Raw genomic sequence first — 113,947 nt, 5'->3', positions numbered from 1 at the left:
CGTAGTCACGCTCCACGCGCTCGATCCAGCGCTCCGGGACCGGGGTGTTCACGGGCAGGGAGCGTCCGCTGGCGATGGCCACCAGATGGGTCCAGGAGCGGGGCACCACGGAACACACCTCGTACCCGCCGCCGCCCGTGGCGATCCAGCGGTCGCCGCAGTGGCGCTGCGCGAGAGATGCGACGGAATTCATGGCCTCCCGCTGTCCGTCCACCGTGACGCGGAGATTGCTGAGGGGATCGTCCCGGTGCGAGTCCGCCCCGTGCTGGCTCACGATGACCTCCGGCGCGAACTCCCGCACCACCGCCGGAACCACCGAGTGGAACGCGCGCAACCAGCCGGCGTCGTCCGTCCCCGCCGGAAGAGCGATGTTCACCGCGCTGCCCATGGCGTCCGGCCCGCCGGTCTCCACCGGGAAGCCGGTGCCGGGGAAGAGGGTCTGCCCGGACTCGTGAAGGGAGATGGTCAGGACCCGCGGATCGTTCCAGAAGATGCTCTGGGTGCCGTCGCCGTGATGGGCGTCGACATCGATGTACGCCACGCGCCGCACTCCCCCGTCGAGGAGGCGCGTGATCGCGAGGGCGGCGTCGTTGTAGATGGAGAAACCACTCGCGCGATCACTGGCCGCGTGATGCATGCCCCCACCGAAATTCACCGCCCGGACGGCTTCCCCGGAAAGTATGCGGTCCGCGGCAAGCAAGGACGCACCGGCGAGCCGCGCAGCCGCCTCGTGCATGCCGGCGAAGGCGGGGTCGTCCTCAGTGCCCAGGCCCAGCAGTGGCAGGGGGTTGCCGGGATCCTCCGAAACCTGGTGGACCGCCGCCACATACGCGGGGTCGTGGACCCGCTCGAGCTCCGCGTCCGTGGCGACCTCCGGGGCCAGCACCGTCACCTGAGGCCGGTACAGCACGCCGAGATCCTGGGCCAGCTGCGCAGTCAGCTCGAGCCGGGCCGGCGCCATGGGGTGGGTGGGGCCGAAGTCATAGGCCGTCATGGCCGGGTCCCAGACCACGGTCGTCAGCGGCATGTCATGATTCACCGCACTCCGCGGCACGGCCGGGGAGGGGGCGGGGGAAGACGGCGCCGGTGCTGCTTCATGGGACTGAGACATCAAGGACAGGCTACACGTCAGCCGTGCAATGGGGCCGATTGGTGGTTAACTACTGCAAGGACAACGCGGGCCCCGGCCCAGAGCCTCAACAGAAGGACTGCTCATGCCCACCTCCGGGCCCCATCACCAGCCCCCACGGCCCTCCCGGGCCGAGGCGGCCCCGACGCCGGGCGGACGTGCCACGGGGAAGGCCCGCCGCGGCGTCGCGGCGGCCACTCCTGGCGGCCGGACCGTGCGCGGCGACCAGGGCATGGACGCCCCGTTCGCCGAACCCCTCACGGGCTGGCAGCCGCCCCAGGAATCCGGCAGGTTCGGCGCCTTCACTGCGGTGCGCGACTTCGTCGACCGGCTCGCCAATTCTTCGCCGGCCCGTCTGGCGCTCGTGGCCTTCACCTCGGTCATCCTGCTCTTCACCTTCCTACTCTCGCTGCCGATGGCGTCCAGCAGCGGACAGGTCACCCCGCTGCACCAGGCCCTGTTCACGGCCGTCTCGGCGGTCTGCGTCACCGGCCTCACCGTGGTGTCGACCGCGGCGCACTGGACCTTCTTCGGGCAGCTCGTGATCATGATCGGCATCTTCGTGGGCGGTCTCGGCACGCTGACCCTCGCCTCGCTCCTGGCCCTCATGGTCAGCAAGAAGCTCGGCGTGCGCGGCAAGCTCATCGCTCAGGAGGCCATGAACAACGCCGGCAGGCTCGGCGAGGTCGGCACCCTGCTCCGGGTGGTCATCATGACGTCCATGGTGATCGAAGGCGCCCTGGCCCTCGCCCTCATCCCGCGGTTCTGGACGCTCGGCGAGAGCTTCTGGACGGGCATCTGGCACGGCGTGTTCTACTCGATCTCCGCATTCAACAACGCCGGATTCACGCCGCACTCGGACGGGATCGTGCCGTATGAGACGGATCTGTGGATCCTGATCCCCCTCATGCTGGGCGTCTTCCTGGGGTCCCTGGGCTTCCCCGTGGTGATGGTCCTGCAGCAGAACGGCCTGAACTGGCGCAAGTGGAACCTCCACACGAAGCTGACCATCCAGGTGTCCCTCATCCTCCTGGTGGTCGGCAGCCTCCTCTGGGCCCTCATGGAGTGGGACAACCCGCGCACCATCGGCAGCATGGGGGTCGGGGACAAGATCATCCACTCCGTCTTCGCCTCGGTGATGACCCGTTCGGGCGGCTTCAATCTGGTGGATCAGAACCATCTGGACTCCACCACCATGCTCCTGACGGACGCGCTGATGTTCGCGGGCGGCGGCTCGGCGTCGACGGCCGGCGGCATCAAGGTGACCACGATCGCCGTGATGTTCCTGGCGATCCGCGCCGAGGCCCGCGGTGACGCGGATGTGAAGGTCTACGGCCGGACCATCCCCCAGGGCACCATGCGTGTGGCGATCTCGGTGATCGTCATGGGCGCCACCTTCGTCTCCGTGGCCGCGTTCTCACTGCTCGCCATCAGCGGCGCCAGTCTGGACCGGGTGCTCTTCGAGACCATCTCAGCCTTCGCCACCGTGGGGCTGAGTACCAACCTCAGTGCTGAACTGCCGCCGTCGGGCGTATATGTTTTGAGTGCTCTGATGTTCGCCGGACGCGTCGGCACGGTCACCCTGGCCGCGGCGCTGGCGATCCGGCAGCGGAGCCAGCTGTACCACTTCCCGGAAGAGAGGCCGATCATTGGCTAAGAACCAGGGCGCCACGAACCGCCCCTCCCCCAACGCGCCGGTCCTCGTGATCGGTCTGGGCCGATTCGGCGCCGCGACGGCCGAGCAGCTGGTCAAACAGGGCCGCGAGGTCCTGGCGATCGAGCGCGACCGCACCCTGGTCCAGAAGTGGGCTCCGGTCCTGACGCACGTGGTCGAGGCCGACGCCACGAACATGGACGCCCTGCGCCAGCTGGGCGCGCAGGAGTTCTCCTCGGCGGTGGTGGGCGTGGGCACGTCCATCGAGTCGAGTGTGCTCATCACCGTGAACCTGGTGGACCTCGGCATCGAACACCTGTGGGTCAAGGCCATCACGCCGTCGCACGGCAAGATCCTCACCCGCATCGGCGCGAATCACGTGATCTATCCGGAGGCCGACGCCGGCGTCCGGGCGGCGCACCTGGTCTCGGGCCGCCTGCTCGACTTCATCGAGTTCGACGACGACTTCGCCATCGTCAAGATGTACCCGCCCAAGGAGACTGTGGGCTTCACCCTCGAGGAGTCGAAGGTCCGCTCCAAGTACGGCGTGACCGTGGTCGGCGTGAAGTCCCCCGGCGAGGACTTCACATATGCCCGGCCGGACACCAAGGTCTCCAGCCACGACATGCTGATCGTCTCCGGACACGTCGACCTCCTGGAGCGCTTCGCGGCACGCCCCTGAGGCCGGCCTGCGGCTTGGTTCGGCTCGCGAAGCGGCTTCGCCGCGAGGTCACAGTTGAGGCCCGGAAAACCACGTTTTCCGGGCCTCAACTGTGACTTCGCGGGTGAGGTAGGTGCGGCGGCGTCAGTCCAGGCTGGCGGTGATCTCCGCGGCACGGGCCGCTGCGGCACGCGCACCGGCGGCGATGATCGCGGGGATGCCCTTCTCATCGAAGGTGGCGATGGCGCGTTCCGTCGTGCCGTTGGGGCTCGTGACGGCCTTGCGCAGCGCTGCGGCGTCGGCGCCCTCCTCGCCCAGCATCAGGCCCGCACCCGCCACCGTCTCGCGCGCCAGAAGGGCGGACAGCTCGGGATCCAGCCCCAGTTCGACGCCGGCGGCTGCCATGGCCTCGGCCAGGTAGAAGGCGTACGCGGGTCCGGAGCCGCTGACGGCGGACAGGGCGTCAACCTGCTCCTCCGGGATCTCGACGACGGTCCCCACCGTTTCGAACAGCTCCCGCACCGTGGCCAGCTGCTCGGCGCTGGTGCTGGTGCCCCCCGACACCGAGATGACGCCCTTGCCCAGGCGGGCCGGCGTGTTGGGCATCGTGCGGATGACGGGCTGCCCGGCGGGCAGGGCCTCTTCCAGCTGGGCGATGGACACGGCCGCGGCCACGCTCACCACGACGGTCTCCGGGGCCAGCACCGGGGCGATCTCACGGGCGAGCGCGGCGATGCCCACCGGCTTGACACCCAGGATCACGACGGCGGCGTCCCGCACGGCTTCACGGTTCGCCTCCGGGTCCTCGGAGCCCGCGATGGCCACCACCCCGTGGCGCTCGGCCAGTTCGGCCGCACGTTCGGCCCGGCGCACCGTCGCGACGATGTCGCTGGGTTCCGAGCCGGCGGCGATGAGGCCGGACAGGATGGCTTCGTTCATGGATCCACAACCGAGGAAGGCGATTCTGCTCATGCCCCCATCTTGGCATGGAGCATCCGAGAGGCACGAGGCTGTTCCAGGTGGACCGGGCTGCCGCCGCCGAAGGCTTTTGCTGCTGAACGCTGTCGCTGCCGCGGTCTGCTGATGCCGCGCGGGGCGCGGACCGCCGACGAGGGCGGCCCGGACTTCGACGGCTCCTTGAGGCGCAGATCACCGGCCGTTTCCCCGATTCCCAGGCTATGCACGGGTTCGGTGAAGCCTCTTCACAACTTGCCTTCCTAGAGTAGTTAGTACCTCAAAGGGTGCGAGTGAATCTGCGGATGCGAAAGCGTCCGCACGGAAGTCGGCAGCTGTACGGGTTTTCCCCCTGATCCCCCGTTCAGTTGCCGGCTTTCGGTCTTTAACGCCGCGTTACGCGGCCCGCCACGCCCGGCCTCCGTGCGTCATCTGGCGTCTTGGACAAAGTTTTCCCACGTCAAACACGTGTTAAGTGAAAAGTGTCGCTTTTCCCAGGGAGTTCCAAGGTAAAAACTGTTGTTTCCGGGAGCTTGAAGAGTAAAGTAGTTATTGCCTCATGGAGGTGCGAGTGATGATCCAGCCCCGCAAGGGCTGGACGACGCCGGGTAGTACAAGGAACGTTCCCCCCAAGTGTTCCTTGACCAAGCTACCCGGCGTTCGCTCGTTAACGGGCGTTCCTCAGACACAGGCCCCCGGCGAGCCGGCGCCTCTCAGCACCGGCCCGCCGTCGGGCCCCTGACTGTCAGAGTCCGGCCAGCAGCTTCTTCATCTCAGCGATCTCCGCGGCCTGGTCGGTCACGATCTTGCGGCTCAGCTCCACGGCCTTCGCGTCCTTGCCGTCACGGCTCTCGGTGCGGGCCATGGTGAGCGCTCCCTCGTGATGCTTGATCATCTGCGTCAGGAAGAGCCGTGCGGCCTCCGTCCCCTGAGCGGACTTCAGCTGCTCCAGGTCCTCGGCGCTCATCATCCCCTCCATCGAGTGGCCTCCGTGGTCGGCCTGCTTCTCTCCCCAAGCGCTGAGCCAGGAGGTGAGCGTGGAGATCTCCGGACCCTGCGCCTGCTGGATCCTGCGGGCCAGGGACGTCACCTCCGCGGGCACCCCCTGTTTCTCCAGCACGATCCCGCTCATCTCGAGCGCCTGCCGATGGTGCGGGATCATCATGGCCGCGAACATCGTGTCCGCGGCATTGTGGCCGTCACCGGCAGGGTCGCCGGTCGACGGAGCCGGAGCGCTGGACGCGGGCATGCTGTGCCCGGGCATCCCTGCCATGTCGCCGCCCGAGCCTCCGGAACCCGTCGAGCAGGCCGAGAGCAGGAGAGCCGCGCCGAGGCCGGCCGCCGTGGTGATGAGTGTCTTCTTCATGAAATGGTCCTTCCAGAGGATTGAGGTTCGGTCTGCGATGCCACCGGAACCTCACGTTCTGCTGATGCAGAGCTCCACCAGGGACGGCGCCCCCGGACCACGGACCGACGCCGGGACCGTCGGCACCCGGAACACCGGCCCCCCGACGGTCCAGGGTCCGGCCGGAACCACGAGACCTGGAGCGTGACCGCCCGGCAGGGGGACGCAACCCGACCCCGCGCCCGCCATCGTGTGACACGGACCCGGACCGTCACACGGCGCGGGAGCCTCCGACGGCGGGCGGTCGACCATCCGGAGGGCGGCGCCGTCGTCGTGGGCCGGCTGAGCCGCTGCGTGGGAGTGCGCCGCCGCCATCGGAAGCCCCGCGAGCGGATGCATGCCCAGGAGCCCCGCGAGCACGCCGAGGACGAGCAGTAGCCGCTTCAGCACGGTCATACGAGCGACGCCGGGTCGAGCCGGAGACGGCGCAGCAGCTGTGCGTTGAGGGCCACCACGATGGTGGACAGGGACATGAGCACGGCACCGGCAGCCGGGGACAGCACGACGCCGGCGAAGGCCAGGACGCCCGCCGCGAGCGGGACCGAGAGGACGTTGTAGCCCGTGGCCCAGATCAGGTTCTGCCACATCTTCCGGTAACTCGCGCGCGAGAGTTCGACCAGGGAGAGGACCGCCCGCGGGTCGTTCCCCGCCAGCACCACCCCGGCCGATTCGACGGCGACATCCGTGCCGGCGCCGATCGCGATCCCCACGTCCGCCCGGGCCAGCGCCGGAGAGTCGTTGACACCGTCGCCCACCATCGCGACGCGCAGGCCGCGGGCCTGCAGCTCCGCGACCTTGCCGTCCTTGTCGGCGGGCAGCACCTCCGCGAAGACCTCGTCGATGCCGAGCTCCGATGCGACCGCCTCCGCCACCTGACGGGCGTCGCCCGTGATCATGGCGACCGCGATCCCCCGCGCCTGCAGAGCGGACACCGCCTGCCGTGACGCGGGCCGGATGCCGTCCTCCAGGCTGAGGGCGCCGAGCACGGTCCGGTCCTGGAGGACGTGCAGCACGGCCGCGCCGCGCGACGACCAGGCTTCCGTGGCGGTCCTCAGCCCTTCGGGCTCAGCGACGTCCAGCTCGGCCAGCAGGGCGGGGCCGCCCACCCGGTACTCGACGCCGTCGACGACGGCGCGTGCGCCCCGCCCGGTCAGGGCTTCGAAATCATGGGCGGCGGGCGCCGTCAGTCCGCGCTCCCGGGCCGCGCGGACGATCGCGCGGGCCACCGGGTGTTCGCTGTCGGCCTCGACGGCGGCCGCAAGGGCGAGCATCCGGTCGGCATCGCCGTCGACCGCGGAGGTCTCGCGGACGGTCGGCTCACCCTCCGTGAGGGTTCCGGTCTTGTCGAAGAGCACGACATCCACGGTCCGCATCTTCTCCAGGGCGATCCGGTTCTTGAGGAGGATCCCGGCCCGCGCCGCCCGTTCCGTCGAGATCGCGATCACGAGCGGAATCGCCAGGCCCAGGGCGTGCGGGCAGGCGATCACGAGCACCGTCACGGTCCGGGTCACGGCCTCAGGGATGTCGCCGAGGAGAGCCCAGACGAGGAAGGTCAGGAGGCCGGCTCCCGTGGCGAAGTAGAACAGGAAGGCGGCCGCACGATCCGCGAGGGCCTGTGTCCGGGACGAGGACGCCTGCGCTTCGGCGACGAGCCGCTCGATGCCCGCCAGCGCGGTGTCCCCGCCGACCGCGGTGACCCGGACCCGCACACTGTTGTCCGTGGCGACGGTGCCCGCGACGACCGGATCACCCGCGGACTTGAGGACGGCCCGGGACTCGCCCGTGATCATCGATTCGTCGAACTCGGCCCGCCCTTCCGTGATGACGCCGTCCGCCGGCATCCGCGACCCGGACCGCACCAGGAGGAAGTCACCCGCTCGGAGCGCGGACGTCGGCACCGTCTCGGTCCCGTCCTCGGTGAGACGTTCGGCTTCGTCGGGCAGGAGCGCGGCAAGGGCGTCCAGCGCCCCGCGGGCCGAACCGAGGGCCCGCATCTCGATCCAGTGCCCGAGCAGCATGATGGTGACGAGCAGCGCCAGTTCCCACCAGAAGTCCAGGTCGAAGCCGCCGAGGCCCAGGGTGGTGGCCCAGGACGCCAGGAAGGCCACAGTGATGGCCATGCTGATCAGGAGCATCATGCCGGGACGGCGATCCCGCAGTTCCTGGACGCCGCCCTTCAGGAACGGGGCGCCGCCGTACAGGAAGATCACGGTGCCGAGAACAGGCGTGATCCAGGCCGAGCCGGGGAACTCCGGGGCGCGGAACCCCAGGAGATGGCCCACCATCGGGCTGAAGAAGACCACGGGGACGGACAGCACGAGCGTGAGCCAGAAGCGGCTGCGGAACATCGCGGTGCTGTGCCCGGCGTGTTCCCCGTGCTGGTGCACCTGGTGGTCGTCGTCCGGCTCGGGGTGGTGGGTGTGGTGGGCGTGTTCTGTCGTGGCGGTCGCCGTCTTCAGCGAGCCGGGTTCGTGGGAGCCGGGTTCGTGGGAGCCGGGCTCGCGGCTGGACCCGGGGCCATGGTCGCTGTGGTCGCCGTGGCCCGCAGAGGCCTCGGCCTGATGAGTTTCGGGATCCTGCGGATGGTGATGGTCGTGCTGCTGGTGCTGCTTCATGTCCCCTCCGGGAGATCTGCCGCGCGCTGCCGGCGGGACCGCGCCCGCCGGGAGCGCGTCGGCTCAGCGTTCGCTCAGGTGGTAGCCGGTGGACGCGACGGCGTCCCGCACGGCGGAGAGGCCGGCCGTTCCCGAGACGCGGAGCCGCGAGGTTCCGCCCGGGACCAGCTCGATGCTGCTGGATTCGACGCCGTCCAGTGCGGAGAGCGCCGCCTCCACCTTCCGGACGCAGCTGCCGCAGCTCAGGCCGTCGACGCCGACGTCGAGCGTCTGCGCCTCCGGGCGGGTCTGCTGTGGAGCTGTTTCCGGAGCGTCGGTCGAGAGGCTGGGCGCCGCCGGGGCGCAGCAGGCGCAGGAGGAGTCCTGCACGGGGGTGAGGGTCAGGGTGTTCCGGAGCTCGGAGTCGCACATGTCAGTTCCATTCCTTGACGTGAGAAAGGTCGTGGGTGCTGGGGTTGAACGGCTGTGACGGCGGCGGAAAGACGACCGCCTGGACATACCACTTCACTGACAACGCTTCAAAAATACCCCTAGGGGGTATTTACGTCAAGCCTTCATCCTCGGTGACGTGAACCGCGCGGGACGACGGGGCGGCTCGAAACAGTGGGTTTCCACTGAAACCGCGTGCAGAACACACTGTTTCAGCGGAAACCCACTGTTTCGGCGACAGGAGATCTCAGGGAGTGGCTAACGGGCCAGATGCCGGCGCGCGAAGGCGAGGGTCTGCGCGAGCATCTCTTCCCGTTCCCCCGCGACCTTGGCCTTGCGGGTGCTGATCTCCGCCACCACGACGCCGTCGAAATCGGAGGCGGCCAGGTACTGGAGGGCCTCGGCGCAGCGCTGATTGCCCTCCCCCGGCATGAGGTGCTCGTCCTTGCTGCCCACACCGGTGCCATCAGTGAGGTGCACGTGCCGCAGCGCGGAGCCCAGCTCCCGCATGGCATCCAGGCTGTCCATCCCCGCCGTCGCGGAGTGCGAGAAGTCCCAGGTCACGTGCTGGTACCCGAATCCGAGCGGGTTCCAGTGCGGGAGATACATCAGGATCTCCCGGCCACGGACGCGCCAGGGGTACATGTTCTCCACGGCGATCTTCACGCCGTGACGCTCCTGCGCCTCGAGCACGCCGTCGAAGAACTCCTCCGCGTAGCCGTTCTGCCAGCGGAACGGCGGGTGGACGACCACGACGTCGCAGCCCACCTCGCGCGCCATGAGGCACGACTGCTCGATCTTGTTCCACGCCTTGCCCCACACCTGCTGGGTGAGCAGCAGGGTCGGCGCGTGGATGGACACGATCTCCTGGCCGTACCGCTCACTCAGCTGGCGGAGGGCCCGGGGATCCTGGCTGATGGGGTTGTTGGTGACCATGACCTCGACCCCGTCGTAGCCCAGGTCCTGGGCCACGGCGAAGGCGTCATGGACGCTCAGCGGGTACACGGAGGCGCTGGACAGCGCGACCGCGAGGGGAGACCTGCCGGATTCGGCCATCTCAGAGTTCTCCATCGTCCTTGACATGGGCCGGCGGATCGAGCGGACCGTCGAAGACCAGCTGGTCGAGACGCCGCAGGATGAGCCCTTCACGCAGGGCCCAGGGGCAGATCACGATCCGCGGCTGATCGAACAGTTCCAGTGCGGCTTCGGCCACGAGGGCGCCGGCCAGCAATTGGGGCGCCCGGGCCTGCGAGACGCCAGGCAGATGCAGGCGGTCCTCGGCGCTCATGGCGGAGATCCGCTGCGCCCACAGTCCAAGGTCCTCCCGGAGGAGCTCACGCCGCACATACGGGCCGGCGGCGCTGGGCGCGGCACCGGCGATCCGGGCCAGCGAGCGGAAGGTCTTGGACGTCCCGGTCACCACATGCGGCGTGCCGATCCGTGCGAAGTCCTTCACCACGGGCTTGAGCGTGGACCGGATGTACTTCCGGAGTTCCTTGATGCTCTTGGCCGTGGGCGGGTCCTCGGCCAGCCAGTCACGCGTCAGACGGCTCGCGCCGAGCGGCACGCTCGTGGCGATCTCCGGGAGCTCGTCCCTGCCCAGAGCCATTTCGAAGGAGCCGCCGCCGATGTCCAGATCCAGGACGGTGCCCGCCGCCCAGCCGAACCAGCGACGGACGGCGAAGAAGGTCATCTCCGCCTCTTCACTGCCGGACAGCTCGCGGAGGGTCACGGTGGTCTCGTGCTTCACGCGGGCGAGAACCTGGGGACCGTTGGTGGCTTCCCGGATCGCCGAGGTGCAGAAGGCCAGGAGGTCCTCCGCCTTGTGCCGGGCGGCGAACTCCCAAGCCTCCAGGACGAACTCGACGAGCTCCTTCTGGCCGGCCTCATTGATGCTGCCGTCCGGTTCCAGGTACTGGACGAGGGACAACGGCCTCTTATGAGAGGCGAACGGCACCGGCTGGGCACCCGGATGGGCATCCACCAGCAAGAGGTGGACGGTGTTGGAACCGATATCCAGGACGCCTAGACGCATGTGCTCATTATGTCCTGTGTCAGGCCTTCTTCTTCGCGGCCGGCTTCTTGGCCGTGCTCCGTGACGTGGTGCTACGGGTGGTCCGCTTCACCGGCCCCTTGGCTCGCTTCTCCGCCAGAAGTTCGACGGCGCGTTCCCGGGTCAGCTCCTCGACGCTCGTGGAGCGCGGGACGGTGATGTTCGTGATCCCGTCGGTGATGTACGGCCCGAAGCGGCCTTCCTTCACCACGATGTTCTTCTCCGACACCGGGTCCGGTCCGAACTCCGCGAGAGGCGGGACGGCCGCGCGGGCGCCACGCTGCTTGGGCTGCGAGTAGATCTCCAGCGCCTGTTCCAGGGTGATGGTGAAGATCTCCTCCTCGGAACCGATCGACCGGGAGTCCGCGCCCTTCTTCAGATACGGGCCGAAGCGGCCGTTCTGCACCGTGATGGGAGTGCCTTCCTCATCCTGTCCCAGCACGCGGGGCAGGCTGAGCAGGGCCAGAGCTTCATCCAGAGTGACGGTGTCCACGGACATGGACTTGAACAGCGACCCGGAACGCGGCTTGACCTTGACCGGCTTCTTCGGGGGCTTGGGCTTGCCGTTCTTGTAGTACTCGACCGGCTGCGCGGCGATCTCCTCGGCCGTCGGCTCGGGGATGATCTCCGTGACGAAGGCGCCGTAGCGGCCGTTCTTGGCCACCACGGTGTGCCCGGTGTGCGGGTCCACGCCGAGGACGCGCTCCTCCGGGGCGGAGTTCTCCAGCAGCTCGCGGGCCTTCTCCGGGGTCAGCTCGTCCGGCGCGAGGTCCTCGGGGACGTTGGCGCGCAGCGCCTCCACGACCTCGCCGGTCTTGGCGTCGACCGTGGGAACGGTGCTCTCCAGGTACGGGCCGAACTTGCCCACCCGGAGCACGATGCCGTCGGTGACGGGGATCGAGTTGATGTCACGGGCGTCGATCTCACCGAGGTTGTTGACCACGGACTTCAGGCCGGCTTCCTTGCCGCCGTCCCCGAAGTAGAAGTGCTTGAGCCAGCTGGCGCCGGGCTCCTCACCGCGGGCGATGCGGTCCAGGTCCGTCTCCATGTCAGCCGTGAACTCGTAGTCCACGTAGTCGGAGAAGTGCTGTTCGAGCAGCTTGATGACGGAGAACGCGATCCAGCTGGGCACCAGGGCGGAGCCCTGCTTCCGGACGTAACCGCGGTCCTGGATGGTGGAGATGGTGGCCGCGTACGTGGAGGGACGGCCGATGCCTTCCTTCTCCATCTCGGCGGTCAGCGAGGCCTCCGTGTACCGCGGGGGCGGGGAGGTCTGGTGCCCGACGGCGGTGATGTCGCCGCCCTGCAACCGGTCGCCTTCCCCGACGTTCGGCAGACGGCGGGACTCGTCCGAATCGTCCTCGCGGCTTTCGTCCTTGCCCTCCTCATAGGCGGCCAGGAAGCCGGGGAAGGTGATGACGGTGCCGGAGGCCGTGAACTCGGCGTCCCGGCCGTCGGAGGACACGGCACCCAGCTTGATGGTCGCCGTCGAGCCCTTGGCGTCTGCCATCTGCGACGCGACGGTGCGCTTCCAGATGAGCTCGTACAGGCGGAACTCGTCAGCGGAGAGCTGGGACTTGACCTGCGCCGGGGTGCGGAAGGCGTCACCGGCGGGGCGGATGGCCTCGTGGGCCTCCTGCGCGTTCGCGCTCTTGTTGGCATACACGCGGCGGCTGGACGGGACGTACTCGGCGCCGTACAGCTCGCTCGCCTGCTTGCGGGCGGCGTTGACGGCCTCATCCGAAAGCGCCGACGAGTCGGTGCGCATATAGGTGATGTAGCCGTTCTCGTAGAGACGCTGCGCCACCTGCATGGTGATCTTCGAGGAGAAGCGGAGCTTACGGCCCGCCTCCTGCTGGAGGGTCGACGTGGTGAACGGCGCGGCCGGACGGCGGGTGTACGGCTTGGTCTCCATGGAGCGGACGCTGAAGTCCGCGGAACCCAGGTTCTCCGCCAGGCTGGTGGCCGAGGCTTCGTCCAGCAGGGCCACGGCCTTGCCCTTGAGCTGACCGGCGTCGGTGAAGTCCTTGCCCGTGGCGAGACGCTTGCCGTCGACGGCGCTCAGCTTGGCCTTGAAGGACTCCCCTGCGGCGCTGAAGACACCGGTGAGGTCCCAGTAGGAGGCGGACGTGAACGCCATGCGCTCCCGTTCGCGGTCCACCACGAGGCGGGTGACCACGGACTGCACACGGCCTGCGGACAGCCCGCTGGCGACCTTGCGCCAGAGAACCGGGGAGATCTCGTAACCGTAGAGGCGGTCCAGGACGCGGCGCGTCTCCTGGGCGTCCACCAGATCCGTGTCGATGTCCCGCAGGCTGGTCATGGCCCGCTGGATGGCCTCCTTGGTGATCTCACCGAAGGTCATCCGGTACACGGGGACCTTGGGCTTGAGCACCTCGAGGAGGTGCCACGCGATGGCCTCGCCTTCGCGATCCCCATCAGTGGCGAGGTAGAGCTCGTCGGCGTCCTTGAGCTGCGCCTTGAGTTCCGCCACCACCTTCTTCTTGTTGCTGGAGACGACGTAGTACGGCTTGAAGTCGTGGTCCACGTCCACCGCGAACTTGCCCACCGAGGTCTTCTTCAGCTCGGCGGGGAGTTCGGAGGGCTGCGGCAGGTCACGGATGTGACCGATGGAAGCCTCCACCACGAAACCCTCGCCCAGGTACTTGGCGATGGTCTTGCTCTTGGCGGGAGACTCCACGATCACGAGTTTCTTGCCGGTCTTGGCCTTGGTGGGCACGGTGCTCCTACGGAATTCTTCTCTGGCGGGCCTGACGCCCATATCTGCCTAGTTCACCACACTTTGCCGGGCAGTTCCGACATGGGGCCTGCCCTGTGGACATCCGGCCTCCGGCCGGGAAGGGACTGCGCCTCAGGGAGCGCTGTCCGGCACGATCGACCACAGCGCGGAGACCCGTCGGGTGTCCTCGGTGGCCTCGCCGCGGTCCGTCACGGCGTATTCCCTGATCAACTGGTTCATCCGGTCGATCAGCTCGCGTGCCTTGGGCGGGTCCAGGTAGAGCACTTCGGTGGACATCGACATCGAGGGGAAGCGCTGATCCTCGGCGCCCCGCAGCGTCAGCTCGTCCCGTTCCTGATTGTGAGCGAGGATACGGCGGCGCTGCGCGTCCAGCTCGAGATCCAGGATCGCGAGCTCGGGGTGCCCCGAACCGCTGACCGACTTGATCATGAAATCGGTGCCCGCAGCCTTCCAGCGGCGCTCACGCGCGTCGCCGTCGCTTTCGGCGGGTTCCACCATGCCCCACTTCTGGAGCGCACGGAGGTGGTAACTCATCGCACTGGGGGTGAGTCCGGTGACGGCTGCGAGTTCGGTGGCCGTGCGGCTCACCTGGCTCGAATAGAGGTCACTGATGGCAGCCAGGCGAGCGGCATGCGCAAGCGCACGGATGGCCTTCGGATCGGAGATCTCCACCTGGCGGCGGGGCTCCTGCGCAGTTTCTGAAGCCTGGGTGCTCACAAAACCATTCTATCGATTGGGGGGCAGATATGAAGGAAATCTTTGACGAAACTGCCCCTGAGGTCCAGCACTCAGTCAGGGCTGGGACACCAGGCCTACCGGAACAAGAAAGCCATCGATCACCAAATTGTGCACGTCTTCCAGCAATGCGGCAATGCGGGACGCGTCATCGATCGGTCCGGCGCCCTCCGCCGAGGGGGTCAGACTCACGACGGCGGCGGCCAGCTGGGCGGCCGTGAAGTCGCCGTCGCAGGCCGAGACGAAGCCCGCGAGTTCGCTGCTGAGCAGGTTGGTGCGGCGCAGTCCGGCGCCTTGCCGGAGCAGGATGACCCCCGGGTGTTCCGCACCGGGCCGCTGGTGCCGCTCCTCGGTCACGTCCTCGGCCACGACGAGAGCCGCGTCGCCCACCTCATGCTCCTCGAGCCAGGCCCGGCGCTCCAGAGCGGCCTGCAGGTGCGGGCCGAGCGGCTGTTCCACGGGGTAGGTGATCTCCTCGAAGCGCTCGAGGTCGGAGTCCTCTCCCGAGCCGGTCAGCAGCACCATGCCGAAGCCGATCGCGCCCACACCGCGGGCTGCGAAGTCGTTCAGGTAGTCCCGGTAGCTGCGGGAGTACAGCTCCGGGTCGCGGCCTTCCGAAGCGTCCTGAAGCCAGGTCTCGGCGTAGAGCTCAGGGCTGAGCTGTTCACGCTGGATGACCCACGCTCCGGCGCCATCCGGCAGCCAGGACCGCACCCGCTCGTCCCACGCGGCGCCTTCCGCGATCTCCCAGTTCCCGAGCATCTGGGCCGTGCCACCCGGGGTGAGGGCTCCCGGCAGCTCCCGGAAGAGCGTGGAGACGATCGCATCACCCGGCAGCCCGCCGTCGCGGTAGGTGAACTGGTCGCCAGCGGATTCACCGTCGTGACGCGGGGTGATGACGAACGGCGGGTTGGAGACCACCAGGTCGAAGCGCTCCCCGGCGACCGGCTCCAGGAGCGAGCCGCACCGCAGGCTGACGCGGTCGTCCGGGTCCGCGGGGTCTATCCCCAGAGGCCCGGCATTGAGCAGCAGGTTGAAACGTGTGAACGCGAGCGCCCTCGGGGAGATGTCCGTGGCGACCACGTGCCGCGCGTGCTGGAGCAGGTGGAACGTCTGGATGCCGCAGCCCGTGCCGAGATCCAGCGCGGTCGCGACCGGGCGGCGCATGGTGACCTGGACGAGCGTGGTGGAGGCCTGGCCGATGCCGAGCACGTGGTCGTGCCGGAGCACCCCGGGCCTCTGGTGGGCGCCCAGATCGCTGGCGACCCAGAGCAACGTCTCCGCCCCGTCCTCACCGGTCCACGCGTAAGGCCGCAGGTCAACGGCGGCCTGGACGGCGCCGTCGTCGGTCCGCTCCACGAGACCGAGCGCCAGCAGGCCGTCGACGCCCAGCCGGGGGAACGCCGCCTCCAGCGCCACCGCCGTCTGGGGAGCGGCCAGCAGCCACAGCCCGACGACGACGGCGAGCCCCCGTCCGGCGTGCGGCTCGAGGGCGATGCGGGCCGGCACGAGCTGGTCCCGTGAGAGCGCCTCGTACGCGGGCGCTCCGAGGAGATCGGCGACGCCCTCGGCGGTGTAGTCGAGGTCCGTCAGATCCGAGGCCAGGGCCTGGAGCAGCGGGAGGTCGTCGGCGCGCGGCGCGTCCACGCGGGCTTCGGGCGAGTCCTGCCAGGAGGTCTGTTCAGTCACCTTGCCATGGTAGGCGCACCGGCCCCGGCCGGGCGGGTTGAGCGCTCGCCTCTACCCCGCGAATTGTTATTCCGGTAGCATCACATGTTGCCTGACGCGAAACCTGCGGGCTCCCCACTGTTCCGCCGGGCGTCGATTCGAAGGAGCATCATGGAGACACCCACCCAGGCCAGCGTCGAAGAGGCTGCCGCAGCGATCGTCCAGGCTTTCCGGGCCAATGACCGGGACGCGTATTTCGGCACGTTCGCCGAGGACGCCACGTTCGTCTTCCACCCCGAACAGCACCGTCTGAACGACCGCGCCTCGTACGAGCGCGCCTGGGACTCGTGGCGCGCGGAAGGCTGGGCCGTCCTCGACTGCGTCTCCCGCGACGCCCTCATCCAGTGCTACCCCGGCATGGCCGTCTTCACCCACACCGTCGACACCACGGTGGACCCGGGGGACGGCAGTGCCGAGCGGAGCACCGAACGCGAGACCATCGTCTTCCGCACCGAAGGAGACGGCCTGATCGCGGTCCATGAGCACCTCTCCACCGTCCCCGGAGAGTGACGCGTGTCCCTGAAAACGGTGTACGCAGGACTCGACGCCCGGCTCTCCGCGGAGGCTGACAGCTCAGGACCCGTCAAAGGCACCCTGTCCGGCGCGCGGATCGGGATGATCTGGCTCGCCGCGAACCTCGTGGTCACCACGCTGCTGACGGGCACGCTGTTCGTGACCGCCGTGCCGTTCCCCACCGCCGTCACGATGATCGTGGTGGGGACACTGGTGGGCGCCGTGGTCCTGACGTCCATCGGCGCGATCGGCACGCGCACCGGCCTGCCCACCATGGCCGTGACCCGCGGCGCGTTCGGCCTGCGCGGCTCGCTGCTGCCGGTCGGGGCGAACGTCGTGATCCTGATGGGCTGGAGCTGGGTGCAGGCGATGCTGGCCGGCGTCACCGTGAACCACGTGGTCCACGAGTTCACGGGCTTCAGCAATCCGGTGCTGTTCTCGATGCTGTGCCAGCTGCTCGTGGTGATCCTCGCGATCTTCGGGCACTCGGGCATCTCCCGCGTCGAGCCGTGGCTGGCCGTCGTGATCCTGGCGGTCATCGCGTGGATCTTCGCGACGGCGCTGGGACGCTTCTCCCCCGCCGACTTCGCGGGGATCGAGGTGGACCCCGCACTGGGCTCGACGCCAGCAATCGTCCTCGACCTGGTCGTCGCCACCGCCGTCTCCTGGACCGTCCTGTCCGCCGACATCAACCGCATGGCCCGCAGCACCCGCGCCGGGGTCCTCGGCGGAGGCATCGGCTACTCGCTCTCCACCATCGTCGCGATGCTGCTCGGCGCCACCGCTCTCGGATACGTGGTGCTCTCCGGAGGCGAGGCCGTCTCCTTCGACCCCGTCGCCATCGTGGGGCCGTTCGGGGTCCCGCTGGCACTCGTGATCTTCTTCTCGGTCATGGCGACCAACTCGATGGTGGTCTACGGCATGACCACCACGGTGGTGAACGCCCGTCCCGACGGCCGCGTCCGGTTCCTTCCGGCAGCCCTCATCCTCGGGACGGTCTCGATCGCCGGCTCAGCCTGGCTGGGGCTCCTCGACCAGTTCACCTCCTTCCTCACGGTCATCAGCTCACTGTTCGTCCCGGTGTTCGCCGTGGTCATCGTCGACTACTACTGGTTCAAACGGGCGCGGTACGGCAAGGATCTGCTGCGGTCCTCCGGCGGGGCGTTCTGGTACTCCGGCGGCATCAACTGGATCGCGGTCGTGAGCTGGGCCGCCGGCGCCGCCGTCTCGGTGGTCCTGAGCTTCGTCTGGCCCAGTCCTCTCGGCGCCACACTGCCGACGTTCCTGTGCTCCGCGCTGCTCTACTGGGGCGGCATGAGACTGAGCGGTCACACGCGGCGAGCCTGAGGTCCGGTCAGGATTCCGCGGGATCCGCGGAGTCCGCCACCGCCCGCTCGATGCGCCGGTCCGGCACGATCCAGAGGATGGCGACCGCGACGTAACAGGCCACGCTCACCCAGACGGTGAGGTACGCCGTCGCGCATCCGAGCACGTAGAGCGCCGTGGAGACCTTCTCCTTGAAGCCGCGGTTGATGGCGGACGCGAGGCGGCTGCCCGCACCCTGGATCCGGATGAGCCGGTTCTGCAGGTTCGCATAGGCGACGGCGCACATCAGCAGATTGAAGCCGTAGACGAGGACGGGCAGCGGGCTCAGGGAGGAGTCGTCCATCCAGCGCGTGGTGAACGGCACCAGGGACAGCCAGAACAGCAGGTTCAGATTGGCCCAGAGCGCACCCCCGTCCACCCGCTTCGTGAGGTGCATGAGGTGGTGGTGATTGCTCCAGTAGATGCCGATGTAGATGAAACTGAGCACATACGTCAGCAGGGTGGGCAGGAACTCGGCCATGCCCTTCAGATCCGGGCTGTCCGGCGTCTTCAGTTCCAGCACCATGATGGTCAGCGCGATCGCCATGACGCCATCGCTGAACGCCTCGACTCGTGTGGTCTCCATGCATCTCAGTGAACCACTCCGGCGCAAGGGCACGACGGCGCGCGGTAGCGTAGATGCATGACCTCCCGCATGACTGTCCTCACCCGTGCCCTCACGGCGGGAGCGCTCGGCGCGCTCCTGCTGGGAACGGTGTCAGGATGCGTGCAGCGGCCGGGCATCGAGCAGGTGGACGTGCCGTCCTGGCAGGCCACGGCCCTGCCCTCGGCCCCGGGCGCTGTTCTGGGCGGCAGTGGGAAGCTGCTGGACCGCCAGCCGGCCGACACGTCGCTCGCCCATCTCGAGGCCGGGAAATACACCTTCACGATGACCTGCGAGGGCAACGGCAAGACGTACTTCGCCCTTTCCGTTGCGGGCAAGGAAGCGGCCGACGCCACGAGCGCCTGCAACGGCAATAAGGACGTCGTGACCGTGTCCCTGCCGGCCGGGGATCTCAGCGTGAAGGCGTCCACGGTGGACGCCCCCATCATCTACGCGTTCCAGCTCGTCCCGAAGGGCTGAGCCTGGCCCGCCGGGCTGCGCCTGTGCGCAGCGCGGCGGGGCATGGGACCGAAGGGCTGAGCCTGGGCTCAGGCGGGGCGGGGCGTCGGACTCAGGCGACCTGGCAGCCGTCCGGACAGCGGAGCTTCTCCGGATCCGCGGCGCATTCGGCGCAGTAGAGCGTCAAGGTGCGGCATTCAGGGTTGCTGCAATTGTGGAAGTCGCTCGTGGGAGCGGCGCACCGTGCGCAGGCGCCGATGGTCTTCGCCTCGTCGCTGAATTCGAGATGCATGCGCTTGTCGAAGACGTAGAGCGATCCCTCCCAGAGGCCCTTGTCCTTGAACTTCTCGCCGTAGCGGACGATGCCGCCGTCGAGCTGGTAGACCTCGGTGAAACCGCGGTTGACCATCAGGCTGGACAGCACCTCGCACCGGATGCCGCCCGTGCAGTACGTGACGACCGGCTGGTCCTTGAGGTCGTCATACTTCCCGGATTCCAGTTCGCGGATGAAGTCGTGGGTGGTGGCCACGTCCGGCACGATCGCGTCCTTGAACTTGCCGATCTGTGCTTCGAAGGCGTTGCGTCCGTCGAAGAACCGCACCGGCCGGCCCGCGGCCTCTTTCTCCGCCACCAGGGTGTGCAGCGCCTCGGGCGAGAGATGCGTGCCTCCGCCGACGACCCCGTTCTCATCGACCTTCAGTTCGCCGGGCGCGCCGAAGGAGACGATCTCCTCGCGGGCCTTGACGCTCAGCCGGGGGAAATCGTCGGCGCCGCCGTCGGACCACTTCACATCCAGGCCCCGGAACGCGCCGTACTCCTTGGTGGTGCGGACGTACTCCTTCACGGCCTGGATGGCTCCGCCCACGGTGCCGTTGATGCCGTCCTTCGAGACGATGATGCGGCCTCGCAGACCGAGCTTCTCGCACAGCGCACGCTGCCAGAGCCGGACCGCTTCGGGGTCGGCGACGGGGGCGAAGGCGTAATAGAGGGCAATCTTGTTCTGGGCCACCGTTAAAGGTTAATGGTCCCGCAGATCGAAGGCGTCAGAGCGGCCTCCGGCTCGCGTCCAGCGGGCTCTGAGATGACTTTGAGACTGAGAGTTTACCGACAAGATACTGATACCGACTGTCGCTTTAACCGGCCCTGCCATAGGCTCGAATCATGACTGCGGAGACCCTGATGGAAGACATTGACGGCCTGCTGGATGTCTGGGTGGAAGGCTGGGCCGGCTGCCGAGGCTATTCGGTGGAGCGCGTCGGCGCCTTCCCTGCCGTGGACCGTGACGACACCGTCAAGGCCCGCGAGTTCTTCGCGGTGGACCCCTCGGCCGAGGATTTCGCGGTCCTGGCCCAGCAGACCCGCGAAGTGCCGGGACGTCTCCTGACGGTCCTGACCCGCGACCCTCAGAAGTACATGGCTCTGGGCGATGCCGAGGGCCTTTTCCTCAATTCGACGTCCGAGTCGATGATGATCGTCGACATGGACACCCAGGACACCGAGGACCCCTGGCTTCCCGACGACGATCTCGAAGTCAGCTACACGGTCGTCGACGGCGCCCACCATGCGGAGGTCCGAGCCGGCGACGTGGTGGCAGCGAGCGGCCGGGTGTTCGTGGCCAACGGCACCGTGGCCGTCTTCGACCAGATCGTCACCCATGACGACTACCGCCGCCGCGGCCTCGGCAGCTTCATCATGAAGTCCCTGGCGGCGCGGTCCTTCGAGCACCCGGTGGAGATCGGGCTGCTCCTCGCCTCCGCCGACGGCCGGCTTCTCTACTCCCACCTCGGCTGGCAGGAAGTCTGCGCCGTGGTGATGCTCTCCAGCACGGAGCAGAAGCCCGCCGACATCTAGGCGCCTCCGTCCCCTGTGCTGGTTTTCCGGTCTTGGTTGTCCGGCGCTGGTTTCACGGTGCCGCGTCCAAGGCGCGGCGACCGGGTGACACAATGTTCCGGTGCCCTCCTCTGACTCGCTGATCCCTCTCCTGGGCCGCTCCGCGGATCCGGAGCAGCTTCAGCATGTCCGCACCATCCCGTCCCGGAGGGCCCGCTACAGCACGTGGCCGGAATGGGCACACCCCGACGTGGTGGCCGCGTATCAGCGGCTGGGCGTCGACGTCCCGTACGAGCACCAGGTCGCGGCCGCGGAGCGCGCCCACTCGGGCGACCACGTGGTGATCGCGACCGGCACCGCGTCGGGTAAGTCCCTCGCGTACCAGCTGCCCGCCGTCGATGCCGTCCACCGTTCGGAACTGCGCGTGCTCGCCGAGCCGGGCAAGCTCCACGACGACGGCGCCACCGTCCTCTACCTCGCGCCCACCAAGGCGCTCGCTGCGGACCAGTTGGCCTCCCTCCGCTCGCTGCGTCTGGACACGCTGCGGGCCGAGAGCTATGACGGCGACACCGACGCGAACTCACGCCGGTGGATCCGCGAGCACGCCAACATCATCCTGGCCAACCCGGACATGCTGCACCACGGCATCCTGCCGAACCACTCGTGGTGGGCCCGTTTCTTCCGCCGCCTGCGGTACGTCGTGATCGACGAGGCTCACAGCTACCGGGGCGTCTTCGGGTCCCATGTGGCGAACCTGCTGCGTCGGCTGCGTCGGGTCTGCGCCTATTACGGCGCGGAGCCTGTGTTCCTCGCCGCGTCCGCAACGGCCGCCGAACCGGCCGAGTCCTTCTCCCGGCTGATCGGCGCCCCCGTGACCGCGGTGACGGAGGACGCCTCCCCGCGGGGTGCCACCACCGTCGCCTTCTGGGAACCCCGTCTGACCGACTTGCAAGGGGAGAACGGGGCGCCGACCCGGCGGACCGCGATCGCCGAGTCCGCCGACATGCTCGCCAACCTCGTGTCCTCGCGGGTCCGCACCATCGCCTTCATCAAGTCTCGTCGAGGGGCTGAACGGATCGCGTCCATCACCAAGCGCCTCCTCGACGAGGTGGATCCCAGTCTTCCGGGCCGCATCGCCGCGTACCGTTCCGGGTATCTCCCCGAGGAGCGCCGAGCGCTGGAGGCCGCCCTGCGGTCGGGTGAGCTTCTGGGGGTGTCCAGCACGTCCGCCCTGGAACTGGGCATCGACATCTCCGGGCTCGATGCCGTGCTGGTCGCCGGCTGGCCCGGAACCCGGGCCTCCTTCTTCCAGCAGATCGGCCGGGCCGGACGTGCCGGCCAAGACGCCGTGGCCGCCTTCGTGGCCAGCGACGACCCCCTCGACACCTACCTGGTGCATCACCCCGAGGCCGTGTTCGACGTCGGGGTGGAGGCCACCGTCTTCGACCCGTCCAACCCCTACGTCCTGGGCCCCCACCTCTGTGCCGCCGCGGCGGAACAACCGCTGCGGCCCGGGGACGAGGAACTCTTCGGACCCACCGCGCGCGCCATGCTGGACACCCTGGTCGAGCGTGGGTACCTCCGTCGCCGGCCCGCCGGCTGGTTCTGGACCCATGCTCAGAGCGCGGCCGGCATGGTCAGCATCCGTGACGACGGCGGAGGACCCGCCCGGATCGTCGACGCGGAGACGGGCGCCCTGCTCGGATCGATGGACTCTCCCCAGACGCATTATCAGGCGCACCGGGGAGCGGTCTACATCCATCAGGGATCCAGTTACCTCGTGGAGGAACTGGATGAGGAGGACCATACCGTCCTGGTCCGCCGGGCCAATCCGGACTACTACACCACCGCCCGGGACGTCACCCAGGTGGAAGTCCTGTCCGTGGACCGTTCCATGACGTGGGGCGATGTCGCTGTTCACTTCGGTGAGGTCAAGGTGACGACCCAAGTGGTCTCCTTCCAGAGGAAATCGCTGGCCTCCAATGAGGTGCTCGGCGAGGAGCCCCTCGATCTCGAGGCACGCGACTTGTTCACCAAGGCGGTGTGGTTCGTGGTGGGCAATCAGCGCCTCCTGAACGCCGGACTGGTGGAAGCGCGGTTCCCCGGTGCACTGCACGCGGCGGAGCACGCCTCGATCGGTATGCTCCCGCTCGTGGCGTCGAGCGACCGCTGGGACATCGGCGGGGTTTCCACCGCCCTCCATGCCGACACCGGCCACCCGACGATCTTCGTTTACGACGGGCACGCGGGCGGAGCGGGCTTCGCCGAGCGGGCCTTCGCCAAGGCCCGCACCTGGCTCGCCGCGACACGCGAGGCGATCCTGGCCTGCGAGTGCGATTCCGGCTGCCCTTCGTGTGTCCAGTCGCCGAAATGCGGCAACAAGAACAACCCACTCGACAAGGCCGGGGCACTGGTCCTTTTGGAAGCCTTCCTCAAGGACGCCCACGACTGGACAGGTCCCGCGGCACTCGACGGCGGCGCGTAGTCCCAGAGGTTCCGGGCCGGTGAGCGGCACGCCCGCCCCCCTACGGAGGCGGCCCGGCACGGGCACGGCCTTCGCCCCGGCCCAGACCGAACGCGCCGCCGACACTGGCCCGCACTTCCGCGATGTCTCCAGACGGTCCCTGCAGCTCGCAGGAGTCCAGACGAGCCCCATCCCTGGCGGCGATCTCCGCTGCCACCGTGCACGGGTCTCCGTTCCGCAGCCCACGCGCCGCATCCGCGGCGGCGAGCGCCGAGAGGTCCGCAGCAGCGGCCGCGCGGGACGCCAGCGTCGCCGCCTGTCCGAGCAGAACGACGAGCAGCACAGCGGTGACCAGCACGAGTCCGAGTCCCAGCGACAGCACGGTTCCCGAACCCCTCTCCGGTTCATTCCTCCGACACGGACCTCGGGCCGTCGAATGGCTTTTCCGGGAGGCGGAAGCGCACCTGGTCATGGATCCCCTCCGGTGTCCTCCCTCGCCGCCGTCGACTGCGCGCTCTGGATCCAGGGGACGGCGGTTCCGAGTACCCCGGGAGCCGGCGCCCGGACCGTTGCGCGCACGAAGCCTCCGCCGTCGTCCTGGATTTCGAGCCACGCGCGCCCACCCGCCAGCCGCAGGGTACCGGCTTTTGCGACGTCCTGTGTGTCGCCTCGGGCGAGCGAACGTGCGGCAGCCCTGGCCGCCTCCTCAAGCCGCACCTGTTGCATCGCCGCAGAACCGGCTCCCAGCAAGACGGCCAGCAGAAACACGACGACGGGCAGTGTCACGGAGAACTCGGCCGTCACGCTCCCGCGTTCGTCGTACGTCCTGGGCCGGGCCCGGTGGTCACTCACGGAATCGCCAATGCTGTGCGGATGATGTTCAACAGGAAGCCCCGGACCTCGTCGCTGCGCATGATGACGACCAGAAGACCTGCGAAGGCGACAGCAGCCAGGGTCGCGATGGCGTACTCCGCTGTCGACGTGCCGGCTTGGCCTGAACAGAGCTTCGTCAGCCTGGCGCGGAAGCGCCAGAGGATCCCGACGATCCGGAGCCAGAGAATGGCGCATTCGCGTGAAACGCTCCACCTTCGCCGTTCCATCCGGTCGGGGGTGGTGGCAGTGACCGAACGACGCTCAGGAGCGCCCGGCCCGGCTGAGGCGGGCGTGGTGGTTGTCGGCATATGGACTTCCTTTCGATGAGACCCCTTCGGGCGATGTCAGACGACTCCAGGCAGGAGTGCCAGGACCACTGGGATGATGCCCAGACAGATGAAAGACGGCAGAGAACACATCCCCAAGGGCAGGACGAGCCGGACCCCTAGAGCGGCGGCGCGCCGTTCAGATTCCCGCAAGGTTCTCCGGCGTTCCGCGGCAGCACTGGACCGGATGCTCTGGGCCGACGGCGCCCCGCTCAAGGCGGCGAACCTCAAGGTCCGTTTCAGGGCTTGGAGGGACGGATGGAGACCGTGGCCCGCCCCGCGGAAGAGGCGGACGGCGCGTGACACGAGACCCACCCGATCGCCGGTCACCCCCGCGGCGAGACCGACATCGGATGCGCTGCGCCAGGCTTCATCCCACGCCGCGCCCAAGGCGAGCGCGGCCACGACACGTCGGAGTTGAGCCGCAATGACCTGATCCGCGCACTCGGCCAGCACTTCGAGACTGCGCTCCAGACTGAGCCCGGATTCCAGCAGCACCCCGACGAGTTCCAGCAGCAGCGCGCTGTCCTCCACGACGCCGGGGCCTCCGGACGCTTCCGGCCGGCCTTCCGGTCCGTCGTGGCTCTGCGCATCGCCGGCGCCCCTCCGGAGAAGGACCGACGCGCAGGACGGCCTGGCACTGGTCAGACACCAGCACGCGAAAAGGAGGACGGAGAATTGGAGCAGGATCATCGCGAGCCCACCTCCGCCTGGCGCACCAGACGCGAGGACCAGACCCTGCCGAGAAACCAGAACACCAGGCCGGCGATCACGGACAGCCCTCCCACCGGGGAGCGCAACACGATGTCCACGGGGTCGACGCCCAGCAGCAGCCCGAGCCCCAGCCCGAAGAACGGCAGCCAGCCGAGCAAGGCGACACTGGCCCGTGGACCGGCGAGCGCCGTCTGACGAGACCTCTCGGCATCCGCCGAGTGCTCGAGGTCGAGGGCGAACCGTTCCAGAAGGTCTGCGAGAGGGCATCCGCTGAGTTCGCCGGCACGGACACAAGCAGCAAGCTGGGACCACTGCCGGACGACGTGTCGGGACTCCCTCGGGAACCGCCCAGCAGCCACCTGGCGGTGAATGGCGATCGCGGGGCTCTCACCCAGCTCGGCTGCCTGCGCAGCCGCAGCCAGAAGGGCCGAGTCCACCGAGGCATCGGGGCCCGGCCGCATCTCCCGACGTGTCTCGGAGTCCTCGCGGTGGAACTCCAGCAGTTCACGCCATGCCTGGGCAGCACTGCGTCCACCGTTCAGCAGGGCGCCGAGATGCTGCACGAGGACCGCCATGGACTCACGATCCAAGGCAGCAGTGTTCCGGGCACCGTGCGTGCTCGCCCAGGTCCGCTTCCGGAACCGGGCAAGCGCACCGCTCCACGAACCGAGCACACCGTGACCGGCGCCGTGAGGGGCGGGATGGCGCTCCTGCCGCCACACCCAGGCGCCGGGGCCGGGACCGACCAGGAGCAGTCCCACCATCAGGAATACGGCGAAGAGCATCACGCCTCCGTCCCAGGGCTCAGCCTGGCCCTGAACGCCGGCCAGCCCGGTCCATAGCTCAGCTGCCCACCGACATGCCGCAGAACCGACTCGGTGGCCAGGCGGCCGTCGCGTGCCCGGACCAGGCTCAGTTCGCGGATCTCACGTCCCGTCGACATCCGATCCAGGTGGATCACCACGTCGACGGCGCTCGAGACCTGAGCCGCAGTGGCAGTCCCATCCATTCCCGCCAAGGCACAGAGCGCTTCGAGCCGGGCCGGCACGTCGTCGGCCGAGTTCGCGTGCAAGGTCCCGGCGCCACAGTGTCCGGTGTTGAGTGCCATCAACAGCTCACGGACTTCCGAGCCGCGGCACTCCCCCACGACGAGACGATCCGGCCTCATGCGCAGGGATTCCCGGACGAGCTCCCTCAACCCGATGGCTCCTTTGCCTTCGATGTTTCCATGACGGGACTCCAGCCTGATCACGTGAGGATGACCAGGGTCGAGCTCCGATGCGTCTTCGATCAGAACCAGCCGCTCCTGTGCACCCGCGAGACTCAGGAGAGAAGACAGCAAGGTCGTCTTCCCCGAACCTGTGGCTCCACTGATCAGGAAGTTCAGCCGCCGGTTCATCAGGGCTTGGAGCACGCCCAGGATGTCCGGGGTGAACATGCCTGCCTCACCGAGTTCGGCGAGGGTGAACCGCCGGCCGCGACGGATCCTGATCGACAGGACCGTGCCGTCCGGGGACAACGGAGGGATGACCGCGTGGACGCGGTAACCGCCCGGAAGGCGCACATCGACACACGGATTGCCCTCGTCGAGACGCCGCCCTCCGGCCGATATCAGTCGCTGGGCGAGGGCACGCACCTGTTCCTCGCGCCCCAACGGCACCGCAATGCGCTCGAGTCCGGCTCCGCGGTCCCACCAGACCCCATCGGGCCCGTTGACGAAGATATCGGTGACCCCTGGCACATCAGCGACGACCTGCAGGGGTCCGAGGCCCCGCAATTCGGCGTTGATGCTCTCAACCGCCGCGAGCGCTACGGAAGGTCCGAGGAACCTCCCCGTCGAATTCACCGCGGCGGCGACCCTTTCCGTGGTGACCGGGCCGGGAACGCTCAGCACGTCCTGCCTGATGGTTTCAAGAAGTGCCGGATCCAGGCCGTGACCGTTGTCGGAGTGCTGAGGAAAGCCTTCTTCCTGCCCACTGCCGAGTGCCATGAGGGGACGCTGCCGGCGCGGAGCACCCGCCTGGAATGCACGGCGTCGACCGCTGTTCGACCGGGGAGCGGCGGACCGGGCCTGGTCTCCCTCCGGTGTCTCCTTCATCGTCCGCCACCTCCGGCCTGGGCGAGCACCGCGCCGACCACGGTCCGAACCGGACGGATCCGCGCCAGACCGGGCAGACGCCCCTCATCGGCGGCGGCCTGCACTCCACGGAGCGGTGGAATCAGGCCGTGATAGCCAAGACCCAGCCGCTTCGCGAGTTCCGCGGCTTCCGGGCCCTGACCTCGCCGGGCGCGCGCCACCAGCCCAGGCGACGACACCGGCACGTGTCCGAGCTCATTGCTCGCACGGACGGCGGCGTTCAGGGTCAGTGGAGCACATACGGTCAAGGTGTCGCACCACCAGGCGAGCTGGTGCAGTGTGGAGTCCGAAAGATCCAGGACCACCAGGTCGTAGGCCTTGCGTGCTGCGTCCAGGACCCGGGGATCGTGGATCACCGGGCCCGGTTCGACACCGCCTGCAGGCCACATCAGCACCGAGAATCCGGCGGTCTGCGGAAGCGAATTCGCGAGCCGCTCGGGACTGATCGCTCCGCTGCTCGCGTTCAGCTCGACCCAGCCCGATCCCGCGAGATCCGTGGCGGACAAGGCGTACCGAAACCCGGCATCCTGAGGTGCGGTGTTCACGAGCACCGTGCGCAGTCCCGCCTCGGCAGCTTGCGCGGCGAGCCACACCGCGAGGGTCGAAGTCCCACTCCCACCCGCGGCGCCCCACAGCCCGGCGACCAGTCCGCCGTCGCGCACGGTGCCCATGCCGCCGAGGAATTCCGCCAGCCAGCCCATGGCCGCCGGCAGGACGCCGACGCGTTCCACACCCCACATCGCCGCGCGATCCCACAGCCCCGGATCATCCTGCAGACCGAGCAGGGCATCAACGGGTCGACGACGGACGGGGAATTCCAGGACGTCCCCGCCGACGATCACTGCGCTGGACCGGTCCCAGTCCGGGACGGCGCTCTGAACGTCTTCAGCCACCCGAAGCCGCACCCCGGCGGCGGCCGCGGCGGCCCTGACCGCTTCCTGGATCGCCGGAAGACCGGTGATGAGAAGGAAGGGCGCGCCACCGCGATCTGTGCCGGCGGCCTCCCGGCCGGGCCACCCGGCGTCGCCCAGCGCGGCTGTGGAATCGTCCACGGCTTCCTGCATACGTCGTTTCATGAATCCAGCGTGCAGCCGACTGCGGCAAGCCGCCGGGGCCCGCTCGGACCATGTGGACAGCGCTCGTAGCGGCTTGTCCACAACGCGAAGAGGGCGTCAGAAAAGGTCGGTGCCAGCCGGGAGAATGGAACCATGCACATTCTGATCACCCCCGACGACGACGGCGGGGCGCACCTGTCCCGCCTCGACGACTCGGGCGTGGCGATCGGCAGCCCGTGGAAGGTCTCTGCCGAAGACCTCCCACAGGAAGTGGTGTCCCTGGAAGAGGAACAGCCCCGGTGGGTCTGGGACACCGTGCACGACTTCTACCCGCGCCTGCTGGCCGCCGGTGTGCGGCTGGCCAGATGTCACGACATCAGTCTGATCCGGACCATCCTGCGGTTCTCCTCCCTCGTTCAGGACCCTCGCTATGCCGACATGGCAGCCAGGATCACCGGCTCCGCGGACTACCCCAGCGCCGAGGCAGGCCCGGTGGAACAGCTCCAGGACAGCCTGTTCGACGCGCCCCGTCAGGCCCGGGACCACGACCTGACTCGACAGGAGTTCGCGGCACAGCTGGCGGCGATCGCGGGCTCCTCCTCCCCGGTGCGGCTGCGCCTGCTGGTCGCGGCGGAGTCGGCGGCCGGCCTGGTGGCCACGGAGATGCAGTTCCTGGGGGTTCCTTGGGACCAGGCCGCCCATCGTGGGCTGCTGGAGGAGGTTCTGGGTCCGGAGCCTCCTCTCGGTCAAAGGCCCCGGAAGATGGAAGCGCTCGTGACGGAGATGCGGGAGCTGCTCCGCTCGCCCTCCCTCAATCCGGATTCGCCGCAGGATCTCCTGCGGGCGCTGCACCGCAATGGCATCGAAGTGCGGACCACTCGGCAGTGGGAGCTGCAGGAATTCCACCATCCAGTGATCGCCCCCTTGCTGGAGTACAAGAAGCTGTCCCGTCTTTATACGGCGAACGGCTGGTCCTGGCTGGACAGCTGGGTCCGCCGCGGCCGTTTCAGATCGGATTACGTGGTGGGAGGCGTGGTCACCGGTCGCTGGTCATCCCGTGGCGGTGGGGCGCTGCAGATCCCGAAGTCGGTCCGGAACGCGGTCCGGGCTCTGCCGGGGTACAAACTGCTGGTCGCTGATGCCTCGCAGGTGGAGCCGCGCATTCTGGCGGCCATGTCGGCCGATCAGGGAATGGCCGCCGCGGCTCGCGGCCAGGACCTGTATGCCGAGATCGCCGACGCAGGATTCGGCGGCAGCCGTTCCTCCGCGAAAGTCGCGCTGCTGGGCGCGATGTACGGTGCGACGACCGGGGAATCCGCCCGGCTCATGCCGCAGCTGAAGAAGCTGTACCCGGCGGCGATCGGCCTGGTGGAGGACGCCGCGCGTCGTGGAGAACGCGGGGAGTCCGTCTCCACGTGGCTGGGCAGGACCACCCCTCCTCCCGGAGCCGCGTGGGAGGCGGCCCAGAGGACACAGACTCAGGAGGAACAGCGCCGCGCCGACTCCTGGGCCAGGTCGAGGGGCCGTTTCACCCGCAACTTCATCGTGCAGGGGACCGCGGCGGAATGGGCGGAGTGCTGGCTGGCCGGAATCCGGTCGCGCCTTCACGCGCTCGGCGCCGCCTGGCCGAAGGCCCTGGAGGGCGATACCGGCGCGGCCGGATCCTCGTCGTGGCCGATCACCGGCCCCGCAGAACTCGTCTTCTTCCTGCACGACGAGATCATGGTCCACGCCCCCGAAGGGCTCATCCCCGACTGTGTCGAGGCGGTGGAGAGTGCGGCCCGCGACGCCGGTCGGCTCCTGTTCGGCACGGCTCCGGTGGACTTCCCACTGACGGTCGCCGTGGTCGACTCCTACGACCAGGCCAAGTAGCCCGGCCAGGCCAAGCAGCCCAACCGAGCCGACTAGCCAAGCCGAGTAGCGAGGCCGAAAAGCCAGACCACGGCCTGCTGCCACGCAGGCGGACCACGCAGTCAGGACACGTGGCCGTGCACCATGGCAATGCCGAGCACCATGACGATGCGGCAGCACCTCAGAGCGTGAAGAAGTGCTTCCGGTCCGGATCCCAGGGCTTGGCCCATCCGAGGTAATGGAACGTCTCCTCCAGCAGCTTGCCGGTGAATCCCCAGATGAAGACGTCCTCCACCAGGAAGGCCGGGGACTCGAAGACGACTCCCGCCCGCTCCAGACTGGCCGTGACACGGTTCCGGGGGTCGAGGAGATCGCGCACCGGGATGCGGAACACCTGGGCCGATTCCCGCGGGTCCACCACGAACACGGGACTCACCTCGCGCCACCAGGCGAGAACGGGAGTGACCATGAAATTGCTGTACGGCAGCGGATGCGACGGCAGGACTCCCACCACGTCGACACCGGCCGGGTCCAGACCCGTCTCCTCGACGGCCTCCCGCAGAGCGGCGGCGGCCTCGTCGGCGTCGTCGGGCTCCAGCTTGCCGCCCGGGAAGGCGATCTCTCCCGCATGGCTGCCGAGCGTCGTCGCGCGCTGGAGCATCAGCAGGTCCAGGTCGTCCGGTCCCAGACTGTCCGGGTCGCGTCCGGCGCTTTCCGCCGTGGGGGCGAAGAGCATGAGGACCGCGGCGTCACGGGCGGTGTCGGGCTCGGCCAGCGTGAGCCGCCAGCGGGCGCCCAGCTCCTCGGCCAGGACGGTTCCGGCCTCGCCGGCGAACCGGCGGAGGTCCCGCAACGCGCTCACGAAGCGGACTCGGCCAGCAGTGCCCGCTGGGACGCCATTCGGATCTCGGCCGGGTCCTCCACCGCGGCGAGGTACGCCTCCCGGAGTTCCTCCTGGCCAGGAGCGAGTTCGTACTTCAGCAGCTTGGCCGCCTTGACGGGATCCGTCTCCCCCATGCCGTAGGACGGGCACCAGTGGGCCACCACGCACGCGCCGCACGCCGGCTTCCGGGAGTGGCACACCCTGCGCCCGTGGAACACGACCCGGTGGGAGAGCTGCGTCCATTCCTTGCGTTCGACCAGCTCGCCCACCTCGCGCTCCACCACCACGGGGTCATCCGAGGTGGTCCACTCGAAGCGCCGGGCGAGACGTCCGAAGTGCGTGTCGACCGTGATGCCGGGGATGCCGAACGCGTTGCCCAGCACCACATTGGCCGTCTTGCGACCCACCCCGGCCAGAGTGATGAGCTCCTCCACGGACGGCGGGACCTTGCCGTCGTATTCGTCGACCAGCCGCGTCGCCAGCGCCACGAGGTTCCGGGCTTTGGCACGGAAGAATCCGGTGGGCTGGATGATGGCTTCCAGGTCAGGAAGCTCGGCCTGTGCCATCTCGCGGGGACCCGGATAGCGGGCGAACAGTGCCGGCGTGATCTGATTGACCCTCACATCGGTGGTCTGCGCGGACAGCACCGTGGCGACCAGCAGCTCGAACGGGTTCCGGAAGTCGAGTTCGGGGTGAGCGTACGGATAGAACTCCCCCAGGACCTTGTTGATCTTCCGCGCCCGGCGTTTCTTAGCCAGCAGGCTTTCGCCGCCGGCCGCCACGGTGTTCTTCGTCATTGCGGGTCAGGAACCCCGCTCGATGTTGCGGAGATCATGCAGCACGCCGATCCGGCCGTCCTCGTTCTGGACGACCAGACCCTGCGGGCCTTCCTGCAGCGCCAGGATCCACTTGCCCGGCTCCAGGTCGAAGACGGGCGCGCCGCTCCGCTCATCCAGCGCAACACGTCGTTCCGGCACTGCGAACCAGAAGGCCTGCTGCGCCGGCTGTTCCGCTTCACGGTGAGGGTCGACGACGGCGTGAATCGGATCCGCGGACCCGGCACCCGCCGGGGCGGCGTCCTCCGTCGTGGTGGACTCCGGCTTATCGGCAGACGAGCTGCCCGAGCCCGTGTTCAGTGCACCGCCCGTGTTCAGCGCGCTGCGGAGCACCGTCACGTCGGAGTCGTCGTCCGGGTGCGGAGCGTAGAACTCCTCTTCCTCGTCCTCCGGCACGTCGACGGACTCGTTGAGCGTGGGGACGCCCAGCACGGGTTCCGGGAGCTCCGGCGCCTCGGCCACATGGGACTGGGCTTCCTTCAGAAGGTCGTCCTCGGACGGCCCCTCCGAGGCCTCATAGCCCGCGGTCGCCAGGACCTCGTCGCCCAGGATCGGGTCGGATGCAGTGGCCTGCGTCGAGGACTGTTCCGACGGCTGTGCGCCAGCATCGTAAGAGCCGGCGCCGGCGTCCGCATCGGAACCGGCCACCGGGCCGGAACCGGAATCCGCAGCTCCTGCGGCCGGCCCGGCCGAGGGTTCGTCAGCCGACGGTTCGTCAGCCGAAGCCGCGGAAACAGCGTCAGAGGAACCAGTTTCAGCGGCACCAGCGGCCTCGGCGACCGGAGAGGCCGCGGAACCGGCGTCGCGGGCTTCGCCCACGCCGTCGCCCAGACCTTCGGAGGTGCCCTCAGGAGCTTCCGGCGCGCGGTGCCGGGAGGTGGACGGCGAGGGCACGCCGCCCTCGACCTGGGAGTCAGCCGACTCGGCACCCGGCGCCGGGTGACCGGCGGAAGACTCGTCCGAGGAAGCCGCGGTTCCGGTGGCCGCCGCGGCGGCTGCCGCGCCAACACCCGCCGCGCCCGCCGCACCTGCGGCGCCGGCGGCCGGAGCGGCCCATGCCGGCCCCTGCTGCGGCTGGTAGCCCTGCGGCGCGTACGGCGAAGGAGCGCCCTGTGCCGGGCCACCCGGCTGGTCCCCGTAGCCCGGGGTGCTCGAGTACTGCTGAGCGCCGGGACCGGAGTGGACCGGCTGCGCGGGACGGTTCGCGGGGGCTGCGTCCCGTGCCACGACGTGGGCCGGAACCTCGGGACGGCCCGTGAAATCAGCGGCGAACACCGGGATGAAGCGTGCCAGCACCGTGGTCACGAACAGAAGGGCGGCGCCCAGGAGATTCAGGATCACCGACGTCCAGTTGACGTAGCCGTAGTACCCCAGGAACGGCAGGACACCGATCTGGCTCACCGCGCTCAACAGCGCCAGGGACGCCAGCACGGACGCGAGCTGGTCCAGAGAGAAGGATCCGAGGCGGAGCTTGGTGGAGGGGCTGACCCTGCGGACCAGGAATCCTATGCCGACCGCGAGCGGAAGGATCAGATCGAGGCCGAGGAACTCGAGGCTCGGAATGAACCCCAGACGTCCGAAACTTCCGAATCCGTTGCCGACCAGCAGCAGCACGATGGCGACCAGGACGAGCACATCGCGGAGGGTGAGGGGGCCCAGGAGCGCCTTCCCGCCGTCGGGCTGCTGAGATGCCGCCGCACCGCGCCCCACGGCCGGCGTCTGAGCGTAACCGGGACCGGCGTACCCCGGGCCCGGAGCGGACCGGCCATAGTCGGGTCCCGCCTGAGGTGCGGCGTGCTGCTGCACACCCGGCTGCTGGCCGTACTGCCCGGCTCCCGGCCCGGCGGGCGCACCCTGTGACGGCCGGCCATACGGCTGCCCCTGGCCCTGCTGTCCCTGGCCTCCCCCATACGGAGTGCCCGTCGCGCCGCCACCCTGCGGGCCGCCCTGGTACTGTCCGGGCGCCTGCTGCTGTGCCTGCTGCTGGCCCGGAGGTCCCCACGGGCTCTGCCCCGGATGCTGCCGGTCAGGCGTTTCCGGCCCGCCCTGATTGTTGAACTCTGGCGTTGACATCGGCTGTGTTCTCCTGTCGATGGAGGTCATGCTGCGGACTTGTCACCAGCCTAATGGGAGGACGGCCCGCCCGGGAGAAGTGTTGCCTGAGAACGCCCGGAACCCCAGCGCGGCGGCCTGCCGGATTTCTCCAGAAAAGCGCCAAATCACGCGTCGTGGCACCCCAGGCGACCGGCGGGGATTCTGTTCACTCATGGTTCACAGTGTGACCGCGGACACTCATTTGTCGGAGCGGAGGACTAAGGTGGTCGGTGGAATGCACCTCAACGAAGAAGTAGAAGGATCCAGGATGTCTGAAGAGACCACTCCAGCCGCAGGTGACGCCTTGGAAAACCTGCTCCAGGAGAACCGCAGTTTCGCCCCCACGCCCGAGTTCGCGGCGAACGCCATCGCCAGTGAGGACCTGTACGCGGAAGCCGCAGCGGATCGTCCCGCGTTCTGGGCCCGGCAAGCGCGTGAGCTGCTGAGCTGGGACAAAGACTTCGAGACCGCGTTGGACTGGAGCAATGCCCCCTTCGCGAAATGGTTCGTCGGCGGTGAGGTCAACGCGGCGTACAACGCCCTGGACCGTCATGTCGAGAACGGTCTCGGCGAGCGCGTGGCCATCCACTTCGAAGGCGAGCCGGGCGACACCCGCAGCTACACCTACGCCCAGCTCACGGACGAGGTGAAGAAGGCCGCCAATGCCTTCGAATCGCTCGGGGTGGGCAAGGGCGACCGCGTCGCGGTCTACCTCCCCATGATCCCGGAAGCCGTCATCACGCTGCTGGCCTGTGCCCGGATCGGCGCCATCCACTCGGTGGTGTTCGGCGGGTTCTCGGCCGACGCACTCCGTTCCCGCATCGACGACGCCGAAGCGAAGCTCGTCGTGACGGCCGACGGCACCTACCGCCGCGGCAAGCCCAGCGCGCTGAAGCCCGCCGTGGACGACGCTCTCGCGGCGGACGGCCACACGGTCCAGAACGTCGTCGTGGTCAAGCGCAATGGCGAGCCGGTCTCCTGGACCGAGGGCCGCGATCAGTGGTGGGACGACGTGGTGGGCGGCGCCTCCGCCGAGCACACCGCGGTGGCCCATGACTCCGAGCACCCGCTCTTCATCCTCTACACCTCCGGCACCACCGGGAAGCCCAAGGGCATCCTGCACACCACGGGCGGCTACCTGACCCAGGCGGCGTTCACCCACAAGAACGTCTTCGACCTCCACCCGGAGACCGACGTCTACTGGTGCACCGCCGACGTCGGCTGGATCACCGGCCACTCCTACGTCACCTACGCGCCGCTCATCAACGGCGCCACCCAGGTGATGTACGAAGGCACCCCGGACTCCCCGCACCAGGGACGCTGGTGGGAGATCGTGGAGAAGTACAAGGTCTCCATCCTCTACACGGCGCCCACGGCCATCCGGACGTTCATGAAATGGGGCCGCGAGATCCCGGAGAAGTACGACCTCTCCTCCATCCGCGTGCTCGGTTCCGTGGGCGAACCCATCAACCCGGAAGCGTGGATGTGGTACCGCGAAGTCATCGGCGCCAACAAAGCCCCGATCGTGGACACCTGGTGGCAGACCGAGACCGGCGCCATGATGATCTCCCCGCTGCCCGGCGTCACGGCCACGAAGCCCGGTTCGGCCCAGGTGCCGCTGCCCGGCATCGCGGTGGACGTGGTGGACGAGGTCGGCGAGACCGTGCCGGACGGCCACGGTGGCTTCCTGGTCATCCGCGAGCCCTGGCCCTCCATGCTGCGCGGCATCTGGGGTGACCCGGAGCGGTACAAAGACACGTACTGGTCCCGCTTCGATGACATGTACTTCGCGGGCGACGGCGCCAAGAAGGACGCCGACGGGGACGTCTGGCTGCTCGGCCGCGTGGATGACGTCATGAACGTGTCCGGCCACCGGCTCTCCACCACGGAGATCGAGTCTGCGCTGGTCAGCCACCCGTCCGTGGCGGAAGCCGCCGTGGTGGGCGCCAACGATGAGACCACCGGCCAGGCCGTGGTGGCCTTCGTGATCCTGCGCGAGGGCGCGGAGAACACCGGAGACGCGATCGTGCAGGATCTCCGCACCCATGTGGGCAAGGAGATCGGCCCGATCGCCAAGCCGAAGAACATCCTCGTGGTGCCGGAACTGCCCAAGACCCGTTCCGGCAAGATCATGCGCCGTCTGCTGAAGGACGTGGCGGAAGGCCGCGACCCGGGTGACGCCACCACGCTGGCGGACCCCACGGTCATGCAGCAGATCGCCGCGGACCTGCGGAAGTAGCGGTCGCCGGGGCGCGCCACACGGCGCGCCCCCTCCAAGCCGGCCGGCGACGGCGGGTGTCCCCTCTCAGCGCGAGGGTGCACACCCGCCGTCGCCGTTTTCATACCGGGGTATGAACCGCCCCGCTCAGACTCCGCTCCTGCTCCGATGTGCCGGTGGCCGGCCTTCGGAAGACTGGAGACATGACCACGATCCTGCACGCCAGAGACCTGTCCCTCTCCTACCCCGGCGCCTCGCTCCCGGCGCTTGACTCCGTCAGCCTGAGCATCAGCCACGGTGAGACGGTGGCGATCATGGGCGCGTCGGGCTCGGGCAAGACGTCCCTCCTCCACTGCCTGGCCGGCATCATCCGCCCCGCCAGCGGTTCCATCACCTTCGTCTCGGGCGCCGGCCCGCTCCAGGTCGAGACCCTCGACGACGGTGCCCGCGCACGCCTGCGCCGCGAGGAGTTCGGCTTCGTCTTCCAGCAGGGTCTCCTGCTGCACGAACTGACGGCCCTGGAGAACGTGGCGGTGGCGCGCATGCTCAACGGGGTCCCCCGCGCGCACGCCGAGGAGGAGGCCGCCCGCTGGCTGGCCCACCTCGGCCTCGCCGGAATGGAAAACCGCAGGCTCGGCGAGCTGTCCGGCGGGCAGGCGCAGCGGGTGGCCATCGCTCGGGCCCAGATCACGGGCGCCCGCCTCATCTTCGCGGACGAGCCCACCGGGGCCCTCGACTCCGCCACCTCCGCGGAGGTCCTCGACCTCCTCCTCGGCACGGTCGGGGAAGGACGCACCCTGGTGATGGTGACCCACGATCCCGAGGTGGCACGCCGCTGCGGCCGCATCGTGACCCTGAGCGACGGCCGGATCGTCTCCGACACCGGCTCCGCCACGGCCTCGGTCCCGGGGACCTTCGGCCTCGGAAGCGGTGCGGCCCGATGAACACCCTCCGGACCTCACTCCGCCTGGCCGGCCTTTTCCGGCGCCGGCAGGACGGAGACCGCGCGGCGACCCTGCTGCCGCTCCTCTCCTTCGCCCTCGTCACGGCGCTGCTCCTGCTGGTCACGGGCGGCGCGCAGGCGTTCTTCCGCTGGGATGACGAACTCGCCATCACCTACCAGATCCTCGCCGTGATCGCCCTGGTCCTGCTGCTCGTGCCGCTCGGCACCGTGGGCGCTTCGGCCGCGAAACTCGCCGCACGACGCCGGGACGACCGCCTGTCCTCACTGCGCCTCCTGGGGGCCTCCACCGGGACGGTCACCCTCCTGACCGTGCTGGAGGCCGCGACCACCGCACTGCTCGGGTCCCTCCTGGGCGTCGTCCTCTACTGCGCCACCGCGCCGTTGCTCGGGCTGCTCCATTTCCGGGGCGCCGCGCTGGGCGATCAGATCTGGCTGCCGTGGGCCGTGGTGCCCCTCCTGGCTCTGGGGATCGTGCTGCTCGCCTCGGTGAGCGCCGTCGTCGGGCTCCGCTCCGTGGTGGTGACGCCGCTGGGCGTCCGCACCCGGCAGCGCGCCGGCACCGCCCACTGGGTCCGCGCCCTCGTGGCGGCCGGAATCGTGATCGTCGGCGTGCTTCTCATGCAGGGCATCGGCGCCCTGGGCCAGTTCGGCGGGGTCGCCGCGATGATCATCGCCATGGCCGTGGTGTTCGGCGGGGCTTTGCTCGCTCTCAACTTCATCGGTCCGTGGTTCATCCGCGTGGTGGCCCGCCGACGGCACCGGAAGGCGCCCACCGTCGCGAAGCTCCTCGCCGCGCGGATGATCCTCGAGGACCCCAAATCCGCGTGGCGTCAGGTCAGCGGTGTGGCGATGACGAGCTTCGTCGGGGTGTTCGGCGCGGTCGGTCTCGCGATGGCGGCGATCACGGAGGACCATCCCATGGATGACGCTTCGCGCTGGCTCATGCGGGACATCTCGACGGGGGTTCTCGTGACCGTCGCCGCGTCGTTCGTGATGGTGGCCTGCTCGGTGGGGATCAATCAGGCCGCCTCGACCCTGGACCGCGCCGCCGTGCACGTGTCGCTGGACCGGCTCGGCATGCCCCGCTCCGTGATGGTCGAGGCCAGCCGCCGTTCCGTCATGTCCGCTCTGTGGGTCGTGGCCGGCGGTTCCGCGGCCTGCGCAGTCGGGCTGCTGTTCCCGCTCGTGGGTTTCGCCGTCTTCGTTCAGCCGCTCGCGGTGCTGACGACCGCGGCCGTGTTCGTGGCCGGCTTCGTGGTGGTGCGCGGCGCGGCGGCACTGGCCGCCCAGCTCGTGCCGGGCATCCTGGCCCGCCCGGAGCGGGTCCTCTAGATCGCTCTTTGGAGGACGAAGGGGCGGGCGCCGGAGGATTCCGGCGCCCGCCCCTTCGCCGTTCCCGGCTCAGTGATGAAGCTGGAAGGTCGGCACGAAATCCGGGTCCGTGATGGCCGGTCTCCGCAGCGAGAACGCCTCGATGGGGTGCGCCGTGGAGCCCTCGGTCAGCAGCTCGGCGAGGATGCGGCCCATGAGGGAGGCGAACTTCCCCGCATGCCCCGCCCCGTTGAACACCGCCACATGCGGCGCGCCGGGCACGGTGTCCACGACGAAGTCGCGGTCGGCCGGCATGTCGTACACACACGTCTTGTTCGCATACACGGGCCCGACGGCGCCCGGCAGGTGCCGCCGCAGGAACCCTTCCAGCAGCGCGGCTTCCTCGGCGTCGCCTTCGTAGACCCGCTCGTCGCTGCTGATGAAGCGGCCGCGCATGTCCCGCGCGATCTTGACCGCCGGCTCGCCGTAGACCGGGAACCCGTAGTGGTCCTGCTCGCCGTGGAAGATCCAGATGGGGAACCGGTCCGGGGTGAACTCGGACAGGCGGGCCGACGTGAAGTAGCTGACCTGTTCCTGCGACAGGGTGAGCCGGTAGTCCAGCCCGAGGTCCGGCATGAGCTCGCCGAGCCACGAGGACACGGCCACCACGAGCCGGTCCGCGGAGAAGTCGCCCCGCGGCGTCCGTACGGTCACGCTGTCAGGCCTGACCTCGACACCGGTGGCGCGGGTGTGCGGGAGGAAGGTCACCCCGTGGGCGAGGGCCAGGGAGGTGTGGGCAGCGACGCTCGCCCGGATGTCGATCAGCCCTCCGGCTTCCTGGTACATGCCGGTGACGTCGTCCTCGATGCGCCACTGGGGCCAGCGGCGGCGGATCTCTTCGGCGTCGAGGTCCTCGTAGGGGATGCCCTGCGCTGCGAGCGCACCGCGGTAGGCGTCGAGCGAGGCGCGGGCCGCGGGTTCTGAGGAGGAGAGATCCAGCCCGCCGGTCCGGAGGTAGAGCGGCAGCCCGGACTGTTCCTCCACGTGCGCCCAGGCCTCGAACATGGCGGGCGTCAGGGCCGTGTACGCGGTGCTGTGATACGCGTGCCGGATGATGCGGGAGACGTCGCCCGACGAGTTCCGTGTGTTGACCAACTCGTCCTGCTCCAGGACGAGCACCCGGGTGCCCGGGGTCTGGGAGAGCCAGTAGGCGGTGGCCGAACCGATGGCGCCCGCGCCGATGACGATGTGCGTGTACCCGCCCGGCATGGCGTTCTCCCGTCGTTGAGCGATCCCTTCCGAGACTGGCACACCGGCCGTGACGCATGGTAGTCCATGACGCCCCTTTGCGGGGCGGGGATGCGTGGCGGCGCCGGGACACGGACGGCGAGCGCGCTCAGGAACCCTCGGCGTGGCAGCCGCACGACCGCCGCAGGATCAGCTCGCAGTCGAACACCTGGTTCCGGGAGGGCTCGTCCCGCTCGGCCCCGATGATCGCCCGGACGCCGGCCTCGGCCATCTCCTTGACGGGCTGCCGCACGGTGCTCAGCGGCGGCCAACAGTATTCCGCCTCGTCCGAACCGTCGAACGCCATGACCGCCACGTCGTCGGGCACACGGAGACCGGCTTCCTGGACCGCGCGGAGGAAGCCGATGGCCTGCTGGTCCGAGCTGATGAACACCGCGGCCGGCCGCGGCGTGACGGCGAGGAACTGCTTCCCGGCCTCGTAGCCGCCCTGCCGGTCGAAAGTGCAGCGGAAGATCCGTCCTTCCGACGCCCCCAGGCCCTGCAGGGCCGAGCGCCAGCCGCCTTCGCGGCGATCCGGCGCGTTCCCGGTGGTGAGACCCATGACCAGAGCGATGTCCCGGTGACCGTGCGAGGCCAGGTGCTCGACCGCGCGTCGTGTGCTCTCGGAGAATTCCGGGCCGATCGCATCCACCGACGGCGACTCCTCGGAGAAGTTCAGCAGCACCGTCCGGACGCCGCGCTCCCGGAGCTCCTGGATGTCCGGCTGCACGAGGACCGAGCAGAGGAACACCCCGTCCACCTGCCGGTCGATGAAGTTCCTGAGGTGCCGCCGCTCAACGGTCAGCGAATCCCGGGAGTCGGCCAGCAGCATGGCGAATCCCTGTTCCTCCGCGGCCTGCTCGACGGCCTCGGCCAGGCTCGCGAAGAACGGGTTGCTGATCTTCGGGACCACCATGCCGAGAATCTGCGAGGACCCCTTCTTGAGGGCCCGCGCCGCCGCATTGGGCCGGTAGCCGAGCGCCGCGATGGCCTGCCGGACCTTCTCCTCGGTGGCCGGCGCCACGTTCTTGGGTCCCCCGTTGACCACATAGCTCACGACGGCGGTGCTGACGCCCGCGAGGCGGGCGACGTCCTTCCGCGTGATCACGGGTCGGGAGGAGGCGGAGAGGTCCGGCATAGCCACCATGCTAGCCGCGGGCGGCCTCGGTGCTGCGGGCCGCCGGAAGCTCCGGGGCGTCCCCGAAGTCATGGATCGGGAGCCGTTCCCCTCCCCGGAGTGCCGACTGGTGGGCCACGATGCCCGGCAGCGTGAAGCGGGCGGCCGTCCAGGCGTTCACGGGCGGCAGCGAACCCGTGGCGACGGCGGTCACGAAGTCGTCCACCAGGAAGGCGTGACTCCCCTCGTGTCCGCTCGGCAGGGCGCGGAGTTCCGCGGGGAGCCGAGACGGATCGTGCACGGGGGCGAGGCCCGAGACGAAGGCGTCGCGAAGGGCGGGGTCGACGTCGGCGAGGGACGGGTCATCGAGCGGGATGCTGGGCAGGGTGCTGATCTGCTCACTCACATCGGTGAAACCCTCCTTGTCCTGCCACACGGCCGTCTCGACGAGTTGCTCGAAGCTGCCCTCGGTGCCGAAGTACCGGAAGCGGCTCTCGCGCAGATGGGACGGGTAGCCCACGCGCCGGAACTCGTTGATGCGGATGCTCCCGCCGCCGTCCATCTCGAACAGGGCCGTGGCGTTGGAGAAGTCGTTGTCGAACATGCTGATCTCGCGGTCGAAGACGCCGTCGCCACGCTCGTCCCGGACGCCGATGCAGCTCACGCTCGTCACATGGCCTCCGATGCCCCCGAGGACTCCGCCCAGGGAGTGCGTCGGGTAGAGCATGGGCGGGTAGCTGGCGGTCTTCTGCCATTCCTCCCCGCCGCTGTACTGGTAGGCGGCGTAGAAGCCGAGGTCCATGTCGTGGACGTAGTCGCCTTCGGCGTAGAAGATCCGGCCGAACGCGCCGTCGGCCTTGCGGTCGCGAGCATAGATCGTGGCCGGGTTGTAGTAGCTGGTCTCCCCCATCATGTAGGTCAGCCCGGTCTCCCGGACGGCCTCGATGATGGCGGCGATCTCCTCTTCGCTGATCGCCATGGGCACCGCGGAGTAGACGTGCTTGCCCGCCCTGAGCGCCTGTACCACCAGCGGTCCATGAGTCCATCGCTGCGTGAAGATCGCGACGGCGTCGACGTCGGAGGCCAGCATGTCCTCGAAGCTGGGGAACGTGCCGGCCAGGTCCTGGCGGGCTGCCAGCGTCTCCGCCCGCTCGGCGAGCACATCGGTGACGTAGACGTCCCGCACGAGGGGGTGGGCCTTGAAGAGTTTGGCGAACTGGCCGGAGAACTGGCCGGCGCCGACGATTCCGAGGGAGAACGGTGAGATCTGAGTCATGCGGAAGAGTCTCCCAGCGCGATCTACTCGAGTCAATAGACCTGAGATTCTTCCTGAAAAGCTTGCATTACACGGAAGTGACACGTGTAGATTGTTGACTCAGACCCTCCGCTGGACCCCGACATTCCGCGGCAGAAGGGTCGCCGCGCCGACGCGACACTCAGATCGGTTCTGAATCTTTATGTTTGCGAAGGTTTCTTCTTGTTCACTTTTGTTCCATTGACTGCTAGTGTGGCGCACATCACAGGCAATGGGTTCTTGAAGGAGAAAAAATGCCACAGCCTCAGATGCCGGCCGGCAGCGTAGTCGCCCCGCGTCGCACCGTTCTCAAATCCTTCGCACTCGGCGCGGCCGGCCTCGCCGGCGTTCCGCTCCTCGCGGCGTGCACCGGGGGTTCCGGCCCCTCCGGCGGTGGCTCCGCCGCCACCACGTTCACCCTGGGTTCGAGCCTGTCCGACGAAGTGCCGAAGAAGGCCCTCGCCGACACGCTCGCCGCCTTCCAGAAGAAGTCCAGCAAGTCCGCCACCATCAACACCGTTCCCCACAACGATTTCCAGAACAAGATCAACTCGTACCTGCAGGGTTCCCCGGACGACGCCTTCACCTGGTTCGCCGGCTACCGCATGCAGTACTACGCGGGCAAGGGACTGCTGGCGCCCATCGACGACGTTTGGTCCAAGATCGGGGGCAACTACTCCGACGCTCTCAAGAAGGCCTCCACCGGCCCCGACGGCAAGATGTACTTCATCCCGAACTACAACTACCCCTGGGGCTTCTTCTACCGGAAGAGCGTCTGGGCGGCCAAGGGCTACGAGGTCCCCACCACCTTCGATCAGCTCAAGACCCTGTGCGCCAAGATGAAGAGCGACGGCATCATCCCGATCGGCTTCGCCGACAAGGACGGCTGGCCGGCGATGGGCACCTTCGACTACCTGAACCTGCGGCTCAACGGCTACCAATTCCATGTGGATCTCTGTGCCCACAAGGAATCCTGGGACCAGAAGAAGGTCAGCGACGTCTTCGACACCTGGAAGGCCCTGCTGCCATACCAGGACCCGGGCGCACTCGGCCAGACCTGGCAGGACGCCGCCAAGGCCCTCGCGGGACAGAAGACCGGCATGTATCTCCTCGGTTCCTTCGTCACGCAGCAGTTCACCGACCCCGCCGTGCTCAAGGACATCGACTTCTTCCCCTTCCCCGAGGTGGCGGTCGAGGGTCAGGAGGCCGTGGAGGCGCCGATCGACGGCTTCCTGCTCTCCAAGAAGGGCGGCGACAACCAGGCGGCCAAGGACTTCCTGCAGTTCATGGGCACCCCGGAAGGCCAGGACGCCTACTACAAGGGCGATCCCTCCAACATCCAGACCGCGAAGGGCTCCGACCAGAGCGGCTTCACGGCCCTGAACAAGAAGTGCGCGGACGTCATCGGCCAGGCGAAGTCGATCACGCAGTTCTTCGACCGCGACGCCCTCCCGGCGATGGCCAACAATGTCATGATCCCGGCGCTCCAGGCCTTCCTCAAGGACGGCACCGTGGACGTCAAGAATCTCGAGTCCCAGGCCAAGGCCCTCTACTCGGCTCAGTAGCCCGGACCCACCGGTGGCCGGGGCGCTCCCCGGAACGCCCCGGCCACCATCGCAAGGAGATCCCCCATGACCACCTCTTCCACCGCCTCCCGGACGGGCGGCGGCCCCGCACCCCGGAAGGGCCCCGCACCCCGGAAGCGCCGGGGCCGCGTCCGCCGGCTCAGCAGACGCGATGTGCTCGTCCTGAGCGCCATGGTCGCCATCCCGACCCTCATCCAGCTGATCTTCGTCTGGCTTCCCACGCTCTTCTCCATCGGGCTGAGCTTCATCAAATGGAACGGCCTGGACTTCTCGGACATGAAGCCCGCAGGCGTGGACAACTACCGCTTCATCCTGCAGGACTATCCGCCCTTCTGGCCCGCCATCCAGCACAACGTCCTCTGGCTGGTGTTCCTGGCCGTCATCGCCACCCCGATCGGGCTCCTGCTGGCGGTCCTGCTGGATCAGAACATCCGCGGGACCCGGATCTACCAGAGCATCTTTTTCGCGCCCGTCATGCTCTCGCTCGCCCTGGTCGGCATCATCTGGCAGCTCTTCTACCAGCGGGACAACGGCCTCCTCAACTTCCTCCTCGGCACCGCGGGCACACCGCAGGCGGTCGACTGGTTCGGGGATTCCTCCGTCAACATCTGGGCCGCGCTGATCGCCGCCACCTGGCGCCACGCCGGCTACGTCATGCTGCTCTACTTGGCGGGTCTCAAGGGCGTGGACCCCACGCTCCGGGAGGCGGCCGCCATTGACGGGGCGAACAGCTTCCAGACCTTCTTCCGTGTGGTGTTCCCGGCGATGAAGCCCGTGAACATCGTCATCGTGGTCATCACCATCATCGAATCCCTCCGCGCGTTCGACGTCGTCTACGTCATCAATCGCGGCACGAACGGCCTGGAGCTCCTCTCCGCGCTGGTCATCCAGAACCTGGTCGGCGAAGGACAGGTCCTCGGGGTCGGATCGGCGCTGGCCACCGTCCTCCTGGTCGTCTCCCTCGTCCCGATCGTCTTCTACCTCACCCGCACCTTCGGAAAGGACAGCAGATCGTGAGCAGCACCACCGCACCCCGGACCCGCACCGCCGGGCGGCAGGCGGGCGTCGCCGTCGCGCACGACGCCGTGCAGCGGGGCTCCAAGCGCAAGCGCCACTACGGGACGCACCTCTTCCTCGTGGTGATGGCCGTGATGTGGCTGGTGCCGCTCGGCTGGGCGCTGTACACCGCCCTGCGCCCGAGCTGGGCGACCAATCAGTACGGCTACTTCAGCGTCCAGGGCCCCTTCAACTTCGACAACTTCGTGCAGGCGTGGACCCAGGGAGGGTTCTCCAAGTACTTCTGGAACTCGGTGATCATCACCGTGCCGGCGGTGCTGCTGACACTGTTCCTCGCCTCGCTCATGGCCTTCGCGGTGAGCCGCGTGAACTGGAAGTTCAACATCACCCTGCTGATCATGTTCACCGCCGGCAATCTGCTCCCGCCCCAGGTGCTCGCGGCGCCGCTGTTCCTCATGATGAAGCACTTCCAGGTCCCGTATGCGGTCAGCGACTCCGGCAACATGCTCAACACCTACGTCTCCGTGATCGCGGTGAACACGGCCTTCCAGATCGGCTTCTGCACCTTCGTGCTCTCGAACTACATGAAGGCTCTGTCCCCGGACCTCACCGAGGCGGCGCTCGTGGACGGGGCAGGTCTGTGGCGGCAGTACTGGGAGATCATCATGCCGCTGTGCCGCCCGGCCTTCGCCGCCCTCGGCACTCTGGAAGTCATCTTCATCTACAACGACTTCTTCTGGCCCCTGCTCTTCATCCAGAACGGCGACAGGCTTCCGGTCACGACGGCGATCAACAACCTCCAGGGTCAGTTCTTCAACGACTACAACCTCCTGGCGGCCGGAGCCGTGATCACGGTGATCCCCACCCTGGTCATCTACCTCCTGCTGCAACGGCAGTTCGTCGCGGGGCTCACCCTGGGGTCCAGCAAGGGGTGAGCCGCGCCGTCGACCCCGCTCAGGTACCGCAGCACTAGACTTCATCCAGACACAGGAGACGATCATGAGGAGCGAGTCGCACATGCTGCAAGCCGCCCGGCATCAGGCCATCCTGGAGATGGTCCAGAAGGAGCGCATCGTCAAGGTCTCCGATCTCGCCGACGCCCTCAAAGTCTCCGCCATGACCGTCCGGCGCGACATCGAAGCCCTCAGCGACACGGGCCTGCTGGAACGGATCCACGGCGGCGCCAAGATCCTGGGCGACGCCGGAACCCACGAACCCGGCTTCGAGCTGAAGTCCACGCAGTTCACGGCGGAGAAGCAGGCCATCGCCGCCGTGGCCGCCGGATCGGTCTCCGAGGGCATGGCCGTGGGGCTCAGCGCCGGGACCACCACCTGGGCACTCGCTCAGGAACTGGTCAAGGGTCCGGCCATCACGGTGGTCACCAACTCAATCCGGACGGCGGAGATCTTCTACCGCTCCACGATCGTCAACGCGAAGACGGAGGTCATCCTCATCGGCGGCCAGCGGACCGCGTCGGACGCCCTCGTGGGGCCGGTCGCGACGCAGGCCTTGAAGAGCATGAACCTGGACGTCACCTTCCTCGGCGTGCACGGCATGGACCCGCAGGCCGGGTTCAGCACGCCGAACGTCCTGGAGGCCGAGACGGACCGCGCGTTCCTGGCGTCCAGCCGCAAACTCGTCGTGGTAGCCGACCATTCCAAGTGGGGAATCCAGGGCATCAGCAGTATCGCGGCGCTGGAAGACGCGGACGAGCTGGTGACGGACCCTGGGCTGGGTCAGAAGGCTCAGGCGATCCTCGCCGAAAGCGTCCGCCGTCTGCGCATCGCACCCCTCGCGCCGGCCACCTGACGCACCGACCCATACACCGCGAAGTCACAGGTGACGCCCCGAAACACTGGCTTTAGGGGCGTCACCTGTGACTTCGCGAGCGTCGCAGCGGGAGTCCGGGGAGTAGGGTGACAGCATGACCGAATCCGCAGCCGACACCCCTGTCCGCAAGACCATCCTGGTCCTCAACGGCCCCAATCTGAATCTCCTGGGCACCCGCGAACCGGAGAAATACGGGCAGGCCACGCTGGCCGACGTCGAGTACCTGTGCGAGACGGCCGCGGCCCGGCATGGCCTGGAGATCCGGGCGTTCCAGTCGAACCACGAGGGCGCACTGGTCGACGCGATCCACGAGGCCCGGCATGACGCGCTCGGCATCGTGATCAACGCGGGCGCCTACACGCACACGTCCGTCGCGCTGCGGGACGCGATCGCCGCCGTCGCGCTCCCCGCCGTCGAGGTGCACATCACGAACGTCCACCGCCGCGAGGAGTTCCGGCACCACTCGTACCTCTCGGGAGTCTGCGACGCGGTCATCGCCGGGGCCGGCGTGCTGGGCTACCGCTTCGCCATCGACTACCTCGCCGAGCGGGACGCCTGAGCTGAGCGCAGCGGACGACGACGGCGCACCGGACAGCGCGACGTGCCGCGGCGCTATCATTCCCAGGTGACTCTCCTCGACTCCGCGCTGCACGCCGTCTCCTCCTGGAAGCCCCTCTCACCCGCCGAGGAAGCGGAACAGGCCGAATTCCTGGTGGCCCTCGATCAGGGCGCCGACGTGCTGTCCCGTCGCCCTCTGCCGTCGCACCTGACGGCCAGCGCCTTCATCCTCGACGCCGCACAGGAACACGTGCTGCTCGTGTTCCACGGCAAGGGCAGGTTCTGGGTTCAGCCCGGCGGGCATCTGGAAAGTGACGACGCCGGCATCCTGGAGGCCGCGCTCCGGGAAGCCACGGAAGAGACCGGGCTCCGTCCGGAGCAGCTGAGCGGGCTCCGCGTCGTGGATCTGGATCATCATCAGTTGTCGGGCGCCTTCGGGCACTGCCGCTCCCACTTGGACGTCGGCGTCGCGATGATCACGGACGGGACGCCGCAGCCGACCGTCAGCGACGAGTCCGAGGACGTGCGGTGGTTCCCGGTCGGGGATCTTCCGGCGGATGCCGTGCACGGTTTCGGCTCACGGCTCGCAGAGGTGCTGGACCGCCTGCGTCAGATCTGACGCGGCCACGGAGGGCGCGCGCGCCGGCCACCTGCTGGTGCGGAGTCTATTTGGTGGTGCACTGGCCCGGGGAGACCGGAACATCCAGGGTCGAGGCACGGGCCGCCACCGGCTTGAGGCCGTCCATGGTGATGGCGAAGCCGACCCCGCTGCTCGTGCTGGCCTTGGCGAAGACCACCCCGGCCACGTGGCCGTCGGGGCTCAGGAGCGGGCCGCCGGAGTTGCCCGGCTGGACGTCCCCCGCGATCTGGTAGACGTCCCCCATGACGTGGTTCTTGCCGTAGATGTCCGGGATCTCGACCTGGGAGATGCCCTGCACCCGGGCCGGCTTGGCCTGGAAGGGTCCGCCGTGCGGGTACCCCTCGAAGGCGGCCTCGCTGCCGGTCGGCAGGTTCTCCCGCAGCGGCAGCGGGTGCGCGGTCAGGCCATTGACGGCCAGCACCGCGAGGTCGCGCTGCGGATCGAAGTACACCACACGAGCCGCAAGCGCCGATCCGTCCGGGGACTCGACCACGGGTTCGCTCACACCGGCCACCACGTGCGCGTTCGTCACGACACGCTCGGAGGACACCACGAATCCGGTGCCCGTCTGGTTCTGCCCGCACTGGAATGCCGTGCCGGTGATCTTGAGGACGGACTGGGCGGCGTTCTTCAGTTCCGGCGTGTCCGCGGACCCCACCGGAGCGGGTCCGGTCAGGAGCGGCGCGGCGCCGTCGATGATCTTAGGGATCCCCTCGCCCATGAGGCTCGACCGCAGCTGGGCCATGGCGCCCTGCACCGGGGCGGGGGTGGCCCCGTCGATGAACCGGATGACCCGCGAGCTCGCCACCTGCTGCGAGATGACCGGGACGCCCATTGAATTCAGTCCGAAGGAGAGCAGCGACATGACCAGCGCGGTCATCACCACGCTGGCCGCGGCGCCCGCGAGCCGGTCCAGCCCCCGCAGGGAGCGGACGGCGCGGGCCGAGCGGATCCGGTGCCCCACCGAGGCGCCCAGGCTGTTGCCGAGGACGACGAGCACGACGGCGGTCACCACCACCGCCGTCAGACGCCACTTCGCATCGCTCACGAGGGAGCTGACCAGCGGCATGGCGAAGAACGCCGCCACCGCGCCGAGCGCGAAGCCGACGATCCCGCCAACGGTGACCAGGAAGCCGTTCCGGAAGCCATAGATGGCGTAGGAGATCAGCGTCACCAGCAGGACCAGGTCCAGTACGGTCAACCCGAACACGGTGTTCCTTCCAGTCACGACGAATCCTTGCGTCCGCCATGCTACTGAGCACGCCTGACATTTTGCCGTGAAAGACTGGTGCCCACGGCCCCTGCCCGGCACGGGCGCTGGTGCGCGACGCGCATCGGACGGCATTTTCTGAAAGAATGTGCTCAGCGTCAATTTTCAGAGGAGATTACATGGACATCGAGGTACTGCGCCGGGCACCGCTTTTCGCCACATTGGATGACGACGCCTTCCGCCTGCTCACGGATGAGCTGAGCGAGGTGGACCTCTCCCGTGGTGCGTCCGTCTTCCGGGAAGGCGACCAGGGCGATCAGCTCTACTTCATCGTCTCCGGCAAGGTGAAGCTCGGCCGCACGTCCGCGGATGGCCGCGAGTCCCTGCTGGCCATCCTCGGCCCGGGTGAGCTCTTCGGCGAGATGGCCCTGTTCGACCCGAGCCCCCGCACGGCGACCGCCACGGCCGTCTCCGAGACCCGCCTGGCCGGCCTGAAGAACGAGAGCCTGAACGCTCTCCTCCGCACGCGCCCCGAGGTCTCCGCCCAGCTGCTCCAGGCCCTGGCCCGCCGTCTGCGCCGCACCAACGACTCGCTGTCCGACCTGGTGTTCTCCGACGTCCCCGGCCGCGTGGCCAAGGCGCTGCTGGACCTGGCCGACCGCTTCGGCCGTCCGGCGACCGACGGCATCCTGGTGGCTCATGAGCTCACTCAGGAAGAGCTGGCCCAGCTGGTGGGCGCGTCCCGCGAGACCGTGAACAAGGCCCTGGCCGAGTTCGTGCAGCGCGGCTGGCTGCGCCTGGAAGCACGCGCCGTCGTGATCCTGGACATGCAGCGCCTCCGCCAGCGCTCCCGCTGAGCGAACCGGCTGACGGAAAAGGCCCGGCACCCCTCGAGGGGTGCCGGGCCTTTTCCGTTTCCCGGCGGCCTGCGTTCCTGGCCGGCCCGGTCATGCCGGCCCCGGTCAGCCCGGCTCCGTCAGGACGACGGCGGGACCACGGGAAGCGCGGTCGTCGCCGGTGGGCTGGGCGGCACGACCTCGAGCTTGAGGTCGCCGTCCACCTCGACGAGCGTGGGCTGGTAGACATGCGTCTTGCGCTTGTGGCTCAGGTACGCCACGCAGCCCTTGGCCGTGCCGAGCTTCTCCAGGATGATCTCCGTGCCCGGCACCATGAGCTGCCCCAGCGTCCGGCCTCGGGTGTTCTCCTGGGCGATCTCGTCACCCAGCGAGGTTCCGGTGCGGTCGCCCAGGAGCCTGGGGGCGCAGACCCAGCGGCCCCAGACCCCCTTGCTCTCGAGCAGCCGTGGCTCCTGGCCCAGGGGAAGCGTCGCCGCGAAGTAGCGGGTGTTGAACCGCCGGTGGGCGAAGTCCGGGCTGAGCCAATTGACCAGCGGCTTCAGGAGGTCCGTGCGGAGCGAGAGTCCGCGGCGGTCCAGGACGTCCGCGAGGGTCTTGTCCTGCGCGGCCACGGCTTCCCGCGCCGCCATCCATTCCTGCGGATTGGTCACCGCGACCGTGCTGCTCGCGTCGGGTCCGGCCAGCAGCACGCCGGTCTCCTCGAACAGTTCCCGGATGGCCGCCACGACGTGACGGCGGGCCAGCGCCGGGTCCTCAATGCCGAGGGCGTCGGCCCACTGCGCCGGTGACGGGCCGATCCAGGGCATGGGGTCGTCGTCGTGCTCTTCGACGGAGCCGCCCGGGAAGGAGACGACACCGAGCGGCGAGGAGCCGCTCCGGTAGGCGAGCCAGGTGGACATGCCGTCCGGCGTGTCCTTGATCAGGACGACGCTGGAGGCATAGCGGGGAGCCGCGGGTGTGCGCTCCCCGTGTTCGAGCCAGCTGCGTGCGGCGTTCTCGAACTGGACGGGCAGCTCGAAGAGCCGCTTTGCTGCTTGGGGCACTGCTTCGGCCTATCTGACAGGATTCAGGCGAACTCGGCGATGAGTTCGACCTCGACGGGAGCGTCGAGCGGCAGGACCGCGACGCCGACGGCGGAACGGGCGTGCTGCCCCTTCTCACCGAAGATCTCGCCCAGGAGCTCGGACGCGCCGTTGATGACGGCGGGCTGGCCGGTGAAATCGGGCGTGGACGCCACGAAACCGACGACCTTCACGATCCGGGTGACCCGGTCCAGGTTGCCGATGACGCTCTTGACGGCGGCGAGGGCGTTGACGATGCTCGTGGCCGCGAGTTCCTTGGCGCGTTCGGGGCTCACCGTGCCCTCGACGCCCTCCGCGGAGACCTTGCCGGTCACTGGGAGTTTGCCCTCAATAAAGGGGAGCTGACCCGCGGTGTAGACGTGGGTGCCACTGACCATGGCCGGCACATAGGCCGCCACCGGCGCGGCGACCTCCGGAAGGCTCAGTCCGAGCTCCGCCAGACGGGCCTCAATGGCACTGTTTTCGGCGTTGACGTGGGAAGACATACTCAGGCCTTCTCCCTTTTCAGATAGGCGACCAGGCCGTTGCCGTCGGGTCCGGGGACCACCTGGACGAGTTCCCAGCCGTCGTCGCCCCAGGTGTCCAGGATCTGCTTCGTGGCGTGGATGATCAGTGGTACGGTCGCGTACTCCCATTTGCTCATGGGGTCAAGCGTAGTGGCTCCGGCTAGACTGGAGAACATGGCTCAAGCGAAGAATCCGCTATTCGACACTGCCACGGTCTTGGGGAAGATCGTGGCATTTCTGGGCGTCAGTGCTCTCTGCGGGGTCCTGGTGGCGGGACTCCTGGTCCCTGCCGCCGCGGTGACCGGCAGTGCGGCGAGTGGCTCCGTCCAGTTCTTTGAGGACCTTCCCGGGGAACTGACGGTCGCTCCTCCGGGGCAGGCGACCCGCGTCCTGGCGGCCGACGGCTCCCAGATCGCGACGATCTTCGCTGAGAACCGAACGCGTGTGGCGCTCAAGGACATCTCCCCGTTCGTCAAGGACGGCATCGTCGCCATCGAGGACAACCGCTTCTACGAGCACGGCGGCGTGGACCCCACCGGCATCGCGCGTGCCCTGGTCGCCACGGCCAAGGGCGGACGCCAGGGTGCGTCCACCATCACGCAGCAGTACGTGAACAACGTCATCAACGAGTCCCTTGTCGCCGAGGGCCGCGATGACGAGGTCAAGCTCAACGGAACGTCGAGCAAGACCGTCGGCGTGAAGCTGCGCGAGATGAAGCTCGCCATCGCACTCGAGAAGAAGATGACCAAGGACCAGATCCTTGAGGGCTATCTCAACATCGTCTTCTTCAACGCCAACGCCTACGGCATCGAAGCCGCGGCACGGTACTTCTTCTCCACGTCCGCCAAGGATCTGACGCTGCCGCAGGCGGCCATGCTCGCCGGCGTCGTCAACAACCCCTCCGCCTACGATCCGGTGACCAACCCGGAGAACGCCAAGATGCGCCGCGATCTGGTCCTGGACGCCATGCTGAAGAACGGGAAGATCACTCAGAAGCAGCACGACGACGCGGTCAAGACCCCGGTGACCACGAAGATCACCCGTCCCCGGCAGGGCTGCCAGTACTCCACGACTGCGCCGTACTTCTGTGACTATGTCCAGCACCTGATCCTCAACAACCCGGCCTACGGCGACACGCAGCAGGACCGTCTCAAGCTGCTCCAGCGTGGCGGCCTCACCATCAAGACCACCCTGGACCCGCGGCTCCAGAAGCCGGCCCAGGAGCAGGTCGATTCGACTGCGGGCAACGTCAACGCCGAGCAGTGGGGCGCGTCCCTCATCACGGTGCAGCCGGGTACGGGCAAGATCGTGGCCATGGCTCAGAACTCCCGCAAGGTGGAGAACCAGGGCTCTCCGATCGTGACGGACTACAACTACAACGTGGACCGGATCGATGCCAACGGCAGTCCTCTGGGCGGCATGGACGGGTTCCAGCCGGGCTCGACCATGAAGCCGGTGACCCTCAGCGCCTGGCTGACCGAAGGCAAGCGCACGGACGATTACGTCGACGCCACCCGGACCGTGTATCCCGCGGACTTCCCGTGGAAGACCACCTGCACCCCGGTGGAGGGATCGTACGACCCTGCGACCGGCGAACTGCCCCTGCAGAACTCCGAAGGTAACCTGTACGAGCGAATGACCGTCCGCAAGGGCATCACTCTCTCCGTCAACACGGCGACGTTTGCTTCGGCCGCGGCGCTGGACGACTTCTGCGACATCCAGCGGATGGCCGATGCCCTCCAGCTCCACACCACTCAGGGCAGCGCCAAGACCCCGCAGAAGCTGGACCTCCACTTCCTGGGCAACCTGCTGGGCAGTACCCAGGTGGCGCCGCTGACCATGGCCAATGCCTTCGCGACCTTCGCCAACAATGGATCGTTCTGCGAACCGATCGCCATCGACTCCGTGGTGGATGCCCAGGGCAAGAAGTACCCCGGACAGACCTCCAGCTGCAAGGAGGTGATCAAGCCGGATGTGGCCAAGACCGTGACCAATGTTCTCCAGGACGTCATGAACAAGGGCTCTGGCCTGCTGATCCCGGAGAAGGTCCCTGCTCCTATCGCGGGCAAGACCGGCACCAACAACACGAACTCCCAGACCTGGGTGGTCGCGTACACGAAGGGTCTCGCCACGGCGTCCTACTTCGGCAAGGTCTTCGGAAAGGCTGCGACCGAATGGGGGCAGAACGTCAAGGTCAACGATGTGCCTTACGCGCGCATCGACGGCTCTGACATTGCCGGACCGCAGATGGCCCGGTACATGCAGAAGGTCGTCGGCTTCTACGACACGGGCGAATTCGACCCGGCGCCCGACTCCCTGCTCGGCAGTTCCTATGTCGCGCCGCCCGTGCAGCCGGTGACCCCGCCGTCGAACACGCCTGAAGACCAGAAGCCCACCGACACCAAGCCGACCGGCGGCAACACCGGTGGCGGTAACAACGGTGGTGGTAACAACAACGGCGGCGGCAACAACAAGCCCAACCCTAAGAAGACGCCGTGACCATGGGTGACCCGCTGACAAGGCAGCTGAACGCTGCCACGTCGCTCGCAGGCCGCGTCCGGGAAACCGGGCGCGGCCTCGCCGCAGGCGCTGTGAAGACGGCCGTGCTAGCCGGCGTCGCGGGCGCTGCGGGCCTGGCGTACGGTTCTTGGGAGAAGAATCAGTTCGGCGTCCGCCACGAGGAACTGGCCATCCTTCCCGAGGGCGCCGAGCCGTTCCGGATCCTGCACCTGAGCGACATCCACTTCATCCCGGGGCAGCGCAAGAAGGCCGAGTGGCTGCGCTCCCTCGACGAGCTCAACCCCGACCTGGTGGTCAACACCGGCGATAACCTGAGCCACCGTGATGCCATCGACCCGCTGCTGGATGCTCTGAAACCACTTCTGAACAGGCCCGGCGTGTTCGTTCCCGGCTCCAACGACTACTTCGCCCCGCGGCTGAAGAGTCCCCTGGCCTACTTCGCGGGCCCGTCCCGCCAGCGCAAGGAACCGGTCGCGCTCGACTGGCCGCGCCTGCGCGCCGGGTTCGGCATGTCCGGATGGGTCGATCTGACCAACCGCAACCAGTCCCTGGTGTTCAACCGGATGCGCTTCGACTTCTCCGGCATGGACGATCCGCACATCGAGCGTGAGCGGTTCACCGGCTGGCCGCAGGGCATCGCCGCCGGGGCGGCTCCGTCGCTGCGCGTCGGCGTCGTACACGCACCGTATCAGCGGGCCCTGGACACGCTCACCGAGGCCGGGGCCGAGCTGATCCTCTCCGGCCACACGCACGGCGGTCAGGTCTGCATCCCCGGCTACGGTGCGCTCGTGTCCAATTGCGATCTGCCCACCTGGCGGGCCCGCGGCCTGCACGACTGGGAGAGCAAGGGGCACACGACGCCGGTCAACGTCTCCGCAGGGATCGGCACCTCCCGCTTCGCGCCCTACCGCATCGCCTGTCGCCCTGAAGCCGTGATGCTGGAGCTGACGGCACGGGAAGGCTGATCGTACCTCTCGGTTGCGTGCTCAGTAGTTGCGGGTTCCACGCGCCGAGACCCGCAATTACTGAGCACTCAACGGGCTGAGCCTGATCTGAAATTGCGATATGACTTCTCCTGCTGTGACCGTTCTCGCTGTCGGCCTGACGGCTACGTTGCTCAGCGCGCCCGCATCCGCACATATTTCTGAGAGTGCCTGTCGGTTTTCGGGGGAAATCTCTCATGGATGATCACCCCTCCGATGTCGGCTTCCTCTCCGGCCCGTCCGCCTACGTCCTCTATGCCAAAGCCTCGCGATGGATCTGGGCCTTCGTTGGGACGGCTCTGGTACTGATGGTGCTCGCTGCAGCACGGGTTCCTCAATCGCTGTTCAACGTGTTTCTGGCCCTGCTCTTCCCTTCCCTTGTTCCGTGGGTGGCTTTCGTCTTGTGGGGCTCCGCAAGAACGCAGAGCGAATGCACCGCGGGATACACCACGCTGCCCAGGAAGTTCAAGGAGCTTGAACAACGTGATCCATACCTTGGTGAACGAATACGCGATGCCGGCGAAGAGTTCATCGCGGATGAAGAGTTCCTCAGCATCTGCTCCAGTTCCAAAGCTCTTGCCACCAGATTCGGCGAGCTCGGATAAGACGTTGCAAGTGGCCCCGGCAACCAAGCATCGCGCGGCCTGCCCCGCCATCACATGGCACCGTCCCGGCCCCGAATCCGACCACCTGCGTTCATCTGAAACCGTGTGACAAACCGGGCATAAAACCCCGGCGTAGGCTGGTTGCCACAGGTAACGAACACTCATGGCACGGCTCATCGGGAAGCGAAGCGATCACCCAGTATGGCGCAGACTCAGACCACGTTCTTCCACTCACTCAGACGCCTTTACCCTCATCTGAAGCCGATCATGCCGCGGCTCGTGATGGGTCTTCTCTCCGCGCTCGGCGCCAGCCTGGTCGCCCTGGCGATCCCCCAGGTCCTCCGCAGCCTCATCAACGACTCGCTGCACCCGGGTGGTCGGCCCTCCGAGGTGTGGATCGCCGTCGCTGCCGTCCTGGGGCTCGGCGTCCTGGAAGCCGGGCTGATCGCCCTGCGCCGCCAGTTCGTCATCAACCCGGCCACGACCGTGGAGAACGGCCTGCGCGTCTCGCTGTACCGGCACCTGCAGGACCTCGCCGTCGACTTCCATGACCGCTGGGGCTCCGGTCAGCTCCTCTCGCGCGCCATGGCGGACCTCAACTTCCTCCGGCGCTGGATGGCGTTCGGCGCGATCATGCTGGTGGTCACGTCGCTCACGGTCGTCATCGGCGTGGGCATCATGTTCAGCATGAGCTGGCAGCTGGCGCTCGTCTTCCTGGCCGCCGCCATCCCGATCGTCGCCACCGGCACCCGGTTCCGCCGCAACTTCCTGCGCGTCGCCCGTCGCAGCCAGGACCAGGCCGGTGACCTGGCCACCGCCGTCGAGGAGTCCGTTCACGGCATCCGCGTGCTCAAGGCCTTCGGCCGCGGCCGCGAAGCCCTCGAGAACTTCAACTCCCAGGCCGAGGAGCTCCGGCAGACCGAGATCCTCAAAGCCCGCCAGCTGGCCTTCTTCTCGCTCGTGTCCACGCTCCTGCCGGAACTGGCTCTCGGCGTCGGGCTGGTGCTCGGCATCGCCCTAACGGCGGACGGACAGCTCAGCATCGGCGCGCTCGTGGCCTTCTTCGCGACGGCGGCCGTGGTCGCGGGCCCGGTCGAAGCTGTCGGCATGCTGCTCTCCATGGCGCTGACCGCGAAGTCCGCCATCGACCGCCACTTCGAGGTCATGGACAGCCCGGTCACCATCGCGGATCCCGCCGCTCCGCACCGGCCGGCCGAGATCGACGGCGCGGTCCGCTTCGAGGGTGTCCGCTTCGCCTTCGCGGACAGCCTGGAGGCGAACCCTGACGACCCGCAGTACCTGCTCGAGGACGTGACCCTGGACCTCGCCCCCGGCGAGACCATGGCCCTCGTGGGCGTGACCGGCTCCGGCAAGTCCGCGCTCCTGCAATTGGTGCCGCGGCTCTACGAGGTCACGGACGGCAGGATCACCATCGACGGCCAGGACCTGCGCGAGTTCAGCCTGACCGAACTGCGCAGCATCGTCTCCGTCGCTTTCGAGGACACCACGCTCTTCTCCAGCTCCATCCGGGACAACGTGCTGCTGGGCGCGCCGGCCGACGTGACCTCCTCCGAGGAGCGCGCGACGGCGGCGCTCACCGAGGCGCTCGACGTCGCGCAGGCATCGTTCGCATACGCCCTGCCGGACGGCGTGGACACCCGCATCGGCGAGGAGGGGCTGAGCCTGTCCGGCGGCCAGCGGCAGCGCATCGCCCTGGCCCGCGCGATCGCGGCCCGGCCGAAGGTCCTGGTGCTGGACGACCCGCTGTCCGCCCTCGACGTCGCGACCGAGGAACTCGTGGAGGCGCGGCTCCGGGAGGTCCTGCGGGACACCACGACGCTGATCGTCGCCCACCGCCCGTCCACCGTGGCCCTGGCCGACCGCGTGGCCCTGCTGCAGGACGGCCGGATCGCCGCCGTCGGGACGCACAGCGAGCTGCTCGCGACGAACGAGCACTACCGCTACGTCATCGCAAGCCTCGACCCGGATCCCGTCGATCTGGACAGCGAGCTCGAAGACGAGCTGGAGGACGCGGAGTTCGACAAGGAGGTGAACGCATGAGCACGGCACAGACGACCACGCCCGGCTTCGGGACGTCGAACGAGGACTCCTCCCGCCTCGCCTCCGCGGAGAGCCGGGCCGTCCGCAAGCGGTCCCTTCGCCTCCTCGGCTCGCTGATCCGGCCCATCCGGGTCCGGTTCTGGCTGACCGTCGCCATGGTCGTGATCTCGCAGGCGGCCCACGCCGCGGGGCCTGCGCTCATCGCCTTCGGCATCGACCGCGCGCTCCCGGCCCTGACCCACGGCGACTCGACGCCGCTGGTGCTGGCCGGCGTCGGGTATCTCCTGGCCGCCGTCGTGACAGCGTGGCTGACCGCGCTGTACGTGACGAGCACCGCCAAGCTCAGCCAGGCGATGCTGCTGGACCTGCGGGTCCGCGTCTTCCGGCACACCCAGCGGCTCAGCCTGGAATTCCACGAGAAGTACACCTCGGGCCGGATCATCGCCCGGCAGACGTCTGACCTGGAGGCGCTCCGGGAACTGCTCGACTCCGGGGTCAGCTCCCTCGCGGCCGGGTTCATGTTCATGGTGTTCACGGCCCTGACGGTGTTCGCGCTCGACTGGCCCAGCGGTCTCATCATGCTCGGCGCGGCCATCCCGGCGACCTTCCTGACCCGCTGGTATCAGAAGCGTTCCGAGATCACCTACCGTGAGTCGCGCGTGGTGTCCGCCCGGATCATCGTCCACTTCGTCGAGACCATGACCGGCATCCGCGCCGTCAAGGCGTTCCGCAAGGAGGCCCAGAACACCCGGGAGTACACGGATCTGTCCGAGGAGTACCGCCAGGTCACCGTGCGCTCCATCAATCTCAACGGCATCTTCCTCCCCGCCCTGGTGCTGCTCGGCAACATCACGGTCGTGGTGGTCCTGGCCGTGGCCGGGTTCCGGGTCCTGCACGGCGAGCTGGCGGTCGGCGTGCTGCTGGCGCTGGTCCTGTCGGTCAAGCGGTTCTTCCAGCCGGTCGACCAGATGGCCATGTTCTACAACTCGTTCCAGAGCGCTCAGGCCGCCCTGGAGAAGGTGTCCGGGCTGCTCGAAGAGGTCCCGACCGTGCGTCCGCCCCGCGAGCCGGTGCCGCTGCCCGCGGCCGAGGGCCGGATCGAGTTCAAGGACGTCGAATTCCGGTACGGCGACGGTCCCGTGGTGGTCCCGGAGCTGAACCTCACCATTCCCGCGGGGCAGACCGTGGCGCTGGTCGGCCAGACGGGGGCGGGCAAGTCCACGCTCGCCAAGCTGATCGCCCGCTTCTACGACGTCAGCGCAGGCTCCCTGACCCTCGACGGGGTGGAGCTGTCCCGGATCTCCACCCCGGAGCTGCGGCGGGCCGTGGTCATGGTGACGCAGGAGGCGTTCCTGTTCAGTGGCAGCGTGGCGGACAACATCGCCCTGGGCCGCCCGGGGGCCAGCCGCGAGGAGATCGAAGCCGCGGCCCGGGCCGTCGGCGCGGACGCCTTCATCCGCGCCCTGCCCGACGGGTATGACACCGATGTGAACAAGCGCGGCGGGCGCGTCTCCGCCGGGCAGCGGCAGCTCATCAGCTTCGCCCGCGCGTTCCTGGCCGACCCGGCGGTGCTCATCCTGGACGAAGCCACCTCCTCCCTGGACATCCCCAGTGAGAGGCTCGTGCAGGAAGGCCTCGCGCGGCTCCTGGGCGGCGGGGCGGACTCCCCCACCCGGCGTCCCGCGGACGACGACGGCGCGGACCGGCCCGCCGTCGTCGCGCCGGAGAGCGGTGCTGGGGAAGTCGTGGCCGGGGGTGCGCTCACTGGAAAGGCAGTGGCGCACCGGCGCACGGCCCTGATCATCGCGCACCGGCTCTCCACGGTGGAGATCGCGGACCGGGTCCTGGTGGTCCATGACGGCCGGATCGTGGAGGACGGCACCCCGGACCAGCTCATCCGGGACGGTGGACGCTTCGCCGCCCTGCACGGCGCCTGGCGCGACTCGCTGGTCTGAGCCCTCCCCGGTGACGGGCTCCTTCGGGCCTGATCACCGGGGTGTTCGGGGCACGCAGGGGCGATGACGTCCCCGATTTCAAAACTCGGGCCGGATCCGCTATTCTTGTAGGGTTGCTTGCCGGGGAAACCCGGGGGTCAACGGATCGGGATGTAGCGCAGCTTGGTAGCGCGCTTCGTTCGGGACGAAGAGGTCGCAGGTTCAAATCCTGTCATCCCGACCACGGAAAAGCCCCGCTCTCAGGAGCGGGGCTTTTGCTTTGTCCGGGGTGATTCCCTGCTCCTTCCCAGCCGACGGGGGTTCACCCCGCCAGGCCCCTCTCCTAGGCTGGGCACATGACCGCACCCCGCAGAAAGTCCCAGCACTCGTCCGCCTTCGGCAGCGACACCTCGAACGCGTCGATCGAACTGAATCCGCTGTTCAGCCGTCCGGGTGAAGCCACGGAGTTCCCTCGCTTCACGCTTCCGGACGGGGCGGCGCTCCCCTCCACGGCGTACCAGATCGTCCATGACGAGGCGATGCTGGACGGCAACGCCCGTCTCAATCTGGCCACCTTCGTGGGCACCTGGATGGAGGCCGAGGCCGGGAAGCTCTACGCCGAGACCGTCGACAAGAACATGATCGACAAGGACGAGTATCCGAAGACCGCGGACATCGAGCACCGCTGCTGGCGCATCCTCGCCGACCTCTGGAACGCGCCCGATCCCGAGCGTTCCGTGGGCACGTCCACCATCGGTTCCTCGGAGGCCTGCATGCTCGCCGGGCTCGCACTCAAGCGGCGCTGGCAGCACGCCCGGCGCAAGGACGGCCGGTCCACGGACCGCCCGAACATCATCATGAGTTCCGCGGTCCAGGTCTGCTGGGAGAAGTTCTGCAACTACTTCGAGGTGGAGGCCCGGTATGTGCCGATCTCGGAGGACCACCCGGTGCTGGACGGCCACGAGCTCGAGAAGTACGTGGATGAGAACACCATCGGCGTGGTCGCCATCATGGGCGTGACCTACACGGGCATGTACGAGCCGGTCGAGAAGATCTCCAAGGCACTCGACGCGATCCAGAAGGCGAGGGGTCTGGACATCCCGATCCACGTCGACGGCGCCTCCGGGGCCATGGTGGCGCCGTTCCTCCAGCCGAAGCTGGAGTGGGACTTCCGCGTGCCGCGCGTCATCTCCATCAACACCTCGGGCCACAAGTACGGGCTCGTCTACCCCGGCCTGGGCTGGGTGGTGTGGCGGGACGAGACAGATCTGCCGGAGGACCTGATCTTCCACGTCAGCTACCTGGGCGGTGACATGCCCACGTTCGCACTGAACTTCTCACGCCCCGGCGCTCAGGTGCTCCTGCAGTACTACCTGTTCCTGCGGCTCGGGCGTGAAGGCTACCGCTCCGTGCATGCGGCCTGTCGCGATGTCGCCCGCTATCTGGCCCACGAGATCGGGGCCATGGAGCCCTTCCAGCTCTGGAACGACGGTTCGGACATCCCGGTCTTCGCGTGGCGCCTCAAGCCGGACTTCGCCGGCGAGTGGACCCTCCAGCACCTCTCCGACCGGCTCCGCATGGCGGGCTGGCTGGTGCCGGCCTATCCGATGCCGGACGGGATGACCGACCTGACGGTGCAGCGCGTCGTGGTCAGGAATGGCTTCACCCGCGATCTCGCGGAGAGCTTCCTGCAGGACCTGCGCACCGCCGTCGAGTTCCTCGAGAAGGCGCCTACACCGCTCCCCGAACCCGGCGAGGCCAACGCGTTCCACCACTGAGAAGGCCAGGGGACGACCGGGGCGCCGGCCCTGCGCCGGCCCCCGGCGTCTCCTGTGAAGTCCTTGACTGCCGGCTCCACACGGAGGGGCGGCAGGAGGCCTCCGGAAGGGCCTCCGGAGCGCCCTGGAATTCACCCCGCCTGACAAGCTCCGTCCCTGGTCCGGGGCCCTTTATGACATTCCCTGTCACCCGGCAAAACGGGGTCGTCCCGAACCGCCAGGAACGAAATACCGGTCGGATCGCCGGGCAACAGAAAGCGGGTGCCTCGCGCATTTGCGAAGCACCCGCTCTGGGCGACTCAGACCCTTCCGGACGAAGGGCCGGCCGACGGTTTAGAAGGGATCAGGCCAGTTGCCGACGTTGAGGCGGGCCGTGTCCGTGACGATGGTGGTCTTGGTCTTGGGCGCCGCGGCGAGGGTGGTGGGATCGGGCCAATTTCCGACATTCAGGCGCGCCGGGTCAGGCCAGTTGCCCACTGCCTGTACGCTCGAAGGATCGGGCCAGTTGCCGACGTTGGCACTCGCGGCGGGGACGCTCAGCGCACCGAGGCCCAGGGCCGCAGCCAGGGCCACGCCAGCTGTGAGTTTCTTCAACATGTTCTGCTCTTCCGTGTGGGTCTATGGGGAGTATGAGCCTCAGTGGCAGATAACGCCAGCGATGCGTTGGTACTGACTGGATCGGGAGATCGCTACGGACAAAAGATGATCCGCATTGACATACATTGTAAAGTAATCACAAACGATAATGTCAAGGTTTGAGTGGCTTCCCGGTCTCTTAAACTTGAGGAGGGGCAATGGGCAGCGGATTTGGTGAGCGGCTTCGGGCCGAGCGCCTGGAACGCGGAATGACACAGGCTGAGCTGGGCAAGGACCTGTACTCGCCCAGCTACATCTCCCTGTTGGAGACGGGTCGGCGCGAACCGACACGTGACGTCATCCAGGAACTCGCCCGGCGACTTGAGCTCGCTCCCAAGGCACTCGAAGAGTGGAACAACCGGGTCACGCAGAACGACGCGGACTACGTCCTGGCCGCCCTGTACGCCCGTCAGGCCTGGGATCTGCGCGACTACGAGCTGGCCGCCCAGCACGCTGCGGAAGCCGCGCGCATCGCCCTGGACGCCAAGAACGTCAGCGCCTGGTGGAACATGCGGTACATGCAGGCCGAGTGTCTGCTCAAGCAGGGCAAGTACTCCGAGTGCCAGGGCGTGGTGGAGCAGCTCGTGGAGCACCGCCTGGCCATCGAGAGCGCCGGACTGGGCGTGCGGGCCCGCCAGATGCTCGCCGCCGTCTGCCATGGACAGGGCCGCCTCGCGGACTCCGTCGAGCACGCCCGGCAGGCCGTGGCCCTCGGCGCCCAGCTCCCCAAGGACTCCCCCATCTACTCCAGCGCGCTGCGGATCTACATCGGCGCCCTGGCGGAGACCGGGCGTCTGGACGAGGCCTGGGAGCAGTGCAAGATCCTTTCCAAGGAGGTCAGCACCAAGTCCGTCGATCACATGTCCGGCATCGTCGCGTGGGTGATCGGCAACGTCGCGTTCATGCGCCACGACTACGAAGAGGGCGTGGCCCAGCACGACCGTGCCGCCAAGCTCCTCTCCCCCGGCAATGACATCGAGCAGTGGGCCAACTTCAACAAGGCCTCCGCCGCCATGCGCCTGAACTCCGGCATCGTGGAGGCGTCCACCCTGGCAGCGCTGGAGCGTGCCGAGCTCGCGCACACCATCGTCTCCGGCACTTTGCGCGACGGGCTCGAACTGCGGTTCATCCGTGCCAAGTGGCTTTACTTGACGGATGAGCTTCCCGCGGCCATCGAGATCCTGCGCGAGGTCGTGGCGCAGGAGGACGAGATCGGCATGCACGTCGCGGCCGAGGTCCACCTGCTCCTGGGCAAGGCCCTCAAGGCCACCGACGACCTCCAGGAGGCCATGGCCTACCTGTCCCGGGCCCAGCAGCTCTTCGCGTCCGCCGGCGCCTCCGAAGGCATCCAGCAGGCCATGGACGCCATGCTGGAGATCCGGCTCGCCGAACGCCGCGCCAAGGCCAACAGCGCCTGAGGCGCGGGCTGCGCGCACACACGAAGGAGGGGTTCGACGGCGGTGATCACCGCCGTCGAGCCCCTCCTTCGTCGCCTCATGGCCGGCCGGGCCCACGCCATGGGGCGGCGCTGCGGCTACGCCTCCGGGTCGAAGGCGCGGCCGGTGAGCCGTTCGTAGGCCTCGACGTAGCGGGCGCGGGTCTTCTCGACGACCTCCGCGGGGAGCGCGGGCGGCGGGGTGTCCGACGACTTGTCCCAGCCCGATTCCGGGGAGGAGAGCCAGTCGCGGACGAACTGCTTGTCGAAGCTCGGCTGGGCCTTGCCCGGCTCGTAGGACAGCGCGTCCCAGAACCGGGAGGAGTCCGGGGTCAGGACCTCGTCGCCGAGGGTGATGACGCCCGTGGCCGGATCGGAGCCGAACTCCACCTTGGTGTCCGCCAGGATGATGCCGCGCTTCCGGGCGATCTCCTCGGCCCGCGTGTAGACGGTCAAGGTCAGTTCGCGGAGGCGGTCGGCCACGTCGGGTCCGACGGCGTCCACCACGGCTTCGAAGGTGATGTTCTCATCGTGCTCGCCCACCTCGGCCTTGGCCGACGGGGTGAAGATCGCGGGCTCCAGGCGGGACCCGTCCACGAGTCCCTCCGGCAGTGGCAGGGAGCACACGGTGCGGGATTCGCGGTACTCGGCCAGGCCGGAGCCGGTCAGGTACCCGCGCGCGATGCACTCGACGGGGAACATGTCGAGCTTCTTGCACAGCATGGCCCGGCCCACCACGGCCGCGGGCACGCCGTCGGCCTCGGTGGAGCCCAGCACGTGGTGCTCGACGCCGAGCTGGTCGAACCACCACAGGCTCAGCTGGGTCAGGACCTTGCCCTTGTCCGGGATGGTCGATTCGAGGACGTGGTCGAAGGCGCTGATGCGGTCACTCGCCACCACCAGGAGACGGTCCGTGGGCGCGTCCGGCCCGACGGGCTCATAGAGATCGCGGACCTTCCCGGAGTAGACGTGCCGGTACCCCGGCAGCTCCAGGACCTCGGTGTCCAGCCCGCTCATGCCTGCTCCCCTTCCGTGGCCACGTGACGGCCCGGCGTCCGGCGGGACGCCACCACGATCTCCCCGCGGGCGGCCTTCGCCGCGATGTCGCGGCGGAACTGGCCGCCTTCCAGCTGAATGAGTTCGATGCCGTCGTAGGCCTTCTCACGGGCCTCCACCAGATCATCGCCGAGCGCGACGACGGCGAGCACGCGGCCGCCTGCGGAGACCACCTTGCCCTCGTCATCCAGCGCCGTCCCGGCATGGATCACATGGACGCCTTCCAGCGCGTTGGCTTTCTTGAGCCCGCGGATCCGGTCGCCCTTGCGAGGGGTGTCCGGGTAGTTCTCCGCGGCCAGGACCACGCAGACCGCGCTCTCGCGGGACCAGCGGAGGTCCTCGGCCTGGTCCAGCTCGCCCTTGGCCGCGGCGAGAAGCAGCCCGCCGAGCGGCGTCTTGAGGCGGGCCAGCACGGCCTGCGTCTCCGGGTCGCCGAAGCGGGCGTTGAATTCGATGACGCGCATGCCGCGCGAGGTCAGGGCCAGGCCGCAGTAGAGCACGCCGATGAAGGGGGTGCCGCGGTGGGCCATCTCGTCCACGGTCGGCTGGGCGACCCGGTCGATGACCTCGCCCACGAGTTCCTCGGGGGCCCAGTCGAGCGGACTGTAGGCGCCCATGCCACCGGTGTTGGGGCCCTCGTCGTTGTCGAAGATGCGCTTGAAGTCCTGGGCCGGTGCCAGCGGGACGGTGGTCTTGCCGTCGCAGAGCACGAAGAGGGAGACCTCGGGGCCGTCCAGGAACTCCTCGATCACCACGGTGCCGCCGGCGTCGAAGCAGGCCTGCGCGTGGGCCAGCGCCTCGTCACGGTCCGAGGTGACCACGACGCCCTTGCCGGCCGCCAGGCCGTCGTCCTTGACCACGTACGGTGCGCCGAAGGTGTCCAGGGCGTCCGCGGCCTCTTCGGCGTTCACGGCGACCTTGGCCAGGGCCGTGGGCACGCCGGCTTCGGCCATGACCTGCTTGGCGAACGCCTTCGATGCCTCGAGCTGGGCTGCGGCGCGGCTCGGGCCGAACACCGGGAAGCCCGCCTCACGCAGCGCGTCGGACACACCGGCGGCGAGGGGCGCCTCGGGACCGACCACGACCAGATCCACCTCGAGCTTCACCGCGAGCGCGGTGGCCGCGGCCGGATCGTTGGCGTCGACGGCGTGGCACGGGACCAGCTGCGCGATTCCGGCGTTGCCGGGTGCTGCGTGGACCTCCGCGACCTGCGGATCGGAGAGGAGGGAGCGGATAATGGCGTGTTCGCGGCCACCCGGGCCAAGGACGAGTACCTTCACAGACACCAAGGGTACTGGGCGGGCCTCGGGCACGCCCAGTCCACGAGGAACGGTGACGTCCCGGCGGGACGGGTCCGGGCCGTGCGCTCACCTTGTGTGCTCAGCAGATGCGGGTGCTCGGCCGAAACACCCGCATCTGCTGAGCACGCAACCCGAGAGGACCGGCGCGGGGCCATAAACTGGCGGTATGCCCCACACCTCATTGGCGACCTTCGACGCCGACTCCGCGGTGGAACTCGCCGTCCTGGAACGCAGCGGCTTCATCGAATCGCGGCACCTCGGGTCCGCCGTCGTCCTCTCCGGAGACGGCCACGTGGTCACGGCCCTCGGGGACGTGGACGCCCCGGTGTTCGCCCGTTCCGCGCTCAAGCCGTTCCAGGCGCTCGCCTCGATGCGCGCCGGTGTCCCCCTGCGGGGCGCCCAGGTGGCTCTGGCCGCTGCCAGCCACGTCGGGTCGCTGGAGCACATGGACGTGGTCGAGGGGATGCTCCGGGCCGGCGGCAACAAGGAGACCGATCTCCAGTGCCCCGCCGACTGGCCGCAGGACGAGACCGCCCGTAACTGGCTGGTGCGCACCGACAAGGGCCGCAGCCGAGTGGCGTTCAACTGCTCCGGCAAGCACGCCGCGTTCCTGTGGGCGTGCACCGAGAACGACTGGAACAAGTCGGGCTATCTGGAACCGAACCACCCGCTGCAGCGCCTGGTGGGCAGCGTGATCGAGGAGTTCACCGGCGAGCGCATCGCCCACCTCGGCACGGACGGCTGCGGCGCCCCGGTCGCCGCGGTCTCCCTGACGGGACTGGCCCGCGCGTACTCACGGCTGGCGAAGGCTCCCGGCGACAAGAACGCCGACGCCCGCGCGGCCACGATCGCCACCTCGATGCTCGATTACCCCTGGGCCGTGCAGGGCAAGGGCGAGGCGAACACGGTGGTGATGGAGGAGCTGGGCGTGATCGCCAAGCTGGGAGCCGAGGGCGTCATGGTCATGGCCGCGCCCTCCGGCGCGACGGTGGCCCTGAAGATCCTGGACGGCAATCTCCGTGCGGCGTCCCTCGTGGCGCTGACCCTGCTGACCGCTGCCGGAGCCCTCGAAGTGGGTCCGGTGGCGGCCGTCCTGGAACAGATCGTGGAACCGGTGCTCGGCGGCGGGCGCCCCGTGGGCGGACTGCGCCTGGGCACCCCCGTCATGGCGCTGCTGGGTTAGGAGCGGGGATGGCAGGCGCACGACGACGGATCGACGTCGCGGAAGGCCAGGCGGCTCTGGCGTCCTGGCAGGCGGCCAGGGCCGGGTCGGCGGACACGGCCCTGCCCCGGGCGACGACCGCCATGGCCGTGCGGTACGCCCTGGAAGAGCTGACGGCCCGCGCCCCCGGCAATTCCGTGGAGGTGCGGGTCCCGCCGTTCGGGGTCACGCAGTGCATCGAGGGTCCCCGACACACCCGAGGCACACCGCCCAATGTGATCGAGACGGACGCCGTGACGTGGCTGGAACTCGTGACCGGAACCCTGGACTGGGCCGATGCCGTCGCGGCCGGGCGCGTCGTGGCGTCCGGGACCCGCGCCGATCTCAGCGAGCAGCTGCCGCTGAGCTGAGTGAGCTGGGCGGAGCCTCAGGCGTCGACGGTCCCGGCCCCCGCCGCGTCACGCCGGCCGTCCGGCTGGGCATCCGGCTCCCGGTGCTGGTGCACATGCACGCGCGAGCCCGCCAGCCGTGTGGACAGCGCCGCGGCGGCCACGAACGCGAACGCCGCCACCGCGATCACCACGCTCATGACCGCCACCTGCCCGTAGCCGGAGATCCGGGGGTCCAGGAAGGGGTAGGGGTACCAGTCCACGAGCGGACCCCGGACCAGGCTGTACACCAGGTACAGCGCGGGGTAGGCGAGCCAGATGAGCGCTGCGCGCAGGCCGATCCGCGGGGACGGCAGATCGACGAGCCAGTCGATGACCGTGATGGTCGGGATCGTGTAATGCAGCACCACATTGACCCAGGCCAGCGAGGTGTCGACGTCGATGTCGGACAGCAGAAGGCTGTAGACCACGCCCGTGATCGAGATGTAGACGGTGGCCGCGCCCCGGAGATAGTCCAGCCAGCGGGCGCCTCGCCCGCGCCACGCGGCGACGGCGGCGATCGTCAGCACGACCACCACGATCACGTTCGACTGGATGGTGAAGTAGCTGAAGAAATTGCTGACCTTCCCGGGCGGCGTCCGCAGCAGCAGGGCGACCAGCTGCGTCACGATGGCGGCCAGCCCCAGGAGCGCGAAGAACGCGCGGAACAGGGCCAGGCCCCGGTTGACGGGGGCGCCCCGGTGGGCGGCGTCGTTGCTGTTCACCCTGCGTTTCGTGTCCACACTGCGAGTCTAGGTCCGCCCGGCCGGAACGGCGAGAGTTCCGGCGTCCTCAGACCCGGCCCGGGCGTGGGCGGCGAGGCGCGCTCGGCCGCTTCCCTCCCCCTGGCACGACGACGGCGGCACCCCCTCGCGCGAGGGGGCGCCGCCGTCGTGGTGCGGGCTGAGGGTGAGGGCTAGCGCTTCGCTTCCCAGCGGCCGCCGTTCTCCCAGAAGATGCGGATGTCCTCGAGGTTCTTGCCCTTGGTCTCCGGGGCGAACTTGTAGACGAAGCCGAAGGCCGCGAGCGCCAGGAGGCCGAAGACCAGGAACGTCCCCACGCCGCCGAGGCCGCTGAGCATGGGCAGGAAGAGGAATCCGACGATCACGTTGGCGACGAGGTCGCTCGTCAGCATGACCGAGGAGCCCAGGGAGCGGAGCCGGGCTGGGAAGCTCTCGCCGGCGTAGACCCACACCAGGGCGCCGAAGCCGAACGTGAACCCGACCGTGAAGAGCAGGACCCCGATGAAGCCCAGGGCCGTGAGGATGCCGCCGAAGCTGCTGCCGCCCGCGATGAAGACGCCCACCAGGAGGATGTTCGCCGCGATCATCATGGCGATGCCGCCGAGCAGGATCGGACGGCGTCCGACGCGGTCCACGAGGGAGAGCGAGATGAAGACGGCCACTAGGGCGACGGCCTGGACGAGCGCGGGCAGGCCCAGGATGGCGGCGTTGCCCTCGAAGCCCATGGACTTGAAGAGGATGGGGCTGTAGTAGACGATCGCGTTGATGCCGGTGATCTGGATGAAGAAGCCGAGGATGACCACGAAGATGGTGGCGCGCAGGTACGGCTTGCGGAGCATCTCCTTGAGGGCGCCGCCCTTCTCCTCGCTCAGCGCGGCCTGCATGTCGGCGATCTCGCGGTCGATGTCCGCGTCGGGTTCGATGTTGGCGAGGGTGGCGCGGGCCTCGTCGATCCGGCCCTTCATGACGTACCAGCGGGACGTGTCCGGGATGCGGATCACGAGGAGGAAGACGAGCAGCGAGGGGATGGCGGCGAGGCCGAGCATCCAGCGCCAGGCGCCGGCGTCGGACAGCGCCCAGGCCACGAGGTATCCGAGGATGATGCCGAAGACGGTGGCCACCTGATAGGCCACGAGCATGGCGCCGCGGATCTTCGCCGGCGAGCTCTCGGCGACGAACACCGGGACCACCACGATGGAGACACCGACGGTCAGGCCGAGGAACAGGCGGGCCGCCACCAGGACCTCGAGGTTCGGGGTCAGACCGCTGAGCAGGGCGAAGATGGCGTAGCCCGCCGCCACCAGGACCATGGAGAGCTTGCGCCCGAGCTTGTTGGCCAGCACGCCGCCGAGCAGCGCGCCCACCACTTCGCCGATCACGACGGTGGTGGTCACGAGCCCCAGCCCGGCGTCGTCGAGCCGGAACTCATCCTTGAGGAAGAGCAGCGCGCCGCCGATGTTGGAGGAGTCGTAACCGTAAATGATGCCGACCGCGGCGGCGGTAATGCCTGCCAGGAGCCCCGCACGGGGCGTGCTCCTGATGTCCTGGATAAGCGACACTGCATCTCCTGAAGGTTGGGGACCGATCCGGCCCTTGCAGTCCTCGCGGCCGGGGCCGGGCGGGGACCAGAGGAATTCTGTTGCCCTCAGTCTACGCAGAGTGTGATTGATCTCGCACTATTAGAGGCGATATTGATCACAAAAAATCATCAATGTGTGGTTTTGATCACTTCGCCGAGCGGGCAGGATCACAGACTCACACTTCCGCAACCGGAGTTACGATGAGAGCAGGTCACGCGCCCGGAATCCCGGGCCTGCGGGCCGGGATGGAGCGGGGGTTGTCATGGACGCGGTGTTCGACGGGCAATGCGGGTTCTGCACCCGTGCCGTGGGCTGGGTGCGGCGACTGGACCGGCACCACCGGATCGCCTTCCACCCGTTCCAGGATCCTCTCACGCTGGACGCCTTCCGCCTGAGCCACGAGGAGGCGCGGTCCGCCGTCTGGGCCCTGACCGACGACGGCGGTCGCTTCCGCGGCGCCCGCGCCATCGCCGCGATCCTCGACACCGCCGTGGGAGGCCGCTTCTTCGCCACGTTCTACCGGATCCCCGGCGTCGGACGCCTCCAGGAGGCCGTGTACAGCTGGGTCGCCGCCCACCGCTACCGCCTCCCGGGTGTGAGCCCCTGGTGCACGGAACACCCCCAGGACTGCTCGGCCGCCGTGCCGGGAGCAGGCTGCGCGCTCTGAGGCACACTGCTCTGAGCCGAGCCGACCTGAGCTGCGCCGACCCGCACTGATCGGCGGGCATCCGACCCGCAACACCAGAACGCCCCAGGGGCGCGGTTCACACCGCGCCCCTGGGGCGTTCTGCGAGCGAAGGGCCTCAGGCGGCCTGCTCCGTGAGGGTCGCCGGGTTCGGCGGGATGGGCTCGATCCGTCCAAGGACCACCGTGTAGAAGATGATGCCGATGACCAGCATGACGCCGGCGACGACGAACGCCATCGCGAAGCTGCCCGTGAACTGGACGATGAAGCCGGTGACGATCGGCGCCGTCGTGCCGATGATGTTGTTCACGGTGTTCATGACGGCGCCCGTGGCGCCCACGGCGCCTTCCGGGGCGATCAGGGCCGGCAGCGAGTTCGTCACGCTGAAGGCGATGGTGATGCCGGTGGTCCCGAGGGTGATCCACACGAGTGACCAGAAGAGGTCCGTGGTGAAGGCGGTGCCGGCGATCGTGATGGCCAGCAGCATGCCGCCGATGATGAAGACGCGGCGGACGGTGGTGCTGGACTTCCCGTTCTTGATGAGGCGGTCGAGCCACCAGCCCGGCAGGGCGTACTGGACGATCACGGCGAACAGCCACGGAACCGCGGTGACGAGGCCGGACTTGGCGACGTCCATGTGCATCTGCGACTGCAGGAAGCCCGGGAGCCAGGTGAGCAGCATCCACTGCACATAGCCGGCGCAGCCGAGACCGAGCGACATGCCCCACACCTTGCGCTGGCGCAGGATGTAGCCGAGGTTGTTGAGGGGGTTGGGCTTGGGGGCGTCCTCATCCTGAGCCCCACCGGAGACGATGTGCTCCAGTTCGGCGTCGCTCAGCTTGCCCTTGCGGTTCATCTCCTTCGGGTCGCGGTAACGGATGAAGAAGACGGCCGTGTAGATGAGGCTGAGGACACCGATGGTGATGAACGCGCCACGCCAGCCGAACATGGCCACGGCGGCGCCGACGATCGGGAAGCCGATCACATTGGAGAGGCGCTGGCCGCTGTCGAAGATCACGGTCGCCATGCCGCGCTCGGACCGCGGGAACCAGTAACCGGTGGTCTTCATGGCGCCCGGGAAGATCGGGGCCTCCGCGAGGCCGAGGATCAGCCGGGCGACCAGGAGCAGGCCCATGCCGCTGACCGCCGCGGTCAGGAAGCAGGAGATCGCCCACAGAGTGGTCGCGACCCGCATGACCCACTTGATCCCGATCTTGTCCAGCAGCATGCCCATGGGGATCTGCATGATGGCGTAGGTCCAGCCGAAGCTGCCGAGGATGATGCCGATCTGGCCTTCGGTCATGCCGAATTCCATCCGCATGTCGTGCTCCGCCACGGACATCGAGCTGCGGTCGATGTAGTTGATCAGCACCGCGAAGAACAGCAGGATGCCGATCGACCAGCGGACCCAGCCCTTCTTGCCCGCCCGCGCGATGTTCACCGGAAGCGGCGTGGTGGCCGAGTTCTGATCCACGGCCCTCTGGTTGTCAGACATGGCGTCCCCCCACCGGGACGCTCGGGCTGAATCGCCCGATCGTGAGACCTGCGACGACGGCGATCAGAATCTGGAGGAAGAGCGGCCGGCACTGCGGCGTCTTCGTCCGCGGGGCCGAACTCGCCTTCAGCTCCGCTTCGGTGGGGATCTTCATGTCCTGAACCATTCTCTTGGGATTGCGCCCGGCTTCCGGGTGAACCCCAAGGTAACGAAGATCACATCGATTCCACAAGGGAATAATTTGTTTCCATCATGTGAAATCAGTAATATCCGCTTTATTCGGAATGGCTCATAATTCCGGGCCCTTCACGGAAGGCCCTCAGCCGCGTCCGACGAAGGGCATTCCGGCCGCCGTCACCAGGAGGCTGCCCACCGAAGCACTCGGCGGCATCGACGCCATGAGGAGCACCGCGCGGGCTGCGTCCTCGACCGGGAACATGGGCTCCACCTTGCGCGAACCGTCCGCCTGCAGCGCTCCGTCCCCCACGCCGATCACGTCCATGATCTCCGTGCGGGTGTTGCCGATGTCGATCTGGCCGCAGGTGATGCCGAACGGCCGGCCGTCCAGCTCGATGCTCTTCGTCAGACCGCTGATGGCGTGCTTGCTCACGGTGTAGGCCACGGAGAGGGGACGCGGTGAGTGCGCCGAGATCGAGCCGTTGTTGATGATGCGGCCGCCCTGCGGCTCCTGCTCCTTCATCACGCGCACCGCCTCGGCGGCGCAGAGGAACGATCCGGTGACGTTGATCCGCAGGGTCTCCTCGAAGCCCGCGGCGTCCACCGTGTCCACCGCCCCGCTGGGGCCGAAGATCCCGGCGTTGTTGAACAGGACGTCCACCCGTCCGAAACGCTCACGGGCCGCGGCGAAGAGGCGCGCGACGTCGTCGGGGACGGTCACGTCGCAGGGCGCCACGAGCGCCTGGGGCGAGCCGGCCGCGGTCTCCTCGAGTGCGGCGGCCCGCCGCCCGGCGAGCACCACGCCCCAGCCCTCGGCCAGGAAGAGGCGTGCGACCGCGCGGCCGATGCCGGACCCGGCGCCCGTGACGACCGCGATCCTCGCGGGGAGCCCGCCGTCCGTCGGCTGGGCTGCGCTGTCGGTGGTGTTCATGATCGATCCTGCTCTTCCTGGAACCGGGCTGTGCTGGGGACTACCGTACGGGACCCTGCGTGATGGGCCAGCCGATGACCGTCTTGGGCCGCGGCGCCGCATACGTGCGGACCTTCGAGGTGGACAGGCCCAGCCGCACGAGCGATTCGGCGACCAGCACGGCCGCGGCCACGCCGTCCACGACCGGGACGCCGCAGCGCTCCCGGATCTGCTCGTCCAGGTTCGCCATGCCGCCGCAGCCGAGCACGATCACCTCGGCCTTGTCCTCCGTGACGGCGAGCTCGGCCTGGCGGACGATCGCCTCGACGGCGCGCTCCGGGTGCTCCTCGAGTTCGAGCACGGCCATGCCGCTAGCGCGGACCGAGGCGCAGCGGTCGTCCAGGCCGGCCAGCTTGAGCCGGTCCTCGATGAGCGGCACGGCCCGGTCCAGGGTGGTGACCACGGAGTACTTGTGGCCCAGGTACATCGCGGTGCTCGCGGCGGCCTCGGTGATGTCGACGACCGGGACGTCGAGCAGTTCCTGCAGGCCCTCCCGGCCGTGCTCGCCGTAGCCGGCCTGCACGACGGCGTCGAACTCGCCGTCGTAGTTCACGACCGAGTCCATGACCGCGATCGCGGCGAGGTAGCTTTCGAAGTTCCCCTCGCAGGAGTCGGCGCCGAACCGCGGCGTGATGCCCACGATCTCGGTGTCGGGGGCGGCGACGGCACGGGCCTGCGCCGCGATGGAGTCCGTCATGGTCTGCGTGGTGTTGACGTTGGCAACCAGGATTTTCATAGGTCTCTCCCCAGGATGCGGCGGGGCGCGGAGGGCGCGCCCCGCCGTCGTCTTCTGTCGGTGTCTGTGGCTCTGCCGGTGTCTGCGTCGGTGAGCCGGCGGGCTAGTGCGTGCTGGCCACGGCGATGACCTCGCCGTCCGAGTCGAGGTATCGGGCGCCGCGGTCCGCGATGAGGTAGTAGACCAGAGCACCGATGCCCGCTCCGAAGAACCAGGCGAACGCCGCCAGGTGATCCAGGGCCGGGACGAAGGCGATCAGCACCGCGACGGCGGCGGCCACCACCAGGGCCGTGATGGCCTTGGGGTTGAAGCCGCGCTTGTAGAAGTACGGGCCCTGTTCGACCTCGGTGTACAGCTTCACCACTTCCACCTTGCCGCGGCGGACCAGCCAGTAGTCCGCCATGACCACGCCGAACAGCGGGCCGAGGAGGGCGCCCAGGCCGCCGAGGAAATACACGATGACGAACGGGTTGTTGTAGAGGTTCCACGGCAGGATGATCAGGCCGATGGTGCCACTGACCCAGGCGGCCCGGCGGAAGTCGAGGTGCTTGGGGAACAGGTTGGTCAGCGCGTAGACCGGGGCCACGAAGTTGGCCATGAGGTTCACGGCCACCGTGAGGACGAGGAGCGCGAGGCAGGCCAGCACCAGCAGGAGGGTGTTGGGGATCAGCTGCACGACGTCGGACGGCGAGGTGATGAGGGTTCCGTTGATCTTGAACTGACCACCGGCCAGGACCACCACGATGCCGCCGAAGAGGAGCATGTTGATCGGGATGCCCCAGAAATTGCCCTTGACGATCGAGCTCTTGCCCACGGCGTTGCGGGTGAAGTCGCAGAAGTTCAGGACGAAGGTGCCGTAGATGGAGACCCACAGGGCGCCGCCGGCGAAGATGTTCCGCCAGGTCTCGCCGGCGTCCATGTGCTTGATGCCGTTGATCTCGATGGTGCCGCCGGCCTGGACGAAGACCCAGATGGCCAGGGCGGCCATGGTCACGAGGATGATCGGTCCGGCGAACGCCTCGTACTTGCGGATCATCTCCATGCCGAAGCTGACGATCACGAGCTGCACGATCCAGAGGATGACGAAGGCGATCCAGCCGAGCGTGGACAGGCCGAGGATGTCGTTCCGGTCCAGGGGCGCCAGGCCCGGGATCAGCTTGATGATCATGATCCGGAAGATCACCGAGGCGAGATAGGTCTGGATGCCGAACCACGCGACCGCGACGGCGCCGCGCACCACGCTGGCGATCTGCGCGCCGCGGATGCCGAAGCTGATGCGGCTCATCACCGGGAACGGGACACCGGTCTTCTGCCCCATGAACCCCGAGAAGTTCAGCAGGAGGAACAGCAGGACCGCGCCCACGCCGAGCGCCAGCAGGATCTGCCAGGCGCCCATGCCGAGGGCGAAGAGGCCCACCGCGAACGCGTAGTTGCCGAGGCTGTGCACATCGTTCGCCCAGAGGGTGAAGATGCTGTACGCGGTCCAGGTGCGCCCGGCCTTGCGGGTGGGGGCGAGGTCCTTGTTGTACAGCTGCGGGCTGAGTTCGACGCCGGTCAGCTCCGACATCCGGGGAAGGTCACCCGTGAAGTCGTGGTGATGGTGGTGGTGATGGTCCGGCGTTCCCGGACCTGGCTGAGTCGCCACCGGGGTGGTGGGATCGACGCCGCTGGGGTTCGTCTGCATGGGTGCTCCGTTTCGATGCTGACGGTTCCGCACCCGTCGGTCGCGGACTCCCCATTGGGCCGGCTTCCATAATGCGGAACTGATTTATTGAAGTATGGAATACAGAATATGGCCCGGATCACAGGCGGTCAATGGTTCCGCGGTGACCGCAGTCACATTTGGCATACCAGTCTGGCCACTCGGAGCGTCGCCCCTGGTGGGGCGGCAGGGGTCCTCCGTGGCCCGCACTGTCGCAATCCGAACGGTGGGCGATCCCGTTGACGTTGCGCAGACTGCCCGATAATCTCGATAGACAAAATTATTTTTTCGCATGTCGGAAAGACGTTGCCATCGCGACGCCAGCCCAACCATTCGATGAAGAGAGGTCCCCTGTGGCTGCTGAAGAAATCACGCCCTCCATCCTGAGTACGCTCACGAACAACCTGCCGGACTCGGATCCCGAGGAGACCGGTGAATGGGTTGAATCGTTCGACGCCCTGGTGCGTGAGCAGGGCACGGAGCGCGCTCAGTTCGTCATGCGCTCGCTGCTGCAGCGGGCAGGGGCACAGTCCGTGGGCGTCCCCATGGTCACGACCACCGACTACGTGAACACCATCCCGGCCGATCAGGAACCCGAGTACCCCGGCAACGAGGAGTACGAGCGCGCCTACCGCCGCGCCATGCGGTGGAACGCCGCCATCATGGTGCACCGCGCGCAGCGGGCCGACATCGGCGTCGGCGGCCACATCTCCACCTATGCCGGCGCGGCGACCCTTTACGAGGTCGGCTTCAACCACTTCTTCCGCGGCAAGGACCACCCCGGGGGCGGCGACCAGGTGTTCTTCCAGGGACATGCCTCGCCCGGCATGTACGCCCGCGCGTTCATGGAAGGCCGCCTCACGGAGGAGGATCTGGACGGATTCCGCCAGGAGAAGTCCAAGGAGGGCCACGCGCTCTCCTCGTACCCGCACCCCCGCCTGATGCCCCACTTCTGGGAGTTCCCCACGGTCTCCATGGGCATCGGCCCCATGAACGCCATCTACCAGGCGCAGGCGAACCGCTACCTCCAGGACCGTGGCCTCAAGGACACGAGCGACCAGCAGGTGTGGGCGTTCCTGGGCGACGGCGAGATGGACGAGCCGGAGAGCCGCGGCCTCCTCCAGCTCGCGGCCAACGAGGGGCTCGACAACCTCAACTTCGTGATCAACTGCAACCTCCAGCGACTCGACGGCCCGGTGCGCGGCAACGGCAAGATCATGCAGGAGCTCGAAGCGTTCTTCCGCGGCGCGGGCTGGAACGTCATCAAGGTCGTCTGGGGCCGCGAGTGGGACGACCTGCTGGCGAAGGACCGGGACGGTTCTCTGGTGAACATCATGAATGACACCGTCGATGGCGACTACCAGACGTTCAAGGCGGAGAACGGCGCGTTCATCCGCGAGCACTTCTTCGGGCGCAGTGCCCAGACGAAGGAACTGGTCTCCGATCTGACGGACGACCAGATCTGGAACCTCAAGCGCGGCGGCCACGACTACCGCAAGGTCTACGCGGCCTACAAGGCGGCGACCGAGTTCAAGGGCAAGCCGACCGTCATCCTCGCGAAGACCGTCAAGGGCTACGGCCTGGGCGCGCACTTCGAGGCCCGCAACGCCACCCACCAGATGAAGAAGCTGACGATGGAGGACCTCAAGGCCTTCCGCGATCTGCTGCGCATCCCGATCAGCGACGAGGTCCTCGAAAAGGACCTGTACCGTCCGCCGTACTACCACCCCGGCACCGACGCACCCGAGATCCAGTACATGTTGGAGCGCCGCGCGGCCCTGGGCGGCTCCGTCCCCGAACGCCGTCCGGACCACGTGCCGGTGACGCTCCCGGACGCGAAGTCTTACGAGGTCGCCAAGAAGGGATCCGGCAAGCAGAAGGCCGCCACCACCATGGCCTTCGTCCGCATGCTCAAGGACCTCCTCCGGGACAAGGACTTCGGCAAGCGCCTGGTCCCCGTGGTCCCGGACGAATCCCGGACCTTCGGCATGGACGCGTTCTTCCCGACCGCCAAGATCTACAACCCCAAGGGCCAGAACTACCTGTCCGTGGACCGCGAACTGGTGCTCGCCTACAAGGAGTCCCCGCTCGGCCAGCTGATCCACCCCGGGATCAACGAGGCCGGCGCCGTCGCCGCGTTCACCGCGGCCGGGACCGCCTATGCCACGCACGGCCAGCCCCTGGTGCCGATCTACGTCTTCTACTCGATGTTCGGCTTCCAGCGCACCGGCGACTCCTTCTGGGCCGCCGCGGACCAGATGACCCGTGGCTTCATCATCGGCGCCACCGCCGGCCGCACCACGCTCACCGGCGAGGGACTCCAGCACGCCGACGGCCACTCGCCGCTGCTCGCGAGCACGAACCCCGCCGTCGTGACGTATGACCCGGCGTACGGCTACGAGATCGCGCACATCTTCCGCGACGGCCTCGAGAGGATGTACGGCCCGGACTCCGAGGACCGCAACCTCATGTACTACCTCACGGTGTACAACGAGCCCATCACCCAGCCGGCCGAGCCGGAGAACCTCGACGTCGAGGGCGTCCTCAAGGGCATTTACAAGCTCTCCGCCGCGGAGGACGCCGACGGCAAGCCGCGCGCCCAGATCCTCGCCTCGGGCGTCTCCGTCCCGTGGGCCCTGGACGCCCAGCGGATCCTCGCCGAGCACTGGGGCGTGGCCGCCGACGTCTGGAGCGTCACGAGCTGGAACGAACTGCGCCGCGACGGCCTGGCCGCCGAGGAGCATGGATTCCTGAACCCGGGCGAGGAGCCGCGGGTGCCGTTCGTGACCCGGCAGCTCGAAGGCGCCGAGGGCCCCGTGGTGGCCGTGTCCGACTACATGAAGGCCGTGCCGGACCAGATCCGCCAGTTCATCCCGAACGAGTACGGCGTGCTCGGCGCGGACGGCTTCGGCTTCTCCGACACCCGCCAGGCCGCGCGCCGCTTCTTCAAGAACGACACCCACTCCGTGGTGGTCAAGACCCTGCAGATGCTCGCACGCCAGGGCAAGGTCGACCCCCAGGCCCCGGCGCAGGCGATCGAGAAGTACAGCCTGCTCGACGTGACCGCCGGAACCACGGGAGGCGCGGGCGGCGACGCCTGACCCACCTGACGCGCCGAGACGCCGGAAGGTGCCCGTATCCGCGAGGAATACGGGCACCTTTCGGCGTCTCGCGGGAAGGACTTAGGGTGACAGCATGACCCCGAGCACAGCGGCCACGGCCATACTCCTCGCCGCGGGCGCCGGGGCCCGTCTGGGCCTCGGGCCCAAGGCGCTGCTGCGCCGCCACGGCGCTCCCCTGGTGGACCACCTCGCGGCCGTGCTGCACGACGGCGGCTGCCACGGCGTCGTCGTGGTGCTGGGGGCGGAGGCCGGGCGGGTGCGGGAGGAGGCCGCGCTGGCGGACTGCGCCGTCGTGGTCAACGACGACTGGCCCAGCGGCATGGGAGGCTCGCTGAAGACCGGGCTCGCGGCCGCGCCGCCGGGGCGTCACGCGCTCGTCGCCCTGGTGGATCAGCCCGCGCTCACCGCGGAAACCGTCGCCGCGCTGCTGGCCGCACACCGGCCGGGACGGGTGACCGCCGCGGCGTACCCCGACGCGTCGGGCACGCTGAAACGAGGGCACCCGGTGCTGTTCGACGCTTCGCTGCTGGCTGCCGTCGCGGACTCGGCGCACGGCGACGCCGGAGCGCGGGACTTCCTCAGGGCACATCCTGAGCTGCTGGACCTGGTCGACTGCCAGGCCTGGGGCGACGGACGGGACGTGGACACCCCGGCGGATCTGCCGCTGCTGGACGGGTGACTTCGGGAACCCTGACAGCCGAACCGTGAGCGCACTGCGGGCCCGGGACCTGAGGTCCCGGGCCCACGGCACGTGCCGGTCACGCGGCGCCGTCTACACCAGCGTCAGGCCCGCCTCCTTGAGCCCCAGGTACACGGCGTCCTGGGTCAGCGGGAGCGTGCTGAACCGGACACCCGTCGCCTGTCGGAGAGCGTTGGCCAGGGCCGGAGCCACCGGGTTAAACGGGCTCTCGCTCATGGACTTGGCGCCCAGCGGACCCGTGGAATCCTCGGTCTCGGCGAAGTACACCTCGCTCCGTGGCGTGTCCGCGAAGGTCGGGATGTGGTACTGCCGCAGAATGTCGGTGTAGACGCGGCCGGTGTCGTCGATCCGCACCGCCTCGTACAGCGCCGCGCCCAGTGCCTGCGCGATCCCGCCCTCCACCTGGCCCCGGCACTGGCGCGGATTGACGACCTTGCCGGCGTCGGCGGCCTGGACGCTCTGGAGGATGCGGATCTCGCCCGTCACGCGGCTGACCGCCACCCGGAAGCCGTGCACGTTGAAGGCGACGGAGCGCGGCGTGCCGCCCCATTCGCCGTCGGCCACCAGGGACAGTCCACGCTCGACGGCGGCGGCGTGCAGCCGCTCGAGGCTCACCGTCCCGCCAGGGTGGGCGACGCCGTCGGGCCCCAGGACGCAGTCCTCCACCGGGGCGCCCAGCAGATCGGCGCCCAGGGCACGGAGCCGGTCCGCGAGTTCCGTGGCCGCCGCGAGCGTCGCCTTGCCCGCCACCACGGTCCCCGTGGACCCGAAGGCCCCGGTGTCATGCCGGGTGTTCGCCGTGTCCGCCTGCCGGTAGTCGACGGCGTCGGTGCTGGTGCCGAGCGCCTCCGCCGCGAGCTGGGTGTGCACGGTGGTGGTGCCGTTGCCGAACTCGGCCGTGCCGAACTCCACGAGGTACCGCCCGTCGGCCCCGAGGGAGACCCGGCTGTGCGAGAAGTGCCCGCGCGGCGGGACCGTGTCGATCATGGACAACGCGCTCCCCTCCCCCACGAGCCATTCCTCGCCGAGCTCCGCCCCGAACGACGCCTCCCGCTCGGCGCCGCGGCGCAGCGCGTCCTCGGCGAGCTGCACGCACTGGTCCAGGCCGTAGCTGCCGTAGAGCACGTCCTCCTCGGGTTCGCTGTGGGAGGAGAGCATGGGGTCGCCCTTCCGGACCATGTTCTTCCGGCGGAACTCCCAGGGGTCCATGCCGATCCCGTGTGCCAGCTCGTCCATGGCGGACTCGACCGCGAAGATCATCTGGCTGAGACCGTAGCCGCGGAAGGCGCCGGAGGGCAGGGTGTGGGTGTAGACGGCCTGCGCGTCGAGCCGCTTGTTGGCGCAGTTGTAGACCGCCACGGACTCGCCGCAGCCGTGGAACATGACGCCCGGGCCGTGGTTGCCGTAGGCCCCGGTGTTCGTCAGGACGTCGAGCTGGAGCGCCGTCAGCGTGCCGTCCCGGCGGGCCGCGGCCTTGAGCCGGATGTGGAACGGGTGGCGCGTGGTGGTGGCCGTGAACTGCTCGGAACGAGTGAATTCGAGCTGCACGGGCACCCCGAGTTCCAGGGCGGCCAGGGCGGCGAGGTCCTCCGTGATGACCTCCTGCTTCCCGCCGAAACCGCCGCCGACGCGGCCCGTCAGGACCCGGACGCTGTCCCGCGGCCGGCCGAAGATCCGGGCCAGGGTCCGCTGGGCCAGGAACGGCACCTGCGTGGAGGAGCGCACCGTGAGCACGCCGTCCTCCACCCAGGCGATGGAGCAGTGGGTCTCCAGCGCCACGTGCTGGACACGATGCGTGCGGTACTCCTTCTCGTGCACGACGTCCGCCGTGGCGAACGCTGCGTCCAGGTCCCCCAGCTCGGAGTGCAGCTCGGCCAGGACGTTGTCCTGCGGGCGGGAGATCCGGGCGACGGCGCCGTCCTTCTCTCCGTGCACCGTCGGCGCCCCGGGGAGGATCGCCTCCTCCGGCGTGAACACGGCGGGCAGCACCTCGTACTCGACCTCGAGAGCCCGGACACCCGCTTCGGCGGCCTGAACGGAATCGGCGACGACGGCGGCCACCCGCTGCCCGACGAACCGCACCACGGTGTCCAGCATGCGCATGTCGTCCGGGTCGTCCTCCACCAGCTCGTGCTGCGCCGTGGAATAGAGGAGGTCCGGGACGTCCTCGTGCGTGAAGACCCGTACGACGCCGGGCACGGCCAGAGCGGCCGACGCGTCGATCGAGACGATCCGGGCGTGCGCGTGCGGCGAGCGCAGGAGCTTCATGTGCAGCAGGCCCGGGAAGTCCGCGGGATCCTTGTCCAGGGTGTACCGCACGGCGCCCGTGACGACGCCCGGCCCGGCCGGGGCGGGGACGTTGTCCCCCATGCCGCCGCTGTGGCCGCGGTTCTCGCCGTCGGCGTCGCCCCGGATGGCGTCCTCGATGGCGCGGTAGCCGGTGCAGCGGCAGAGGTTGCCCTTCAGGTTCCGGGGCAGGTCCTGCTTCTGCTCCTCGGAGAAGGTGGCACTGGTCATGATCATGCCCGCCGTGCAGAAGCCGCACTGGAAGCCCTGGGACTCCAGGAACCGGCGCTGCATCGGGTGGAGGGCGCCGGCGTCACCCGGGGCATCGGCGTCGTGGTCGCCGTGACCGTTCGAGCAGGTGGCGGCGAGGCCCTCGATGGTCGTCACCTCATGGCCCCCGGCGAGCGCGGCCGGGTAGAGGCACGAATGCACGGGCTTGCCGTCGACGTGCACGGTGCACGCCCCGCAGTCGCCGCCGTCGCAGCCCTTCTTCACGCCGGTGTTGCCCTGTTCACGCAGGAAGGTCCGGAGGCACTGCCCGGCGCGCGGCTCGGCTGTGGCGGGGACGCCGTTGATGACGATCGCGTCGCGGGTGGGGTCCGTGGCGAGCGCGTCCAGTCCGATGGCGGCGAGCTCCGCGGACGCCTCCTTCGGCGCGACCGGCGGCCAGAAGTCACCGGACACGACGACGCCGTCCCCGCCTCCCGCGGTCGCTGCACCGCCCAGCTCGGCCAGGATCTCGCGTGCCAGCCGCAGCGTCATGTCCCGGCGCCACGCGGGAAGCCCGTGGATGTCGTCATGCCAGAGCGTGTCCGGGACCGCCGTCTCGATGTCCCGAGTCAGGGCCGACGCGTCCGGGAGCGCCTGCGACCCTGCCGCCCCTTCGTATCGCAACTGGACGGGCCGCTTCGTGGACGCCGTGATGGTGAGGACGAAGGTCCCGTCCTCGTCCAGGCGTCCGATGAGCAGCACACCGGACCGGCCGAGCTTGCTGAGCGAGAGGCGCCGGAACGCCACCCGGGCGCGCAGGGCCTTCGCGGGCAGGAAGACGCTCCGCAGCAGTTCCCCGGGCGCCAGGACGTTCCGCGCGTCGCCGGTCACGAAGCCGGCGACCGGCACCCGCCGCGACGTCCCGTCCGGGGAGAGGATCAGCGCGACGCCGTCGAGCCCCGCGGTCAGGGAGATCAGGGGACCGGCGGGCAGCGAGGTGCAGAGGTTGCCACCCAGGGTGGACATGTTCCAGATCTTGAAGGACGCCACGAAGGAGTCACAGGCGGGGCGGAACAGCGCGAGGCCCGGCCAGTCGGCACGGCCCGCCAGTTCGCCGGGCAGCGCGTACACGCGGGCCACCGTGCACGTGGCGGCGAGTTCGAGCCCGTCCTCGTGCACGGTCACCGGCTCCCAGCCGGCGTCGTGCAGGCTCAGCAGCCTCTTCAGGGTGCTGCTCCCGTAGGAGTACAGGACCGTCCCGCCGGCCAGCCACGCATCCCCGTCACGCCACTGCGCCGGGTCGGCTGTGGGCACCACCTGCTCGATGGTGTTCATGTCCATGTCGTCCTCCTTGCTGCGATGCCCCGGCGCCGGGACGGTGCTTCGTCGCGCCGTCCCGCCGCCGGCGGCAGGGTCTTTCCGATGTGTCGGCCGTGAGCACACGGCCTGGTGAGAGGGTCAGTGAGGTGGTCCGTGATGCAGGGGGCCGCTCCCCCGCGAGAGGGAACCTGCGGTCCCGGGCGCGCCGTGCAGGACGCCCACCAGCTCCGCGGCGATCGACACCGCGACCTCCGCCGGGGTGACGGCGCCGAGGTCCAGTCCGATGGGTGAATGCAGCCGGTCCAGGAGACCGGGTTCCAGCCCCTGCTCCACGAGGGACGCGCGGCGCTGGCGGTCACTGCGCCGCGACCCGAGGGCCCCGACATACGCCAGGTCGAGGCGCAGCGCGGTGAGCAGCAGGGGGACGTCGAACTTGGGATCGTGCGAGAGGACGAACAGCACGCTGCGTTCGTCCAGCAGCCCCTCCCCGGCCTGTCGTTCCAGGTAGCGGTGCGGCCAGGTGCGCTCCACGGAGTCGGCCGGGGCGAACCGCGCCTGGGCCGCGAACCCGGGCCGGGCGTCGCACAGGGTGACGTGGAAGCCCAGGAGTTTCAGGACCGGCAGGAGCGCTTCGGAGAAGTCGTTCGCCCCGACCACGACGGCCCGCGGCGCGGGAAGCCGGCTTTCCACGAACAGCTCCAGCGGGCGCGTGCCGGCCTCGCCGTCGTGGCAGCCCTCGGGCGGCGCCACCCGGACGAGCCCGGAGCGGCCCTGCCGGAGCAGCGGCTCCACCTGGGTGCGTGCCCGGGCCAGGAGTTCCTCCTGGACCGGCTCGGGTGCGCCCTCCAGACCGAGCAGGCCCACCCAGGCCTCCCGGGCGATGCCGGCCACCGACGACGGCGCGGCCAGCGTCACTGCGGGCGCGCCGTCGTCGTCGAGGCGGCGGAGCAGGGCCACCGGCGCGGAGGCGAGGGCCTTCCGCTCTGGCTCGCTGAGCCGGCTCAGGTGGATCTCCAGCTCCCCGCCGCAGGTGAGTCCCACCGCGAACGCGTCCTCGGCGCTGTAGCCGAAGCGTTCGCGACGGGCCCCGCCGCAGGACAGGATCTCCTGCGCCGCGGCGACCACCGCGCCCTCGACGCAGCCTCCGGAGAGACTGCCGAGGATGCCGCCTCCCGCGGCGACGAGCATGGACGTCCCCGCGGGGCGCGGTGTGGAACCGCTCGTGGCCACGATGGTCGCGACCACCAGGTCCTCGCCGTCGCGGGCGGGGGCCCAGCCGTCGAAATGCCGTCCGAGTTCCAGCACCGCGCTCCTCCTTTCCTTGGGGTTGCTTCTCACGTGCGGGACGTCCAGCGCCGGTGCGCCGGATGTTCCTGTCAGGATGCCCCCTGCGGGGCGGTTCCCGTCAGACGCCCATCAGCGTGTTGATCGGGCCGCGGGCGAAGTAGACCAGGAATCCCACGGTCACCACCCACATGAGCCAGTGGACCTTGCGGGCCTTCCCCGAGGCCGTGGCGACCACGGTCCAGGAGATGAAGCCCGCGCCGATGCCGTTCGCGATCGAGTAGGTCAGGGGCATGGTCACGATGGTCAGGAAGGCGGGCAGGGCCACGGAGAACTTGTCCATCCGGATCTCCCGGATCTGGGACATCATGAGCGCGCCCACCACCACGAGAGCTCCGGCGGCCACTTCGAGCGGGACCACGGACGTCAGCGGGGTCAGGAACATCGAGCCGATGAACAGCAGGCCCGTGACGATCGATGCGAGGCCGGTGCGGGCGCCTTCGCCGATCCCGGCGGCCGAGTCGATGTAGACGGTGTTCGAGGAGCCGCTGTTGAGGCCGCCCGCCACCGCGCCGAAGCCTTCCACGATGAAGGCGCTCTTCAGCCGCGGGAAGGTGCCGTCCTTGTAGGACAGCCCCGCGCTCTTCGCCAGGCCGGTCATGGCTCCCATGGCGTCGAAGAAGTTGGTGAACACCAGGGTGAAGACGAGCATGGTCGCGGCCAGGCCGCCGATCCGGCCGAACGCTCCGAAGAAGTCGACCTGACCCACCAGGGACAGGTCCGGCACGGAGACCAGCTGTCCCGAGATGACCGGGGTGTTCAAGTGCCAGCCACCGGGGTTGTCGGGGCCGGCGGCGCCGATGTGGAAGACCTGTTCCGCCACGACCGCCAGGATGGTGGCCACGACGATCCCGATCAGAAGACCGCCCTGCACCTTGCGTGCCACGAGGACGCTCATGAGGAGCAGCCCGATGATGAACACGAGCGTGGGAATGGTGGCGATGGAGCCGTCGGTGCCGAGCTGGACCGGCGGTCCACCGGGAGTGCGGGTCACGAACCCGGAGTCCACGAAGCCGATGAAGGCGATGAACAGACCGATGCCGACCGTGATGGCCGCCTTCAGTTCCTTGGGCACGGCCTTGAAGATGGCCGTCCGGGCGCCGGTGATGCCGAAGAGGACGATCAGGATGCCGTTGATGACCACGAGGCCCATGGCCTCGGGCCAGGTGACTTCGTGGATGACGGAGACGGCCAGGAAGGAGTTGATGCCGAGGCCCGCGGCGAGGCCGAACGGCAGCCGGGCCACCAGACCGAAGATGATGGTCATGACGCCGGCGGTCAGGCCGGTGACGGCCCCGACCTGGAGGGCGGGGAGCCAGCCTCCGAGCACGTCCCGTGGGGCGCGGTCGGCCGAGAAGCCGCCCAGGATGAGCGGGTTCAGCACCACGATGTAGGCCATGGTGAAGAAGGTGACCACGCCGCCGCGGATCTCACGGGCCACCGTGGAGCCGCGCCGGGTGATTTCGAAGAAGCGGTCCAGGGGACTCGTGCCGCCCGGGGTTCCGCTGGTCGGGGCGGCCCCGCCGGACGAACCGGCTTTCCTGCCCCGTGCGCTGGTGTTCCCTGAATTCCCGCCTTGAGTACCGGACTGGGTTGAGGTGATGGACATCGGGGACGCCTCCCTCAGTAATCGATCCGGGAGTCGAGCGTGTTCCAGGTGGTGAAGGGGTCCATGCGCTGAGGGCCTTCGGCGTCCAGCTCGGCCCGGACCACCGGCATGATGCCCCGGGTCTCCGGCTTGTCGAAGTAGTCGTAGAAGACGGCGTCGTCGAAGCCCGCGGAGGCCGCGTCATGGCGGTCGGCCGCGAAGACCACGCGGGAGACGCGGGCCCAGAGCGCGGAAGCGAGGCACATGGGGCACGGCTCGCAGCTCGTGTAGAGGGTGGCGCCGCTGAGGTCGAAGGTGCCGAGCGCCGCACAGGCGGTGCGGATGGCGGTGACCTCGGCGTGGGCCGTGGGATCGTTGGTGGCGGTGACGCGGTTGACGCCGTCGAAGCGGTGACCGTCGGAGGTGACGATCAGGGCGCCGAACGGGCCTCCGTTGTTGAGGACGTTGTCTGTGGCCAGCTGGACTGCGGCGGCCAATTCCTTGGTGGCGGTGGTGCTCATCTCAGAGACTCCCTTGCGAAGGCTGGATCCGGCCACGCGAAAGCCACTGAGAGCTGCGCGGGCTTCGTCGACCAGGATCCAACGTTGTGCTGTGAAGGATGTGTTGTAACGCCTGGTAGATAGCGTCCCGTGTTCGGGGTGCCCGCCTTTGGCAGGAACGAATCTAGCAGAGGACCTGTGAGCTGCGCCACACTTTTTTGAAATTTGATTTCCGTCTTGCGGAACAGCGCGGCTGAGCTGGGAGGACGCCGCCGGTTTGGTGGTCCCGCGCTCTCAGCGAGGCGGTCATGATTGACCGCGAACCGGCCCGGCCCTACTCTGAGGACACCTGGATCAGCAGACAGGCCATAACTGAGCTGGCATACATTCCCCGCACGGAAGGACGCCAGCCATGAGCCGGACCTGGATCAAGAACCCCCTCGCCGCTTTCACCGCCACGGAGCAGGATGCCGGCGGCGGCATCGTCATCGAGGACGGGGTGATCGCCGAGATCCTCGCTTCGGGCCAGAGCCCCGCGACGCCGGTCGACGAGACGTTCGACGCCTCGGCCCACGTCGTCACGCCGGGCCTGATCAACACGCACCACCACTTCTACCAGACGCTCACGCGCGCCTGGGGGCCGGCCGCGAACGCCAAACTGTTCCCGTGGCTGAAGAACCTCTATCCGGTCTGGGCGCGGCTCACCCCGGAGAGCCTGGAGCTCGCGGTCACCGCCGCCCTGGCGGAACTGCTCCTCTCCGGCTGCACGACGGCGGCGGATCACCACTACGTCTTCCCCGCCGGCCTCGACGACGCCATCGACATCGAAGCCGGCGCCGTCCGCAGCCTCGGCATGCGCGCGACCCTCACCCGCGGCTCCATGACACTCGGAGAGAAGGACGGCGGACTCCCGCCGCAGAGCGTGGTCCAGGACGGCGACACCATCCTGGCGGACGCCGAGCGGCTGATCGACACCTATCACTCCACCGCCCGCGACGCCGATCTCCACATCGCGCTCGCCCCCTGCTCGCCGTTCTCGGTCACGCGGGAGATCATGACGGAGAGCGCCGAGCTCGCCGCACGCCGCGGCGTCCGGCTGCACACCCACCTCGCCGAGACCCTCGACGAGGAGGACTTCTGCCGGGAGATGTTCGGTCTGCGCACCGTGGACTACCTCGAGAGCGTCGGCTGGCTGGGGCCGCAGAGCTGGCTCGGCCACGGCATCCACTTCGACGACGCCGAGGTCGCCCGGCTGGGCGCCGCAGGCACGGGCGTCGCGCACTGCCCGACGTCGAACATGCGCCTCGCCTCCGGCATCGCCCGGGTGGTCGAGCTGGAGGACGCCGGAGCTCCCGTGGGCCTCGGCGTGGACGGTTCGGCCAGCAACGACGCCTCGAACATGATCCAGGAGGCCCGACAGGCCCTCTATCTGCAGCGCCTGCGCTACGGTGCGGACATCCCGGTGGAGCGCGCACTCGGCTGGGCGACGCTCGGATCGGCACGCGTGCTCGGGCGGGAGGCCGACCTGGGTTCCCTCGAAGTGGGCAAGCAGGCGGACCTCGCATTCTTCCGCCTCGACGGACTCCGCTTCTCCGGCAGCCACGATCCCCTCGCGGCCCTCCTGCTCTGCGGCGCCGACCGCGCCGACCGCGTCATGGTCGGAGGACAGTGGCGCGTGGTCGACGGCGCGATCCCGGGCCTGGATCTGGAGGACCTCATCCGCCGGCACAGCGCGGCCGCGCGCCGGATCATCTCCGCCTGACGTCGCGTCGTCGACCGCAGCCACGAAGGAACTGCACGCACAGAAGAACCCCCGGGCGTCATCGACCGGGGGTTCTCTGGGTCAGGGGGCGGAGTTCAGACTCCGCATTCGGCGCGACGGCGGCCGGGCCGCCGTCGCGCCGGCAGGAGCAGAGCGTCAGGAACCGGCGCCTCAGGAACCGGAGGCGGACTTGCGGAAGAAGGGCAGGCCCTTGACCCAGCGGTTGGCCGCACGGCCCTTCGCCGCCTCCGCCTCGCGGGCCCGCCGGTAGGCCGGCAGGCAGAAGTCGGGATCGGTGCCGCCGAGCGGCAGGTAGAACTCCTGAGTGCGGGCCTGCGCCGCGAGTTCGTGAATCCGGGTGGTGCTGCTGCGATCCTGCATGATCTACTCCTTACCTTTCGCCCAGGGTCCGCACCGAGCGGACGATCCGTAGCTGATGTTCCGCTCACTTCCATATTGCGGAAGAACTTTTCTGTTCTGTGAAAAGTCTACGAAGAGCGTCGGAGGGCGTCAAGACCCCCTCCGGGGGCGTCATCAACCGCCACTGTCACAATCGCCACTTTTGAATCAGTCGGAAAATGTGATTTACAACACCGGAAACCCGGGTCTAGGATGATTCTCAATTCGTGACGCAGATCACGAATACCTGAGAGCAGCAGGCAGGGTCGTAATGAGCTGGCATCCACGGATGTCGGCTTATTTTTTTGTGCCGGGATCCGCCAACAGGCGCCGCACGGCGCACGACACGACAACGGTGGACTGAGCATCCATCAGGAAAGTTGGGACTAGACCATGAGCAACAACATCGTCCTCGGCAAGAATCAGTACGGCAAGGCGGAGAACCGCGTCGTCAAGATCACCCGCGACACGGACCGCCACGAGATCGAGGATCTCAACGTCACCTCGCAGCTCCGCGGCGACTTCACCGCGGCGCACATCGACGGCGACAACGCCCACGTGGTCCCCACCGACACCCAGAAGAACACCGTCTTCGCCTTCGCCCGTGACGGCATCGGCTCCCCCGAGGAATTCCTCATCCGCCTGGCCAACCACTTCACCGGCGAGTTCGAGTGGGTCACGGGCGGCCGCTGGGAAGCCGAGCAGTTCGCCTGGGAGCGCATCCTCGCCGGCGGTGAGGAGCACAACCACTCCTTCGTCCGCAAGGGCCAGGAAGTGCGCAACGCCGTCGTCACCAAGGACGGCGACAACCTCTACGTCATCTCCGGCCTGAACGACCTCACGGTCCTCAAGTCCACCCAGTCCGGCTTCGTGGGCTACCCGAAGGACAAGTACACCACGCTGCAGGAGACCACGGACCGCATCCTGGCCACCGACGTCTCGGCCCGCTGGCGCTACCGCAACGACGCCGTCGCCGAGGGCGGCATCGACTACAACGCCACCTACGAGTCGGTGAAGGCCCTCCTCCTGGAAGGCTTCTCCGAGGAGTACTCCTACGCGCTGCAGCAGACCCTGTTCCAGATGGCGCAGAAGGTCTTCGCGGCACACCCGGAGATCGACGAGCTGCGGTTCTCCACCCCGAACAAGCACCACTTCGTGGTGGACCTGTCCCCGTTCGGTCTCGACAACCCCGGCGAGGTCTTCTACGCCGCGGACCGCCCGTACGGCCTGATCGAGGCCAACTTCGAGCGCGAGACCATCTCCGACCCGGGCAACGCCTGGGACGGCATCGTCGGCTTCTGCTGATCCCCTGACTCGCCCGGGCTGCGCGCCATCAGCGCCCCTCGTGCCTGCTCTGCACCGAGGCGGCCGCGAGCGCAGCCCGGGTGACACCCCCTCCCGGAGCGCACCCACCCGGCGACCCGGCGTCGTCGTTCCCTTGATCTTGTGACCGTTTCCGGCAATGGCGCCGGAACGCGCCGCACCACCTTCCCAGGCCCCCGGTGCCCCCACCGATGCCGGCCGATCGCCGCAACGCCGCGGCACCCCATCAATCATTAGGCAGACAGGAAGTCTGAAATGAGTGCAACAACCGTCAAACCCACCACCCGGCCGGAGGATGAGCGCCTCTCCCTCGGCAGCACCTTCGCGTACGGATTCCAGCACGTCCTTACCATGTACGGCGGGATCATCGCGCCGCCGCTCGTCATCGGGCAGGCCGCGGGCCTCAAGCCGGACGAGATCGGCGTCCTGATCGCCAGTTGTCTCTTCATGGGCGGCGCGGCGACCCTCCTCCAAACCCTCGGCATCAAGTTCTTCGGCTCGCAGCTCCCGCTGGTCCAGGGCGTGTCGTTCGCGGGCGTCGCCACCATGGGCGCGATCGTCTCCCAGGGTGGCGGCCTGCCGGCCGTGTTCGGTTCGGTGATCGTGGCCTCGATCATCGGCCTCGTGATCGCACCGCTCTTCTCGCAGATCCTGCGCTTCTTCCCGCCGGTGGTGACCGGCACCGTGATCACCACCATCGGCCTCACGCTGATGCCGGTGGCCGCCAACTGGGTCATGGGCGGCAACGCCAAGGCCGACAACTACGGCAGCATGGCCAACGTCGGGCTCGCGGGCCTCACGTTCGTGATCGTCCTGATCCTGTCCAAGGTCGGCAGCGCCACCGTCTCGCGGCTCTCCATCCTGCTGGCCATGGTCATCGGAACGGTCATCGCCGTGTTCACCGGCCAGGCCAACTTCTCCAATGTGGGCAACGGACCGATCTTCGCGTTCCCGACCCCGTTCGCCTTCGGCCTCCCGACGTTCAACGTGGCCGCCATCATCTCCATGTTCATCGTCATCCTGGTGACCCTGACCGAGACCAGCGCGGACATCATCGCCGTCGGTGAGATCGTCGGCACCAAGGTGGACCGCAAGCGCGTGGCCGACGGCCTCCGTGCGGACATGATCTCCAGCGCCGTCTCCCCGGTGTTCGGTTCCTTCACCCAGAGCGCCTTCGCCCAGAACGTGGGCCTGGTGGCCATCACGGGCATCAAGAGCCGCTTCGTGGTCAGCGCCGGCGGCGTCATCCTGATCGTCCTCGGCCTGCTCCCGGTCATGGGCCGCGTGGTGGGCGCCGTGCCCATGCCGGTCCTGGGCGGTGCGGGCATCGTCCTCTTCGGCACGGTGGCCGCGTCCGGCATCCGCACCCTGTCCACGGTGGACTACAAGGGCAACATGAACCTCATCATCGTGGCGTCCTCGCTGGGCTTCGGTCTGCTGCCCGTGGTCAAGCCGGACATCTACCACGCCTTCCCGGACTGGTTCGTGACCATCTTCCACTCCGGCATCAGCTCCGCCGCCCTCATGGCGATCCTGCTGAACCTCCTGTTCAACTACTTCAAGACCGGCAACTCCAAGAACTCCTCGGTGTTCGTGGCCGGCACGGACCGAGTCCTCACCCCGCAGGACCTCCGCGGCCTGCGGGAGGGTGACCGCTTCGAGAACGGCAAGCTCATCGACTGCGACGGCAAGGAAGTCAAGGTCGAATCCGGCGGGGCCCACTAGCGCTCTCCCTCCACGCGAGGGAACAGCTGATGCCCGGAAGATGCACTCTTCCGGGCATCAGCTGTTCCCTCGCGGTGTCGAAGGCTCCCAACCGGCCTTCATCAGCGCTTCCCGGACACGCACGACGGCGAACGGCCGGCTTCCTTTGAGGTCGCCGTGGCCGATCCGTACCTCCGTCCACCCGGTTTCCTCGGTCAGCCGCTGACGCTCGAAGTCGCGACGGAACTGCGCGGGATCCCGGTGGGTCTCGCCGTCGTACTGGAGGGAAAGCCGCCACTCCGGATAGGCGAGGTCCGGCCAGACGCACGGACCTCGCCAGGGCAGGTACAGCGAATGATTGAGCACCGGCTCCGGCAACCCATGGTCGGTCAGGGCCAAGCGGAGGTAAGTCTCCTGCGCGGAATCCGCGCCCACCCTGATGAGGTCCAACGCCGCTCGGGCGTTCTTCACCCCGCGCTTTCCCGGATGCGCCGCGACGACACGACGGAGGTCGACCGTGGCACACAACGGGGTCTTCGGGCGTGGGTGGGATTCCGGGTGCTCGCTGACGAAGTAATCCCCCACGGCGACGAGGTCGTGGAGTGGGAGCAGTTCGGCCAGGTCGAGGAACGTTCGCGCCGGGGAAGTCACCCGGGCCCCTTCCGTCACGACCACCTCGCCCGGAGCGAAGCTCAGCTTCCGGCCGGTGACGCGTTTCCGCCGCGGCTGCCCTGAGCCACGCGGCCGAGCCAATCGGATCTCGGCGGAGGCCTGGATCCAGAAGGGCAAGGGCGCACCCCAGATCCCAGCAGCGCTGAGATCCACCAAGGTGACTGACGGGTCGAGTTCCGTGTAGGCGCGCAGAGCGGCCGCATGAGAAGCCACCGTCACCGAAGGAATCCGTATTCCGCGCGACGGAGCGTGCAGATCCGGCCCGTGCGTCCGTTTCCGTGCCACACCCAGCCGGTCGGAATGCGGGAGAGCGAATGAGGTGCCCACCAACTCGGGTGGCAGAGATGCAGGGCGACGAGGCATGCCCCATTCTGCCCACGCACTCACACCTCGTGAGACGTTATCCACAGGACTGCGAAGCCTCCCACCGCGAAGTCACAGATGGCGCCCCTAAAACCTCACGGTAGGGGCGCCATCCGTGACTTCGCGTGGGGGGAAGGAGAGCTCAGACCCGGTTGAACTCCAGGGACAGGGCCTGGGCGGCCTCCGTCAGCATCGGGACGGCCCGCTCGGAGAACGCCTGGTCCACGCGGGTGATCGGGCCGGAGACCGAGATCGCGCACGGGGTGGGCGCGTTCGGCACGGCCATGGCGAAGCACCGCACCCCGAGCTCCTGCTCCTCCTCGTCGATCGAGTAGCCGCGTTCGCGGATCAGGGCGAGGTCGTCCAGCAGGGCCTCGATGGAGCCCAGGCTCTTGACGGTCGGCGTCGGCATCCCGGCGCGCTGCACGATCCCGCGCACGGTCTCGTCGTCGAGCTGGGCGAGGATCGCCTTGCCCACGCCGGTCGCGTGCATGTGCGCGCGACGTCCCACTTCGGTGAACATGCGCATGGCGTGCGGCGACGGCACCTGGGCGACGTAGATGATCATGTCCGTGTCCAGCACCGCCATGTTCGCGGTCTCGCCGAGGCGGTCCACCAGGAACTTGAGCTGCGGGCGCGCGACGGCGCCGAGCTGCATCGAGGCAGCCTCGCCGAGGCGGATGAGCCGCGGGCCGAGGGCGTAGCGCCGGTTGGGCAGCTGCCGGATGTAGCCGAGCGACACGAGGGTCCGCAGGAGCCGGTGGATCGTGGGCAGTGGCAGATCCGTGGAGGAGGACAGCTCACTGAGCGTCACGTCTCCGCCCGCATCAGTGATGAGTTCCAGCAGTTCAAAGACGCGTTCCACGGACTGAACTCCGCCTGAGGTCTTCTCAGCCATCTCAACTCCTTCCCGCTTCGTTGCGTATGGTGCGGTACCGTCCGGTAAATCTTATCCGCATAGTGGAAAGAGCCGTGGACCGTCTGCCTACCATCCAACAGTTAGAAACGGTCCAGAAGCAAGAGCAATTGCTCTTGTCTTTCCACTTTGTAGAGAATAATATCCATAATACGAAAACATCTCGCGGGAGGCTGACGCTCCGCGGGCCCAACACTGGAGGAGAATTCAATGGCGAATCCCAGCCCCGGAAATTCCATCACCCTGCGGGTCGAGGCCCCTTCGAGCTTCACCGCGACCAGCGAACTGGCCGCCGCCGTCGGCAACGCCGGCGCAGCCGTCACCGCACTGGACGTGGCGGAATCGCACCACAACACCATCGTCGTCGACGTCACCTGCAACACCACGGATGACGAGCACGCCAAGCGCGTCGAAGCCGCCCTGAACGCCCTCGACGGCGTCAAGGTCCTCCACGTCTCGGACCGCACCTTCCTCATGCACCTCGGCGGCAAGCTCGAGGTGGTCCCGAAGGTCCCGCTCCGCAACCGTGACGACCTGTCCCGCGCCTACACGCCCGGCGTCGCCCGCGTCTGCATGGCGATCGCCGAAGACCCCTCCGCCGCCCGCAACCTGACGGTCAAGCGCAACACGGTCGCCGTGGTCACCGACGGTTCCGCCGTCCTGGGCCTCGGCAACATCGGCCCGGCCGCCGCCCTCCCCGTCATGGAAGGCAAGGCCGCGCTGTTCAAGCAGTTCGCCAACGTCGACGCCTGGCCGGTCTGCCTGGACACCCAGGACACCGAGGAGATCATCCGCACCGTCAAGCTCCTGGCACCCGTCTTCGGCGGCGTGAACCTCGAGGACATCGCCGCCCCCCGCTGCTTCGAGATCGAGGCCCGCCTGCGCGACGAGCTCGACATCCCGGTCTTCCACGACGACCAGCACGGCACCGCGATCGTCACCCTCGCGGCCCTCGTCAACGCCCTGCGCGTGGTGGGCAAGAAGATCGAGGACGTCAAGATCGTGGTCTCGGGCGTCGGCGCCGCCGGCTCCGCCATCATCCAGCTCCTCAAGGCCCAGGGCGCTCAGCACATCATCGCCGCCGGCCGCTCCGGAGCCATCCACAAGGGTGAGAGCTACGACGACCACCACCGCACGTGGATCGCCACCAACACCAACGAGGAAGGCTTCTCCGGCAGCCTCCACGACGCGCTCGTGGGCGCCGACGTCTTCATCGGCGTCTCCGCTCCGAACATCCTCGCCGAAGAGCACGTGGCCTCGATGGCCGACGACGCGATCGTCTTCGCCATGGCCAACCCGACCCCCGAGGTGGACCCGGTGGTCGCGTCCAAGCACGCCGCCGTCGTCGCCACCGGGCGCAGCGACTTCCCGAACCAGATCAACAACGTGCTGGCCTTCCCGGGCCTGTTCCGCGGTCTTCTGGACGCCGGGGCCAGCGACATCACGCCGGACATGCTCGTCGCGGCCGCCGAGGCCATCGCCAACCGCGTGGCGGATGATGAACTCAACGCCAGCTACATCATCCCGAGCATCTTCGATCTTCAGGTGACCAAGGACGTCGCCGCGGCCGTCGCCGCTGCCGCCCACGCCAATTCGGCCGCTGCTGAGGCAGTGGCAGCCCTCTGACCGGCTGGGTAATCCAGCACTCGCCGTCCGGCCCCGCGGGGCCGGACGGCACCGTGGAGAAGTAAGGACAGCACATGACCATCACCGTCACCAACCCCCAGCCGGTGGAGCGCGCCGAGGAGATCCTCACCCCGGAAGCCCTCGCTTTCGTGGAGGCCCTGCACCAGAAGTTCGCGGCACGCCGCAATGAGCTGATCGACGCCCGCGTCACCAAGCGCGAGCAGGTCGCCAAGACCGGGACCCTGGACTTCCTTCCCGAGACCTCCGAGGTCCGCTCGGGCGACTGGAAGGTCGCCGAGGCCCCCGCGGCCCTGCAGGACCGCCGCGTCGAGATGACCGGACCGGCGTCGCCGGCCAAGATGGCCATCAACGCCCTGAACTCCGGCGCCAAGGTCTGGCTCGCCGATCTCGAAGACGCCAGCACCCCGACGTGGCACAACGTCATCGACGCGATTCTCAACCTGCGCGACGGCGCCCGCGGCACCCTCTCCTACACCTCGCCGGAGGGCAAGGAGTACCGCCTGCGCACGGACGCGCCGCTCGCCGTCGTCGTGACCCGTCCGCGTGGCTGGCACATGGACGAGAAGCACGTCCTGGTGGACGGCCAGATCGCCGTGGGCGCGCTCGTGGACTTCGGCCTGCACTTCTTCCACGTGGCCCAGCAGCTGATCGAGAACGGTCACGGCCCGTACTACTACCTGCCCAAGATGGAGAGCCACCTCGAGGCCCGCCTCTGGAACGACGTCTTCACCTTCGCCCAGGAGTACGTCGGCATCCCGTACGGCACCATCCGCGCCACGATGCTGATCGAGACCATCCCGGCCGCGTTCGAGATGGAGGAGATCCTCTACGAACTGCGCGACCACGCCTCCGGCCTGAACGCCGGCCGCTGGGACTACATGTTCAGCATCGTCAAGTACTTCCGCGACGCCGGCGAGGACTTCCTCTTCCCGGACCGCGCCTCCGTGCAGATGACCGCGCCCTTCCTGCGCGCCTACACGGAACTGCTCGTGAAGACCTGTCACAAGCGCGGCGCCTTCGCCATGGGCGGCATGGCCGCCGTCATCCCGAACCGCCGCGAGCCCGAGGTCACCGAGGCCGCGTTCGCCAAGGTCCGCAACGACAAGACCCGTGAGGCCACCGACGGCTTCGACGGCTCCTGGGTGGCGCACCCGGACCTCGTCCCGATCTGCGAAGAGGTCTTCGACTCCTTCCTCGGTGACAAGCCGAACCAGCTGGACAAGCAGCGCCCCGAGGTCGAGGTCACCGCCGCCCAGCTGCTCGACGTCGCCTCCGCCAAGGGCGAGGTCACCGAGGCCGGCCTGCGCCTGAACCTCTACGTGGCCGTGGCCTACACCGCCGTCTGGATCTCCGGCAACGGCGCCGTGGCCATCCACAACCTCATGGAGGACGCCGCCACCGCCGAGATCTCCCGCTCCCAGGTGTGGCAGCAGATCAACGCCGGCTCCGTGCTGGCCGACACCGGCAACACCGTCACCCGCGAGCTCGTCCGGCAGATCCTCACCGAGGAGACCGAGAAGCTGCGCGGCGAGGTGGGCGAAGAGGCCTTCGAGAAGTTCTACTCCCCCGCCAGCGAGCTGATCGCCGAGCTGTGCCTGGGCGAGGACTTCGTCGACTTCCTCACCACCCCGGCCTACGAGCTGGTCGACTGATGGCGGGCACCTCACTCTCCGCCGCCGATCTTGCGGACGTCGAAACCCGGCTCGCGGCCACGGACACGCTCCTGGACCGCAACTACCCGGGCGACGACGGCAGCCGCCAGCCCATCCACACCGTCTACGTCTCCGCGGACCGTTTCACGCCGGACTTCGCCGCGGAATGGGGACAGGCCGCGAACGACGTCGTCGCGCAGCACGGCGGGCTCGAGGCCCTGGGCGCCCTGCTGGGTCAGTCCGAGGAGCTGAACGCCGCCGTCGCGCCGCGCGTCGCGGCCAAGCTCGCGAACGAGCCCATCGAGGACCTGCGTCTCGACTTCGAGGACGGCTACGGCAACCGTGGCGACGAGGCCGAAGACGCCGACGTCGTGACCGCGGCCAAGGCCGTCCACCAGGCGGTGGAGGCCGGCACTGCTCCCCCGTTCATCGGCATCCGCTTCAAGTGCTTCGAGGCCCCCACCCGGGCCCGGGGCCTGCGCACGCTGGACCTCTTCGTCTCCACCCTGGTGGAGCAGGGCGGACTGCCCAACGGCCTGGTCCTGACCCTGCCGAAGGTGACCACCGTGGACCAGGTCACGGCCATGGACCACGTCGTCTCCCGTCTCGAAGAGATCCACGGACTGCCCGCCGGCCGTCTGCGCTTCGAAGTGCAGGTGGAGACGCCGCAGCTGATCCTCGGCCACGAGGGCACGCATCCGGTGGCGCAGCTGCCGCACGTCGTCCCGGGCCGCATCAGCTCGCTGCACTACGGCACCTACGACTACTCCGCGAGCCTGCAGATCGCCGCCGAATACCAGTCCATGGAGCACCCGGTGGCGGATGTGGCCAAGGAGATCATGCAGCTGGCCGTCGCCGGGACGGGCATCCGCCTCTCCGATGGCTCCACCAACATCATCCCCGTGGGCGAGAACGTGGAGAACGCCTGGAAGCTGCACGGCCGCCTGGTCCGCCGCTCCCTGGAGCGCGGCTACTACCAGGGCTGGGACCTGCACGCGCACCAGCTGCCGAGCCGGTTCGCGGCGAGCTACGCCTTCTACCGCGAGGGTCTGGCCGCGGCCACCACCCGCCTGAAGAACTACTTCTCCCAGACGGACGCGGGCGTCATGGACGAGCCCGCCACCGCCCGCGCGCTGGCCAACTTCGTCCTCCGCGGCGTCCAGTGCGGCGCGGTCGGCGAGGACGAGGTCCTGACCCTGACCGGCGTCGCACTCCCGGAGCTGACGGTGCTCGCGCACCCGCGGCTCGCCACCACTTCTCACTGATTCACGAAGGAGTCCTTCATGGGAAATCTCTACTACCCCACGGGTGGCCTGCCGCCGCAGTCCCATCTCACCACCGAGCGTGCGATCGTCACCGAGGCGTACACGGTCATCCCCAAGGGCGTTCTCACGGACATCGTGACGAGCCTCCTGCCGGGCTTCACGAACACCCGTTCGTGGATCATCGCGCGCCCGATCTCCGGCTTCGCCACCACGTTCTCCCAGCTCATCGTCGAGGTGGGGCCTGGCGGCGGCGCGCCGAAGGCCGAGTTCGAGTCCGGCGTCGAGGGTGTCATCTTCGTGGTCAAGGGCACGCTCACGCTGAACCTCAAGGGCGAGCAGCACGTCATGGAGGAAGGCGGCTACGCCTACCTGGCCGCCGGCGACGAGTGGGGTGTGGAGAACACCAGCGGTGACATCGCCACGTTCCACTGGATCCGCAAAGCCTACGACCGTCTCGAAGGCTACGAGGCCACGTCCTTCGTCACCAACGAGAAGGACGTCGAAGGCACCGCGATGCCGGACACCGACGGCGTCTGGAAGACCCAGCGCTTCGTGCCGTCGGACGATCTGGCGCACGACATGCAGGTCAACATCGTCACCTTCCAGCCCGGCGGCGTGATCCCCTTCCCGGAGACCCACGTCATGGAGCACGGCCTCTACGTCCTGGAGGGCAAGGCCATGTACCTGCTCAACAAGGACTGGGTGGAGGTCGAGGCGGGCGACTACATGTGGCTCCGCGCGTTCTGCCCGCAGGCCTGCTACGCCTCCGGCCCCGGCCAGTTCCGCTACCTGCTCTACAAGGATCAGAACCGCCAGATCAAGCTCACCGGCGCACCGTTGCCGGGCTGAGCCTGCCGCTCTGACTACTCAGCGCTGAGGCGCTGACCGCGACGGCCGCCGTCGTGCACTCTCGAAGGAGGGGCACGACGGCGGCCGTCGGCGTTGGGGGAGGCGCGGACAGCGCCTCCCGCTCAGAGCGCGGTGAACCTCAGCAGCAGCGTCCGGGCCTCGGGACGCAGGGCGTGCTCGGGCCACACATCCGGACCGCAGGCCCGCGAGCCGAGGCCGTTCTGCGCGGCGTCGAGGTAGAGCCAGGTGCGGCGGGATTCCGAGAGCTCATGCGGATGCGCGGCGTCGGAGAGCTCCTGGGCCGTGTGCCGCGAGAGCGTGAAACCGGGCAGGCGCCCGGCGGCGTCACGCTCCGTCTCCACCCGGAGCCAGGGCTTGCCGGCGCCGCCAGCGCCACCAACACCGCCCAGCAGCAGCTCCAGTTCGCGCACCTCACTCCGGTGACCGTTCTCCTGGGGCCGCGAGTACACCGTCCCCAGCCCTTCCACGGAATCCGCGTACCGCCCGACGAGCGCCGCGTGACGGCTGTCCGGGTACGACTCGCGGGGTCCGGCGCCGAACCACTCCGCGCCGGACACCTCCGACGGCAGACCGAACCGCACGCCGATCCTCGGCAGGACCAGGTCCCAGGCCCGGTCGCGGACGTGGTTCCCGCTCGGGGTGAGGTCGAGCCGCAGCCAGAGTTCCTCCCCGGCCAGTTCCCAATGCTCGTCGAGGTGGAACGACCGGGCGGTGTCCGCGGCGGCGTACCGGGCGCGGACCGTGAGCGAACGGTCCGTCGCCTGCACGGACTCGATCCGGCGGTGGAGCCGGTCCAGTCCGGCGGACCGCCAGACCTCCTCCCACGTCGGCGCCGGCTGACCCGTGCCGAGCACGCCGCGGACACCCGGCGAGCGCGGGTCGGCGGCGTCATAGGAGCCGAAGCCCTGCCCGCGGTCGTTGTCCGTGGGCGCCCGCCAGAGCTCCAGCCGCGGCGCCTCCACGGACTGCCCGGCCAGCGAGGTGAGCAGGCCGCCGTCGAACACGGCAGGGCCCAGCTCCAGCCGGCGCGGGACAGCGGAGGAGGCACCGGTCGAGGACCCCGCAGGACGGGGGCCGGCGGGGCGCTCCCGCGCGGGGGTCAGGTCGAGCTGGGCGGACGCGAGGACGTGGCCCTCCTCCGCCCACGCGGTGTCCGCGGCGAGCACGACCTCGGCCGTCAGCCACGTCTCCCCCTCGGGGGCCACCGGCACGGCCGGAAGTGCGTACGTGGCCGCATCGCCCGCCGCGAGAGGCGCGGACCCGTCACGCGCCGCGTCTCCGCCCACCACGGCGAGGGACCCGGCGACGGCGCCGCCGCCGTCGTGCGCGGGGACCGGACGGCCGTCGTGCTCGAGCCGCCAGCGGATCCTGACGTCCGACGCCGGCGCGCTGTGACGGCGGTTCTCCACCCGGACGACGGGCGAGGCGGCGGTCCCGCTCAGCGTCAGCCGGAGCGGCGAGACCACCTGCCGGTATTCGTGGAGTCCCGGGCTGGGGGTGCCGTCGGCGAGGACCATGCCGTCCATGACGAAGTTCCCGTCGTGGATCTCCTCCCCGAAGTCCCCGCCGTACGCGTAGAAGGGCGTGCCGTCGGCATCACGGCTCAGCAGGCCGTGGTCACGCCATTCCCAGACGAAGCCGCCGTGCAGCCGGGGATACCGGTCCACCAGGTCCTCGTACTGGTCGATCGCGCCCGGGCCGTTGCCCATGGCGTGGATGTACTCGCACAGGATGAACGGCTTGCGGCGCTGCCGCAGCGACTCCGCGGCACTGCACCCGAGCAGCAGGTCGGTGGCGCCGTCCGTCCCGATCGACTCGGTCTCCGGGATGGACGAGTACATGCGGGAGTACACATCGGTGTACGCGCCGGTGTAGTCGCCCTCGTAGTGCACGGGCCGTTCGGGATCCCGCGCGTGCACCCAGGCGGCCATGGCGGCGAGGTTCGCGCCGGTGCCGGATTCATTGCCCAGCGACCACAGGACCACGCTCGGGTGGTTCTTGTCACGCTCCACGGTCCGTTCGATGCGGTCCAGCAGGGCGTCACGCCAGACAGGGTCGTCGCCGGGGTTGCCGTCCCAGCCGTGCCGTTCGAAGCCGTGCGTCTCCAGATCGCATTCCAGGATCACCCAGAATCCCAGCTCATCGGCCAGATCGAGCAGGCGCGGATGCGGGGGATAGTGGCTCGAGCGGATCGCATTGACGTTGAAGCGCTTCATCAGCAGCAGGTCTTCGCGGGCGAACTCCTCGTTGAAGGCGCGCCCGCGCTCGGGATGCGTCTCGTGCCGGTTGACGCCGTGGAACACCACGCGCCGGCCGTTGACCAGGAACCGGTCGCCCTCGATCCGCACCGTGCGGAAGCCGATCCGCTGCGTGATGGTCTCACCCTGCGCCTCGACGGTCGCCTCGTAGAGCCGCGGCGTCTCCGCGCTCCAGGGCTCGACGCCGGCCACCACCACCGGGGCCACGTCACCAGGGCGCTCCCAGACGACGTCGACGTCCAGCTCCGCGATCCGGAACCGGACCGGGAACGCCGCCTCCCCCGCACTCACCTCGGGCACGACCGTGCCCTGCCCGGTCCCGGACGCGTCGCCGTCGTACGCGGTGCGCAGCCAGAGGTCGTCGAGCCCGCCCACGGGACGCGCCAGGAGCGTGACCGAGCGGAAGATGCCGGGCAGCCACCACTGGTCCTGGTCCTCGAGATAGCTGGCCGCGGACCACTGGTGCACCCGGACCGCGAGCACGTTCTCCCCCGGGCGCACGACCTCGGTGACGTCGAACTCCTGGGCCAGGCGGCTGCCCGACCCCACGCCGATCTCCGTCCCGTTGAGCCACACCTTGTACCGCGACTCCACCCCGTCGAAGCGGAGCAGGATGCGTTCGGCGCCGTCGAAACTCTCGGGCAGCGTGAAGACGCGGCGGTGGTCACCGGTCGGGTTGGCGTCCGGGACGAAGGGCGGCTCGCAGGGGAACGGGAACTGGACGTTGGTGTAGATCGGCCGGCCGTACTTCCCGTCGCCCTGCAGGACCCAGTGGGAGGGGATCGGCAGGGCGTCCCAGCCGTCCGCGCTGTAGCCGGGGGCCGCGAAGTCCTCGGCGCCCTCGCCCTCCGGCAGGGCCAGCGCCCCCGCCGGGGTGCCGGGCGCGGCCGGAAGAAGGCGGAAGTCCCAGTCGCCGTCGAGGTTCAGTTCCGGGGCGTCCGAGGCGAGCCGTGCGCGGGCCGGACTGCGGCGTCCCTCGCCGGGCGCGGTGTTGGTGAGGTAGGCGGCGGTCATTTGACGGCTCCTTCGGTCAGGCCCCCGCGCCAGAAGCGCTGCAGGACGATCATGGCGATGGCCAGCGGGATGATGGAGAGCAGCACGCCGCCCGTGGTGAGTTCGTAGAACTCGGGCAGGCGGTCCACCTGGGACAGCCAGTTGTTGAGGCCGAGCGTGATCGGGTACAGCTTGCTGTCGGAGAGCATGACCAGTGGCAGGAAGTAGTTGTTCCAGATGCCGACCAGCTGGAAGAGGAACACCGTGACTAGGGCCGGCGTGAGGACCCGCAGGCCGATGGTGTGGAAGATCTTCAGCTCCCCCGCCCCGTCGATGCGCGCCGCTTCGATCAGAGCCGTGTCCACCGTGGCCTGGGCGTAGATGCGGCAGAGGAACAGGCCGAATGGTGACACCAGGGACGGGATGAGCACCGACCAGTAGGTGTTGGCGAGGCCCAGCTGGCTGAAGAGCAGGAACATGGGCAGCGCGGTGGCGGTGCCCGGGACGAGGACGCCGCCGAGAATCGTGCCGAACACGGCGTTGCGGCCACGGAACTCGTACTTGGCGAGGGCGTAACCGCCCGCTGCGGCGAGGTAGGTGGCCAGCAGCGCGCCCACTCCGGCGTAGAGGACCGAGTTCAGGAACCAGCGGAGGAAGACGCCGTCGTCGTAGCTGAGCACCCTCGCGAGGTTGTCCCACAGGGCGAAGTGCCCGGACAGCAGGAAGCCGTTCGTGGAGAAGAGGTCCTGCGTGGTCTTGGTCGACGCCACCAGGACCCAGTACACGGGCACCAGGAAGTACAGCGCGACGACGACGAGGATCGCCGTGACGATGATGGTGCTGGACCGCTTGCGGCCGGTGCGCGGTGCGGCGCCGGAGCGGGGCGCCTCGGCGGCGCGACGGGTGGCGGGAGGGGCCGTGGTGCTGGTCATGAGGACTTCCTGTTCGTGAGGCGGAGGAAGACGAAGGAGAGGATGAAGGCCGCGAGCGCGATCAGGACGGCCTGCGCGGCGGCGACGTTGTAGTCGTTGTAGGCGAACGCCGTGGAGTAGGCCGAGAGGTTCGGCGTGTACTGGCTGTCGATGGCCGGGGCCGAGGTCTTCAGCACCTGCGCCTCGGCGAAGAGCTGCAGGGTTCCGATGATGGAGAACACCGTGGTCAGGACCAGCGCCGGGGTGATGAGCGGCAGCTGGATGCTCCGGGCGATCCGCCAGGGGGACGCGCCGTCCACGCGGGCCGCCTCATAGAGCTCGGCCGGGATGGCCTTGAGCTGGGCGACGATGATGAGCATGTTGTAGCCCGTGTAGCTCCAGGTCACGATGTTCGCGATGGACCACAGCACGTGATCGGGCCCCAGGAAGTCCAGTGTGATCCCCAGGCTCCCGGCGATGTCGATGAACGGGCTCAGGCCCGGCACGTAGAGGAAGGACCACAGGATCGTGGCGATCACGCCGGGCACGCCGTACGGCATGAAGTAGGCGGCGCGGAAGAAGCCGGGCCACCGGGCCGAGGCCGATTCCAGCAGGAGGGCCAGGACGGTGCAGAGGACGATCATGACGGGCACCTGCACGACGCCGAACAGCAGCACGCGCCCGATCGACGCGATGAAGTTGGCGTCGCCGAGGGCCTGGGCGTAGTTGTCGAAGCCGGCGAACCCGCTGGTCACACCCTTCTCGCCGAAGAGCCCGCTGCGCGTGACCTTGGTGAAGCTGGAGACGAGGGCCACGAGGATCGGCAGGACGAAGGTCAGGGTGAAGAGGGCCAGGAACGGCGCCAGGAGGATCCAGGGGGCGCGGGCCGCGGCCCGGGAGCGGCCGCCCCGGGTGGGCCGGGCCGCCGTGGCCGCGCCGTGCCCGCCGGGCCGGTTCCCGGTGGCCGCGTCGCCGTTGTGCGCCTGTCCGTCCTGGGCCTGTCCGTCCTGGGCCGGAGCCTGGGATGCTGCGGCTGGTGTGCTGCTCATGCCTGTTCCTTCCTGATGGTCAGGCCCTTGTTCCTGAAGACGGTCATGACGTCCTTCTCGGCCGAGGCCACGGCGTCCACCAGGGAGGTGCCGCTCGCCTTCTTCCGGAAGCCGTCGCTGAGGATGTTGAAGGTCTGCTGCGTGACCGGCCACCAGGACCACTTCGGGTTCTGTTCGCGGCTCGCCGGGATCAGCACGTCCTTGAAGTAGTTCTGTCCGCTGAAGAACTCCGAGGGCTGCTGACGGGCGGTGCCGACGAAGTCCTTGGCGGGCGACCAGCCGATGCCGCTGTGCTTGATCATGGCGTCGATGCCTTCGTGCGAGGTCGTCAGCCAGACGGCGAATTCGAGGGCCTCGCGGGGGTGCTTGCTGCCGGCCAGGATGGCCGTGGTGGAGCCGCCCAGGTAGCTGGACCCGAAGCCGGTCTTGCCCCACACGGGCATGGGGGCGGCCTTCCATTTGCCCTTGCCGCCGCTGACGCCTTCCACGAGGGCGTCGCCCCAGCTGCCGGACGTGATGGAGGCGATGCCGCCCTTGGCCGCCGCGGCGAACCAGGCCGGGCTGTAGTGGGCGAACCCGGTCTGGACCAGTCCGTCGTCGATTGCCTTGTCGAAGAAGCGCGCGACGTTCAGCGTGGCGTCATCCGTCATGTTGATGACCCAGCCGTCCTCCTCGGGCCGGAACCAGGCGGCGCCCGCCTGGCCCGCGAAGGCGGCGAAGGGGCTCGCGTCGCTGATCGCGAAGCAGTCGATGTAACTGCCCGCACGCCGCAGTTCCTTGCCCACGGCGGCCCACTCGTCCCAGGTCTTCGGCGGGGTGGCGCCCACCTTCTCCAGGAGCGCGGGCTGGTAGAACGTCGCCATGGGGCCGGAGTCCTGGGGGATGCCGTACACGCCGCCGGTGAAGCTGACTTGCCCCCAGAGCGTGGGGTCGTAGAGCGGCGCGAACTCCTGCGCCCCGTAACGGTTCAGGTCGACGAGACCGTTGACCAGCATGAACTCAGGGATGGACCGCAATTCGATCTGGGCCAGGTCCGGGCCGGCGCCGGCGGCGAGCGCCGAGTACATCTTCTGGTACCCGCCCGAGTTCCCTCCGGGGATCCAGACCACGTCCACCTGGACCCGGGGGTTCTTGGCGTTCCAGAGGTCGGCCACCTTCTGGAAATCCTTGAGCCAGGCCCAATAGGTGAGCCGGATCTTCTCCCCCGTCGCGGCGGGGATGGCCGGATCGGCGTTGACGGAGTGCGTGCCGGGAGTGGCGCACGCGCCGAGGGCCGCCAGGGACAGGGCGCCCAGCCCTGTGCCGAGCAGCCGTCTCCGGGAAACATGGGGCATGACACATACCTCTCTGTACCTGTAGCGGGCGCCGGACGACGGAGGCCGGCGCGGCCAGTGTGACGAGGCTAACACAAATTTCGAGTAGTCACTCTAATTTCACAATGTTCCCCTCAGCGGCGCTAAGCTCCACTCCATGAGCGCCCAGCGAGCACCCCGCACCGGCAAACGCGGCCCGTACGCCAAGACGGCGGCGACCCGCCAGAAGATCGTCGACGCCGCCCTCAACGTGTTCGCCACGCGCGGCTATCACGCAGGAAGCCTGCAGGATGTGGCCGACGAGGTGGGCATGAGCCAGACGAGCCTTCTGCACCACTTCAAGCGCAAGAGCGATCTGCTCCTCGCAGTCCTCGAACAGCGCGACAGCAGCGGCGTCTCCCGCCTCGGGCCGATGCCGTTCCGGGACATGGTGCTGCTGCAGGCCCGGGCCAATGTGGACATCGCCGGCCTCACCCAGCTCTACGCGGTGCTCAGCGGCGAGTCGACCACGGAGGGCCATCCCGGCCGGGACTACTTCGCCCAGCGCTTCGAGCGGCTGCGGGAGGAGTACACCGGCGAGCTCGAGGCCCTGCGCGCGGCCGGGATGCTGCGTCCCGGCGTCGACCCGGCGCAGGCGGCCGCTTCACTGATCGGGCTCTGGGATGGCGTGCAGCTCCAGCGCCTCTACGCGCCGGACACGGTGGACGTGGCCGCCAGCCTGGGGGCGTATCTTGACCTGATCCTGCTCCCGGAGTGACGCGGAGCCGAGGACGACGAAAACGTGATCCCCCGGAGGCGACCAGCGCCTCCGGGGGATCTCGAAAGGTCACCTCATCCGAGCGATGCTCAGAACGCCGCCGTTCCGTTGGGCGTGCCCAGACCCGTAGGGCCGTCCCAACCGGCACCGGCATTGCACCACAGCGCCGTGGTGCACGAGCCGTTGCTGCCACTGGTCACATCGAAGAGTGCGCCGGAGTTCTCATACGGCAGAGCATTGGCATATTTGCCGGAACCACCCGTATTCCCGCTCAACGCATAGACGCTAGCGACGATCGGAGCCGATTCGCTCGTGCCGCCGATCTGACCCCAGGTCGATGTGGTGCTGGTCTTGGGGTAATAGACCGCAAGGCCGCCGTTGCTCGGGTCCGCTGCTGCGGCGACGTCGTTCATCGCCCGCTTGCCGCACTGCGTGTCGACCGATGCCGCCGCAGGGAGGGCTGTGTTGAGTGTGGAGCAACCCGAGCCCGTACCGGTCCATACGGCTTCAGTCCACCCGCGGGCGCTGGAGGCCTTAGTCAGTGACGTTCCACCCACGGCCGTGACATAGCTGGAGGAAGCCGGGAAGGAAACACCCTGATACCCGTCATCTCCGGCGCTGGCCGTGACGGCGATTCCGGGATGGTTGTAGTACGCGCCATTGCTGGCATCAGAAGCATCGCCCCCGCCGTAGCTGTTGGAGATCGCAACCACTCCCGGCAGTTTCGAGGCGGTCTGGACCCCGGCCCCCAGATCCGCGAAGGACGCGGAATTGGTCTGCACCACGACGATCTTGCAGTCGGGGCACGCAGAGGACACGGCGTCGACGTCGAGGGCCTGCTCGCCCGCCCAGCCGGCATCGAACTTCGGCAGAGAGGCTCCCCCGGTCTGACCGACGATCTTCAGACACCCGTTGGCGACGGTGCAGGATGGCAGACCGAACTGGCTCCGGAACACGCCAAGATCACGCTCCAGACTCGGGTAACCGTAAGCGTCCACGATCGCCACAGTCCGCCCCCCAGACTTCAGGCCGGTCAGCTTGTAAGCATCCTGCAGCCCGGCCGGAGTCAGAGCGCCGGCAGGAGGCGTCGCGCTGTCCAAGGGCTTGCCGGCCGCATCCGTCTCCCGGTACGCATGGCACGCCGCGTGGCCGGAACTGGGCTCAGTGCACACTCGAGTGGCGTGACCTCTGACCCATCCGTGACCAGGGTCCGCGGAACTCGGCATTGCCGTCGCCGTGAGACCAGCCACGAGAAGCATCAATGATCCAGCGGCGCCGATAAGGGATCTCTTCATAGAATTCAACTCCTTTTGTCATTCCACGCTTAACCAATGAAGTGCCCATGACGGCGCGAGTCATTCCCCATGCGGAGCGTAGGGCACGGTTACTGACAGCGGAAGTCGCAAAGACCCCAGTACCGACGACCCCGATTCACCATGGCAAGTAGGGCCGCTCAAAAAGAAGGGCAGTCTGTGACAGAGTTAAGCCCATGCAGCATGAGCCAGCCCGCCGCTCCTGGGCAGGCAACCCGCTCTTCGGGGCGGCCCACAGGATCTCGTCCTTCATCAATTCCGCGCGCCTGAAGATGGCCCGGAAGACGCACTTCCAGCCCGCGACCGTCCCGTACATGGGCTACGGCTCCACCACGCAGGTCCGGATCCTGGCCCGCGTGATGCTCGCGGCCCGCGCCCTGCCCGGCAGCCGCGCCGATCGCGCGGCACGCGACGGCAACCAGAACATCCGCGGCTGGCGCGCCTTCACCTCCGTTCCGATTCCGGAACGCGAAGTGGACATCGAAATCGGCGACGCGCGCGTGCGGGTCAAAGCCGACCGCGGCGGCCTCGTGGACACCACGGTCGAGGTGGACCTGGAACCGGGTTGGCACACCGCCACGATCCGCGCCTCCGGGACGCCCTCCGCCGAGGCCCCCCTGCTGGTGCTGCCGCCGGACATGGAGTTCGGCATCCTCTCCGACATCGATGACACCGTCATGGTGACGGCGCTCCCCCGACCCCTGCTCGCCTTCTGGAACGCCTTCGTCCTCAACGAACGCGCCCGGATGGCCACCACCGGCATGGCCGTGCTGTACGAGCGGATCCTGCGCGCCCACCCGGGTGCCCCCGCGTTCTATCTCTCCACCGGTCCGTGGAACGCCGCCCCGACACTGAGCCGCTTCCTGCACCGCAACCTCTACCCGGTGGGACCCATGCTCCTGACGGATTGGGGCCTCACGGAGGACCGCTGGTTCCGCAGCGGCCGCGAGCACAAGCAGGACAATCTTGAGCGGCTGGCACAGGAGTTCCCGCGCATGAAGTGGCTCCTGGTGGGCGACAACGGCCAGCACGACGAGGCCATCTACTCGGAATTCGCCCAGCGGCATCCGGAGAATGTGGCCGCGGTGGCCATCCGGCAGCTCTCCGTGGGCGAGGCGGTCCTGGCCGGCGGTCACACGCCGGACATGGACCACTCAGGCTCGGCGATCCCGTGGGTCTACGCCCCGGACGGCGCCGGACTGGCGGAGCAGCTCCGGAAGATCGGGCTGGTCTAGCCCCGGGTCGCGCCGTCGGGGACGATCGCTAGTCCCGGATGAGCTGCGCGGCGGTCTCCACCCCGGCCACCCGCACCTCGCCCGTGGCGGTGTCCCAGACCAGGGTGTGCACGGAGCAGTTGGTGAGCGTGGAGTAGTCGTAAGCGTCCCCGACCAGCGTCCGCAGCACCATGGCCATCCAGCCGCCATGACTCACGACGGCGATCTCCTCGCCATCGAACGCCGCGGCCAATTCTTCCAGCGCGCCGAACGCCCGCGCGCGTAGCTCCTCGTCACTCTCCCGGCCCGGGATCTGCTCGCGGTCGGGGAAGAGACGCGCGACGTCGTCGCCGTGCATCCCTTCCGCCTCCCCGAAGTGGCGCTCCATGAGACGGGCGTCGGTAGCCGGCGCGGGGAGGTCCTGCGCGTCGGCGATGGCCCGGCCGGTGGCCACCGCGCGGCCCAGGGTCGAGGTCACGACGGCGGCCAGGGGCACCTCGCGTAACGCCTCGGCCACCCCTGCCGCCTGCTCGACACCCGTCCGGTTCAAGGGGATGTCGGTCTGCCCCTGAAAATGGCCCCTCACGTTCCAGTCGGTCTGGCCGTGTCGGACGAGGTGCAGGGTGCTTGCCATGGGATGCCTTCCGGAGCGGGGTGGGTCTGGTTCCAGTGTCTCAAAGACCGGCGCTCCCCTCACCATCACTCCGAGGCCCGGGCGCGATGCATCCGGACCTTCTGCCGATTGCCACAGCGCTGCATGGAGCACCAGCGGCGCGCTTGGGTGCGGCTGCCGTCGTGGAAGATCAGAGCGCAGTCTTCCGCGCCGCACCGCCGGATTCGGTCCGGCGAGCTGAAAACCGTCACCGCGTCTCGCGCGACGGCGGCCAGCAGCATCGCGGCCGTCGAGGCCGGAGCAGACTCCGCCCCGCCAGGCAACTGAGGGGCCGGGGAGAGCCCCCTCGCGAACCGGTTCACAACGTCGATGCTCAACGGATCCGCACCGACACCGTCGGCCGCGGCTCGAGCAAGTTCCCAGATCGCCGCGCGCAGCTGGAGGGCCTCCGCGAAGTCGCGTTCGGTGGCCGGCAGCCGCCCGCCACTCGCCACGCCGCCGTGTTCCCCCAGCCACCCGTCCAAGTCCCCCGGGTTGTGCAGGCGTTCCCAGGCCGCGACACCGTAGCCGAAATCGCCTGTATACCCGAAGTCGAGGGCAAGCGATCCCGCATCGAAAAACCAGCGCACTCCCTCGGCGGACATCATCCATTGACCGGCACTCATGTAACCACTATAACTGGTTACATGAACACATCACTCGGACTGACTCAAGACGCGGGCTGGCAAATGGGCATCAGAAGGACCGTTCCGGTGACGCCACACCAGGCCTGGGAATTTCTCACCGGGCCGGGACTCAGCTCGTGGCTGGGCACCCTGGACCCCGGAGCGATCCGCGCAATCGGCGGGGCTTACGTGACCGCGGAGGGTACGCGCGGAGAGCTCAGAAGCCGCGCCGAGGGATCCATGCTGCGCCTGACATGGCAGCCGGCCGGAGCTGAGACGGACTCGACGGTGCAGCTCAGGGTCATCCCGGCGAAGACGGGCAGCACGATCGCCATCCACCATGAACGGCTTTCAGGCCCGGCAGAACGCGAAGAGATGCTAGCGCATTGGGGCGCAGTGCTGAACATCCTCGAAGCGCGGATCGTCGAGAGCTGAGACCCCGCGCATTCAGGCCACCGGCCTCATGAGCGGCGGGTTCAGCACCGCGCGGTTCCCGGAGCGGGCCTCGGGCGCCAGACGGAACAGCGCGGCGGGCCGGCCTGCCTCGCCCGAGGACACCTCGCCCGTCTCCTCGAGGAATCCCGCGGCGCCCGTGGCCTTGCGGTGGAAGTTCCGCGGATCGAGGCGGACACCCCAGACCGCCTCATAGACGCCCCGCAACTGGGCGATGGTGAACTCGTCGCCGCAGAACGCCGCGCCCAGTGGCGAGTACTCCAGCTTGGCACGCGCCCGCTCCACGCCGTCGCCCAGGATCCGCGCATGGTCGAAAGCCAGGGCGCCGTCGTCGCCCAGCACCCGGTCCACCGGGACCCAGAGCGCTTCGCTCGCGTCGCCACCGCCCGCGACCACCGGGAAGTCCGGTGCGAGCACCAGGTGGGCGACCGTCAGGACGTCGCCTCGCGGATCGCGTCCGGCGGGGCCGTAACTCGCCAGCTGCTCAAGGTGCCCGGGCAGGCGTTCGACGCCGGTCTCCTCGGCGAGCTCCCGCCGCGCGGCCTCGGCGAGCGCCTCCCCCGGCAGGACGAAGCCGCCCGGCAGCGCCAGGCGGTCCTTGAACGGCTCGAGCAGGCGGCGCACGAGCAGCACGTGCAGCGCGGCGTCGCGCACGGTGAGAGCGACGATGTCCACCGTGACCGGGAAAGCGTGGAAAGCAGCGAGAGCATCGGACTTCCGGTTCGTCATGGTCCTCAGCCTAGCATTTATCGTCACCTTGACATTAATGCCGGAGACCCCCTAGAGTTCAATTATCGTCAAGTTGACGATAAAGAACGAAGGAGAGACATTATGAACACCATCAAGAGCTACCCCTGGATCAACCACTTCCTCGGCGGCCCCACCGGCTACGTGGTCCACGTCCAGGGCGGACAAGTCCGTCACCAGGGCGTGGGCCAGGCGTTCTGGTACCGCCCGGGGATCTCCGTGCTGAGCGAGATCCCCGTGGAGGACCGCGAACTGCCGACCCTCTTCCACGCCCTCACCCAGGACCACCAGGACGTCAGCGTCCAGGCGAACATCACCTACCGCTTCACCGACCCGGTGCTCGCGAGCGCCCGCCTGGATTTCGGCCTCAAGAAGAGGGACGAGGCGCCGGCCACCGGCGCCCAGCAGGTCGAGACGATCATCGGCCAGCTCTGCCAGGCGGCCGCGAACGACCATGTCGCCCGCTTCACCCTGGCCGACGCCCTGAGCAACGGGGCCGCCCCGCTGCGGGACGTCCTGTTCGGGACCCTGACCCGGGACGCCCGCCTCCAGGACACCGGGATCGCGGTGCTCGGCGTGCACGTCCTCGCCATCCGCCCCGAGGCCGAGGTGGAGCGTGCGCTGCAGACTCCGGTCCGGGAACAGCTCCAGGCCGAGGCGGACCGTGCCACCTTCGAACGGCGGGCACTCGCCGTCGAACGCGAACGTGCCATCGCCGAGAACGAACTGGCCAATCAGATCGAACTCGCAGCACGCCGCGAGAACCTGGTGGCCCAGGAGGGCGCCAACGCCCGCCGTGAGGCGGAGGAGCGTGCGGCGGCCGCCGGCATCGAGGCGCAGGCCGCGGCCGAGCGCGGCGCCATCGCGGCGGAGGCCGAAGCTGGCAGGATCAAGCTGGTGGGTGAAGCCGAGGCGGCTCGTGAGAAGGCGGCCATGGACACCTACCGCGATCTCGACCAGGGCATCCTGCTGGCACTGGCCCTGAAGGAGGCCGCGGCGAACCTGCCCGGCATCCAGAACCTGACCATCACGCCGGACATGCTCGGAACCGCACTGACCGCACTGACCGCGGCGAAGAAGTAGAGAGGACTGATCATGGCCAATCCCCGGATGGTCCTGGTCCACCGCCGGACCGAGCTGGACGAACTCCTGGACCGGCACGGGACCCGCGGCCAGGTGGAGTTCTTCCTCAAGGTCCGCGACCGCGACCTGGCGGAGGTGCAGGCGGCGCACGACACCCTCACCGAGGCCCGCGCCGCGCTCCGCCAGGCGGTTCCCGCCGGCTGGCGGACGGGCGAAGTGGAACGCGCGGACCTCAGCCGCTTCCTCATGGCGCCCGACGACGTCGTGGTGGTCGTCGGGCAGGACGGCCTGGTGGCGAACACGGCGAAGTACCTCGCGGGCCAGCCCGTGATCGGCGTCAACGCGGAGCCCCGCCGCAACCCGGGAGTGCTCGTCCGCCACAGCCCGCGGCGGGCAGCGGCGCTGCTGGCCCAGGCGTCTGCCGGAACGCCGGGCGCCTGGGGTCTGCCGCAGGAGCGGCTCTCGATGGTGACCGCTCGCACGGACGACGGTCAGGAGCTCTCCGCCCTCAACGAGGTGTTCCTGGGACACGCCTCGCATCAGTCCGCGCGTTACGAACTGCGCACCCCGGACGGCCGACGGGAACGGCAGTCCTCTTCCGGGCTCATCGTCTCCACGGGAACCGGATCCACGGGCTGGTGCGCGTCGATCGCCGGCGAGCGGGGAGGACGGGCTCTGCCCGCGCCGACCGATCCGCAGCTCGCGTGGTTCGTCCGCGAGGCCTGGCCGTCCCCGGCGACCGGGGCGACGCTGACCGAGGGGCTGCTCCAGCCCGGCGAGGCCCTCAGTGTCACGGTGTCCTCAGAGCAGCTCGTGGTGTTCGGCGACGGCATGGAGGACGACCGGCTGACCCTGACGTGGGGCCAGGAGGTCCTGGTGGGACTGGCCCCCGCCCCGTTGAACCTGGTGGCGTGAACGCGGCGGCGTGTTGAGTCCGGGCGTCGGGCGTCCCCGCTTTCCCCGACGATCGTGATGGGATCGTCACCGTCGCATGACACGCTGTCACCCAGAATGAGGTCATGAGCACACGCAGCGATCCTGCCACGCGCCTCTGGCGCCTGTTCAACGTCGGGCTCCTCTGCCTCGGGCTCCTGTTCCTGGCGGGCGTCTTCGGGATGATGGCTCTCCACGGCCACCTGTTCCCGCCGTCCACCCGGTGCTCGCCCCCGCCCTTTCACCTCAGCGCCCCGACGGCTCACCCCGGGGACACCGTCACCGTGGAGGCGCCCGACGCCGAATGCCATCCGCGCTACGGCGCGAACGCCCAGGCGGAGGTCCAGCTGATGGACCGGACGTCCGCGAGCGTCGTCCGGCTGCTCATTCCGATGACCGACGACGGCGGC

At 68.7% G+C, this 113,947-nt stretch carries 98 protein-coding genes, 1 tRNA gene and 1 pseudogene (2 of these 100 running past the window's edge); 44 read left to right on the top strand and 56 right to left on the bottom strand.

Features of this window, described 5'->3' with window-relative positions; genetic code table 11:
- Nucleotides 1-1,027 carry the 5' portion of an acetoin utilization protein AcuC gene (locus BLV63_RS04775; protein ID WP_066215879.1) on the bottom strand. The gene continues 155 nt to the left of window position 1, outside the view, so only the first 1,027 of its 1,182 coding nucleotides appear in the window; its start codon is at nucleotides 1,025-1,027; the stop codon falls past the left edge of the window.
- Between the two features lie 334 nt (nucleotides 1,028-1,361).
- Here BLV63_RS04775 and BLV63_RS04770 point away from each other — a divergent pair, with 334 nt between their 5' ends.
- On the top strand, nucleotides 1,362-2,786 hold the full coding sequence (locus tag BLV63_RS04770; protein WP_066216072.1) for a TrkH family potassium uptake protein: 1,425 nt from the start codon (nucleotides 1,362-1,364) through the stop codon (nucleotides 2,784-2,786).
- Nucleotides 2,779-3,465, top strand: coding sequence for a potassium channel family protein (locus BLV63_RS04765; RefSeq protein WP_066215881.1), 687 nt, complete (start codon nucleotides 2,779-2,781; stop codon nucleotides 3,463-3,465). Before BLV63_RS04770 ends, BLV63_RS04765 begins: the two co-directional genes overlap by 8 nt.
- 123 nt (nucleotides 3,466-3,588) lie before the next feature.
- On the opposite strand, the gene proC is transcribed toward BLV63_RS04765, so the two are convergent.
- The 10 genes from proC to BLV63_RS04715 form a co-directional block, all read right to left on the bottom strand.
- A complete protein-coding gene (gene proC, locus BLV63_RS04760; protein WP_066215883.1) occupies nucleotides 3,589-4,416 on the bottom strand; it encodes a pyrroline-5-carboxylate reductase in 828 nt (275 codons plus the stop codon).
- 727 nt (nucleotides 4,417-5,143) lie between these two features.
- A complete protein-coding gene (locus tag BLV63_RS04755) occupies nucleotides 5,144-5,764 on the bottom strand; it encodes a DUF305 domain-containing protein (RefSeq protein WP_066215885.1) in 621 nt (206 codons plus the stop codon).
- A 51-nt stretch (nucleotides 5,765-5,815) separates the two neighbouring features.
- A complete protein-coding gene (locus BLV63_RS04750) occupies nucleotides 5,816-6,199 on the bottom strand; it encodes a DUF6153 family protein (protein ID WP_139244647.1) in 384 nt (127 codons plus the stop codon).
- Nucleotides 6,196-8,418 carry a heavy metal translocating P-type ATPase gene (locus tag BLV63_RS04745; protein WP_082724252.1) on the bottom strand — a complete coding sequence of 741 codons (2,223 nt, stop codon included), beginning with the start codon at nucleotides 8,416-8,418 and terminating at the stop codon, nucleotides 6,196-6,198. The genes BLV63_RS04750 and BLV63_RS04745 overlap by 4 nt, the downstream gene beginning before the upstream one ends.
- Nucleotides 8,419-8,481: 63 nt before the next feature.
- Nucleotides 8,482-8,829, bottom strand: coding sequence for a heavy-metal-associated domain-containing protein (locus BLV63_RS04740; RefSeq protein WP_074784033.1), 348 nt, complete (start codon nucleotides 8,827-8,829; stop codon nucleotides 8,482-8,484).
- A 276-nt stretch (nucleotides 8,830-9,105) separates the two neighbouring features.
- The gene (locus BLV63_RS04735) at nucleotides 9,106-9,918 is read right to left on the bottom strand and encodes a sugar phosphate isomerase/epimerase family protein (RefSeq protein ID WP_066215889.1); all 813 of its coding nucleotides are present in this window, start codon (nucleotides 9,916-9,918) and stop codon (nucleotides 9,106-9,108) included.
- A complete protein-coding gene (locus tag BLV63_RS04730; RefSeq protein ID WP_066215891.1) occupies nucleotides 9,905-10,882 on the bottom strand; it encodes a Ppx/GppA phosphatase family protein in 978 nt (325 codons plus the stop codon). The genes BLV63_RS04735 and BLV63_RS04730 overlap by 14 nt, the downstream gene beginning before the upstream one ends.
- Nucleotides 10,883-10,901: 19 nt before the next feature.
- Nucleotides 10,902-13,640, bottom strand: coding sequence for a type I DNA topoisomerase (gene topA, locus BLV63_RS04725; RefSeq protein ID WP_066215893.1), 2,739 nt, complete (start codon nucleotides 13,638-13,640; stop codon nucleotides 10,902-10,904).
- 132 nt (nucleotides 13,641-13,772) lie between these two features.
- Nucleotides 13,773-14,378 (bottom strand): winged helix-turn-helix domain-containing protein, encoded by a 606-nt coding sequence (locus tag BLV63_RS04720; protein ID WP_066215895.1) that lies wholly within the window; start codon nucleotides 14,376-14,378, stop codon nucleotides 13,773-13,775.
- Between the two features lie 75 nt (nucleotides 14,379-14,453).
- The gene (locus BLV63_RS04715) at nucleotides 14,454-16,085 is read right to left on the bottom strand and encodes a DUF7059 domain-containing protein (RefSeq protein WP_066215897.1); all 1,632 of its coding nucleotides are present in this window, start codon (nucleotides 16,083-16,085) and stop codon (nucleotides 14,454-14,456) included.
- 150 nt (nucleotides 16,086-16,235) lie between these two features.
- On the opposite strand from BLV63_RS04715, the gene BLV63_RS04710 reads away from it, so the two are divergent.
- The gene (locus BLV63_RS04710; protein WP_066215899.1) at nucleotides 16,236-16,634 is read left to right on the top strand and encodes a YybH family protein; all 399 of its coding nucleotides are present in this window, start codon (nucleotides 16,236-16,238) and stop codon (nucleotides 16,632-16,634) included.
- A 3-nt stretch (nucleotides 16,635-16,637) separates the two neighbouring features.
- Nucleotides 16,638-17,984 carry a purine-cytosine permease family protein gene (locus tag BLV63_RS04705; RefSeq protein ID WP_254780461.1) on the top strand — a complete coding sequence of 449 codons (1,347 nt, stop codon included), beginning with the start codon at nucleotides 16,638-16,640 and terminating at the stop codon, nucleotides 17,982-17,984.
- 7 nt (nucleotides 17,985-17,991) lie between these two features.
- Here the strand turns inward: BLV63_RS04705 and BLV63_RS04700 are convergent, their stop codons facing one another.
- Nucleotides 17,992-18,588 carry a TMEM175 family protein gene (locus tag BLV63_RS04700; RefSeq protein ID WP_066215903.1) on the bottom strand — a complete coding sequence of 199 codons (597 nt, stop codon included), beginning with the start codon at nucleotides 18,586-18,588 and terminating at the stop codon, nucleotides 17,992-17,994.
- Nucleotides 18,589-18,645: 57 nt separating this feature from the next.
- On the opposite strand from BLV63_RS04700, the gene BLV63_RS04695 reads away from it, so the two are divergent.
- Nucleotides 18,646-19,086: a DUF6023 family protein gene (locus BLV63_RS04695; protein ID WP_074784030.1), complete on the top strand. Its 441-nt coding sequence runs from the start codon at nucleotides 18,646-18,648 to the stop codon at nucleotides 19,084-19,086.
- A gap of 91 nt (nucleotides 19,087-19,177) precedes the next feature.
- Here the strand turns inward: BLV63_RS04695 and trhO are convergent, their stop codons facing one another.
- Complete coding sequence (trhO, locus tag BLV63_RS04690; RefSeq protein ID WP_066215906.1) at nucleotides 19,178-20,074, bottom strand: oxygen-dependent tRNA uridine(34) hydroxylase TrhO; 897 nt, start codon at nucleotides 20,072-20,074, stop codon at nucleotides 19,178-19,180.
- Nucleotides 20,075-20,226: 152 nt separating this feature from the next.
- Here trhO and BLV63_RS04685 point away from each other — a divergent pair, with 152 nt between their 5' ends.
- Both BLV63_RS04685 and BLV63_RS04680 read left to right on the top strand, forming a co-directional pair.
- A complete protein-coding gene (locus BLV63_RS04685) occupies nucleotides 20,227-20,916 on the top strand; it encodes a GNAT family N-acetyltransferase (protein WP_066215908.1) in 690 nt (229 codons plus the stop codon).
- 100 nt (nucleotides 20,917-21,016) lie between these two features.
- The gene (locus BLV63_RS04680; protein WP_066215911.1) at nucleotides 21,017-23,380 is read left to right on the top strand and encodes a DEAD/DEAH box helicase; all 2,364 of its coding nucleotides are present in this window, start codon (nucleotides 21,017-21,019) and stop codon (nucleotides 23,378-23,380) included.
- Nucleotides 23,381-23,420: 40 nt separating this feature from the next.
- Here the strand turns inward: BLV63_RS04680 and BLV63_RS04675 are convergent, their stop codons facing one another.
- The 7 genes from BLV63_RS04675 to ssd all read right to left on the bottom strand — a co-directional run bounded on the left by BLV63_RS04675 (nucleotide 23,421) and on the right by ssd (nucleotide 28,485).
- Complete coding sequence (locus BLV63_RS04675) at nucleotides 23,421-23,831, bottom strand: Rv3654c family TadE-like protein (RefSeq protein ID WP_074784027.1); 411 nt, start codon at nucleotides 23,829-23,831, stop codon at nucleotides 23,421-23,423.
- Nucleotides 23,828-24,163 (bottom strand): TadE family type IV pilus minor pilin, encoded by a 336-nt coding sequence (locus tag BLV63_RS04670; RefSeq protein ID WP_254780459.1) that lies wholly within the window; start codon nucleotides 24,161-24,163, stop codon nucleotides 23,828-23,830. Before BLV63_RS04670 ends, BLV63_RS04675 begins: the two co-directional genes overlap by 4 nt.
- A 44-nt stretch (nucleotides 24,164-24,207) precedes the next feature.
- Nucleotides 24,208-24,540 carry a DUF4244 domain-containing protein gene (locus BLV63_RS04665; RefSeq protein ID WP_066215915.1) on the bottom strand — a complete coding sequence of 111 codons (333 nt, stop codon included), beginning with the start codon at nucleotides 24,538-24,540 and terminating at the stop codon, nucleotides 24,208-24,210.
- A gap of 36 nt (nucleotides 24,541-24,576) precedes the next feature.
- Nucleotides 24,577-25,251 carry a type II secretion system F family protein gene (locus BLV63_RS04660; RefSeq protein WP_066215917.1) on the bottom strand — a complete coding sequence of 225 codons (675 nt, stop codon included), beginning with the start codon at nucleotides 25,249-25,251 and terminating at the stop codon, nucleotides 24,577-24,579.
- Entirely contained in the window at nucleotides 25,248-26,057 is an 810-nt protein-coding gene (locus BLV63_RS04655; RefSeq protein ID WP_066215919.1) for a type II secretion system F family protein, read from the bottom strand. The genes BLV63_RS04660 and BLV63_RS04655 overlap by 4 nt, the downstream gene beginning before the upstream one ends.
- Nucleotides 26,057-27,262, bottom strand: coding sequence for a TadA family conjugal transfer-associated ATPase (locus tag BLV63_RS04650; RefSeq protein ID WP_074784024.1), 1,206 nt, complete (start codon nucleotides 27,260-27,262; stop codon nucleotides 26,057-26,059). The genes BLV63_RS04655 and BLV63_RS04650 overlap by 1 nt, the downstream gene beginning before the upstream one ends.
- Before the next feature lie 104 nt (nucleotides 27,263-27,366).
- Nucleotides 27,367-28,485 carry a septum site-determining protein Ssd gene (gene ssd, locus BLV63_RS04645; RefSeq protein ID WP_082724255.1) on the bottom strand — a complete coding sequence of 373 codons (1,119 nt, stop codon included), beginning with the start codon at nucleotides 28,483-28,485 and terminating at the stop codon, nucleotides 27,367-27,369.
- A 132-nt stretch (nucleotides 28,486-28,617) separates the two neighbouring features.
- On the opposite strand from ssd, the gene BLV63_RS04640 reads away from it, so the two are divergent.
- Nucleotides 28,618-30,336, top strand: a complete 1,719-nt coding sequence (locus BLV63_RS04640) for a bifunctional 3'-5' exonuclease/DNA polymerase (protein ID WP_066215924.1) — start codon at nucleotides 28,618-28,620, stop codon at nucleotides 30,334-30,336.
- Between the two features lie 160 nt (nucleotides 30,337-30,496).
- Here BLV63_RS04640 and BLV63_RS04635 read toward each other — a convergent pair whose 3' ends face one another.
- From BLV63_RS04635 to BLV63_RS18635, 3 genes are read right to left on the bottom strand one after another with little or no spacing between them, the layout of a single operon-like run.
- Complete coding sequence (locus BLV63_RS04635; protein WP_066215926.1) at nucleotides 30,497-31,177, bottom strand: NUDIX hydrolase; 681 nt, start codon at nucleotides 31,175-31,177, stop codon at nucleotides 30,497-30,499.
- Nucleotides 31,174-31,995, bottom strand: coding sequence for an endonuclease III (gene nth / locus BLV63_RS04630; RefSeq protein WP_066215927.1), 822 nt, complete (start codon nucleotides 31,993-31,995; stop codon nucleotides 31,174-31,176). The genes BLV63_RS04635 and nth overlap by 4 nt, the downstream gene beginning before the upstream one ends.
- Nucleotides 31,996-32,001: 6 nt before the next feature.
- The gene (locus tag BLV63_RS18635) at nucleotides 32,002-34,107 is read right to left on the bottom strand and encodes a hypothetical protein (RefSeq protein WP_157412735.1); all 2,106 of its coding nucleotides are present in this window, start codon (nucleotides 34,105-34,107) and stop codon (nucleotides 32,002-32,004) included.
- A 289-nt stretch (nucleotides 34,108-34,396) separates the two neighbouring features.
- Between BLV63_RS18635 and acs the strand changes: the two genes are divergently transcribed.
- The 3 genes from acs to BLV63_RS04610 all read left to right on the top strand — a co-directional run bounded on the left by acs (nucleotide 34,397) and on the right by BLV63_RS04610 (nucleotide 38,642).
- Nucleotides 34,397-36,367, top strand: coding sequence for an acetate--CoA ligase (acs, locus tag BLV63_RS04620; RefSeq protein WP_066215931.1), 1,971 nt, complete (start codon nucleotides 34,397-34,399; stop codon nucleotides 36,365-36,367).
- Nucleotides 36,368-36,549: 182 nt separating this feature from the next.
- Nucleotides 36,550-37,290 carry an ABC transporter ATP-binding protein gene (locus BLV63_RS04615; RefSeq protein WP_066215936.1) on the top strand — a complete coding sequence of 247 codons (741 nt, stop codon included), beginning with the start codon at nucleotides 36,550-36,552 and terminating at the stop codon, nucleotides 37,288-37,290.
- Nucleotides 37,287-38,642 (top strand): FtsX-like permease family protein, encoded by a 1,356-nt coding sequence (locus BLV63_RS04610; RefSeq protein ID WP_066215937.1) that lies wholly within the window; start codon nucleotides 37,287-37,289, stop codon nucleotides 38,640-38,642. Before BLV63_RS04615 ends, BLV63_RS04610 begins: the two co-directional genes overlap by 4 nt.
- A 69-nt stretch (nucleotides 38,643-38,711) precedes the next feature.
- Here BLV63_RS04610 and solA read toward each other — a convergent pair whose 3' ends face one another.
- From solA to BLV63_RS04595, 3 genes are all read right to left on the bottom strand, one after another.
- On the bottom strand, nucleotides 38,712-39,932 hold the full coding sequence (gene solA / locus BLV63_RS04605) for an N-methyl-L-tryptophan oxidase (protein WP_139244644.1): 1,221 nt from the start codon (nucleotides 39,930-39,932) through the stop codon (nucleotides 38,712-38,714).
- Between the two features lie 85 nt (nucleotides 39,933-40,017).
- Nucleotides 40,018-41,055, bottom strand: a complete 1,038-nt coding sequence (locus BLV63_RS04600; protein ID WP_082724256.1) for a LacI family DNA-binding transcriptional regulator — start codon at nucleotides 41,053-41,055, stop codon at nucleotides 40,018-40,020.
- A gap of 1 nt (nucleotide 41,056) precedes the next feature.
- On the bottom strand, nucleotides 41,057-42,301 hold the full coding sequence (locus tag BLV63_RS04595; protein ID WP_066215942.1) for a Gfo/Idh/MocA family protein: 1,245 nt from the start codon (nucleotides 42,299-42,301) through the stop codon (nucleotides 41,057-41,059).
- 272 nt (nucleotides 42,302-42,573) lie between these two features.
- Here BLV63_RS04595 and BLV63_RS04590 point away from each other — a divergent pair, with 272 nt between their 5' ends.
- From BLV63_RS04590 to BLV63_RS04565, 6 genes are all read left to right on the top strand, one after another.
- On the top strand, nucleotides 42,574-43,884 hold the full coding sequence (locus BLV63_RS04590) for an ABC transporter substrate-binding protein (RefSeq protein WP_217640439.1): 1,311 nt from the start codon (nucleotides 42,574-42,576) through the stop codon (nucleotides 43,882-43,884).
- Nucleotides 43,885-43,950: 66 nt separating this feature from the next.
- Nucleotides 43,951-44,922, top strand: a complete 972-nt coding sequence (locus BLV63_RS04585) for a carbohydrate ABC transporter permease (RefSeq protein WP_066215945.1) — start codon at nucleotides 43,951-43,953, stop codon at nucleotides 44,920-44,922.
- The gene (locus BLV63_RS04580) at nucleotides 44,919-45,857 is read left to right on the top strand and encodes a carbohydrate ABC transporter permease (protein WP_243874648.1); all 939 of its coding nucleotides are present in this window, start codon (nucleotides 44,919-44,921) and stop codon (nucleotides 45,855-45,857) included. Before BLV63_RS04585 ends, BLV63_RS04580 begins: the two co-directional genes overlap by 4 nt.
- Nucleotides 45,858-45,939: 82 nt before the next feature.
- Entirely contained in the window at nucleotides 45,940-46,731 is a 792-nt protein-coding gene (locus BLV63_RS04575; protein WP_066215946.1) for a DeoR/GlpR family DNA-binding transcription regulator, read from the top strand.
- A gap of 115 nt (nucleotides 46,732-46,846) precedes the next feature.
- Nucleotides 46,847-47,311, top strand: a complete 465-nt coding sequence (aroQ, locus tag BLV63_RS04570) for a type II 3-dehydroquinate dehydratase (RefSeq protein ID WP_066215947.1) — start codon at nucleotides 46,847-46,849, stop codon at nucleotides 47,309-47,311.
- A gap of 66 nt (nucleotides 47,312-47,377) precedes the next feature.
- Nucleotides 47,378-47,929: an NUDIX hydrolase gene (locus BLV63_RS04565; protein ID WP_074784483.1), complete on the top strand. Its 552-nt coding sequence runs from the start codon at nucleotides 47,378-47,380 to the stop codon at nucleotides 47,927-47,929.
- Between the two features lie 46 nt (nucleotides 47,930-47,975).
- Here the strand turns inward: BLV63_RS04565 and BLV63_RS04560 are convergent, their stop codons facing one another.
- Nucleotides 47,976-49,160 carry a MarP family serine protease gene (locus tag BLV63_RS04560; RefSeq protein ID WP_066215951.1) on the bottom strand — a complete coding sequence of 395 codons (1,185 nt, stop codon included), beginning with the start codon at nucleotides 49,158-49,160 and terminating at the stop codon, nucleotides 47,976-47,978.
- Between the two features lie 179 nt (nucleotides 49,161-49,339).
- On the opposite strand from BLV63_RS04560, the gene BLV63_RS04555 reads away from it, so the two are divergent.
- Nucleotides 49,340-50,017, top strand: a complete 678-nt coding sequence (locus BLV63_RS04555) for a Crp/Fnr family transcriptional regulator (RefSeq protein ID WP_066215953.1) — start codon at nucleotides 49,340-49,342, stop codon at nucleotides 50,015-50,017.
- A 119-nt stretch (nucleotides 50,018-50,136) separates the two neighbouring features.
- On the opposite strand, the gene BLV63_RS04550 is transcribed toward BLV63_RS04555, so the two are convergent.
- The 3 genes from BLV63_RS04550 to sp36 are packed head-to-tail and all read right to left on the bottom strand — an operon-like array spanning nucleotide 50,137 to nucleotide 51,742.
- The gene (locus BLV63_RS04550) at nucleotides 50,137-51,060 is read right to left on the bottom strand and encodes an NUDIX hydrolase (protein ID WP_066215955.1); all 924 of its coding nucleotides are present in this window, start codon (nucleotides 51,058-51,060) and stop codon (nucleotides 50,137-50,139) included.
- A gap of 23 nt (nucleotides 51,061-51,083) precedes the next feature.
- On the bottom strand, nucleotides 51,084-51,584 hold the full coding sequence (locus BLV63_RS04545; RefSeq protein ID WP_066215957.1) for a RidA family protein: 501 nt from the start codon (nucleotides 51,582-51,584) through the stop codon (nucleotides 51,084-51,086).
- A 2-nt stretch (nucleotides 51,585-51,586) separates the two neighbouring features.
- Nucleotides 51,587-51,742, bottom strand: coding sequence for a Sp36 family protein (gene sp36 / locus BLV63_RS18630; RefSeq protein WP_169795532.1), 156 nt, complete (start codon nucleotides 51,740-51,742; stop codon nucleotides 51,587-51,589).
- A 37-nt stretch (nucleotides 51,743-51,779) separates the two neighbouring features.
- Between sp36 and BLV63_RS04540 the strand changes: the two genes are divergently transcribed.
- The 7 genes from BLV63_RS04540 to gad all read left to right on the top strand — a co-directional run bounded on the left by BLV63_RS04540 (nucleotide 51,780) and on the right by gad (nucleotide 61,486).
- The gene (locus BLV63_RS04540; RefSeq protein WP_082724257.1) at nucleotides 51,780-54,104 is read left to right on the top strand and encodes a transglycosylase domain-containing protein; all 2,325 of its coding nucleotides are present in this window, start codon (nucleotides 51,780-51,782) and stop codon (nucleotides 54,102-54,104) included.
- Between the two features lie 2 nt (nucleotides 54,105-54,106).
- Nucleotides 54,107-55,090, top strand: a complete 984-nt coding sequence (locus tag BLV63_RS04535; RefSeq protein ID WP_373277865.1) for a metallophosphoesterase — start codon at nucleotides 54,107-54,109, stop codon at nucleotides 55,088-55,090.
- A 215-nt stretch (nucleotides 55,091-55,305) separates the two neighbouring features.
- Nucleotides 55,306-55,713: a hypothetical protein gene (locus BLV63_RS04530; protein WP_066215960.1), complete on the top strand. Its 408-nt coding sequence runs from the start codon at nucleotides 55,306-55,308 to the stop codon at nucleotides 55,711-55,713.
- Between the two features lie 201 nt (nucleotides 55,714-55,914).
- On the top strand, nucleotides 55,915-57,774 hold the full coding sequence (locus BLV63_RS04525) for an ABC transporter ATP-binding protein (protein WP_066215962.1): 1,860 nt from the start codon (nucleotides 55,915-55,917) through the stop codon (nucleotides 57,772-57,774).
- Nucleotides 57,771-59,729, top strand: coding sequence for an ABC transporter ATP-binding protein (locus tag BLV63_RS04520; protein ID WP_066215967.1), 1,959 nt, complete (start codon nucleotides 57,771-57,773; stop codon nucleotides 59,727-59,729). Before BLV63_RS04525 ends, BLV63_RS04520 begins: the two co-directional genes overlap by 4 nt.
- A gap of 146 nt (nucleotides 59,730-59,875) precedes the next feature.
- Nucleotides 59,876-59,952, top strand: a tRNA-Pro gene (locus BLV63_RS04515).
- A gap of 112 nt (nucleotides 59,953-60,064) precedes the next feature.
- Nucleotides 60,065-61,486 carry a glutamate decarboxylase gene (gene gad / locus BLV63_RS04510; RefSeq protein WP_066215968.1) on the top strand — a complete coding sequence of 474 codons (1,422 nt, stop codon included), beginning with the start codon at nucleotides 60,065-60,067 and terminating at the stop codon, nucleotides 61,484-61,486.
- Between the two features lie 333 nt (nucleotides 61,487-61,819).
- On the opposite strand, the gene BLV63_RS04505 is transcribed toward gad, so the two are convergent.
- Nucleotides 61,820-62,083, bottom strand: a complete 264-nt coding sequence (locus tag BLV63_RS04505; protein WP_074784021.1) for a hypothetical protein — start codon at nucleotides 62,081-62,083, stop codon at nucleotides 61,820-61,822.
- Between the two features lie 197 nt (nucleotides 62,084-62,280).
- Between BLV63_RS04505 and BLV63_RS04500 the strand changes: the two genes are divergently transcribed.
- Nucleotides 62,281-63,540: a helix-turn-helix domain-containing protein gene (locus BLV63_RS04500; RefSeq protein ID WP_066215970.1), complete on the top strand. Its 1,260-nt coding sequence runs from the start codon at nucleotides 62,281-62,283 to the stop codon at nucleotides 63,538-63,540.
- Nucleotides 63,541-63,656: 116 nt separating this feature from the next.
- Here BLV63_RS04500 and BLV63_RS04495 read toward each other — a convergent pair whose 3' ends face one another.
- Both BLV63_RS04495 and purD read right to left on the bottom strand, forming a co-directional pair.
- The gene (locus BLV63_RS04495) at nucleotides 63,657-64,574 is read right to left on the bottom strand and encodes a phosphoribosylaminoimidazolesuccinocarboxamide synthase (protein ID WP_066215972.1); all 918 of its coding nucleotides are present in this window, start codon (nucleotides 64,572-64,574) and stop codon (nucleotides 63,657-63,659) included.
- Nucleotides 64,571-65,893 carry a phosphoribosylamine--glycine ligase gene (gene purD / locus BLV63_RS04490; protein ID WP_066216083.1) on the bottom strand — a complete coding sequence of 441 codons (1,323 nt, stop codon included), beginning with the start codon at nucleotides 65,891-65,893 and terminating at the stop codon, nucleotides 64,571-64,573. The genes BLV63_RS04495 and purD overlap by 4 nt, the downstream gene beginning before the upstream one ends.
- 187 nt (nucleotides 65,894-66,080) lie before the next feature.
- Between purD and BLV63_RS04485 the strand changes: the two genes are divergently transcribed.
- The gene (locus BLV63_RS04485; protein WP_066215974.1) at nucleotides 66,081-67,097 is read left to right on the top strand and encodes an asparaginase; all 1,017 of its coding nucleotides are present in this window, start codon (nucleotides 66,081-66,083) and stop codon (nucleotides 67,095-67,097) included.
- Between the two features lie 8 nt (nucleotides 67,098-67,105).
- Nucleotides 67,106-67,486 carry a sterol carrier family protein gene (locus tag BLV63_RS04480; RefSeq protein WP_066215976.1) on the top strand — a complete coding sequence of 127 codons (381 nt, stop codon included), beginning with the start codon at nucleotides 67,106-67,108 and terminating at the stop codon, nucleotides 67,484-67,486.
- A 17-nt stretch (nucleotides 67,487-67,503) separates the two neighbouring features.
- Here the strand turns inward: BLV63_RS04480 and BLV63_RS04475 are convergent, their stop codons facing one another.
- Together BLV63_RS04475 and BLV63_RS04470 are read right to left on the bottom strand one after the other, a co-directional pair.
- Nucleotides 67,504-68,247, bottom strand: a complete 744-nt coding sequence (locus tag BLV63_RS04475) for a Pr6Pr family membrane protein (protein WP_244907231.1) — start codon at nucleotides 68,245-68,247, stop codon at nucleotides 67,504-67,506.
- Nucleotides 68,248-68,420: 173 nt separating this feature from the next.
- Entirely contained in the window at nucleotides 68,421-69,806 is a 1,386-nt protein-coding gene (locus tag BLV63_RS04470; protein WP_066215978.1) for a sugar porter family MFS transporter, read from the bottom strand.
- A gap of 283 nt (nucleotides 69,807-70,089) precedes the next feature.
- Here BLV63_RS04470 and BLV63_RS04465 point away from each other — a divergent pair, with 283 nt between their 5' ends.
- Nucleotides 70,090-70,494 (top strand): thiol-disulfide oxidoreductase DCC family protein, encoded by a 405-nt coding sequence (locus BLV63_RS04465; RefSeq protein WP_066215980.1) that lies wholly within the window; start codon nucleotides 70,090-70,092, stop codon nucleotides 70,492-70,494.
- Nucleotides 70,495-70,630: 136 nt separating this feature from the next.
- On the opposite strand, the gene BLV63_RS04460 is transcribed toward BLV63_RS04465, so the two are convergent.
- The 5 genes from BLV63_RS04460 to BLV63_RS04445 form a co-directional block, all read right to left on the bottom strand.
- Entirely contained in the window at nucleotides 70,631-72,007 is a 1,377-nt protein-coding gene (locus BLV63_RS04460; RefSeq protein WP_066215981.1) for an MFS transporter, read from the bottom strand.
- Nucleotides 72,000-72,161 carry a hypothetical protein gene (locus BLV63_RS18625; RefSeq protein ID WP_157412736.1) on the bottom strand — a complete coding sequence of 54 codons (162 nt, stop codon included), beginning with the start codon at nucleotides 72,159-72,161 and terminating at the stop codon, nucleotides 72,000-72,002. The genes BLV63_RS04460 and BLV63_RS18625 overlap by 8 nt, the downstream gene beginning before the upstream one ends.
- Before the next feature lie 165 nt (nucleotides 72,162-72,326).
- Nucleotides 72,327-73,115, bottom strand: a complete 789-nt coding sequence (locus BLV63_RS04455; RefSeq protein WP_066215982.1) for an SDR family oxidoreductase — start codon at nucleotides 73,113-73,115, stop codon at nucleotides 72,327-72,329.
- A gap of 40 nt (nucleotides 73,116-73,155) precedes the next feature.
- A complete protein-coding gene (locus tag BLV63_RS04450) occupies nucleotides 73,156-73,890 on the bottom strand; it encodes an aspartate/glutamate racemase family protein (RefSeq protein ID WP_066215984.1) in 735 nt (244 codons plus the stop codon).
- Nucleotides 73,891-73,993: 103 nt separating this feature from the next.
- On the bottom strand, nucleotides 73,994-75,574 hold the full coding sequence (locus BLV63_RS04445; RefSeq protein ID WP_066215986.1) for an NCS1 family nucleobase:cation symporter-1: 1,581 nt from the start codon (nucleotides 75,572-75,574) through the stop codon (nucleotides 73,994-73,996).
- 371 nt (nucleotides 75,575-75,945) lie between these two features.
- Here BLV63_RS04445 and aceE point away from each other — a divergent pair, with 371 nt between their 5' ends.
- Both aceE and nboR read left to right on the top strand, forming a co-directional pair.
- Complete coding sequence (gene aceE, locus BLV63_RS04440; protein ID WP_066215988.1) at nucleotides 75,946-78,693, top strand: pyruvate dehydrogenase (acetyl-transferring), homodimeric type; 2,748 nt, start codon at nucleotides 75,946-75,948, stop codon at nucleotides 78,691-78,693.
- A 94-nt stretch (nucleotides 78,694-78,787) separates the two neighbouring features.
- Entirely contained in the window at nucleotides 78,788-79,393 is a 606-nt protein-coding gene (gene nboR, locus BLV63_RS04435; RefSeq protein ID WP_066215990.1) for a nicotine blue oxidoreductase, read from the top strand.
- Nucleotides 79,394-79,486: 93 nt separating this feature from the next.
- Here nboR and BLV63_RS04430 read toward each other — a convergent pair whose 3' ends face one another.
- The 5 genes and pseudogenes from BLV63_RS04430 to BLV63_RS04410 form a co-directional block, all read right to left on the bottom strand.
- A complete protein-coding gene (locus BLV63_RS04430) occupies nucleotides 79,487-82,318 on the bottom strand; it encodes a molybdopterin-dependent oxidoreductase (protein ID WP_066216085.1) in 2,832 nt (943 codons plus the stop codon).
- A 477-nt stretch (nucleotides 82,319-82,795) separates the two neighbouring features.
- Nucleotides 82,796-83,245 (bottom strand): annotated as a pseudogene (locus BLV63_RS19205) (FAD binding domain-containing protein); the annotation flags it as partial.
- A 123-nt stretch (nucleotides 83,246-83,368) separates the two neighbouring features.
- Entirely contained in the window at nucleotides 83,369-84,535 is a 1,167-nt protein-coding gene (locus BLV63_RS04420; protein WP_066215994.1) for an XdhC family protein, read from the bottom strand.
- 100 nt (nucleotides 84,536-84,635) lie between these two features.
- Nucleotides 84,636-86,183 (bottom strand): NCS2 family permease, encoded by a 1,548-nt coding sequence (locus tag BLV63_RS04415; protein ID WP_066215995.1) that lies wholly within the window; start codon nucleotides 86,181-86,183, stop codon nucleotides 84,636-84,638.
- A 14-nt stretch (nucleotides 86,184-86,197) separates the two neighbouring features.
- Entirely contained in the window at nucleotides 86,198-86,683 is a 486-nt protein-coding gene (locus tag BLV63_RS04410) for a nucleoside deaminase (RefSeq protein ID WP_066215998.1), read from the bottom strand.
- 391 nt (nucleotides 86,684-87,074) lie between these two features.
- On the opposite strand from BLV63_RS04410, the gene BLV63_RS04405 reads away from it, so the two are divergent.
- Nucleotides 87,075-88,424, top strand: coding sequence for an 8-oxoguanine deaminase (locus BLV63_RS04405; RefSeq protein ID WP_066215999.1), 1,350 nt, complete (start codon nucleotides 87,075-87,077; stop codon nucleotides 88,422-88,424).
- Nucleotides 88,425-88,595: 171 nt separating this feature from the next.
- Here the strand turns inward: BLV63_RS04405 and BLV63_RS04400 are convergent, their stop codons facing one another.
- Nucleotides 88,596-88,805 (bottom strand): hypothetical protein, encoded by a 210-nt coding sequence (locus tag BLV63_RS04400; RefSeq protein WP_066216002.1) that lies wholly within the window; start codon nucleotides 88,803-88,805, stop codon nucleotides 88,596-88,598.
- 411 nt (nucleotides 88,806-89,216) lie between these two features.
- On the opposite strand from BLV63_RS04400, the gene pucL reads away from it, so the two are divergent.
- Both pucL and BLV63_RS04390 read left to right on the top strand, forming a co-directional pair.
- Nucleotides 89,217-90,128, top strand: a complete 912-nt coding sequence (pucL, locus tag BLV63_RS04395) for a factor-independent urate hydroxylase (RefSeq protein WP_066216003.1) — start codon at nucleotides 89,217-89,219, stop codon at nucleotides 90,126-90,128.
- A gap of 273 nt (nucleotides 90,129-90,401) precedes the next feature.
- Nucleotides 90,402-91,871: a nucleobase:cation symporter-2 family protein gene (locus BLV63_RS04390; protein ID WP_066216004.1), complete on the top strand. Its 1,470-nt coding sequence runs from the start codon at nucleotides 90,402-90,404 to the stop codon at nucleotides 91,869-91,871.
- Nucleotides 91,872-91,928: 57 nt separating this feature from the next.
- On the opposite strand, the gene BLV63_RS04385 is transcribed toward BLV63_RS04390, so the two are convergent.
- Nucleotides 91,929-92,741 carry a putative endonuclease domain-containing protein gene (locus BLV63_RS04385; RefSeq protein ID WP_254780457.1) on the bottom strand — a complete coding sequence of 271 codons (813 nt, stop codon included), beginning with the start codon at nucleotides 92,739-92,741 and terminating at the stop codon, nucleotides 91,929-91,931.
- A 286-nt stretch (nucleotides 92,742-93,027) separates the two neighbouring features.
- Nucleotides 93,028-93,783, bottom strand: a complete 756-nt coding sequence (locus tag BLV63_RS04380; protein WP_066216006.1) for an IclR family transcriptional regulator — start codon at nucleotides 93,781-93,783, stop codon at nucleotides 93,028-93,030.
- A gap of 228 nt (nucleotides 93,784-94,011) precedes the next feature.
- On the opposite strand from BLV63_RS04380, the gene BLV63_RS04375 reads away from it, so the two are divergent.
- The 4 genes from BLV63_RS04375 to BLV63_RS04360 all read left to right on the top strand — a co-directional run bounded on the left by BLV63_RS04375 (nucleotide 94,012) and on the right by BLV63_RS04360 (nucleotide 99,214).
- On the top strand, nucleotides 94,012-95,427 hold the full coding sequence (locus BLV63_RS04375) for an NAD-dependent malic enzyme (RefSeq protein WP_066216008.1): 1,416 nt from the start codon (nucleotides 94,012-94,014) through the stop codon (nucleotides 95,425-95,427).
- Nucleotides 95,428-95,501: 74 nt separating this feature from the next.
- The gene (gene aceB, locus BLV63_RS04370; protein ID WP_066216009.1) at nucleotides 95,502-97,100 is read left to right on the top strand and encodes a malate synthase A; all 1,599 of its coding nucleotides are present in this window, start codon (nucleotides 95,502-95,504) and stop codon (nucleotides 97,098-97,100) included.
- Nucleotides 97,100-98,365 (top strand): DUF6986 family protein, encoded by a 1,266-nt coding sequence (locus tag BLV63_RS04365; RefSeq protein ID WP_066216013.1) that lies wholly within the window; start codon nucleotides 97,100-97,102, stop codon nucleotides 98,363-98,365. The genes aceB and BLV63_RS04365 overlap by 1 nt, the downstream gene beginning before the upstream one ends.
- Nucleotides 98,366-98,383: 18 nt before the next feature.
- Nucleotides 98,384-99,214, top strand: a complete 831-nt coding sequence (locus tag BLV63_RS04360) for a bifunctional allantoicase/(S)-ureidoglycine aminohydrolase (protein WP_066216014.1) — start codon at nucleotides 98,384-98,386, stop codon at nucleotides 99,212-99,214.
- 122 nt (nucleotides 99,215-99,336) lie between these two features.
- Here BLV63_RS04360 and BLV63_RS04355 read toward each other — a convergent pair whose 3' ends face one another.
- From BLV63_RS04355 to BLV63_RS04340, 4 genes are read right to left on the bottom strand one after another with little or no spacing between them, the layout of a single operon-like run.
- Nucleotides 99,337-102,507 (bottom strand): glycoside hydrolase family 2 TIM barrel-domain containing protein, encoded by a 3,171-nt coding sequence (locus BLV63_RS04355; RefSeq protein WP_066216016.1) that lies wholly within the window; start codon nucleotides 102,505-102,507, stop codon nucleotides 99,337-99,339.
- Entirely contained in the window at nucleotides 102,504-103,418 is a 915-nt protein-coding gene (locus BLV63_RS04350) for a carbohydrate ABC transporter permease (RefSeq protein WP_066216019.1), read from the bottom strand. The genes BLV63_RS04355 and BLV63_RS04350 overlap by 4 nt, the downstream gene beginning before the upstream one ends.
- A complete protein-coding gene (locus BLV63_RS04345) occupies nucleotides 103,415-104,446 on the bottom strand; it encodes a carbohydrate ABC transporter permease (RefSeq protein WP_082724259.1) in 1,032 nt (343 codons plus the stop codon). The genes BLV63_RS04350 and BLV63_RS04345 overlap by 4 nt, the downstream gene beginning before the upstream one ends.
- A complete protein-coding gene (locus tag BLV63_RS04340) occupies nucleotides 104,443-105,780 on the bottom strand; it encodes an ABC transporter substrate-binding protein (RefSeq protein WP_066216020.1) in 1,338 nt (445 codons plus the stop codon). The genes BLV63_RS04345 and BLV63_RS04340 overlap by 4 nt, the downstream gene beginning before the upstream one ends.
- 136 nt (nucleotides 105,781-105,916) lie before the next feature.
- On the opposite strand from BLV63_RS04340, the gene BLV63_RS04335 reads away from it, so the two are divergent.
- A complete protein-coding gene (locus tag BLV63_RS04335; protein WP_066216021.1) occupies nucleotides 105,917-106,516 on the top strand; it encodes a TetR/AcrR family transcriptional regulator in 600 nt (199 codons plus the stop codon).
- An 89-nt stretch (nucleotides 106,517-106,605) separates the two neighbouring features.
- On the opposite strand, the gene BLV63_RS04330 is transcribed toward BLV63_RS04335, so the two are convergent.
- The gene (locus tag BLV63_RS04330) at nucleotides 106,606-107,688 is read right to left on the bottom strand and encodes a S53 family peptidase (protein ID WP_217640438.1); all 1,083 of its coding nucleotides are present in this window, start codon (nucleotides 107,686-107,688) and stop codon (nucleotides 106,606-106,608) included.
- A 317-nt stretch (nucleotides 107,689-108,005) separates the two neighbouring features.
- Between BLV63_RS04330 and BLV63_RS04325 the strand changes: the two genes are divergently transcribed.
- A complete protein-coding gene (locus BLV63_RS04325) occupies nucleotides 108,006-109,064 on the top strand; it encodes an App1 family protein phosphatidate phosphatase (RefSeq protein WP_066216025.1) in 1,059 nt (352 codons plus the stop codon).
- Between the two features lie 28 nt (nucleotides 109,065-109,092).
- On the opposite strand, the gene BLV63_RS04320 is transcribed toward BLV63_RS04325, so the two are convergent.
- Both BLV63_RS04320 and BLV63_RS04315 read right to left on the bottom strand, forming a co-directional pair.
- On the bottom strand, nucleotides 109,093-109,677 hold the full coding sequence (locus BLV63_RS04320) for a histidine phosphatase family protein (RefSeq protein WP_066216027.1): 585 nt from the start codon (nucleotides 109,675-109,677) through the stop codon (nucleotides 109,093-109,095).
- 65 nt (nucleotides 109,678-109,742) lie between these two features.
- Nucleotides 109,743-110,321, bottom strand: a complete 579-nt coding sequence (locus tag BLV63_RS04315; RefSeq protein ID WP_066216029.1) for a CGNR zinc finger domain-containing protein — start codon at nucleotides 110,319-110,321, stop codon at nucleotides 109,743-109,745.
- Between the two features lie 21 nt (nucleotides 110,322-110,342).
- On the opposite strand from BLV63_RS04315, the gene BLV63_RS04310 reads away from it, so the two are divergent.
- Nucleotides 110,343-110,756, top strand: a complete 414-nt coding sequence (locus BLV63_RS04310; RefSeq protein WP_074784012.1) for an SRPBCC family protein — start codon at nucleotides 110,343-110,345, stop codon at nucleotides 110,754-110,756.
- A 12-nt stretch (nucleotides 110,757-110,768) separates the two neighbouring features.
- Here BLV63_RS04310 and BLV63_RS04305 read toward each other — a convergent pair whose 3' ends face one another.
- On the bottom strand, nucleotides 110,769-111,503 hold the full coding sequence (locus BLV63_RS04305; RefSeq protein WP_066216034.1) for an NUDIX hydrolase: 735 nt from the start codon (nucleotides 111,501-111,503) through the stop codon (nucleotides 110,769-110,771).
- Nucleotides 111,504-111,605: 102 nt separating this feature from the next.
- On the opposite strand from BLV63_RS04305, the gene BLV63_RS04300 reads away from it, so the two are divergent.
- The 3 genes from BLV63_RS04300 to BLV63_RS18065 form a co-directional block, all read left to right on the top strand.
- A complete protein-coding gene (locus tag BLV63_RS04300) occupies nucleotides 111,606-112,604 on the top strand; it encodes an SPFH domain-containing protein (RefSeq protein WP_066216036.1) in 999 nt (332 codons plus the stop codon).
- Between the two features lie 12 nt (nucleotides 112,605-112,616).
- Entirely contained in the window at nucleotides 112,617-113,519 is a 903-nt protein-coding gene (locus BLV63_RS04295) for a diacylglycerol kinase catalytic domain-containing protein (protein ID WP_066216038.1), read from the top strand.
- A 104-nt stretch (nucleotides 113,520-113,623) separates the two neighbouring features.
- Nucleotides 113,624-113,947: the 5' portion of a hypothetical protein gene (locus BLV63_RS18065; protein WP_066216040.1), read on the top strand. Its footprint extends 225 nt past the window's final position; only the first 324 of its 549 coding nucleotides appear in the window; the start codon lies at nucleotides 113,624-113,626; its stop codon lies beyond the right edge, outside the window.

This window comes from Arthrobacter woluwensis (assembly GCF_900105345.1).
Taxonomy (GTDB): Bacteria; Actinomycetota; Actinomycetes; order Actinomycetales; family Micrococcaceae; genus Arthrobacter_E; species Arthrobacter_E woluwensis.
Note: the sequence above shows the minus strand (reverse complement) of the source record. Positions and strands in the feature narration are given on the sequence as shown.

Excerpts from the sequence above, each read along its gene's own strand:
- acs (WP_066215931.1), top strand. The coding sequence starts at position 34,397 with ATGTCTGAAGAGACCACTCCAGCCGCAGGTGACGCCTTGGAAAACCTG.
- BLV63_RS04600 (WP_082724256.1), bottom strand. The coding sequence starts at position 41,055 with ATGGTGGCTATGCCGGACCTCTCCGCCTCCTCCCGACCCGTGATCACG.
- BLV63_RS04405 (WP_066215999.1), top strand. The coding sequence starts at position 87,075 with ATGAGCCGGACCTGGATCAAGAACCCCCTCGCCGCTTTCACCGCCACG.
- BLV63_RS04485 (WP_066215974.1), top strand. The coding sequence starts at position 66,081 with ATGCCCCACACCTCATTGGCGACCTTCGACGCCGACTCCGCGGTGGAA.
- BLV63_RS04400 (WP_066216002.1), bottom strand. The coding sequence starts at position 88,805 with ATGCAGGATCGCAGCAGCACCACCCGGATTCACGAACTCGCGGCGCAG.
- BLV63_RS04495 (WP_066215972.1), bottom strand. The coding sequence starts at position 64,574 with ATGAGCGGGCTGGACACCGAGGTCCTGGAGCTGCCGGGGTACCGGCAC.
- BLV63_RS04415 (WP_066215995.1), bottom strand. The coding sequence starts at position 86,183 with ATGTCCATCACCTCAACCCAGTCCGGTACTCAAGGCGGGAATTCAGGG.
- BLV63_RS04315 (WP_066216029.1), bottom strand. The coding sequence starts at position 110,321 with ATGAGTGCCGGTCAATGGATGATGTCCGCCGAGGGAGTGCGCTGGTTT.
- BLV63_RS04700 (WP_066215903.1), bottom strand. The coding sequence starts at position 18,588 with ATGGAGACCACACGAGTCGAGGCGTTCAGCGATGGCGTCATGGCGATC.
- BLV63_RS04610 (WP_066215937.1), top strand. The coding sequence starts at position 37,287 with ATGAACACCCTCCGGACCTCACTCCGCCTGGCCGGCCTTTTCCGGCGC.
- BLV63_RS04640 (WP_066215924.1), top strand. The coding sequence starts at position 28,618 with ATGCACATTCTGATCACCCCCGACGACGACGGCGGGGCGCACCTGTCC.
- nboR (WP_066215990.1), top strand. The coding sequence starts at position 78,788 with ATGACCCCGAGCACAGCGGCCACGGCCATACTCCTCGCCGCGGGCGCC.
- BLV63_RS04650 (WP_074784024.1), bottom strand. The coding sequence starts at position 27,262 with ATGGCACTCGGCAGTGGGCAGGAAGAAGGCTTTCCTCAGCACTCCGAC.
- pucL (WP_066216003.1), top strand. The coding sequence starts at position 89,217 with ATGAGCAACAACATCGTCCTCGGCAAGAATCAGTACGGCAAGGCGGAG.
- BLV63_RS04590 (WP_217640439.1), top strand. The coding sequence starts at position 42,574 with ATGCCACAGCCTCAGATGCCGGCCGGCAGCGTAGTCGCCCCGCGTCGC.
- BLV63_RS04325 (WP_066216025.1), top strand. The coding sequence starts at position 108,006 with ATGCAGCATGAGCCAGCCCGCCGCTCCTGGGCAGGCAACCCGCTCTTC.
- BLV63_RS04460 (WP_066215981.1), bottom strand. The coding sequence starts at position 72,007 with ATGTCTGACAACCAGAGGGCCGTGGATCAGAACTCGGCCACCACGCCG.
- BLV63_RS04740 (WP_074784033.1), bottom strand. The coding sequence starts at position 8,829 with ATGTGCGACTCCGAGCTCCGGAACACCCTGACCCTCACCCCCGTGCAG.
- BLV63_RS04665 (WP_066215915.1), bottom strand. The coding sequence starts at position 24,540 with ATGCCGACAACCACCACGCCCGCCTCAGCCGGGCCGGGCGCTCCTGAG.
- BLV63_RS04595 (WP_066215942.1), bottom strand. The coding sequence starts at position 42,301 with ATGACTCAGATCTCACCGTTCTCCCTCGGAATCGTCGGCGCCGGCCAG.
- aceB (WP_066216009.1), top strand. The coding sequence starts at position 95,502 with ATGACCATCACCGTCACCAACCCCCAGCCGGTGGAGCGCGCCGAGGAG.
- BLV63_RS04410 (WP_066215998.1), bottom strand. The coding sequence starts at position 86,683 with ATGAGCACCACCGCCACCAAGGAATTGGCCGCCGCAGTCCAGCTGGCC.
- BLV63_RS04380 (WP_066216006.1), bottom strand. The coding sequence starts at position 93,783 with ATGGCTGAGAAGACCTCAGGCGGAGTTCAGTCCGTGGAACGCGTCTTT.
- BLV63_RS04615 (WP_066215936.1), top strand. The coding sequence starts at position 36,550 with ATGACCACGATCCTGCACGCCAGAGACCTGTCCCTCTCCTACCCCGGC.
- BLV63_RS04305 (WP_066216034.1), bottom strand. The coding sequence starts at position 111,503 with ATGACGAACCGGAAGTCCGATGCTCTCGCTGCTTTCCACGCTTTCCCG.
- BLV63_RS04345 (WP_082724259.1), bottom strand. The coding sequence starts at position 104,446 with ATGAGCAGCACACCAGCCGCAGCATCCCAGGCTCCGGCCCAGGACGGA.
- BLV63_RS04300 (WP_066216036.1), top strand. The coding sequence starts at position 111,606 with ATGAACACCATCAAGAGCTACCCCTGGATCAACCACTTCCTCGGCGGC.
- BLV63_RS04335 (WP_066216021.1), top strand. The coding sequence starts at position 105,917 with ATGAGCGCCCAGCGAGCACCCCGCACCGGCAAACGCGGCCCGTACGCC.
- proC (WP_066215883.1), bottom strand. The coding sequence starts at position 4,416 with ATGAGCAGAATCGCCTTCCTCGGTTGTGGATCCATGAACGAAGCCATC.
- nth (WP_066215927.1), bottom strand. The coding sequence starts at position 31,995 with ATGACGAAGAACACCGTGGCGGCCGGCGGCGAAAGCCTGCTGGCTAAG.
- BLV63_RS04455 (WP_066215982.1), bottom strand. The coding sequence starts at position 73,115 with ATGAACACCACCGACAGCGCAGCCCAGCCGACGGACGGCGGGCTCCCC.
- BLV63_RS04660 (WP_066215917.1), bottom strand. The coding sequence starts at position 25,251 with ATGATCCTGCTCCAATTCTCCGTCCTCCTTTTCGCGTGCTGGTGTCTG.
- BLV63_RS04695 (WP_074784030.1), top strand. The coding sequence starts at position 18,646 with ATGACCTCCCGCATGACTGTCCTCACCCGTGCCCTCACGGCGGGAGCG.
- BLV63_RS18625 (WP_157412736.1), bottom strand. The coding sequence starts at position 72,161 with ATGAAGATCCCCACCGAAGCGGAGCTGAAGGCGAGTTCGGCCCCGCGG.
- BLV63_RS04375 (WP_066216008.1), top strand. The coding sequence starts at position 94,012 with ATGGCGAATCCCAGCCCCGGAAATTCCATCACCCTGCGGGTCGAGGCC.
- sp36 (WP_169795532.1), bottom strand. The coding sequence starts at position 51,742 with ATGAGCAAATGGGAGTACGCGACCGTACCACTGATCATCCACGCCACG.
- BLV63_RS04480 (WP_066215976.1), top strand. The coding sequence starts at position 67,106 with ATGGCAGGCGCACGACGACGGATCGACGTCGCGGAAGGCCAGGCGGCT.
- BLV63_RS04575 (WP_066215946.1), top strand. The coding sequence starts at position 45,940 with ATGCTGCAAGCCGCCCGGCATCAGGCCATCCTGGAGATGGTCCAGAAG.
- BLV63_RS04540 (WP_082724257.1), top strand. The coding sequence starts at position 51,780 with ATGGCTCAAGCGAAGAATCCGCTATTCGACACTGCCACGGTCTTGGGG.
- BLV63_RS04360 (WP_066216014.1), top strand. The coding sequence starts at position 98,384 with ATGGGAAATCTCTACTACCCCACGGGTGGCCTGCCGCCGCAGTCCCAT.
- BLV63_RS04555 (WP_066215953.1), top strand. The coding sequence starts at position 49,340 with ATGGACATCGAGGTACTGCGCCGGGCACCGCTTTTCGCCACATTGGAT.
- ssd (WP_082724255.1), bottom strand. The coding sequence starts at position 28,485 with ATGAAACGACGTATGCAGGAAGCCGTGGACGATTCCACAGCCGCGCTG.
- BLV63_RS04735 (WP_066215889.1), bottom strand. The coding sequence starts at position 9,918 with ATGGAGAACTCTGAGATGGCCGAATCCGGCAGGTCTCCCCTCGCGGTC.
- BLV63_RS04350 (WP_066216019.1), bottom strand. The coding sequence starts at position 103,418 with ATGACCAGCACCACGGCCCCTCCCGCCACCCGTCGCGCCGCCGAGGCG.
- BLV63_RS04675 (WP_074784027.1), bottom strand. The coding sequence starts at position 23,831 with ATGACCAGGTGCGCTTCCGCCTCCCGGAAAAGCCATTCGACGGCCCGA.
- BLV63_RS04530 (WP_066215960.1), top strand. The coding sequence starts at position 55,306 with ATGGATGATCACCCCTCCGATGTCGGCTTCCTCTCCGGCCCGTCCGCC.
- BLV63_RS04320 (WP_066216027.1), bottom strand. The coding sequence starts at position 109,677 with ATGGCAAGCACCCTGCACCTCGTCCGACACGGCCAGACCGACTGGAAC.
- BLV63_RS04535 (WP_373277865.1), top strand. The coding sequence starts at position 54,107 with ATGGGTGACCCGCTGACAAGGCAGCTGAACGCTGCCACGTCGCTCGCA.
- BLV63_RS04745 (WP_082724252.1), bottom strand. The coding sequence starts at position 8,418 with ATGAAGCAGCACCAGCAGCACGACCATCACCATCCGCAGGATCCCGAA.
- BLV63_RS04340 (WP_066216020.1), bottom strand. The coding sequence starts at position 105,780 with ATGCCCCATGTTTCCCGGAGACGGCTGCTCGGCACAGGGCTGGGCGCC.
- BLV63_RS04685 (WP_066215908.1), top strand. The coding sequence starts at position 20,227 with ATGACTGCGGAGACCCTGATGGAAGACATTGACGGCCTGCTGGATGTC.
- BLV63_RS04500 (WP_066215970.1), top strand. The coding sequence starts at position 62,281 with ATGGGCAGCGGATTTGGTGAGCGGCTTCGGGCCGAGCGCCTGGAACGC.
- BLV63_RS04655 (WP_066215919.1), bottom strand. The coding sequence starts at position 26,057 with ATGCTCTTCGCCGTATTCCTGATGGTGGGACTGCTCCTGGTCGGTCCC.
- BLV63_RS18635 (WP_157412735.1), bottom strand. The coding sequence starts at position 34,107 with ATGTCAACGCCAGAGTTCAACAATCAGGGCGGGCCGGAAACGCCTGAC.
- BLV63_RS04310 (WP_074784012.1), top strand. The coding sequence starts at position 110,343 with ATGAACACATCACTCGGACTGACTCAAGACGCGGGCTGGCAAATGGGC.
- BLV63_RS04465 (WP_066215980.1), top strand. The coding sequence starts at position 70,090 with ATGGACGCGGTGTTCGACGGGCAATGCGGGTTCTGCACCCGTGCCGTG.
- BLV63_RS04445 (WP_066215986.1), bottom strand. The coding sequence starts at position 75,574 with ATGCAGACGAACCCCAGCGGCGTCGATCCCACCACCCCGGTGGCGACT.
- BLV63_RS04750 (WP_139244647.1), bottom strand. The coding sequence starts at position 6,199 with ATGACCGTGCTGAAGCGGCTACTGCTCGTCCTCGGCGTGCTCGCGGGG.
- gad (WP_066215968.1), top strand. The coding sequence starts at position 60,065 with ATGACCGCACCCCGCAGAAAGTCCCAGCACTCGTCCGCCTTCGGCAGC.
- BLV63_RS04295 (WP_066216038.1), top strand. The coding sequence starts at position 112,617 with ATGGCCAATCCCCGGATGGTCCTGGTCCACCGCCGGACCGAGCTGGAC.
- BLV63_RS04755 (WP_066215885.1), bottom strand. The coding sequence starts at position 5,764 with ATGAAGAAGACACTCATCACCACGGCGGCCGGCCTCGGCGCGGCTCTC.
- BLV63_RS04505 (WP_074784021.1), bottom strand. The coding sequence starts at position 62,083 with ATGTTGAAGAAACTCACAGCTGGCGTGGCCCTGGCTGCGGCCCTGGGC.
- BLV63_RS04730 (WP_066215891.1), bottom strand. The coding sequence starts at position 10,882 with ATGCGTCTAGGCGTCCTGGATATCGGTTCCAACACCGTCCACCTCTTG.
- aroQ (WP_066215947.1), top strand. The coding sequence starts at position 46,847 with ATGACCGAATCCGCAGCCGACACCCCTGTCCGCAAGACCATCCTGGTC.
- BLV63_RS04450 (WP_066215984.1), bottom strand. The coding sequence starts at position 73,890 with ATGAAAATCCTGGTTGCCAACGTCAACACCACGCAGACCATGACGGAC.
- BLV63_RS04365 (WP_066216013.1), top strand. The coding sequence starts at position 97,100 with ATGGCGGGCACCTCACTCTCCGCCGCCGATCTTGCGGACGTCGAAACC.
- BLV63_RS04520 (WP_066215967.1), top strand. The coding sequence starts at position 57,771 with ATGAGCACGGCACAGACGACCACGCCCGGCTTCGGGACGTCGAACGAG.
- BLV63_RS04710 (WP_066215899.1), top strand. The coding sequence starts at position 16,236 with ATGGAGACACCCACCCAGGCCAGCGTCGAAGAGGCTGCCGCAGCGATC.
- BLV63_RS04545 (WP_066215957.1), bottom strand. The coding sequence starts at position 51,584 with ATGTCTTCCCACGTCAACGCCGAAAACAGTGCCATTGAGGCCCGTCTG.
- BLV63_RS04585 (WP_066215945.1), top strand. The coding sequence starts at position 43,951 with ATGACCACCTCTTCCACCGCCTCCCGGACGGGCGGCGGCCCCGCACCC.
- BLV63_RS04355 (WP_066216016.1), bottom strand. The coding sequence starts at position 102,507 with ATGACCGCCGCCTACCTCACCAACACCGCGCCCGGCGAGGGACGCCGC.
- BLV63_RS04770 (WP_066216072.1), top strand. The coding sequence starts at position 1,362 with ATGGACGCCCCGTTCGCCGAACCCCTCACGGGCTGGCAGCCGCCCCAG.
- BLV63_RS04525 (WP_066215962.1), top strand. The coding sequence starts at position 55,915 with ATGGCGCAGACTCAGACCACGTTCTTCCACTCACTCAGACGCCTTTAC.
- BLV63_RS04390 (WP_066216004.1), top strand. The coding sequence starts at position 90,402 with ATGAGTGCAACAACCGTCAAACCCACCACCCGGCCGGAGGATGAGCGC.